This window comes from Micromonospora sp. WMMC250, from assembly GCF_027460215.1.
GTDB lineage: Bacteria > Actinomycetota > Actinomycetes > Mycobacteriales > Micromonosporaceae > Micromonospora > Micromonospora taraxaci.
This window is the reverse complement of sequence record NZ_JAPZBJ010000002.1, coordinates 1,370,936-1,484,355: the sequence shown is the minus strand read 5'-3', so window position 1 is coordinate 1,484,355 and position 113,420 is coordinate 1,370,936. Positions and strand designations below refer to the sequence as shown.

At 72.4% G+C, this 113,420-nt stretch carries 112 protein-coding genes and 1 riboswitch (2 of these 113 running past the window's edge); of the genes, 74 read left to right on the top strand and 38 right to left on the bottom strand.

Annotated features, from left to right (window positions below):
- Positions 1-367, top strand: partial view of a hypothetical protein gene (locus tag O3438_RS06425; protein ID WP_269679046.1) — the 3' portion only. The gene continues 86 nt to the left of window position 1, outside the view; the window shows 367 of its 453 coding nt (coding positions 87-453); the start codon falls outside the window, past its left edge; it ends in the stop codon at positions 365-367.
- 50 nt (positions 368-417) lie between these two features.
- Here the strand turns inward: O3438_RS06425 and O3438_RS06420 are convergent, their stop codons facing one another.
- Positions 418-624: a hypothetical protein gene (locus O3438_RS06420; RefSeq protein ID WP_088989422.1), complete on the bottom strand. Its 207-nt coding sequence runs from the start codon at positions 622-624 to the stop codon at positions 418-420.
- A gap of 252 nt (positions 625-876) precedes the next feature.
- On the opposite strand from O3438_RS06420, the gene O3438_RS06415 reads away from it, so the two are divergent.
- A complete protein-coding gene (locus O3438_RS06415) occupies positions 877-1,704 on the top strand; it encodes a hypothetical protein (protein WP_269679045.1) in 828 nt (275 codons plus the stop codon).
- 57 nt (positions 1,705-1,761) lie between these two features.
- Here the strand turns inward: O3438_RS06415 and O3438_RS06410 are convergent, their stop codons facing one another.
- The 5 genes from O3438_RS06410 to O3438_RS06390 all read right to left on the bottom strand — a co-directional run bounded on the left by O3438_RS06410 (position 1,762) and on the right by O3438_RS06390 (position 7,195).
- Positions 1,762-2,970, bottom strand: a complete 1,209-nt coding sequence (locus tag O3438_RS06410) for a low temperature requirement protein A (RefSeq protein ID WP_269679044.1) — start codon at positions 2,968-2,970, stop codon at positions 1,762-1,764.
- Between the two features lie 254 nt (positions 2,971-3,224).
- Positions 3,225-4,262: a hypothetical protein gene (locus O3438_RS06405; protein ID WP_269679043.1), complete on the bottom strand. Its 1,038-nt coding sequence runs from the start codon at positions 4,260-4,262 to the stop codon at positions 3,225-3,227.
- A 279-nt stretch (positions 4,263-4,541) separates the two neighbouring features.
- Complete coding sequence (locus O3438_RS06400; protein ID WP_269679042.1) at positions 4,542-5,891, bottom strand: FAD-dependent oxidoreductase; 1,350 nt, start codon at positions 5,889-5,891, stop codon at positions 4,542-4,544.
- Between the two features lies 1 nt (position 5,892).
- Entirely contained in the window at positions 5,893-6,270 is a 378-nt protein-coding gene (locus tag O3438_RS06395; RefSeq protein ID WP_269679041.1) for a TcmI family type II polyketide cyclase, read from the bottom strand.
- Between the two features lie 127 nt (positions 6,271-6,397).
- Entirely contained in the window at positions 6,398-7,195 is a 798-nt protein-coding gene (locus O3438_RS06390; protein WP_269679040.1) for an AfsR/SARP family transcriptional regulator, read from the bottom strand.
- Positions 7,196-7,639: 444 nt separating this feature from the next.
- Between O3438_RS06390 and O3438_RS06385 the strand changes: the two genes are divergently transcribed.
- The 11 genes from O3438_RS06385 (at position 7,640) to O3438_RS06335 (ending at position 18,968) form a co-directional block, all read left to right on the top strand.
- Entirely contained in the window at positions 7,640-7,978 is a 339-nt protein-coding gene (locus O3438_RS06385) for a TcmI family type II polyketide cyclase (protein WP_269679039.1), read from the top strand.
- Positions 7,975-9,708: an acetyl-CoA carboxylase carboxyltransferase subunit alpha gene (locus tag O3438_RS06380; protein WP_269679038.1), complete on the top strand. Its 1,734-nt coding sequence runs from the start codon at positions 7,975-7,977 to the stop codon at positions 9,706-9,708. The genes O3438_RS06385 and O3438_RS06380 overlap by 4 nt, the downstream gene beginning before the upstream one ends.
- Complete coding sequence (gene accB, locus O3438_RS06375; protein ID WP_332367448.1) at positions 9,705-10,229, top strand: acetyl-CoA carboxylase biotin carboxyl carrier protein; 525 nt, start codon at positions 9,705-9,707, stop codon at positions 10,227-10,229. Before O3438_RS06380 ends, accB begins: the two co-directional genes overlap by 4 nt.
- Positions 10,230-10,248: 19 nt before the next feature.
- Positions 10,249-11,691, top strand: a complete 1,443-nt coding sequence (locus O3438_RS06370) for an acetyl-CoA carboxylase biotin carboxylase subunit (protein WP_269679037.1) — start codon at positions 10,249-10,251, stop codon at positions 11,689-11,691.
- On the top strand, positions 11,688-12,443 hold the full coding sequence (locus tag O3438_RS06365) for an SRPBCC family protein (protein WP_269679036.1): 756 nt from the start codon (positions 11,688-11,690) through the stop codon (positions 12,441-12,443). The genes O3438_RS06370 and O3438_RS06365 overlap by 4 nt, the downstream gene beginning before the upstream one ends.
- Positions 12,436-12,840, top strand: coding sequence for a cupin domain-containing protein (locus tag O3438_RS06360; protein ID WP_088989433.1), 405 nt, complete (start codon positions 12,436-12,438; stop codon positions 12,838-12,840). Before O3438_RS06365 ends, O3438_RS06360 begins: the two co-directional genes overlap by 8 nt.
- A 55-nt stretch (positions 12,841-12,895) precedes the next feature.
- Complete coding sequence (locus O3438_RS06355) at positions 12,896-14,170, top strand: beta-ketoacyl-[acyl-carrier-protein] synthase family protein (protein ID WP_269679035.1); 1,275 nt, start codon at positions 12,896-12,898, stop codon at positions 14,168-14,170.
- Positions 14,171-14,244: 74 nt separating this feature from the next.
- Positions 14,245-15,477 (top strand): beta-ketoacyl synthase N-terminal-like domain-containing protein, encoded by a 1,233-nt coding sequence (locus tag O3438_RS06350; protein WP_269683584.1) that lies wholly within the window; start codon positions 14,245-14,247, stop codon positions 15,475-15,477.
- Positions 15,474-15,791, top strand: a complete 318-nt coding sequence (locus O3438_RS06345; RefSeq protein WP_269679034.1) for an antibiotic biosynthesis monooxygenase family protein — start codon at positions 15,474-15,476, stop codon at positions 15,789-15,791. The genes O3438_RS06350 and O3438_RS06345 overlap by 4 nt, the downstream gene beginning before the upstream one ends.
- Before the next feature lie 160 nt (positions 15,792-15,951).
- On the top strand, positions 15,952-17,103 hold the full coding sequence (locus O3438_RS06340; RefSeq protein WP_269678512.1) for a DDE-type integrase/transposase/recombinase: 1,152 nt from the start codon (positions 15,952-15,954) through the stop codon (positions 17,101-17,103).
- Between the two features lie 515 nt (positions 17,104-17,618).
- Positions 17,619-18,968, top strand: coding sequence for a class I adenylate-forming enzyme family protein (locus tag O3438_RS06335; protein WP_442929569.1), 1,350 nt, complete (start codon positions 17,619-17,621; stop codon positions 18,966-18,968).
- Here the strand turns inward: O3438_RS06335 and O3438_RS06330 are convergent.
- Positions 18,863-19,573, bottom strand: coding sequence for a 4'-phosphopantetheinyl transferase family protein (locus O3438_RS06330; RefSeq protein ID WP_269679032.1), 711 nt, complete (start codon positions 19,571-19,573; stop codon positions 18,863-18,865). The two genes, O3438_RS06335 and O3438_RS06330, sit on opposite strands and share 106 nt — an antisense overlap.
- 15 nt (positions 19,574-19,588) lie before the next feature.
- Between O3438_RS06330 and O3438_RS06325 the strand changes: the two genes are divergently transcribed.
- The 12 genes from O3438_RS06325 to O3438_RS06270 all read left to right on the top strand — a co-directional run bounded on the left by O3438_RS06325 (position 19,589) and on the right by O3438_RS06270 (position 30,815).
- On the top strand, positions 19,589-19,891 hold the full coding sequence (locus tag O3438_RS06325; protein ID WP_269679031.1) for an acyl carrier protein: 303 nt from the start codon (positions 19,589-19,591) through the stop codon (positions 19,889-19,891).
- On the top strand, positions 19,891-20,136 hold the full coding sequence (locus tag O3438_RS06320; RefSeq protein ID WP_269679030.1) for an acyl carrier protein: 246 nt from the start codon (positions 19,891-19,893) through the stop codon (positions 20,134-20,136). The genes O3438_RS06325 and O3438_RS06320 overlap by 1 nt, the downstream gene beginning before the upstream one ends.
- A complete protein-coding gene (locus O3438_RS06315) occupies positions 20,129-21,235 on the top strand; it encodes a beta-ketoacyl-[acyl-carrier-protein] synthase family protein (protein WP_269679029.1) in 1,107 nt (368 codons plus the stop codon). The genes O3438_RS06320 and O3438_RS06315 overlap by 8 nt, the downstream gene beginning before the upstream one ends.
- An 80-nt stretch (positions 21,236-21,315) precedes the next feature.
- Positions 21,316-21,807 (top strand): beta-ketoacyl synthase chain length factor, encoded by a 492-nt coding sequence (locus O3438_RS06310; protein WP_269683583.1) that lies wholly within the window; start codon positions 21,316-21,318, stop codon positions 21,805-21,807.
- Positions 21,804-23,420, top strand: a complete 1,617-nt coding sequence (locus O3438_RS06305) for a class I adenylate-forming enzyme family protein (RefSeq protein ID WP_269679028.1) — start codon at positions 21,804-21,806, stop codon at positions 23,418-23,420. The genes O3438_RS06310 and O3438_RS06305 overlap by 4 nt, the downstream gene beginning before the upstream one ends.
- Complete coding sequence (locus tag O3438_RS06300) at positions 23,417-24,655, top strand: beta-ketoacyl-[acyl-carrier-protein] synthase family protein (RefSeq protein ID WP_269679027.1); 1,239 nt, start codon at positions 23,417-23,419, stop codon at positions 24,653-24,655. Before O3438_RS06305 ends, O3438_RS06300 begins: the two co-directional genes overlap by 4 nt.
- A 74-nt stretch (positions 24,656-24,729) precedes the next feature.
- A complete protein-coding gene (hppD, locus tag O3438_RS06295; protein WP_269679026.1) occupies positions 24,730-25,821 on the top strand; it encodes a 4-hydroxyphenylpyruvate dioxygenase in 1,092 nt (363 codons plus the stop codon).
- A complete protein-coding gene (locus O3438_RS06290; RefSeq protein ID WP_269679025.1) occupies positions 25,818-26,729 on the top strand; it encodes a phytanoyl-CoA dioxygenase family protein in 912 nt (303 codons plus the stop codon). The genes hppD and O3438_RS06290 overlap by 4 nt, the downstream gene beginning before the upstream one ends.
- 1 nt (position 26,730) lies before the next feature.
- Positions 26,731-27,522 carry a DUF3050 domain-containing protein gene (locus O3438_RS06285; protein WP_269679024.1) on the top strand — a complete coding sequence of 264 codons (792 nt, stop codon included), beginning with the start codon at positions 26,731-26,733 and terminating at the stop codon, positions 27,520-27,522.
- On the top strand, positions 27,519-28,490 hold the full coding sequence (locus O3438_RS06280) for a thiamine pyrophosphate-dependent dehydrogenase E1 component subunit alpha (protein WP_269679023.1): 972 nt from the start codon (positions 27,519-27,521) through the stop codon (positions 28,488-28,490). The genes O3438_RS06285 and O3438_RS06280 overlap by 4 nt, the downstream gene beginning before the upstream one ends.
- A 1-nt stretch (position 28,491) precedes the next feature.
- The gene (locus O3438_RS06275) at positions 28,492-29,460 is read left to right on the top strand and encodes an alpha-ketoacid dehydrogenase subunit beta (RefSeq protein WP_269679022.1); all 969 of its coding nucleotides are present in this window, start codon (positions 28,492-28,494) and stop codon (positions 29,458-29,460) included.
- Positions 29,457-30,815: a hypothetical protein gene (locus tag O3438_RS06270; RefSeq protein ID WP_269679021.1), complete on the top strand. Its 1,359-nt coding sequence runs from the start codon at positions 29,457-29,459 to the stop codon at positions 30,813-30,815. The genes O3438_RS06275 and O3438_RS06270 overlap by 4 nt, the downstream gene beginning before the upstream one ends.
- Positions 30,816-30,846: 31 nt before the next feature.
- Here the strand turns inward: O3438_RS06270 and O3438_RS06265 are convergent, their stop codons facing one another.
- Together O3438_RS06265 and O3438_RS06260 are read right to left on the bottom strand one after the other, a co-directional pair.
- Complete coding sequence (locus O3438_RS06265) at positions 30,847-31,572, bottom strand: SGNH/GDSL hydrolase family protein (RefSeq protein ID WP_269679020.1); 726 nt, start codon at positions 31,570-31,572, stop codon at positions 30,847-30,849.
- 46 nt (positions 31,573-31,618) lie between these two features.
- On the bottom strand, positions 31,619-32,557 hold the full coding sequence (locus O3438_RS06260; RefSeq protein WP_269679019.1) for an exo-alpha-sialidase: 939 nt from the start codon (positions 32,555-32,557) through the stop codon (positions 31,619-31,621).
- A 232-nt stretch (positions 32,558-32,789) separates the two neighbouring features.
- On the opposite strand from O3438_RS06260, the gene O3438_RS06255 reads away from it, so the two are divergent.
- Both O3438_RS06255 and O3438_RS06250 read left to right on the top strand, forming a co-directional pair.
- On the top strand, positions 32,790-33,362 hold the full coding sequence (locus tag O3438_RS06255) for a hypothetical protein (RefSeq protein ID WP_269679018.1): 573 nt from the start codon (positions 32,790-32,792) through the stop codon (positions 33,360-33,362).
- A 42-nt stretch (positions 33,363-33,404) separates the two neighbouring features.
- Positions 33,405-34,297, top strand: a protein-coding gene (locus O3438_RS06250; RefSeq protein WP_442929568.1) for an IS5 family transposase whose coding sequence is annotated in 2 segments (ribosomal slippage) — positions 33,405-33,749 and positions 33,752-34,297 — 891 coding nt in all. Because the reading frame shifts where the segments join, the coding sequence is not laid out codon by codon here.
- Positions 34,298-34,418: 121 nt separating this feature from the next.
- Here O3438_RS06250 and O3438_RS06245 read toward each other — a convergent pair.
- From O3438_RS06245 to O3438_RS06230, 4 genes are read right to left on the bottom strand one after another with little or no spacing between them, the layout of a single operon-like run.
- Entirely contained in the window at positions 34,419-35,165 is a 747-nt protein-coding gene (locus O3438_RS06245) for an aminoglycoside phosphotransferase family protein (protein WP_269679017.1), read from the bottom strand.
- Positions 35,162-35,317: a hypothetical protein gene (locus tag O3438_RS06240; protein ID WP_269679016.1), complete on the bottom strand. Its 156-nt coding sequence runs from the start codon at positions 35,315-35,317 to the stop codon at positions 35,162-35,164. The genes O3438_RS06245 and O3438_RS06240 overlap by 4 nt, the downstream gene beginning before the upstream one ends.
- 48 nt (positions 35,318-35,365) lie before the next feature.
- Positions 35,366-36,580: an MFS transporter gene (locus O3438_RS06235; protein ID WP_269679015.1), complete on the bottom strand. Its 1,215-nt coding sequence runs from the start codon at positions 36,578-36,580 to the stop codon at positions 35,366-35,368.
- Entirely contained in the window at positions 36,577-38,136 is a 1,560-nt protein-coding gene (locus O3438_RS06230; RefSeq protein WP_269679014.1) for an AMP-binding protein, read from the bottom strand. The genes O3438_RS06235 and O3438_RS06230 overlap by 4 nt, the downstream gene beginning before the upstream one ends.
- Positions 38,137-38,401: 265 nt before the next feature.
- On the opposite strand from O3438_RS06230, the gene O3438_RS06225 reads away from it, so the two are divergent.
- The 6 genes from O3438_RS06225 to O3438_RS06200 all read left to right on the top strand — a co-directional run bounded on the left by O3438_RS06225 (position 38,402) and on the right by O3438_RS06200 (position 44,728).
- Complete coding sequence (locus O3438_RS06225; RefSeq protein ID WP_269679013.1) at positions 38,402-39,706, top strand: SGNH/GDSL hydrolase family protein; 1,305 nt, start codon at positions 38,402-38,404, stop codon at positions 39,704-39,706.
- Positions 39,707-39,773: 67 nt separating this feature from the next.
- Positions 39,774-40,985, top strand: a complete 1,212-nt coding sequence (locus O3438_RS06220; RefSeq protein ID WP_269679012.1) for a cytochrome P450 — start codon at positions 39,774-39,776, stop codon at positions 40,983-40,985.
- Positions 40,986-40,992: 7 nt separating this feature from the next.
- A complete protein-coding gene (locus O3438_RS06215) occupies positions 40,993-41,982 on the top strand; it encodes an alpha/beta hydrolase (RefSeq protein ID WP_269679011.1) in 990 nt (329 codons plus the stop codon).
- Positions 41,975-43,075 carry an alpha-hydroxy acid oxidase gene (locus O3438_RS06210; protein WP_269679010.1) on the top strand — a complete coding sequence of 367 codons (1,101 nt, stop codon included), beginning with the start codon at positions 41,975-41,977 and terminating at the stop codon, positions 43,073-43,075. The genes O3438_RS06215 and O3438_RS06210 overlap by 8 nt, the downstream gene beginning before the upstream one ends.
- Entirely contained in the window at positions 43,027-44,400 is a 1,374-nt protein-coding gene (locus tag O3438_RS06205) for an aminotransferase class I/II-fold pyridoxal phosphate-dependent enzyme (RefSeq protein WP_442929706.1), read from the top strand. The genes O3438_RS06210 and O3438_RS06205 overlap by 49 nt, the downstream gene beginning before the upstream one ends.
- 67 nt (positions 44,401-44,467) lie before the next feature.
- Positions 44,468-44,728, top strand: coding sequence for a hypothetical protein (locus O3438_RS06200; RefSeq protein ID WP_088989459.1), 261 nt, complete (start codon positions 44,468-44,470; stop codon positions 44,726-44,728).
- Between the two features lie 150 nt (positions 44,729-44,878).
- Here the strand turns inward: O3438_RS06200 and O3438_RS06195 are convergent, their stop codons facing one another.
- From O3438_RS06195 to O3438_RS06175, 5 genes are all read right to left on the bottom strand, one after another.
- Entirely contained in the window at positions 44,879-46,315 is a 1,437-nt protein-coding gene (locus O3438_RS06195) for a glycine hydroxymethyltransferase (RefSeq protein WP_269679008.1), read from the bottom strand.
- Positions 46,316-46,334: 19 nt separating this feature from the next.
- Positions 46,335-46,424, bottom strand: a riboswitch (ZMP/ZTP riboswitch).
- A gap of 201 nt (positions 46,425-46,625) precedes the next feature.
- Positions 46,626-47,126: a hemerythrin domain-containing protein gene (locus tag O3438_RS06190; protein ID WP_332367447.1), complete on the bottom strand. Its 501-nt coding sequence runs from the start codon at positions 47,124-47,126 to the stop codon at positions 46,626-46,628.
- 80 nt (positions 47,127-47,206) lie between these two features.
- Entirely contained in the window at positions 47,207-48,076 is an 870-nt protein-coding gene (locus tag O3438_RS06185) for an NAD(P)H-hydrate dehydratase (protein ID WP_269679006.1), read from the bottom strand.
- Positions 48,060-48,791, bottom strand: a complete 732-nt coding sequence (locus tag O3438_RS06180) for a histidine phosphatase family protein (RefSeq protein WP_269679005.1) — start codon at positions 48,789-48,791, stop codon at positions 48,060-48,062. The genes O3438_RS06185 and O3438_RS06180 overlap by 17 nt, the downstream gene beginning before the upstream one ends.
- 119 nt (positions 48,792-48,910) lie before the next feature.
- Entirely contained in the window at positions 48,911-50,182 is a 1,272-nt protein-coding gene (locus tag O3438_RS06175; protein WP_269679004.1) for a GNAT family N-acetyltransferase, read from the bottom strand.
- A gap of 140 nt (positions 50,183-50,322) precedes the next feature.
- Between O3438_RS06175 and O3438_RS06170 the strand changes: the two genes are divergently transcribed.
- Both O3438_RS06170 and O3438_RS06165 read left to right on the top strand, forming a co-directional pair.
- Positions 50,323-50,643: a hypothetical protein gene (locus O3438_RS06170; protein WP_269679003.1), complete on the top strand. Its 321-nt coding sequence runs from the start codon at positions 50,323-50,325 to the stop codon at positions 50,641-50,643.
- A 101-nt stretch (positions 50,644-50,744) separates the two neighbouring features.
- Positions 50,745-51,716, top strand: coding sequence for a DNA polymerase domain-containing protein (locus O3438_RS06165; protein WP_269679002.1), 972 nt, complete (start codon positions 50,745-50,747; stop codon positions 51,714-51,716).
- A gap of 6 nt (positions 51,717-51,722) precedes the next feature.
- Here O3438_RS06165 and O3438_RS06160 read toward each other — a convergent pair whose 3' ends face one another.
- Positions 51,723-52,229: an Lrp/AsnC family transcriptional regulator gene (locus tag O3438_RS06160; RefSeq protein ID WP_442929567.1), complete on the bottom strand. Its 507-nt coding sequence runs from the start codon at positions 52,227-52,229 to the stop codon at positions 51,723-51,725.
- Between the two features lie 105 nt (positions 52,230-52,334).
- Here O3438_RS06160 and pdhA point away from each other — a divergent pair, with 105 nt between their 5' ends.
- The 4 genes from pdhA to O3438_RS06140 all read left to right on the top strand — a co-directional run bounded on the left by pdhA (position 52,335) and on the right by O3438_RS06140 (position 57,694).
- The gene (gene pdhA, locus O3438_RS06155; RefSeq protein WP_442929566.1) at positions 52,335-53,501 is read left to right on the top strand and encodes a pyruvate dehydrogenase (acetyl-transferring) E1 component subunit alpha; all 1,167 of its coding nucleotides are present in this window, start codon (positions 52,335-52,337) and stop codon (positions 53,499-53,501) included.
- Positions 53,498-54,502, top strand: a complete 1,005-nt coding sequence (locus tag O3438_RS06150) for an alpha-ketoacid dehydrogenase subunit beta (RefSeq protein ID WP_269683580.1) — start codon at positions 53,498-53,500, stop codon at positions 54,500-54,502. Before pdhA ends, O3438_RS06150 begins: the two co-directional genes overlap by 4 nt.
- The gene (locus tag O3438_RS06145; protein ID WP_442929565.1) at positions 54,499-55,884 is read left to right on the top strand and encodes a dihydrolipoamide acetyltransferase family protein; all 1,386 of its coding nucleotides are present in this window, start codon (positions 54,499-54,501) and stop codon (positions 55,882-55,884) included. The genes O3438_RS06150 and O3438_RS06145 overlap by 4 nt, the downstream gene beginning before the upstream one ends.
- A 130-nt stretch (positions 55,885-56,014) precedes the next feature.
- A complete protein-coding gene (locus O3438_RS06140; RefSeq protein WP_269679001.1) occupies positions 56,015-57,694 on the top strand; it encodes a right-handed parallel beta-helix repeat-containing protein in 1,680 nt (559 codons plus the stop codon).
- Between the two features lie 85 nt (positions 57,695-57,779).
- Here the strand turns inward: O3438_RS06140 and O3438_RS06135 are convergent, their stop codons facing one another.
- Together O3438_RS06135 and O3438_RS06130 are read right to left on the bottom strand one after the other, a co-directional pair.
- Positions 57,780-59,879: a PQQ-dependent sugar dehydrogenase gene (locus O3438_RS06135; RefSeq protein ID WP_269679000.1), complete on the bottom strand. Its 2,100-nt coding sequence runs from the start codon at positions 59,877-59,879 to the stop codon at positions 57,780-57,782.
- Between the two features lie 23 nt (positions 59,880-59,902).
- Complete coding sequence (locus O3438_RS06130) at positions 59,903-60,859, bottom strand: sugar phosphate isomerase/epimerase family protein (protein WP_269678999.1); 957 nt, start codon at positions 60,857-60,859, stop codon at positions 59,903-59,905.
- 773 nt (positions 60,860-61,632) lie between these two features.
- On the opposite strand from O3438_RS06130, the gene O3438_RS06125 reads away from it, so the two are divergent.
- A complete protein-coding gene (locus O3438_RS06125; RefSeq protein ID WP_269678998.1) occupies positions 61,633-62,901 on the top strand; it encodes a L,D-transpeptidase in 1,269 nt (422 codons plus the stop codon).
- Positions 62,902-62,975: 74 nt separating this feature from the next.
- Here O3438_RS06125 and O3438_RS06120 read toward each other — a convergent pair whose 3' ends face one another.
- Positions 62,976-63,992, bottom strand: a complete 1,017-nt coding sequence (locus O3438_RS06120) for an SMP-30/gluconolactonase/LRE family protein (RefSeq protein ID WP_269678997.1) — start codon at positions 63,990-63,992, stop codon at positions 62,976-62,978.
- Positions 63,993-64,245: 253 nt separating this feature from the next.
- On the opposite strand from O3438_RS06120, the gene O3438_RS06115 reads away from it, so the two are divergent.
- Positions 64,246-64,632, top strand: a complete 387-nt coding sequence (locus tag O3438_RS06115; protein ID WP_269678996.1) for an STAS domain-containing protein — start codon at positions 64,246-64,248, stop codon at positions 64,630-64,632.
- Between the two features lie 44 nt (positions 64,633-64,676).
- On the opposite strand, the gene O3438_RS06110 is transcribed toward O3438_RS06115, so the two are convergent.
- Complete coding sequence (locus tag O3438_RS06110; RefSeq protein WP_088989476.1) at positions 64,677-65,069, bottom strand: FKBP-type peptidyl-prolyl cis-trans isomerase; 393 nt, start codon at positions 65,067-65,069, stop codon at positions 64,677-64,679.
- A gap of 228 nt (positions 65,070-65,297) precedes the next feature.
- On the bottom strand, positions 65,298-65,855 hold the full coding sequence (locus O3438_RS06105) for a hypothetical protein (RefSeq protein ID WP_442929564.1): 558 nt from the start codon (positions 65,853-65,855) through the stop codon (positions 65,298-65,300).
- A 215-nt stretch (positions 65,856-66,070) separates the two neighbouring features.
- Here O3438_RS06105 and O3438_RS06100 point away from each other — a divergent pair, with 215 nt between their 5' ends.
- Positions 66,071-67,027, top strand: coding sequence for a TerC family protein (locus O3438_RS06100; protein ID WP_442929563.1), 957 nt, complete (start codon positions 66,071-66,073; stop codon positions 67,025-67,027).
- Between the two features lie 25 nt (positions 67,028-67,052).
- On the opposite strand, the gene O3438_RS06095 is transcribed toward O3438_RS06100, so the two are convergent.
- The 3 genes from O3438_RS06095 to O3438_RS06085 are packed head-to-tail and all read right to left on the bottom strand — an operon-like array spanning position 67,053 to position 69,276.
- Positions 67,053-67,778 carry a helical backbone metal receptor gene (locus tag O3438_RS06095; RefSeq protein WP_269678993.1) on the bottom strand — a complete coding sequence of 242 codons (726 nt, stop codon included), beginning with the start codon at positions 67,776-67,778 and terminating at the stop codon, positions 67,053-67,055.
- A 56-nt stretch (positions 67,779-67,834) separates the two neighbouring features.
- The gene (locus O3438_RS06090) at positions 67,835-68,398 is read right to left on the bottom strand and encodes a hypothetical protein (RefSeq protein WP_269678992.1); all 564 of its coding nucleotides are present in this window, start codon (positions 68,396-68,398) and stop codon (positions 67,835-67,837) included.
- Positions 68,395-69,276: an Asp23/Gls24 family envelope stress response protein gene (locus O3438_RS06085; protein WP_269678991.1), complete on the bottom strand. Its 882-nt coding sequence runs from the start codon at positions 69,274-69,276 to the stop codon at positions 68,395-68,397. Before O3438_RS06085 ends, O3438_RS06090 begins: the two co-directional genes overlap by 4 nt.
- A gap of 425 nt (positions 69,277-69,701) precedes the next feature.
- Here O3438_RS06085 and O3438_RS06080 point away from each other — a divergent pair, with 425 nt between their 5' ends.
- Positions 69,702-70,583, top strand: a complete 882-nt coding sequence (locus O3438_RS06080; protein ID WP_269678990.1) for a DUF2726 domain-containing protein — start codon at positions 69,702-69,704, stop codon at positions 70,581-70,583.
- Between the two features lie 296 nt (positions 70,584-70,879).
- A complete protein-coding gene (locus O3438_RS06075; protein WP_269678989.1) occupies positions 70,880-72,172 on the top strand; it encodes a hypothetical protein in 1,293 nt (430 codons plus the stop codon).
- Between the two features lie 134 nt (positions 72,173-72,306).
- Here O3438_RS06075 and O3438_RS06070 read toward each other — a convergent pair whose 3' ends face one another.
- Together O3438_RS06070 and O3438_RS06065 are read right to left on the bottom strand one after the other, a co-directional pair.
- Complete coding sequence (locus O3438_RS06070; RefSeq protein WP_088989485.1) at positions 72,307-72,654, bottom strand: histone-like nucleoid-structuring protein Lsr2; 348 nt, start codon at positions 72,652-72,654, stop codon at positions 72,307-72,309.
- Between the two features lie 145 nt (positions 72,655-72,799).
- Positions 72,800-73,423, bottom strand: a complete 624-nt coding sequence (locus O3438_RS06065) for a response regulator (RefSeq protein WP_269678988.1) — start codon at positions 73,421-73,423, stop codon at positions 72,800-72,802.
- Positions 73,424-73,506: 83 nt separating this feature from the next.
- Between O3438_RS06065 and O3438_RS06060 the strand changes: the two genes are divergently transcribed.
- From O3438_RS06060 to O3438_RS06045, 4 genes are all read left to right on the top strand, one after another.
- Positions 73,507-74,226, top strand: a complete 720-nt coding sequence (locus O3438_RS06060) for a sensor histidine kinase (RefSeq protein ID WP_269678987.1) — start codon at positions 73,507-73,509, stop codon at positions 74,224-74,226.
- An 82-nt stretch (positions 74,227-74,308) separates the two neighbouring features.
- On the top strand, positions 74,309-75,178 hold the full coding sequence (locus O3438_RS06055) for a manganese catalase family protein (RefSeq protein ID WP_269678986.1): 870 nt from the start codon (positions 74,309-74,311) through the stop codon (positions 75,176-75,178).
- A 140-nt stretch (positions 75,179-75,318) separates the two neighbouring features.
- Positions 75,319-77,649 (top strand): endopeptidase La, encoded by a 2,331-nt coding sequence (lon, locus tag O3438_RS06050; protein ID WP_269678985.1) that lies wholly within the window; start codon positions 75,319-75,321, stop codon positions 77,647-77,649.
- Positions 77,650-77,781: 132 nt separating this feature from the next.
- Complete coding sequence (locus O3438_RS06045; RefSeq protein WP_269678984.1) at positions 77,782-78,186, top strand: DoxX family protein; 405 nt, start codon at positions 77,782-77,784, stop codon at positions 78,184-78,186.
- A 48-nt stretch (positions 78,187-78,234) separates the two neighbouring features.
- On the opposite strand, the gene O3438_RS06040 is transcribed toward O3438_RS06045, so the two are convergent.
- Together O3438_RS06040 and O3438_RS06035 are read right to left on the bottom strand one after the other, a co-directional pair.
- Positions 78,235-79,968, bottom strand: coding sequence for a DEAD/DEAH box helicase (locus O3438_RS06040; protein WP_269678983.1), 1,734 nt, complete (start codon positions 79,966-79,968; stop codon positions 78,235-78,237).
- An 85-nt stretch (positions 79,969-80,053) separates the two neighbouring features.
- Entirely contained in the window at positions 80,054-80,968 is a 915-nt protein-coding gene (locus O3438_RS06035) for a hypothetical protein (protein WP_269678982.1), read from the bottom strand.
- A gap of 131 nt (positions 80,969-81,099) precedes the next feature.
- On the opposite strand from O3438_RS06035, the gene O3438_RS06030 reads away from it, so the two are divergent.
- The 4 genes from O3438_RS06030 to O3438_RS06015 all read left to right on the top strand — a co-directional run bounded on the left by O3438_RS06030 (position 81,100) and on the right by O3438_RS06015 (position 84,674).
- Positions 81,100-82,254, top strand: coding sequence for a sensor histidine kinase (locus tag O3438_RS06030; protein WP_269678981.1), 1,155 nt, complete (start codon positions 81,100-81,102; stop codon positions 82,252-82,254).
- Positions 82,251-82,856, top strand: coding sequence for a response regulator transcription factor (locus tag O3438_RS06025; RefSeq protein WP_269678980.1), 606 nt, complete (start codon positions 82,251-82,253; stop codon positions 82,854-82,856). Before O3438_RS06030 ends, O3438_RS06025 begins: the two co-directional genes overlap by 4 nt.
- A gap of 90 nt (positions 82,857-82,946) precedes the next feature.
- Positions 82,947-84,146 (top strand): low temperature requirement protein A, encoded by a 1,200-nt coding sequence (locus O3438_RS06020; protein WP_269678979.1) that lies wholly within the window; start codon positions 82,947-82,949, stop codon positions 84,144-84,146.
- A gap of 9 nt (positions 84,147-84,155) precedes the next feature.
- A complete protein-coding gene (locus O3438_RS06015; RefSeq protein ID WP_269678978.1) occupies positions 84,156-84,674 on the top strand; it encodes a 2'-5' RNA ligase family protein in 519 nt (172 codons plus the stop codon).
- Positions 84,675-84,923: 249 nt separating this feature from the next.
- On the opposite strand, the gene O3438_RS06010 is transcribed toward O3438_RS06015, so the two are convergent.
- Positions 84,924-85,211 (bottom strand): hypothetical protein, encoded by a 288-nt coding sequence (locus tag O3438_RS06010; RefSeq protein ID WP_269678977.1) that lies wholly within the window; start codon positions 85,209-85,211, stop codon positions 84,924-84,926.
- Positions 85,212-85,311: 100 nt separating this feature from the next.
- Positions 85,312-86,136 (bottom strand): helix-turn-helix domain-containing protein, encoded by an 825-nt coding sequence (locus O3438_RS06005; protein ID WP_269678976.1) that lies wholly within the window; start codon positions 86,134-86,136, stop codon positions 85,312-85,314.
- 237 nt (positions 86,137-86,373) lie between these two features.
- On the opposite strand from O3438_RS06005, the gene O3438_RS06000 reads away from it, so the two are divergent.
- From O3438_RS06000 to O3438_RS05970, 7 genes are all read left to right on the top strand, one after another.
- Positions 86,374-87,108: an SDR family oxidoreductase gene (locus O3438_RS06000; protein ID WP_269678975.1), complete on the top strand. Its 735-nt coding sequence runs from the start codon at positions 86,374-86,376 to the stop codon at positions 87,106-87,108.
- A 21-nt stretch (positions 87,109-87,129) separates the two neighbouring features.
- Complete coding sequence (locus tag O3438_RS05995) at positions 87,130-87,432, top strand: hypothetical protein (protein ID WP_269678974.1); 303 nt, start codon at positions 87,130-87,132, stop codon at positions 87,430-87,432.
- Between the two features lie 51 nt (positions 87,433-87,483).
- Complete coding sequence (locus O3438_RS05990; RefSeq protein WP_269678973.1) at positions 87,484-88,227, top strand: ArsR/SmtB family transcription factor; 744 nt, start codon at positions 87,484-87,486, stop codon at positions 88,225-88,227.
- Between the two features lie 60 nt (positions 88,228-88,287).
- A complete protein-coding gene (locus O3438_RS05985) occupies positions 88,288-89,334 on the top strand; it encodes a cytochrome P450 (protein WP_269678972.1) in 1,047 nt (348 codons plus the stop codon).
- The gene (locus O3438_RS05980) at positions 89,331-90,146 is read left to right on the top strand and encodes an isocitrate lyase/PEP mutase family protein (RefSeq protein WP_269678971.1); all 816 of its coding nucleotides are present in this window, start codon (positions 89,331-89,333) and stop codon (positions 90,144-90,146) included. The genes O3438_RS05985 and O3438_RS05980 overlap by 4 nt, the downstream gene beginning before the upstream one ends.
- A 94-nt stretch (positions 90,147-90,240) precedes the next feature.
- Positions 90,241-91,209, top strand: a complete 969-nt coding sequence (locus O3438_RS05975; RefSeq protein WP_269678970.1) for a DUF5715 family protein — start codon at positions 90,241-90,243, stop codon at positions 91,207-91,209.
- A gap of 4 nt (positions 91,210-91,213) precedes the next feature.
- A complete protein-coding gene (locus O3438_RS05970) occupies positions 91,214-92,803 on the top strand; it encodes an asparagine synthetase B family protein (protein ID WP_269678969.1) in 1,590 nt (529 codons plus the stop codon).
- A 36-nt stretch (positions 92,804-92,839) separates the two neighbouring features.
- Here the strand turns inward: O3438_RS05970 and O3438_RS05965 are convergent, their stop codons facing one another.
- Positions 92,840-94,051 carry an SLC13 family permease gene (locus tag O3438_RS05965; RefSeq protein WP_269678968.1) on the bottom strand — a complete coding sequence of 404 codons (1,212 nt, stop codon included), beginning with the start codon at positions 94,049-94,051 and terminating at the stop codon, positions 92,840-92,842.
- Positions 94,052-94,222: 171 nt separating this feature from the next.
- On the opposite strand from O3438_RS05965, the gene O3438_RS05960 reads away from it, so the two are divergent.
- Positions 94,223-95,215 carry a linear amide C-N hydrolase gene (locus tag O3438_RS05960; RefSeq protein WP_269678967.1) on the top strand — a complete coding sequence of 331 codons (993 nt, stop codon included), beginning with the start codon at positions 94,223-94,225 and terminating at the stop codon, positions 95,213-95,215.
- A gap of 77 nt (positions 95,216-95,292) precedes the next feature.
- Here O3438_RS05960 and O3438_RS05955 read toward each other — a convergent pair whose 3' ends face one another.
- Positions 95,293-96,738, bottom strand: coding sequence for an LVIVD repeat-containing protein (locus tag O3438_RS05955; RefSeq protein ID WP_269678966.1), 1,446 nt, complete (start codon positions 96,736-96,738; stop codon positions 95,293-95,295).
- A 138-nt stretch (positions 96,739-96,876) separates the two neighbouring features.
- On the opposite strand from O3438_RS05955, the gene O3438_RS05950 reads away from it, so the two are divergent.
- The 4 genes from O3438_RS05950 to O3438_RS05935 all read left to right on the top strand — a co-directional run bounded on the left by O3438_RS05950 (position 96,877) and on the right by O3438_RS05935 (position 102,138).
- Positions 96,877-97,584 (top strand): DUF305 domain-containing protein, encoded by a 708-nt coding sequence (locus O3438_RS05950; protein WP_269678965.1) that lies wholly within the window; start codon positions 96,877-96,879, stop codon positions 97,582-97,584.
- Positions 97,585-97,633: 49 nt separating this feature from the next.
- Positions 97,634-98,854, top strand: a complete 1,221-nt coding sequence (locus O3438_RS05945; protein WP_269678964.1) for a sensor histidine kinase — start codon at positions 97,634-97,636, stop codon at positions 98,852-98,854.
- On the top strand, positions 98,851-99,516 hold the full coding sequence (locus O3438_RS05940) for a response regulator (protein WP_269678963.1): 666 nt from the start codon (positions 98,851-98,853) through the stop codon (positions 99,514-99,516). The genes O3438_RS05945 and O3438_RS05940 overlap by 4 nt, the downstream gene beginning before the upstream one ends.
- Before the next feature lie 147 nt (positions 99,517-99,663).
- Positions 99,664-102,138 (top strand): ABC transporter permease, encoded by a 2,475-nt coding sequence (locus O3438_RS05935; RefSeq protein WP_269678962.1) that lies wholly within the window; start codon positions 99,664-99,666, stop codon positions 102,136-102,138.
- 80 nt (positions 102,139-102,218) lie between these two features.
- Here the strand turns inward: O3438_RS05935 and O3438_RS05930 are convergent, their stop codons facing one another.
- Both O3438_RS05930 and O3438_RS05925 read right to left on the bottom strand, forming a co-directional pair.
- Complete coding sequence (locus tag O3438_RS05930; protein WP_269678961.1) at positions 102,219-103,481, bottom strand: nucleotide sugar dehydrogenase; 1,263 nt, start codon at positions 103,479-103,481, stop codon at positions 102,219-102,221.
- Between the two features lie 124 nt (positions 103,482-103,605).
- A complete protein-coding gene (locus O3438_RS05925; protein ID WP_269678960.1) occupies positions 103,606-104,979 on the bottom strand; it encodes a serine/threonine-protein kinase in 1,374 nt (457 codons plus the stop codon).
- A gap of 529 nt (positions 104,980-105,508) precedes the next feature.
- Here O3438_RS05925 and O3438_RS05920 point away from each other — a divergent pair.
- From O3438_RS05920 to O3438_RS05875, 10 genes are all read left to right on the top strand, one after another.
- On the top strand, positions 105,509-106,141 hold the full coding sequence (locus O3438_RS05920) for an RNA polymerase sigma factor (RefSeq protein WP_269678959.1): 633 nt from the start codon (positions 105,509-105,511) through the stop codon (positions 106,139-106,141).
- A gap of 16 nt (positions 106,142-106,157) precedes the next feature.
- The gene (locus tag O3438_RS05915) at positions 106,158-106,925 is read left to right on the top strand and encodes a hypothetical protein (RefSeq protein ID WP_269678958.1); all 768 of its coding nucleotides are present in this window, start codon (positions 106,158-106,160) and stop codon (positions 106,923-106,925) included.
- Between the two features lie 156 nt (positions 106,926-107,081).
- Entirely contained in the window at positions 107,082-108,320 is a 1,239-nt protein-coding gene (egtA, locus tag O3438_RS05910; RefSeq protein WP_269678957.1) for an ergothioneine biosynthesis glutamate--cysteine ligase EgtA, read from the top strand.
- 149 nt (positions 108,321-108,469) lie between these two features.
- Entirely contained in the window at positions 108,470-109,789 is a 1,320-nt protein-coding gene (egtB, locus tag O3438_RS05905; RefSeq protein ID WP_269678956.1) for an ergothioneine biosynthesis protein EgtB, read from the top strand.
- A gap of 28 nt (positions 109,790-109,817) precedes the next feature.
- Complete coding sequence (egtC, locus tag O3438_RS05900) at positions 109,818-110,564, top strand: ergothioneine biosynthesis protein EgtC (RefSeq protein WP_269683578.1); 747 nt, start codon at positions 109,818-109,820, stop codon at positions 110,562-110,564.
- A gap of 48 nt (positions 110,565-110,612) precedes the next feature.
- A complete protein-coding gene (egtD, locus tag O3438_RS05895) occupies positions 110,613-111,578 on the top strand; it encodes an L-histidine N(alpha)-methyltransferase (protein WP_269678955.1) in 966 nt (321 codons plus the stop codon).
- A 215-nt stretch (positions 111,579-111,793) separates the two neighbouring features.
- Positions 111,794-112,381, top strand: a complete 588-nt coding sequence (locus O3438_RS05890) for a TMEM165/GDT1 family protein (protein WP_145785637.1) — start codon at positions 111,794-111,796, stop codon at positions 112,379-112,381.
- 36 nt (positions 112,382-112,417) lie between these two features.
- Positions 112,418-112,780, top strand: a complete 363-nt coding sequence (locus tag O3438_RS05885) for a DUF1622 domain-containing protein (RefSeq protein ID WP_088989513.1) — start codon at positions 112,418-112,420, stop codon at positions 112,778-112,780.
- On the top strand, positions 112,780-113,100 hold the full coding sequence (locus tag O3438_RS05880) for a hypothetical protein (RefSeq protein ID WP_269678954.1): 321 nt from the start codon (positions 112,780-112,782) through the stop codon (positions 113,098-113,100). The genes O3438_RS05885 and O3438_RS05880 overlap by 1 nt, the downstream gene beginning before the upstream one ends.
- A 4-nt stretch (positions 113,101-113,104) precedes the next feature.
- Positions 113,105-113,302: a hypothetical protein gene (locus O3438_RS05875; protein WP_269678953.1), complete on the top strand. Its 198-nt coding sequence runs from the start codon at positions 113,105-113,107 to the stop codon at positions 113,300-113,302.
- 27 nt (positions 113,303-113,329) lie between these two features.
- Here the strand turns inward: O3438_RS05875 and nhaA are convergent, their stop codons facing one another.
- Positions 113,330-113,420, bottom strand: the final stretch of a protein-coding gene (gene nhaA, locus O3438_RS05870; RefSeq protein ID WP_269678952.1) for a Na+/H+ antiporter NhaA. Its footprint extends 1,262 nt past the window's final position; the window shows 91 of its 1,353 coding nt (coding positions 1,263-1,353); its start codon lies beyond the right edge, outside the window — the gene reads right to left on this strand; its stop codon occupies positions 113,330-113,332.

Genomic DNA, 113,420 nt, shown 5'->3' with positions numbered 1-113,420 from the left:
GGCGTTAGCGGAGGGCTGTATCCGGGACACCGGCAGCGTGCCCAGCCCGAAGGGCGGGCCTGGAGCGACAGCGACAGCGACCCTCTGCGTCAACAGCGCCGGCTACGCCTGGCTGGACACGAACCGGACCAACACCGTCACCGACCAGAGCGCCGACGGCTACGCCGCCCGGGTGTACGTCTACTGGAACCAGGGGTACAGCGGGGCGATCGCCGTCGACGACACCTCGTCGTCCGGCGGTAGCCGGCTGTACTGGGAGTCCGGCGTGGGCACCCAGTATCGCTGGACCGAGGTCTTCGTCTGCCTGGGTTACTCGAGGCCCGACGACTACAACGGCCGCTGCGCCTCGGTCGTCTACAACAACTGAAGCGCGCCGGCCCAGGCCCCAACCGGGGCCTGGGCCGGAAAGCCTTTGTCCTACTTGGACGGCTCGGGCAGCTTGCAGTCGACCTTCGGGTTGGCGCCGATGTAGTTCAGGGGCCCGGCCACGATGGTGACCAGGATCGTACCGGCCTCGGCGCAGTTGGTGTCGTCGCCGCTGTAGTAACCGCGCTGGCCGGCGGCGACCGCGCCGATCAACAACCAGATCACGACGATGACTCCGAGTATCGAGGTGCCGCGCATCGCTGCCTCCTGAGGAATGTGGTGGATTGCTGAGGTGCAGGCGTTGTACCCAATCGGGTCACGCGGCTAACGGCCCTCGGCGACGACCCCGCGAATCGTCCGTCCGGCCGATGCGGTCCACCGTTGAGTACCGCTCGCGCATCGGCCACCCGCACCCTGTCGCACGGGCGCGCTATCGGATCGCCGACCGACCTCGCCGTCGTACGGGCCGGTGGACGTAGAACTGCCTCACGGCCCCGCCGAGGAGGACTCATGGACGCCCCGACACCGCCCCTGTACATCGACCGCCCCGAGGACGTCGCGGTCGCGGCCCGCGCGCTCGCCGGCGGTGCGGTCGTCGCGGCGGCGTTCGCCAACTTCTACGCCATCGTCACCCGCCCCGACGCGGCCACCGTGCGCCGGGTCAACCTCGCCAAGGGCCGTCCGGCCCACCACGTCGGCAGCATCACCACCGCCATCGGACGCATCCCGGGGATGTACGACTGGACGCGGATCTCACCGCGCCTGCCGATCGGGCGGGTGCGGGCGTTGATGGACGCCCTCTACGGTGCCGGGCCGTTCGGCTTCCGCGGGCCGGCGGCGGAACGGATCCCCGAGCACCTCGTCCAGGTCGACCAGGGGTTACGGACCACCCAGGTGATCGCACCCGGTCTCACCTGTCCGTCCAACGCCTTCTTCGAGCGGGCGCTCGCCGAGACCGGGTCGGACCACCTCTACATCACCTCGGCGAACCGGTCCCGGCACCGCACCGGGGCGACCGAGGAGCCGGCGCACTGGAAGGCCGGCGCTCTCGCCGCCGACTTCGCCCACCTCGACGACCTGGTGGTGCTCTCGCACCGGGACGAGGCGGCGGCCCGCGCCGCGTACCCGGGATACCTCACCACCTCGGTCACGCTGCTCTCCTTCCACGCCCCGGAGGGTGAGCTCGAAGAGCCGCCCGTGCTCACCGTGGACCGGCACGGCTCGCTGCACCTGGACGACGTCCGCCGGGCCGCCGCGCCGCTCGGCCTGCAGGTGCGCCTGGCCGGCGGCGCCCGGCAGCGGTTGCAGGTCCGGGGGTACGCCGGGGCGCTGGTGTGAGCGGCGGGCGTCCCGCGTCGACGACTCCACGCCGACCGGACCTCGCTCGCCCCAGGTTCAGTGGGGTGGGCTGGGAATTTCGGGCGGCTTGCCGTGGCTTCGCCGGAAGTCCGCGTACGCCACCGCGACCAGCACCACCAGGGCCCCCAGCGACGTGACCATGGGTGGCACGTACAGCGCGGCGGGCGCGATGGTCAGCAGCGCCAGGATGCCTCCCGGTCGGGACCAGGACACCCGGCTGAACACCTCGTACTCGAAGGAGGCCCGGCCGGCCAGGAACAGCGCCGGGCCGCCGAGGATCACCGCCAGCCAGGCCGGCGGGGTCTCCCCGGTGGGTTCGTGCAGCACCAGGTGGAAGCCGGACGCCGTGGTCACCACCCCGGAAATCATCAACAGATGGGTGTACGGCGCGCTGAACAGGAATCTGCTCGGCGACTCGGACGCCTTGATGGCGCTCGGCAGCAGCTCGCCGGACTTGTGCACGTAGATCCGCCAGAGCAGCAGGGTGGTCAGGAACGCCACCGCGAACGCGGCTATGTTCTCGGCCTCGTTGTGCTCCAGGCTGAACATGGTGCCGATCGTCAGGATGCAGTCGCCGAGCGCGATGATGAAGAACTGCTGGTAACGCTCGGACAGATGCTCCGCCGTGACGTTGCGCTGCGTTTCCGGCACCACCCCGAGCCCCGGCACCGGGTACGCGAGCCGGAAACCGAGGTAGTCGATGGCGAGCGCGACCGTCCAGCAGATGATCCGGGCTTCCCCGCTGACGAACGCGCCGAGGAGCCACGGGATCGCCGACACCACGAACCAGATGAAGATGCGCGCCGCCCGACGTTGGGTCTGCGGTTGACGCCGTACCGCCGGCATCAGGAACAGCCCGCGCCCCAGGTGGATCGCCACGTAGGTGCCGGCGAAGACGAACCCGCGGTCGTTGAACGCCTCCGGGATCGCCGTCGTCATCAGCAGCGCGCCGAACATCACGGCGCTGATCAGCAGCTTGATCTCGGTGCGTTCCGGGTCGTACAGGTCGGTGACGAGGGTGGTGATCGCCCAGGTCCACCAGACGGCGGCCAGCATGATGAGGGCCTGGCCGGCGCTGTGCCAGTCGAGCCGCTCGACCATCGTCCGGGAGATGAGCGCCAGCGCGACCACGTACACGAGGTCGAAGAAGAGTTCGAGGAGGGTCACCCGGCGCGGGCCCTCCGGGTCTCGCACCGGGGGGCCGCTGGCCTGCGGCGACGCGGGATCCGGCGCGGGGAGGTGCACGGGTTGCTCCTGCGGAACCGGTCGACTCGACGGACCCGTCCGGCCCACCTCAACGGACGGTAACGACCGGCCGGCTGCCCGGCCCCGGAATTGCCGGGTCGTCCCCCGACCGGGTTGGTCGGCCCGTGGTTCCGGAGCGTCCGGCGGCTACCGCGGCCTTCGCACCGTCGAGTGGATCGTCGTTCCGCCACCGACGAGCGAGCCCCCGGCCGGTCGTCGCGGTGGACGGCCGGCCGGGGGCTCCAGGTCAGGCGTCAGGCCTGGTCGCTGTTTGGCAGCACTGCGGCCATCTGGTCGCCGGCGCCGGCGAGCACGCGGGCCTGCTGCGGCCAGCTGGCCAGCCCGGGTGCGGCGCGCAGACCGGCGGCCCGGATCAGGTCGCGCAGCGCCGGCTCGTCCAGGTCACCGAGTTGGCCGTACGTGCGTACGCCGGCGTCCTGCAACGCCGCCGCCATCTTCGGTCCGATTCCCTGGATGCGGCGGAAGTCGTCGGCCGGCCCCGTCGGGTCGCCCTCGTAGGTGGCGACCGAGGTGTCGTCGGCCGAACGGACCGGAGGGGTCGCGGTGTCGGTAGGCCGCACCGGAGGGGCCGCCACGGCCACACGCTCCGGCTCGGCGTCCACCGGCTCGGCGATAGTCGCGTCGCTGGTCGCCGGGCCCGCGTCGGCGGGTCGGGTGTCCACCGGCTCCGCGTCCGCGGCGTCGGTGGTCGCCGGCTCCGGGTCGACCGCCGAGGCCCTGGTCTCCGCGTCGTCGGCCGAAGTGGTGTCGGCCGGAGTGCTGTCGACCGGGGGGAGGTCGTCCACCGGCTTGCGGGGGGCGACGACGGCCGTCGGGGCGGGCTGCTCGTCGACCGCGACCGGCTCGGGAGTGGACTCCGCTGCGGGCTCCGGGCGCAGCTCATCCGCATCGGGCTCGGCGACCGGTACGGGCGGCGGGGGCTCGGTCAGCGCCATGTCGGACGGGTCGACGGTGCTCGGGGCGTCCGCCGGGACCGGCGTCGGGGTGGGAGCGTCCGCGTCGGTCACCGAAGCCGGCGCGCTGACCGTGTCCACCGGTACCGGCTCGTCGGCGACGGCGGTCGGTGCCGGGTCGACGGCGGCCGCGGGCCGCGGCTCGTCGGTCGTGGCAGCCGGCGTCGGCGTGGAGATCACGGCCAGTCCGGCGACAGGGTCACCCTCCACTATCGACTTGCCCTGCACGCCCCGCCGGCCGCGCAGCAGCCACCCGGCGGCCAGTCCCAGCAACAGTGCCAGTACCACTATCAGCGAGTGTCCGATAGACCACGCCACGGCGAACCTCCCTCTCACCTCGTTGGAAAAGTCACGAGAAAAACTCGCCGCAGCTTCGCACACGCCCATTACCGATGACAGAGAGGCTCGGCCAGGGGCGTTGTGGGCGGGTTTACCACGTCAGCCGGTGCCCGACGGGTGACACAGCGTCGCCCCGACCAGCCGGGAACCCCACCCGACGGCACCCGCGCAGCCGCATCCACACAGCCGCGGCTCGGCACGGCACGACGAGACCCGGGCCCGGCGGGGTACGCCGAGCCCGGGTGGCCGTTGCCCGACTCAGTCCCGATCGCCCTCGTAGGTGTGGAAGTCGTCGACGAACCGTTGGCGCAGTCGAGGTACCCGGCTCGTCACTCCGAAGTAGCCGCGCGCGCCGAGCAGCGCGAGCCGGCCCACCACCGGCCGGTACATCCGGTCGTCGCCGCTGGTGCCGCTGCGGTTCAACGATTCGGCGACCCGCGCGAAGCCGTACGGCGCCATCGCCGCCTCGTAGTCCGCCACGGCCTGGAGCAGGGTCTTGTCACCCGCTGTGGCGCGGGTGAGCTGCTCGCAGAGCAGGCGGGCATCGCGAAGCGCGGTGTTCGCGCCGACACCGCGACCGGGGGTCATGGTGTGGATGGCGTCGCCGAGCAACGTGACGGTGCTGCTCTTCCAGGGAGGCACCGGCTCGGAGGTCGACACCTTGATCGGGAGGGCGCTGGCCGGCTCCGCTCGGGTCAGCAACTCCCGCAGGTGGGGGTGCCAGTTGGTGGTGAGGCCCAGGGCGACCTCGACGAGGTCCTTTCCGCGACGCTCCATCACGTCGGTCGGGAACCGGCGGGCCGTACTCCAGATGATCAGGTTGATGTTGTCGGTGGTGGTGTCCTGCGACAGGCCGGGCCAGTTCCTCAGCAGGGCGGCGTCCGTGTCGCTGACGCCGGGTTTGACGGCCCGCGTGGCGTCCCACCTGAACTCCATGACGTGCAGGACGCCCATGATGCCGCCGACGCCGAAGATCAGGGAGATGCCCTGACCGACGCGCTCGGGCACCAGACCGCGGGTGTGCGCGGTCAACGGGATGCGGGTGGCGATGTTGATGGTGCCGGCGTCGCGGGTGACGGCGTGCGGCAGGTACTGCCGGCGTACCGCCGAGTGTGTGCCGTCGGCCCCGACCAGCAGGTCGCCGGTGGCGGTCGTGCCGTCGGAGAAGTGCGCGGTGACAGTGCCGTCGTCGCGCTGCTCGTACCGGGTGAAGGTCTTGTCGAAGTGCACCACGTCGTCGAGGCCGGTGAGCAGGACGTGGCGCAGCACCATCCGGGCCACCGAGTGCTCGGTGTGCACGGGGTCGGCGTTCGGCCGCAGGGGGAACGACGCGGTCTGACGGAGCCCCTGGGTGACCACGTTGAAGTAGTGCGGCGGTCGGGCGCAGGTCGCGAGGAAGGTCGCGAACAGCTCCGGCGGCAGGCACTCGCGCAGTGCACGGCTGCCGGTCGGACCGATGCCGACCCGGTAGCCGAGCAGCCCGTCGGCGCGGTCGCGGTGCCGTTCGTACACGGCGACGGTCATCCCGGCCCGGCGCAGGCCGTGCGCCAGGCACAGCCCGCCGGTGCCGGCGCCGACGATCAGGACGTGCGGTGGCGCGCCGGACATGTCAACCAGCCGGGTGCGCCGCTGGCGCGTCGGTCTCGGCCGGCCGCGCCGCCGGCACGGTGGGGGCGTCCCACCGGTAGAAGCAGCCGGCGATCGCGTCTCGTGGGGAGCGCCAGGTCGGCAGGTACGGCGACGTGTGCGCGGAAAGCCGCTCGTTGACCTGCTGGAAAAGCGGGTGGTTACGGGCCGCCGCCAGGGCGTCCGGGTCGACGTCCGACGTCTCCATCACATGTACGCACAGGTCGTGCAGGCAGTAGAGGGACCGGTGCGTGACGCCGGTCAGGCCGGGCAGTTCGGTGGCGTCGGATTCGGCGAAGATCTGCGCGACCCGCCCCTCCGCGCCCGGGATGATCCGGCTGACGATCAGTAGACGACTCATGGGACCCCTTCCGCCGGTGGCCTTCCCGACCCTCGGATCGGCGCCACGTGCTCTGTGCGCCCACCGTGCCGCAGCGACTGTCACGTCACCGTCACGTGGACCGGACGGCCGGTGACGGGCGGTGCCGTCACGTACGCCGCCCGGCCGGTGACGGGCGACCGGCGACGGCTTCCCGGCTGGCCTGGCGGATCGGGGCGAGCGTGTCGTCGAGCAGGGCGCTCATGGCCGGACTGGGCTCCAGGCGCAACTCCCTGCGCAGCAGGTCCCGGTAGACGTAGAAGGCGTGCACGGCCTCGAAGGCGTTGCCCTCGGCCAGGTGGATGCGGACCACCAGCCGGTGCGGGGTCTCCCGTAACGGCTCGGCCGCCATCGCCTCCAGCGCGGCTTCGAGGGCCTCGCCGTGCCGCCCCGCGGCGAGGTGTTGCCCGGCCACCTGTTCCAGCATGTGCAGGCGGAGTTGGCGCAGTCTCTCCCGGTCCAGCAGCACCCAGTCGTCGTACCACCCGGGGAGGAGGTCGTGCCGTCCGGCGGCGAGCGCCCCGGCGGCGGTGCTCGCGTCGTCGCCGTCGCGGACCCGGGCCGCGGTGCCGACCAGGTCGTCGACGTCGAGGCGGACCGTCGGGTCGAGCCGTACGGTGTCGCCGGCAACTGTCATCGGGCAGCACGGGTCCTGGCGGAGCCGCCACAGCGCGGTACGCAGGGAGGACAGCGCCCGTTCCTCCGACGCGTCGGGCCAGAGCAGGCCGGCGAGTTGGCTGCGGGTGGCGCCGGGGCGCAGCCCGATCAGCGCGATCACCCGTTGCAGCCCGCGCGGCACCACGATCGGCGCGGAGTCGCGCAGCAGTCGGAAGCCGCCGAGCAGGTGGAGCGACACGCCCTCCTCGGGCGGGCCTCCGGCGGTTGGCACGGTCGGATCAGCGGCCACGGCGGCACCCCCTGCGGAACGCTCGTCCCGACTGTCTGCTGCGTCCTGGATCGGCTGCCCGTGACGCCTCTGTCGACCCCACCGGTGGACGCGCGACCCCGGCTGCCGGGCGCGGCCCCACCCGCCGAGGCCGCCGGGCTGACCACCGTGAAGATTATCAATAACGGTCACGTTGCGTCAACGCCGGCGTGGACCTTCTATTGGCGACAGTCAACCTGAGATCGGTTCTGAACTGCGCAAACATCAGATCGATCGAGAGCTTGGCGCATGGCTGACGCATAGCTGATACACAGCTTGCGTCAACGCAGCGTCACGAAGGTGCGTCCACGGTGGGCCCTGCCTGGTGACGCCGCCGTGACGAGGACTGCCGCATCGTGTGGGCAGTCGTCCAGTGCGTCCGGGGACCACCCGTCGCCGGCCGGACGCCGTGGGGGGAGGCCCAGTATGGACCGATCGCTGATCGTCGCGAAGGTGGATCCGGCCGCTGCGGAGCGCGTCGCCGAGATCTTCGCCGAGTCCGACGCGACGGAGCTGCCGCGCCTGGTCGGCGTCCGGCACCGTTCGCTGTACCGCCTGCACGACCTCTACGTGCACCTGTTGGAGACCGAGCAGCCGACGGAGGGCGCGGTCGAGGCCGCCCGGGGACACCCCGAGTTCATCCGGGTCAGCGACCGCCTGCGCCCGTACGTCTCGCCGTACCTGTCGACCTGGCGCTCACCGCGTGACGCCATGGCGCAGTGCTTCTACCGGTTCGACGCCCCCGACACCGGAGGGCGGTCGTGACGGCCACCGCACCGCGTGAGGAGCAGCTCTGGTCCCGCTGCGCCGGCTGCGCCAGCCTGCTCTACCGCAAACGGTTACGCCGCAACCTGGACGTCTGCCCGGAGTGCGGCGAGCACACCCGACTCGGCGCACCGGAACGCCTGCGCCAACTCGTCGACCCCGGATCGCTGCGCCCACTGGCCGACCGGCTGCCCGAGGCGGACCCGATCGACTTCGTCGACGTGCTGCCGTACCCGCACCGGCTCACCGCCGCGCGGGCCAGCACCGGCCTTGTCGAAGCCGTCGTCTGTGCCACGGCCACCATCGGCGGACATCCGGTCGCGGTGGCGGTGATGGACTTCCGGTTCCTCGGCGGCAGCCTGGGTTGCGCCGTCGGTGAGCTGATCACCCGGACCGCCGAACGGGCGCTGGACGAGCGCATCCCGCTCGTCCTGGTGACCGCCTCCGGTGGAGCGCGGATGCAGGAGGGCGTGCTGTCGTTGATGCAGATGGCCACCGTCAGCCAGGCCATCGCCGCGCTGCGCGAGGCGGGTCTGCTCACGGTGAGCGTCCTGACCGACCCGACCTACGGTGGAGTGGCCGCGTCGTTCGCCACCAACACCGATCTGGTGCTCGCCGAGAGCGGCGCGCGGATGGGCTTCGCCGGCCCCCGGGTGATCCGTCAGGTGACCGGCCGGGCGCTGCCGGAGGGCTTCCAGACCGCCGACTTCCTGCTCCGGCACGGGCAGGTCGACATGGTGGTGCAGCGCCGAGCACTGCGCGGACGCCTGGTGGCGCTGCTCGCCGCGACCCACGCCGGCGCTCCGACCCGCCCATCCGTACCCCGGCAGGAGCCCGCGCCGCACCGCGAGCGCCTCGCCGCCGACGACGTCGCCGCGGCGCGGCCCCCGGAAGCCGACGGAACCCCGCCGGTACGCGACGCGTGGGACACCGTCCGGATGGCCCGGCACCCGGGCCGGCCGACCACACTGGACTACCTCGACTCCGTCTTCGACGGCTTCGTGGAGCTGCACGGCGACCGGCTCGGCGCGGACTGCCCGGCCATCGTGGGCGGCCTGGCCCGGCTGGCCGGCCGACACGTGATGGTCATCGGACACCAGAAGGGGCACACCACCGCCGAACTGGTGGCCCGCAACTTCGGCATGGCCAGCCCGGCCGGGCACCGCAAGGCGCTGCGGTTGATGCGCCTGGCCGCCCGGCTCGGCCTACCGGTGGTGACCCTGGTGGACACCCCCGGCGCCGACCCGGGGGTGAGCGCCGAGGAGCACGGCCAGGCGGCGGCCATCGCGGAGAACATCCTCGCCCTCACCGTGCTACCCACCCCCGTGCTCGCGGTCATCACCGGAGAGGGCGGCAGCGGCGGCGCGCTGGCCCTCGCCGTCGCCGACCGGGTGCTGATGCTGGAGAACGCCGTCTACTCGGTGATCAGCCCCGAGGGCTGCGCGGCGATCCTCTGGCCGGACCGGTCGGCGGCACCGCAGGCCGCCCGGGCGCTGCGGCTGAGCGCCCCCGACCTGCGCCGGCTCGGCGTGGTCGACGAGGTCGTACCGGAGCCGTCCGCCGCCGCGCACGACGACCCGGCGGAGACCGCGCTGCGGTTGCGGGCCGCCCTGCTGGCGAATCTGCTGCCCCTGCTCGACGTGCCGCCGGCCATGCTGGTCCGCCTCCGCCGGCAACGGTTCCGGCGGTTCGGCGCGACCCGTGCCGGTCAGCGGGCAGGTGTCCGGTGAGCGCCGAGAACGGGGCGGTGTCGACGGTCGAGACGCCCGAGGACACCGAGGTCGTCGAGGAGGAGGCGCTGGCCGGACTGCGCCGGCAGGCGCAGCACCTGATCGCCGAGCTGACCGGACCGGTGCGGCGGATCCGGCTGCGCAGCGGACCGGCCGTCCTCGAGGTCGAGTGGCACCCGGAGAACGTGACCCGATCCGACGTACCCCCTTCGCAGGCCATGGTGGAGGCGCCGCCGGTGCCCGGCCCACCGGAGGCGTCGACCCCACCGTCGGCGCCCGGACGCGCGGCGGTGCGGGCGCCGATCGTCGGCACGTTCTACCGGTCGCCGGAGCCCGGCGCGAGCCCGTTCGTCGCGGTGGGGGACCTGGTCCGGCCCGGCCAGCCGGTCGCCATCGTCGAGGCGATGAAGCTGATGAACGAGGTGACCGCCGACCGCGCCGGTCGGGTGGTCGCGATCCTCGTCGAGGACGGCCAGTCGGTGGAGTACGACCAGCCGCTGGTCGAACTGGACCCGGCGTGACGGCGCGGGGTGCGTGACGATGTTCGAGACCGTGTTGATCGCCAACCGGGGCGAGATCGCGTTACGGGTGCTGCGCGCCTGCCGGGAGCTGGGCGTACGGACGGCCGTCGTCTACTCCGCCGCCGACGCCGACTCGGCGGCGGTCCGTCACGCCGACCAGGCGATCCGGATCGGGCCCGCGTCGAGCCGGCGCAGCTACCTCAACGCCGCGGCCATCGTGGAGGCCGCCCGGCAGGTGGGCGCGCAGGCCGTGCACCCCGGCTACGGTTTCCTCTCCGAGGACGCCGACTTCGCCGAGATCTGCGCGGACAACGGGCTGACCTTCATCGGCCCGCCGCCGGCGGTGATGGCCGCGTTGGCCGACAAGTCCTCGGCGCGGGCCCTGATGAGCCGCGCCGGCCTGCCGCTGTCGCCGGGCAGCGTCGCACCGGTGCCGACCGCCGCCGCGGCCGCCGAGATCGCCGAGGCCGTCGGCTACCCGGTGATCGTGAAGGCCGCCGCCGGGGGCGGCGGCCGGGGAATGACAGTGGTCCGCACCCCGGGCGAGCTGCGCCGGGCGTACACCCGGACCCGGGCCGCCGCGCAGGCCGCCTTCGGCGACGACCGGGTGTACGTCGAGCGTTACCTCACCGAGGCCCGGCACGTCGAGGTGCAGGTGCTCTGCGACTCCCACGGGAACGGGGTGCACCTGGGCACCCGGGACTGCTCGGTGCAACGCCGGCACCAGAAGCTGGTGGAGGAGGCGCCCGCCCCGGCGCTGCCCGCCGCCGTCCTCGACACCATCGCCGAGACGGCGCTGCGGGGTGCGCTGGAGGTCGGTTTCGTCGGGGCCGGCACGCTGGAGTTCCTCGTCGACGCCGAGGAACGGTTCCACTTCCTGGAAATCAACTGCCGGATCCAGGTCGAGCATCCGGTGACCGAGATGGTCACGGGCATCGACCTGGTGCACGAGCAACTGCACATCGCCGCCGGGGTGCCGCTGCGCTGGCGGCAGGAGGAGATCCGCCTGCGCGGTGTCGCTGTGGAGTGCCGGGTCAACACCGAGGACCCCGGGCGCGGCTTCGCCCCCACCCCCGGCCGGTTGGACCGTTTCACCCCACCCGGCGGTCCGTTCACCCGGGTGGACACCCACGCCAGCGCCGGCTACGTGATCGGCCCCTGGTACGACTCGCTGCTGGCGAAGGTCATCGTCTGGGCACCCGACCGGGAGTTGGCCCTCAACCGGCTGGAACGCGCCCTCGACGAGTTCGACATCGCCGGCCCGGGTGTGCACACCACCATCCCGTTCGTCCGGCGGGTGCTCGACGACGCCGCATTCCGCAAAGGCCGCTACACCACGGGCCTGGTCGACCGTCTGCTCGGTGTGCCCGGTGCGGCGCCCGCGCAGCGGCCGACGGCCACCCCCGCACCGCGCCCCGCGTCCGCCGCGACGCCCGACGTACCCAACAGGAGGACCCGATGACCGTCACCCATGGTCGCCCGATGACCGCCGAGATCACCGACATCCTGGTGGCGCACTGCGGGCTGGACGCCGACGCCGCGGCCCGGGCGCCCGCCGCGTCGCTGGAGGAGTTGGGCATGGACTCCCTCGCCCTGCTGGAACTCTCCGCGGTCGTCGCCGACCGGTGGCAGGTGAGCATCCCCGAGCAGGCCGGGCAACTGAGCATCCCGGCGGTGGCCGACCTGGTCGCCAACCGCGCCGACCCGCCCGGGCACACCGAGAACAGCGTGGTCATCGACGCGCCGCTCGCGGTGGTCTGGGAGGTCACCAACGACGTGGCGAACTGGACCGAGCTGTTCACCGAGTACGCCGTGGTGGAGATCCTGCACCGCGACGGGCACACGGTGCGGTTCCGGCTCACCATGTACCCGGACGAGAACGGGGTGTCCTGGAGCTGGGTCAGTGAGCGCACCTCCGACCCGGTGAGCCGCCAGGTGCGGGCGCACCGGGTGGAGACCGGGCCGTTCGAGTACATGCGGATCCACTGGCGCTACACCGAGGAGGACGGTGGCACCCGGATGACCTGGACGCAGGACTTCGCCATGAAGCCGACAGCACCCGTCGACAACGCCGCGATGACCGAGCGGATCAACACCAACAGCGTCATCCAACTCGCAGTGATCAAGGACCGGGTGGAGCGGATCGCCCGGCAACGCGCCGACCAGGGCCACCCGGCGGCCGGCGACGAGTCGACGGAGGCCGACGATGAGTGACCTGAGCACGCGGCCGGTCGCCGCCCGGGACGTACCCGCCGACCGGCGGCGCGGCGGTGAGCTGCGGGTGCTGCTGGGCCCCCGCACCGTCGGCAGCACCTCGGGGTTCCTCGGGGTGGCCACCCTCGCGCCGGGGGAGCGGATCGCCGAGCACTACCACCCGTACAGCGAGGAGTTCCTGTACCTGGTCCGCGGCGCGATCACCGTCGACCTGGACGACCAGCCGACGTTGCTGGCCACCGGCGAGGGCCTGTTCGTCCCGGTGAACGTCCGGCACCGGCTGCGCAACACCGGCGTCGAACCGGCCGAGGTGGTCTTCCACCTGGGTCCGCTCGCCCCGCGCCCCGAGTTGGGGCACGTCGACACCGAGCTCGTCGAACAGCGGGGCGGATCGTGAGCGCGAGGAGTGAGCCGGTTCTGCGAGCCCCGCAGTCGCGAACCGAGGTGGCGCGATGACCAGGCGCCGCACGGTGGTGACCGGGGTCGGGGTGGTCGCCCCGGGCGGCGCGAGCCGGGACCGGTTCTGGAAGACCATCACCGAGGGGCGGACCGCCACGCGGCGGATCACCTTCTTCGACCCGTCGCCGTTCCGGTCGCAGATCGCCGCGGAGTGCGACTTCGACCCGGTCGCGGCGGGGCTCAGCGAGGCCGAGCGTCGCCGGGCCGACCGGTATGTCCAGTTCGCGCTGGCCTGCTCCGCCGAGGCGCTCGCCGACGCCCAACTGGTGCTCAGCGACGCGGAGCGAGACCGGGCCGGGGTGGTGCTGGGCACCGCAGTGGGCGGCACGATGGCGTTGGAGCAGGAGTACGTCACGGTCAGCGAGCACGGTAGGCGGTGGCTGGTCGACGCGGCGCGCGGTGGCCCGTACCTCTACCAGGCGTTGGTGCCCAGCAGCCTCGCCGCCGACGTGGCCTGCCGGCACGGGTGGCACGGCCCGGCGCAGGTGGTGTCGACCGGTTGCACATCCGGCATCGACGCCATCGGGTACGCCCACCAGATGATCGTGGACGGTGAGGCGGACGTGATGCTGGCCGGCGCGTCGGACTCGCCGATCTCGCCGGTGACCGTGGCCTCGTTCGACGCGATCAAGGCGACCAGCCCGGACAACGACGACCCGGCGCACGCCTCGCGTCCGTTCGACGCGGACCGGCACGGGTTCGTGCTGGCCGAGGGTGGGGCGGTGCTGGTGTTGGAGGAGGTCGGGCACGCCCTGCGGCGGGGGGCGCACATCTACTGCGAGGTGGCCGGGTACGCCAGCCGCAGCAACGGTTACCACATGACGGGGTTGCGGCCGGACGGGCTGGAGATGAGCCTCGCCGTGACCGATGCCCTCAAGCAGGGTCGGATCATCCCGGAGCAGGTGTCCTACATCAGCGCGCACGGTTCGGGTACCCGGCAGAACGACCGGCACGAGACGGCCGCGTTCAAGCGGGCGCTGGGTCAGCGCGCGTACCAGGTGCCGATCAGCTCGATCAAGTCGATGGTCGGGCACTCTCTGGGTGCGATCGGGTCGATCGAGATGGCTGCGTGTGCTCTCGCGATCGAGTTCGGTGTGGTGCCGCCGACGGCGAACTGGAGCACCAGGGATCCGGAGTGCGACCTGGACTACGTGCCGAACGAGGCGCGGGAGGTCCCGGTGGACGTGGCCCTGTCGGTGGGCAGCGGGTTCGGCGGTTTCCAGTCGGCGATGGTGTTCCGCCGACTGCCCGGGAGCGTGGCGGCGTGAGCGCCGCCCAGGAGCGTGCCGGAGTCAGCGCGCCGCAGCAGCGGGACGGGGTCAGCGCCCCGTCGGCCCGGGCGGTGGTGACCGGCATCGGTGTGGTCGCGCCCAGTGGCATCGGCGCGGACGCGCACTGGCGTACGGTGCTGGCCGGCGCCCGGCGGACCGGTCCGATCACGTTGTTCGACCCGTCCGGCTACCCGACCCGCAACGGCGGGGAGGTGCCCGGCTTCACGCCGGACTCCTACGCGGACAGTCGACAGTTGGTGCAGACCGACAGGTGGACGCACCTCGGCTTCGCGGCGACCCGGCTGGCGTTGGCCGACGCCGGTCTGCCCGAGCGGGCCCCCGACCCGTACGGGTACGCGGTGACACTGGCCAGCTCGTCCGGCGGCAACCTGTTCGGCCAGCGGGAGCTGCAACGGCTCTGGGGAGGGGCGTCGCGGACGGTCGGGGCGTACCAGTCGATTGCCTGGTTCTACGCGGCGAGCGTCGGTCAGCTCTCCATCCACCACCAGTTCAAGGGCCCGAGCGGGGTGTTGGTCGCGGAGTCGGCCGGCGGGCTGGACAGCCTCGCGCACGCGGCCCGCGCGGTGCGCCGGGGCACCCCGGTGGTGATCGCCGGGGCGACCGAGTGCCCGCTGAGCCCGTACGCGTTGGCGTGCCAGTTGCGCTCCGGTCTGCTCAGTGAGGTGACCGACCCGGAGCGGGCGTACCTGCCGTTCGACGCTTCGGCCAGCGGCTACCTGCCGGCCGAAGGGGGAGCGGTGTTCGTGGTGGAGGAGTTGGGGCACGCCCTGGCCCGGGGTGCCCGGGTCTACGGCGAGGTCAGTGGGTGGGGTTCCACCCACGACGCCGCGCACACCACGGCGGACAGCGCGGGCGACCCGGTCCAGTACGCGCGGGCGATGCGGTTGGCCCTGGACCGGGCCGACGTCGCGGCGGCCGGGATCGACGTGGTGCTGCCCGACGCGCTCGGGGTGCCCCGCTACGACCGCAGCGAGGCCGAGGCGCTGCGTGCGGTGTTCGGCGACCGGCCGCCTCCGGTGTCGACGCAGAAACCGCTGACCGGGCGGGCGTACCAGGGTGGGTCGGCGTTGGACGTGGCGACCGCGCTGCTCGCGTTCGCCCACGACACGCTGCCGGCCTCGGCGGGCCCGGACGAGGTGGCCGACGGGTGCGAGCTGGACTTCCTGCGCGAGCACCGCCGGCCGCGCAGCCGCCTCGCGCTGGTCTGCGCGCGGGGCTTCGACGGCTTCAACAGCGCGCTGGTCCTGCGGGGGGCCGCGCCGACGATGGGAGAAGCATCATGAGCGAGCAGCGGGCCCGGGTGGTCTTCCTGGTGCGGGTGCCGACGCCGCGCACCGAGGCGTTCCTCGCCGCCTACGAGGAGGTGCGGCATCTGGTGGCCGGAGGGGTACCGGGGCACCTGGTCGACCAGGTGTGCCGCTCGTCGACCGACCCGGAACAGTGGTTGATCACCAGTGAGTGGGCGAGCCTGGCCGACTTCGAGACCTGGGAACGCAGCCCGGAGCACCGGGACCTCGTCCGCCCGATGCGGGAGTGCTTCACCGACGCCCGTTCCCTGCGGTTCCACATCCACGCCCAGACACCCGCCCTGGCCTGACAGCGCTGCAATCTTGGACAGTTTCCGTCAGCTCATGACTCTTCAGTCCCATGACCTCTGTCGCAGTTCATGTCCCGGTAGGCGTGTCACAAGATCAGCGGGTTGGGTGGGGGTGTGTAGGGCGGTTTGATTGCTGGGCATGGCGACTCGGCGTCAGGTCATGAGCGCGTTGGATGCCCTGCTGGCGGCAGGGGTGAAGATCGGTAATGTTCAGCAGTGGTGCCGGGAGAACGGGGTTAATCCGCGTACGTTCTACCGACATCGGGCACGGGTCGAGGCCGAGGGTGTGTGGCGGCCTCGATCGAGCCGGCCGCATCACAGCCCGGGCCAGACGCCGCCGGAGTTGGATGCCTGGATCTGCAAGCTGCGCGCCGAGTTGGGCGTCGACAACGGCGCGGACCACATCCATGACGAACTGATGCGCGTGCACGCCGAGATCCGTCCTGGCTGGTCGGTGCCGTCACGGTCCACGATCAACCGGGTGCTGTCCCGCCACGACCTGCTGCAGCGCAATCCGGCCAAGAAGCCGCGGTGTTCCTGGCGCCGGTTCGCCTACGCCCGCCCCCGCGACTGCTACCAGATCGACGCGACGATGGTCGCGCTCGCCAACGGCCGTCTCGTCGCGGTGTTCGACGTCCTGGACGACTGCACCCGCATGCTGGTGGCCTGCCACGCCGCCCTCGCCGAAACCGCTACCGCCGCTATCACCGCCATCAACCAGGCGGTCACTGACCACGGCGCACCCGCGATCGTCCTGTCCGACAACGGAGCGGCATTCACCAGCCGACACCGGCACGACAACGCCGGACCATCACGCTTCGCCCAAACCCTGCACCACCACGGCACCCGCCTGATCCACTCCAGCCCTTACCACCCACAGACCTGCGGGAAGGTCGAACGCCACCACCAGACCCTCAAAAAATGGCTCGCCGCTCAACCCCACCAACCCCGCACCCTGACGCAGCTGCAACACCTACTCAACACCTACCGCGACTACTACAACCACCGCCGCCACAGCGCCCTACCCGCCCGGGCAACCCCCCACCACACCTGGCACACCGCCACACACCACGGCAGCCCTCAAGCCCTACCCATCCAAACCGACGCCACCATCCACCGACCCCGCGTCTCCGACACCGGCACCATCCGCGTTGCTCACGCTCGCATCGGCATCGGCTGCGCCTGGCGCGGCCACACCCTCACCGCCATCCGCGACCACCACCACATCACCGTCTACGCCCCCGACGGCACCCCCATCGGCCACACCACCACCAGCGACAGCAAGTACACCCGACTCACCCCCACCCCATGACACACCTCCCGGGACATGCCATTGACACACCTCCCGGGACATGACAGTCAGCTCATGACGGAAACTGTCCAAGATTGCGTTGGTGACATCGGTGCGCGCCGGGCGGGCCGGCAGCCGTACGGTGCCCCGCACAATGATCGACTCCACGTCGGCGAAGTGGCGCCTACCCGTCGCCTCGACACCCCCACATCCCCGACCTGGTGTCGATCACACCCGCTGACCGAGTGGCCATCGGCCGTCCGGCTGACGGCGCGCGACGGTGGTACGAGGCGTCACGCCTCAGTGACACTCTGCCGAGGCACGCGCCTGATCCTGCCCGCCGAACGGGCTGTCGGCAATCCGGCTGGCCGCTTCTTTTGATCCATCCATTTGCATCTAGCAATGGTCCTGTGCGCGTCGTATGGTTCCCCGCAGCACCCCAACAAGCGTACGTCATGGGCATATTTGCCCTAATTGATGCTGGGCGGTGAACGGCAGTGGCGGCAGAAGATCCTACGGCGACGGACCCCGGGTGGGTGGACGAAATCCTGTTCGCGGGCCGTTCTACCGACGTTTGTCTCCGTCTGCCCGAACCCGTCGATCGGTCCACTCTGCACCGGTTGGTGGAAGCCGCGCAAGGCCGGCTCGTCGCGGCCGGACTGCGCCCCGGTGGGGCTGCCGCGCTGCGGCTGCCGCCCTCACTGGCGTACGTGGTGAACCTGCTCGCCACCTGGCGCGCCGGGGCACAGGCGATCCTGCTCGACCACCGGTTGACCGACCACGAGGTGGACCGTGCCCTGGTTCGGCTCACCCCGCAGGTGGTGGTCGCGCCGATCCGCAGTGGCGGCGGCGCGTTGAAGGTCTTCGTCGACGTCACCGAGGGCGTCACCCGGTACGCCGACAGCCCGGCGGTCAGCGGCCACGCCGTGATCCAACTCAGCTCCGGCTCCACCGGACCGTCCAAGGTGATCGGTCGCACGGCAGCGGACCTGGTCGCCGAGGTGCGCCGCTACACGCGGATCGACGGGGTCGCCCTGCCCGGCGAGCGGATCATCCTGCTGCCCTCGATGGTGCACGTGCTCGGCCTGGTCGGTGGCCTGCTCTACGGGCTGCACGCCGGGGTCGAGCTGGTGCCGCCGCAGCGGCTCAGCGGCGACGCCGTGCTGGCCGCGATCGCCGCCGACCCGACACCGGCGACAGTGCTCGGCGTGCCTTTCCACATCGGACTGCTCGCCTCCACCCGGGCGGCCGGTCCGCTGCCGCAGCTACGGCGGATGACCACCGGCGGCGAGCTGGTGCCGGCCGCCGTCGCCCGGGCGTTCACCGACCGGTACGGGGTGCCGCTGGGCAACATGTACGGGATGACCGAGGTCGGGGTGATCGGCACCGACCTGCACGGGTCACACCGACCGTCGATCGCACCGGCGCCCGGCATCGAGGTCCGCGAGTCCGGCGGTGAGCTGTGGGTGTCCTGCCCCGCGTCGCCGTACGTCGGGCTGAGCGACCCGACCCGCTGGGCCGACGGCTGGCTGCATACCCGTGACGCCGGCACCGTCGACCCCGACACCGGCCTGGTCACCGTGCGCGGTCGACTCGATTCGCAGGTCTCCGTGGGCGGCATGAAGGTCGACCTGACCGAGGTGGAGACGAGCGTCGCCGAGCTGCCCGGGGTGGCCGCCGCGGTGGTGGTGTGGGACGACGGCATCACCGCGTACGTCCAACCGGACGGGCCGCTGTCGGAGGAGACGCTGGACAAGCTCCTCGCCGAGCGGTTGGCCGGCTACAAGCGCCCTCGGGTGCTGCGCCTGCTCGACCAGTTGCCCCGCACCACCACCGGCAAGCTGGTCCGTTCGACGGATACGCTGCGCTCGGCGGCCACGTCGTGACCGGGCCACTGCACCACGACGACCTCGACCTGGGCCGTCGCGCGCACCGCGACGGCGAGGACGACGTCTCCGCCCAGCGGTGGGTGACCGACCCACAGGGTCTCCGCGCCGGGCACCGGTCGCCACGGCCACCCCGGGGGCGGCATCTCCCGGAGCAACCCGCCGCCGCGCAGCCCTCGTCCGAGCGTCTTGCCCACCGCCTCCTTCGCGGTCCACAGCCGCAGGAAGTCCACCGCCCGGCCGGCCTCGGGCCGATCGGCCAACCAGGCCGACTCGGCCGGCGGGAACCAGCGGCGGGCCAACGCGAGCGCGGGCAGCGGACGGACCCGCTCCACGTCCACCCCGACCGCGCCGGCCCGGCGGGCGGCGACCACCACGATCCCGGCGGTACGGCTGACGCTGACCGGCAGCCGCTCCGACCGAGCCGTGCGGACCACCGGTCGCCCCGCGCGGTCGTGCGTCAGCAGCAGCTCGGCAGCCGGACGGTCGAGCAGCAGACCGCCCGCCCGACGCAGCAGATCACCGGCGGGATCCGGCTGACCGCCGGTGTCCCGACCGACCCACACGTAGGCGGTGTCCCGACCGGACGCCGTCAGCTGGCCCACCCAGAGAGGTTATCCATGAGAGCCGAGGTCCGCGCCTTCGTCGTCGAGCAGCTCGCCGACATGAACTACGACGTCGAGGGACTCGACGACGACACCACGCTCGGCCCCGCCGGCGTCGACCTGGAGTCGCTCGCCCTGGCCGACCTGTCCGTCCGGGTCGAGGACCGCTACGGCGTGACGTTCGCCGACGACGAGTCGGAGCAGTTGGCCCTGATGACGGTGGGCGAGTTCACCACAATGGTCGCCGACCGCGTCACCCAGGCGACGAGCGGGGCAGCGGCGACGACCGGCACGGCGGCGACGAGCGACAAAGCCTGATGGGCGGTCAGCCCGACCTGGGGCGAGCTGACCTGCTGACCATGCTCGCCGAACTCACCGCGAAACCGGCTGCCGAGGTGTCCGACCGGGTCGGCTCGATGGAGCTTGCCTGGCTGGTGCACCTCGTCGAGCAGCGTTACGACCGACGGCTCGACCTCACCGACGACGAGCTGGCCGGAATCCGTACCGTCGACGACGCCCTGGCGGTGTTCCGGGCGTCGCTGACGACCCCCGCAGATGGCTGAGCGGCGCCTCGCGCAGCTCACCGGCGTACACGCGGTCAGTGCCCTCGGTCGGGGTGCCGAGGCGCAGCTCGCCGGCGCGCTGGCCGGTGTTCCGGCGTTCGCAGCGGTACGCCGTTTCGACACCGCCTCCCGCCGGGTCACCGTCGCGGCCACCCTGCCCGAGGTCGGTGCGCTGGCCGACGAACTGACCGCCGCCGTCGACGCGGCCTGCCACGCGGCCGGCCTCACCGCCGCGCAGCGCGTCGGATGCGCCCTGCTGCTCGCCGTGCACGGCGGACCGGCGGGGCCGGGCCCCGCCCCGGGCGCGCTCGCCGGCCAGCTCGCGGCCCGGTGTGGGCTGTCCGGGCACACCCGTGTCTACACCAGCGCGTGTGTGTCGGCGAGTACGGCGGTGGCCGACGCGGCGACACTGATCGCCCGGGGCGACGTCGACCGGGTGGTGGTCGCCGCCGGATACCTCGTGGAGCCCGATCAGTTCGCGCTCTTCGACGCCGGTCGAGCCCTCGCGGTCGACGGTGCGGTCCGCCCGTTCAGCGCCCACCGGCGGGGGTTGCTGCTCGGTGACGGGGTGGCCGCAGTGGTCCTGGAGTCCAGCGCCGGGCGTCGGCACGGGGCCGAACCGCTGGCCACCGTCTCCGGCTGGGGGCGGGCCGGGGACGCCTTCCACCCGTGTCAGCCGGACCCGACCGGCGCCGGGCTGGCCCGTGCTGTCGACGCCGCGCTGCGCCGGGCCGGTCTGCCGGCCCAGGCCGTCGGCTACGTGAACGCCAATGCCACCGGCACCCCACAGAGTGACGCCGCCGAGGCCGCCGCCCTGCACCGGGCGCTCGGCGAACACGCGGCGCGGGTGCCGGTCAGCTCCACCAAGTCCCTGCACGGACACGCGTTGGAGGCGTCCGGGCTGCTCGAACTCGTGGTCACCGCGATCGCGCTCCGGGACGGCGACCTGCCGGTCAACGCCGGCTGGCTGGCCCCGGACGAGGCCTGCCCGCTGGACGTCATCACCGAGCGGCCCCGCCGGACGACACCCACCCACGCGTTGACACTCAACGCGGCGTTCGGCGGCGCCAACACGGCACTCCTGGTCGGCGCGCCGTGACCGCCTCCGAGACCCAGCCATCGTCCGGTGCGCGCTCCGACGCACCCGACCGGGCGAGCGGGTCGACGGGAGAGCCGGTTCTGTTGGCGCGGGCACGGTGGCCGGAGGCCGGCGACGACGGGCCGGCGCCGGGAGTCCCGGGGTTCGTGTCCTCGCAGTTCGCGCCCGTGGTGGTGGCGGTCGCGGAACGGTGCCTGCGGCGGCGGTACGGGACGGCGGGGGTGCCCGTCGGGGTGCGGACCGGGATCGTGCTGGTCAGCGCCAGTGGCGACCGCGTCAGCGCCGAGCACGTACGGGCGACCGTCGAGGACGGCGGACGGATCGGTCCGCTGTTCTTCTTCCAGTCCGTGCCCAACAGCGTCGCCGGGCACGTAGCGGCGCGCTGGGGCCTGCGCGGCCCGGTGGTCTGCCTGAGCCCGACCGGTGACCCGTACGCCGACGGCGTCGCCGAGGCGGACCTGCTACGCGACGACGGCGACGCCGACGAGGTGTTGCTGATCCTGATCGAACAGGCACCCGACGCGCCCACCGAGGCGGTCGCGGTACTGCTGGGGGGAGAGGGACGACCGTGAGGAAACGAGGACTACGCGCTGCCGTGGCCGCCGATCCCGAGGTGGGCGCGGGTAACGTCCTGGCCCGGGTGTTGGCGCACGGCGCCGACCCGGACGGACCCGGGTTGACGTTCGACACCGCCGTCGACGGGCACCCGGCCGAGACACCGCTCACGCTGGGTCGGCTCGACGAGCGGGTCGCCGCCCGCGCCGCCTGGCTGCACGAGCGCGGGATACGCCCCCGTGACCCGGTCGCCGTCTGGGCCACCGCCGCCGCCGACATGGTGCTCAGCTACCTGGCGCTGGCCCGTCTCGGCGCCATTCCGGCGCTGATGAACGGCAAGCTCCGCCCGGAGATCGCCGCCGAGTACATCCGCCGGCTGCGGGGCGTCGGTGTGCTCGCCGACGACGAGCACACCGCGCTGCTGGCCGGGCGCGACCTCGGCGTACCGCTGCTCGGCACCCCCGCGCAGGCCGGCACCGGCGACCCGTCCGCCGCCCCGGCGCACTACCGGCACCACCCGGACGACCCGATCGTGATCACCCACACCTCCGGGACGACCGGGGTGCCCAAGGCGGTGCTGCACTCGCACGCCAGCCTCTTCGCCGCCACCCGGCACCTGCTCAGCATGCCCCAGGCACAGGGCACCCACCGGATCCTCAACGCGTTGCCCGCCCCGCACACCGCGACGGTGTTGATGGTCAACCAGGCCCTGGGCAACTCCGCGGAGATGCTGCTCTTGTCCGAACAGGACGGTGAGCGGGTGCTCGACGCCATCCAACGGTGGCACCCCGACGGCGTGTTCGGCTTCTCGGTCACCTGGGCCGAGTTGGCCCGCTTCGACCTGTCCGGGTACGACCTGGACTCGGTGCGGCTGTGGTTCAACACCGGCGACGCGTCGCACGAGCCGCACATCCGTCGCCTCGTCGCCGTCGGCTGGCACGACACCGTCACCCGCGACGGGGTGGCGAAGGTGCCCGGTTCGGTCTTCATCGACGGGCTGGGCTCCAGCGAGATGGGGCACTCGATGTTCCACATCACCCACCGCGCCGACACCGACCGGTACGGCCGCTGCATCGGTCGCCCGTACCGGTTCGCCACCGTCGCGGTGCTCGACGCCGACGGTGAACCGGTGCCGGCAGGTGAGGTGGGTTTCCTCGGCATCGACTCGCCGTCGCTGTTCCGGGGCTACTGGAACGACTCGGCCACCACGTACCGGTTCCGTCAGCGCGGCTGGTATCTGACCGGCGACCTGGTCCGCGCCGACGCCGACGGCCGTTACTACCACCTGGACCGGGCGGTGGACTCGGTGGAGACCGGTGACGGGCGACGCCTCTACACCGCGTTGAGCGAGGAGCGGATCCTCGCCGCCTGCCCGGATGTCACCGACTGCACTGTGGTGATCGTCGCCGAGGCCGGCCAGGTGGTCACCGACGTGTTGCTGGAGTTGGCCGCCGGCGCCGACGAGGCCGAGGACCGCACCGAGCGGGTCCGCACGGCCCTCGGCCCGGACGTCGGCGGTACGTTGCGTCGGGTCGTACCGGTGCGTTCCGCCGACATCCCGGTCACCGTGACCGGCAAGGTCCGCAAGGTGGTCCTGCGGGAGCGTTACCTCACCGAGGCGGTCTCGTGAGTGCCCTGATCACCGGGATGGGTCTGTTCACCCCGGTCGGGCGGGGTGTCGAGGAGACCTTCGAGGCGCTGACCACCGGGCGTTCCGGGCTGACCCGCCCGCCCGACGGGCACCCGGCGGCGCAGTCGCTGGACGTCGCCGGTCTGCTGCCCGACATCGACCCGCGCACCGTCACCTCCGGGCCGGAGACCCGGGTGCTGGACCGGATCGTGGTGCTCGCCCTGCTCACCGCCGCGGACGCGCTCGCCGACGCCGGCATCGAGGTGGGCCGCGACGTCGACCCCGAGCGGATCGGGGTGATCGTCGGAGGGGTCGGCGGGATGGCCACGCTGGAGGCGCAGGTGCTGGACCGCGCCGCCCGGGGTCGGGCGGCCGTCAGCCCGTACCTGCTCACCGGGATCCTGCCGAACATGCCGGCGGCGCGGATCGCCATCGCGCACGGCATCCGGGGCTACAGCTCGTCGGTCGGCACCGCCTGCGCCTCGGGTGCACAGGCGATCGCCGACGCGGTCCGGCTGATCGCGACCGGGGAGGCCGACGTGGTGCTCTGCGGGGCCAGTGAGGCGCCGCTCTTCGGAACCTTCGCGGACACCTTCGGCAACGCGCGAGCCCTGGCCCGCGCCGGCGCCGACCCGGCCCGCGCCAGCCGGCCGTTCGACACCTCCCGCAGCGGCTTCGTGCTGGCCGAGGGCGCCGCGCTGCTGGTCCTGGAAAACGCCGAGCACGCCGCCGCGCGCGGGGCGACCGGGTACGCCGAGGTGGCCGGCTTCGGGGCGACCACCGACGCGTACCACCCGACCGCGCCCCGCCCCGACGGCGCCGGCGCGGCCGCCTGCATGCGCCGGGCGCTGCGCAGCTCCGGTGTGCCGGCGGCGGCCGTCGGTTACGTCAACGCCCACGGCACCGCCACGAAGCGCGGCGACATCGCGGAGACCACCGCCCTCGCGGACGTCTTCGGTGTCGACGGCGTGCCGGTCAGCTCCACCAAGGCGCTCACCGGCCACCTGCTCGGCGCGTCCGGTGTCCTGGAGACGGCGGCCACCGCGTTGGCGCTCGGTCGGGGGCTGCTGCCGCCGACGTACCACCTCGACGACCCGGACCCGGCCTGCCCGGCGGACCACATCCGTGGCGCGCCCCGCAAGGCCGACCCGGAGTACGCGGTGACGAACTCGTTCGGGTTCGGCGGTCAGAACGTGAGCCTGCTGCTCGCGCGTGTCGCCGAGCCGAGGAGGTGATCGACGCGGCATCCCGGGCGGGCACGCCCGGACGGCAGTACGGGGGGAATTGTGTGGGAGGGGTTTCAGGGGACATGGACATCAGTGGTATCGACCACATCGAACTCTACGTGGGGGACGCCCGGCAGGCGGCCTTCTACTTCAGCACCGCCGTCGGCTTCGACATCTGCGGCCAGGGTGGCCCGGAGACCGGGCTGGACGGGCAGCGCTCACTGCTGCTCTGCCACGGCGACATCAGGTTGCTGCTCACCTCCGGGTTGAGCGCCGAGCATCCGGCGGCACAGTACGTGCAGCGCCACGGCGACGGCATCGCGGTCGTCGCCGTCGAGGTCGACGACGTGGCGTCCGCGTACGCCGAGCTGGTGGCTCGCGGCGCGACCGGGGTGACGCCGCCGACCACCCGCACCGGCGCGGACGCCGAGGTGGTGATCGCCGAGGTGGACGGTTTCGCCGACGTGCGGCACCGGTTGGTGCAACGCCGTGGCGACCGGGCCGACTTCCTGCCCGGGGCCATCACACCGACGCCCTCGTCGGCGCAGGAGCATCCGCCGGTGCTCGCCGAGATCGACCACCTGGCGGTCTGCGTGCCACCCGGTCAGCTCGACGACACGGTGCGGCACTTCGAGTCGCTGTTCGACTTCGCGCAGATCTTCGAGGAGCACATCGAGGTCGACGGGCAGGGCATGAACTCGAAGGTGGTACAGAGCGGATCCGGTCGGGTGACAGTGGTGCTGCTGGAACCGGACCGGGCCCGGCGTCCGGGGCAGATCGACGCGTTCCTCGACCAGCACGCCGGTGGGGGAGTGCAGCACCTGGGCCTGCGCACCGACGACATCCTCACCGCCGTCGAGGCGCTGGGCCGGCGCGGGGTGCGCTTCGCCGGCACCCCGGGCAGCTACTACGACTCCCTCGAAGCCCGGGTCGGTCGGGTGGACGCGCCGCTGGACCGGCTGCGTGAGCTGGGCGTCCTGGTCGACTCCGACCACGACGGCCAACTGTTGCAGATCTTCGCCGAGTCGATGCACGTGCGCCGCACGCTGTTCCTGGAGCTGATCGAGCGGCGCGGCGCGCGGGGCTTCGGCAGCGGCAACATCAAGGCGCTCTACGAGGCCAAGGAACGGGAACTCGCCACCGTGGCGGCCACCCCGCAGGGGGTGGGCGCATGACCGCTCTCACCGACGAGGAGCAGGCGCTGCTGCCCTCCGACGAGGACGTACGCCACTACGCCGAGCACGGCTGGTATTTGTCGAAGAAGCTGTTCACCGACGACGAGGTGGACGCCCTCGCCGCCGCCACCCAGCGCTACTACGACGGTGAGCGGGACCGGCGGCTGCCGGTACGACCACCGAAGCTTGCCTACTGGGACCCGTCGAAGGGACCGGTGCAGCGGCACAACGACTACGTCCACCACGAACACGACGGGCTCGGCGCGATCCTGCGCAAGCCGCTGATCGGCGCGGTCGCCGCCCGGCTCGCCGAGGCCGACGAGATCCGCGTCTTCCAGTCCACGCTGATCTACAAACCGCCGATCGACGGTGAGCCGACCAACATCGTGCCCTGGCACTTCGACAAGCACTACTGGGCGTCCTCGTCGTCGGAGAAGATGCTCACCGCCTTCATCCCGTTCCACGACTGCGGGGAGGAGATGGGCACCATCACCATGGTCGACGGCTCGCACCGGTGGAAGGAGATCGGCGCGGACGACACAGTGGTGCGGCACTTCGCCGACCGGGACCGCAGCCAGCTGGAGGAGATGCTGGCGGAGAACGCCGCGTACAACGGCGCGGAGATCCGCAAGGTCCCCATGGTGATCCCCAAGGGGCACGTGAGCTTCCACCACTGCCGCACCTACCACGGCAGCGGCCCCAACGTCAGCGGTCGCCCAAGGCAGGCGATCTCGCTGCACCTACAGGACGGCGACAACGCCTGGCGGGAGTATCAGCTCTCCGACGGGTCGCTCGCCGCGTACAACCACGACGTGCTGGTCCGCCGCACCCACGAGGGGCGACCGGACTACGCCGACCCCGACTACTGCCCGGTCATCTGGCGCCACCGCGCCCCACAGGGAGGCTGACATGTCACGGTACGACTGGGGTAAGACGCACCCGGGCATCGAACGGTTGGAGCGGGCGGTGACCGACCGCCGCGACGCGGTGGTCAAGCACCCTCTCTACGCCAACCTGGACACCCACGAGGCGCTGGTCACCTTCATGGAGCACCACGTCTTCGCGGTGTGGGACTTCATGTCGCTGCTGAAGTCGTTGCAGCGGCAGCTGACCTGCGTCACCGTGCCGTGGATCCCGACCGGGCCCACCGGCAGCCGCCGCCTGATCAACGACATCGTGATGGTCGAGGAGAGCGACGAACTGGGCGGCGGCTTCATCAGCCACTTCGAGCTGTACGTGCGGGGTATGGGCGAGGCCGGCGCGGACACCACCGCCGTCAACGCCCTGATCGACCTGCTGCGCGCCGGCCGGCCGGTGCGCGACGCGCTCACCGAGGCCGAAGTGCCGGACGCCTCGGCGAGGTTCGCCGCGACCACCTGGCAGATCATCGAGTCGACCCCGGTGCACTGCCAGGCGGCGGCGTTCGCGTTCGGCCGGGAGGACCTGATCCCGGACATGTTCACCCAGGTCGTCGCGGTCAACGAGGTCAGCAACCGGCTGCACACGTTCGTCGACTACCTGGAACGGCACATCGAGGTCGACGGCGAGCAGCACACCCCGATGGCCATGCAGATGCTCGCCGACCTGTGCGGCGACGACGACACCAAGTGGCAGGAGTGCGCCGACACGGTCAACACCGCGCTCGCCGCCCGGGCCCGCCTCTGGGACGACATCCTCGCCGCCATCAAGGGCCCGGCGTGACCGACGCCGACCCGGTCCGGCTCTACCGCACCGTCCGGCTGATCCGCCGGTTCGAGGAGCGTGCGGTGGAGCTGGTCCACGGCGGGCAGATCGTCGGCGGCATCCACCCGTACCTCGGTCAGGAGGGGATCGCCGCCGGCGTCTGCGCCGCCCTGGACGCCGACGACGTGCTCGCCGGCACCCACCGTGGCCACGGGCACGTGCTGGCCCGGGGCGCGGACCCGGCCCGGATGCTCGCCGAGCTGTGTGGCCGGGTCACCGGCCTCAACGCCGGGCGGGGCGGCTCGATGCACGCCGCCGACCTGAGCCTCGGTGTGCTCGGCGCCAACGCGATCGTCGGTGCGTCCGGGGCGATCGTCACGGGCGCCGTGTGGGCGCACCGCCAGCGGGGCCGCGACACGGTGGGGGTGAGCTTCTTCGGCGACGGCGCCGTCAACGAGGGCATGCTGCTGGAGGCGTTCAACCTGGCCGCGCTGTGGCGGGTGCCGGTGCTGTTCGTCTGCGAGAACAACGGCTACGCCACCACCATGCCCGTCGCCGGCGCGGTGGCGGGCACCATCACCGACCGGGCCGCCGCGTTCGGCATCCCGGCCGTCGTGGTCGACGGCCAGGACCCCGAGGGGGTACGCGTCGCCGCGGCCGCCGCCGTCGGCCGGATGCGCGCCGGTGGCGGCCCCGAACTGATCGAGGCCCGCACCTACCGCTTCGACGTCCACCACACCTTCGAACACGCGGTACGCCTCGACTACCGCATGCCCGACGAGGTGACCCGTGGTCGGGCCCGGGACCCGGTGGACATCCAGGGTTCCCGGCTCTCCGACGCCGACCGGGCGGCAGTGGACGCCGAGGTCGAGGCGACCCTCGACGCGGCGGTGGACTTCGCCCTGGCCAGTCCGCACCCCGACCCGGCCGACGCGATGGCCTACCTGTACGCCAGCGGCCTGACCGCCCGCACCGGAGGTGGTTGAGGTGCCCCGACTGTCGTACCGGCGGGCGCTGACCCGGGCCCTCGCCGACGAGTTGGCCCGCGACGAGGCGGTGTTCCTGCTGGGCGAGGACGTCCAGGTCGGCGCGTCGATGGTGACCACCGGCCTGGCCAAGCGGTTCGGCGTCGACCGGGTCCGCGACACCCCGTTGTCCGAGCAGGCGTTCACCAGCTTCGCCACCGGGGCGGCGTTGGCCGGGCTGCGGCCGGTGATCGAGTTTCAGATCCCGTCGCTGCTGTTCCTGGTCTTCGAGCAGATCGTCAACCACGCGCACAAGTTCCCGCTGATGACCGGTGGTCAGTGCGCGGTGCCGGTCACCTACCTGGTTCCCGGCTCCGGGTCGCGGACCGGCTGGGCCGGACAGCACTCCGACCACCCGTACAGCCTCTTCGCGCACGTCGGCGTCGTCACCGCCGTCCCGGCCACCCCGGCCGACGCGTACGGCCTGCTGGTCAGCGCGATCCGGCACGACGACCCGGTGGTGGTGTTCGCGCCCGCCGGCGCGATGGACGTACGCGACGACGTCGACGACCTGTCGCCGGTGCCGCTGGGCCGGGGGCGGATCCACCGCAACGGCTGCGACGTGACGGTGGTCGCGATCGGGCACCTGGTGCACGACGCGCTCGCGGTCGCCGACGAGCTGGCCGGCCAGGTCTCGGTGGAGGTGTTCGACCCGCGCACCCTGTATCCGTTCGACATCGACGGTCTCACCGAGTCGGTGGCCCGCACCGGACGTCTCGTCGTGTTCGACGACGGCAACCGGTCCTGCGGGATGGCCGCCGAGATCATCACCTCGGTGCTGGAGCGGGTGCGACTGGTCGCCCCGCCGCGCCGGGTCACCCGACCGGACGGCGCGGTGTTGCCGTTCGCGCCGGCCCTGGACCGGGCCGTGCAGCCCGGTCGGGACCAGCTCGCCACCGCCATCCACCTGACCATGAAGGACGCATCATGATCGACCCTAACTACGTGTGGCCGGCGGCCGACCGGGCCTGGGCCGAGCTGCCGGAGGCGGCCCGTCGGGCCATGGTGGCCAGCGGGGCGGCGGCCTGGGAGCAGGTCTTCCACGGTCGGGCCACCTACAACAAGCAGTGGCGGCTGGCTCGCCCTCCGGTGCTGGCCGCCGACGCGTGGCGGGAGCTGAACGAGGTCTGCGACCGGCTCGCCCAGCTCATCCTCGACGCCTGCCGCCGTCGGGCGGGCACCGCCGGTGAGCTGCGTCGACTGCTCGGCGTACCGGCGGGGGAGACCCGGCTGCTGGACGAGTCGGAGCCGCTGACCGAGGCGCTGCTGGCCGCGTACCGCCCGGACGTGGTCTTCGCCGACGGGGTGCCGAAGTTCGTCGAGTACAACATCGACAGCAGCCTCGGCGGCGGGTTCGACGCCGACACCGTCATCCAGCGGTACGCGCGCCTGTACGGGGAGCAGGGGATCCTCGACGGCCTGCCGGCGCGGGCCGCACCGTCCCTGCTGGACCAGCGGTTCGTGGCGATCCGGGAGGAACTTCGGCTGCCCGACGGTGCCCGGCTGGCGCTGCTGATGGACTTCGACGCGGACTACCCCGGCCTGGACGACCCGGAGACGTTCATCCGGATCCTCGACCCGCTCGCCGTCCGTGCCCGGGACTTCGGCATCGACCTGGTCATCGCGCCCCTCTCCACGGCCTCTGTGGACGTCGACAACCGCCTGGTCGTCGGCGGTGGGCCGGTCGACGCGTTGTTCCGGCTGTTCGTGCCCAACCGGGTCACCCCGACCGCTGGCCTCGACGCGGTTGCCGGCGCCCTCGCGGCGGGCACCCTGCCGATGTTCGTGTCCGCGGCGGCCTGGCTGCTCGGCAACAAGACCACGTTCGCCTGGTTGTGGGAGGACGTGGACGGGCTACCCGCCGACGACCAGACGCTGATTCGGCGGCACGTGCCGTACACCGTGCCGTTGACCGCCGAGGTGCTCGACCGGGCCGTCGCCGGGCAGGCGAAACTGGTGGCCAAACCCGCCGACGGTTCGGCCGGGCACGGCGTGCTGCTCGGCCCGGAGCTGAGCCCGACGGAGTGGGCGGCCGGGGTTCGGGCCGCCGTCGAGCAGGGCGGCGCGATCCTCCAGGAGTACCTGCCGACCGACCGGGTGCCGATGGACTTCGTGCAGATCGAGACCGGCGAGACGGTGACGGCCGACGTCCCGTACTCGCTGGCCCCGTACCTGTTCGGCCGAACGGCGTCCGGCGGCCTGGCGAGGGTCGGCTACCCCGGCTGCGACGGTGTCCTCAACCTGGCCCACGGCGTCCTCCTGACCGGAGTTCTCCTGACCGACTGAACCGGCCACCCCCTCCCGGGTGATCATGGGGTTAGCGGGGCTCCGGACGGCTCCCGGCCCCGCCAACCTCATGATCACCGGGTGCGGGGAGCTGGCGGGAGAGGGCGCGGAGGGTTTCGGCAGTCGCTATGGCGTCGCTGCGGGCGCTGCCGTGGCGGCCGTCGGTGCTGTAGAGGGTCGGGTCGGCCGTCAGCGGGTGGTAGGTGAGGTGCACGTGCAGGGTGCCCAGACGCTCGGCGAGTCGCGCGGTGTGCGCGGACAGGCGGCGCATTCGCTCCCGCAGACCGGGGCGCGCCGCCTCCGGCACGGCCGGACTGTACGAGACGTCGAACATGCCCACCGTGATCACGTCCGCGCCGGCCTGCTGGAGGGCGACGATCATCTCGGTCAGTTCCCCGTCCACGCTGTCCGCGTCGTACCGGGACCGGAAGGCGTCGTTGCCGCCGCACACCACGAGCGCCAGGTCCGGACCGAAGGCGAGAGCCGGGGCCAGCTGGGTCGCCCGGACCTCGTGCGCGCGCAGCCCGCTGCGGCCGAGATTGAGGTACGCCAGACCCGGACGGGCGGCGTCCAGTTCGGCGGCGATCCGGTCGGCCCACTGCTGGTCGGAGTAGCCCGCTGTGGGTTCGCAACTGCCCTCGGCAACGCTGTCGCCGAGCACGACGAAACGGCGCCACCCGTGCCCGCTCAGCAGCGCCGCGCTCTCGCCCTCGCGCAGGCAGTACGGATCCGTCGATTCGGCCAGCGTCGATGCCATGCCCGCAGGCTAATCGAGTGTTCCGGGGGTGCACAGCGGCCCGCGCTCAATCCGTTATCCGGACCTCGGCGAGGTACACGCAGGTCCGTCCCTCGTGGGAGGAGTAGTAACTCACCCAGAGCAGATCGTCGTGCCAGACCAGGCCGGGATAGCTGGTGTCACCGCCGGAGGGCAACGCCACCAGCTCGGTCAGCTCGCCCCGGTCGGGGTCGACGGCGCAGATCGCGGTGCGGACCTCGCCGTCGTGCAGCCGTACCCCGGCCAGCAGACGCCCGTCGGGCAGCCGCAGCAACGCCGGCCCACCCACCTGGACGCCCAGATCGGTCCACCTCCAGTCCTGGTACGGGGGCAGTGCCCGGCCGAGTAGCGCGGTGGCTTCGGCCCCGTCGCGGCGCAGCAGACAGAAGGCGGCGCCCTCCGGGGTGAAGACGAGCCCAGACTCGTTGGGGTACCCGCCCTCGACCAGCACCGGCACCCACGGCTGGAGGTCGACTCCGTCGGTGCTGCGGTAGAGCCGGGCGAACCTCGGCTCCCGGGTGGCGTAGCCGACGCCGTACATCGCGCCGTCGTGCCAGGCCGCCCGCCACACCCAGACACCCGGTTCCCCCACCGGGACCGGATCGCCCCAGGCGCGCCCGTCGCCGGAGTGCCAGGCCACCGTCTGGAACGTCTTGGTGGTCGCACCGGTGGCCGCCGCCGCCAGCAGTTGCAGTCGACCGTCCGGCCGGGTGACGAAGCGCGGGTCCCGCAGGTCGACGCCGACCTGCCGCAGGACGGCGGCGGACGTCCACGATCGCCCGTCGACCGACGTCAGCACCCGGATCACGCCGTCGTCGCTGAGGTGGGTCCGCGCCTCCCGGAAGGCGCAGAACCACTCTCCGGCGTACCCGACGAGGTCGGTGAACGCGCTGTGCGGCGCGCTGTCGCCGATCCGGCGGACGGCGGCCACCTCGGCGCTGGTGCGGCGGACGGGGGACGACGTCATGCGCGCGGCCTCCTGGGTCGGGGAGAGCGCCGACGGTAGCCGCCCCGACCGACGCCCGCGCGGCCACCGACCGAACATTCGACGAACACCGGTCGGGTGCGGCGGAGGTGCTGTCGGGTTGACGTCGTCCGGGCGGTCTCGTCGGCGTGCTGAGGCGCGCCGGTGGCACCGGCCGGCCACGATGGATGGTGGCCGATCCTGCGGCGGTGTCCGATGCGAGGAGGGGGCGACGATGCTCGACTCGTTCCTCCAGGCCCTCGCGGCCAAGCTGGTCGAGGAGATCCTCAAGCGGTTGGTCGAGTGGCTGACGCCGAAGGCATTGCGCTCCGTGCCGCACCGCGCTTCGCCGAACTGCCCCCGCTGCGGCGGGTACGGCGTCCGCCGGTGGGCGCCCGCCGGCATGTGGCTGTTCCTGCCGTCCCTGCTGCTCTTCGCGTGGGGCTTCGGGTTCACACTGCTCGGGGTGCCGGTGGCAGTCCTCACGGTCGTGGCCGTGGTGATGGCGAACGGCGTCGGCGGGCTGCTGTCCGCCCTGCTCGCCGTGCTGGGGCTGCTGGTCCCGGTCGCCCTGATGATCGTGGGCGCGTTCGGCCTCGCCCATTACCACAGCTACCCGCCGAAGTGGTGCGCCCGCTGTCACGGCAGGTGGCCGAGGCGCGATCGCGACGAATACCTGCGGGCGTCGGCGCCGGTCGTGACCTGCGGTTGCGGTCAGCGGTTGCGGGTGCCTCGGACGGCCGCCGGAGCGCGGCTGCGCTGCCCCCGCTGCCGCACCGAACACGCCGCCCCGGCCCCGACCGGTTAGGTTCTGTCTCGCGGATCATGAATCTCGCTCGTTAGGCCCTTTGTGGCACGAGGAGATCTGACGAACCACGAGTGGGCTGTGTTGGCGCCGTTGCTGCCGACACAGCCCGTTCGAGGTAACCAGTGGCGTGATCATCGGCAGGTCATCAACGCGATCTGCTGGGTCAAACGGACCGGTTCGCCATGGCGTGACCTGCCCGAACGGTATGGGCCATGGAAGACCGCGTACCAACGGTTCCGCCGCTGGGCAGCCGACGGCACCTGGGCCAGCCTCAAGGCGCACGTCATCGCGTTGGCCGAACTCGACGACGACATTGACTGGGACGCCCAGGTCGACGCCACCATCGTGCGGACCCACCAACACGCGGCGGGTGCCCGAAAAGGGGGCTGAGTAGCACCGACGCGCGGGCAGCGCAAGGCATCGGCCGGTCCCGCGGCGGACTGACCACGAAGATCCACACCCTGGCCGACGGACGTGGCCGCTCTCTGGCTACCCGCATCACCCCAGGTCAGGCCGCCGACACCCAGCAATTGATCCCACTGCTCGACCAGGTCCGAGTGCCGCGTCCCGGCCAGGTCGGCAGACCACGCAAGCGACCTGACTCCGTCACCGGCGACAAGGCGTACTCCTCGCGAGCCAACCGCAAGGCCCTGCGAGACAAACGCATCACCACCGTCATCCCCGAGCCCAACGATCAGATCGCCAACCGGAAGCGGCGAGGACAACGTGGCGGCCGACCACCGACCTTCGATCCCACCGCCTACAAGCGCCGCAACCAGGTCGAACGCGGCTTCAACCGACGCAAACACTGGCGCGGCCTCGCCACCCGCTACGACAAACTCGGCTCCCACTTCCAGGCCACCCTCGACCTGGTCGAAACCCTCGACTGGCTACGCGCCGTCCCCGACCACCAAGATCTACGAGACAGAACCTAGCCGCCGGTGAGCCCTTGGTTGGCGCGGTGGGCGTCGTAGGACGGGCTTTCGGTGGTCTCCGGCAACGCGAGCGCGAGCCGGCGTACGTCCCCCCAACCGGGCATGGCCACACCGTACGGGCTCAGTGCGACACGGTGTGCCCGGGAAGCAGTTCGCCGAGGACGTGCCGGGCCCCGGCGGCCCGCTCCGGATCCGGGTCGTCGAGCGTGATCAGTGCCTTCCACAGCGCCCAGCCACGCCCACGGGCCCAGGTGGCGTCGTCCACACCGAGCGCGTCGCGGAAGGCGGCCCGGCTGGCGCCGCCCAGCAGGGTCCAGGCGATCACCGTGTCGCAGGCGGGGTCGCCGACGCCGCAGCAGCCGAAGTCGATGACGGCGGCGAGCCGGCCGTCGCGGACCAGCAGGTTGCCGTCCGCGATGTCGCCGTGGAACCACACCGGCGGCCCGGCCCAGGTGGCGTCGAGGGCGGCCTGCCACATGCCGGTCACCGTGTCGACGGGCAACCGGTCCCGGTGCGCCTCGATCGCGGCCCGGGTCTCGGCGTCGTAGGTGGACAGCGGGCCTCCCCGCCAGGCGCTGTGCGGGCCGGCGGCCGGGCCGCCGTCGGTGTCGACGGCACGAAGGGCGCGCAGGAACGCCGCGAGGTCGGTGGCGAACCGGGTCAGGTCGTCGATCCGGTCGGGGCGGGCGGTCTGCCCGTCGATCCAGCCGTACACCGACCATGGGTACGGGTAGCCGGAACCGGGTCGACCGTGGGCCAGCGGGGTGGGGATCGCCAGCGGCAGCCGCGCCCCGAGCATGGGCAGGCACCGCTGTTCCTTGGCGACCTGGAGGACGTACCCCTCGTCGCTGGGCAGCCGCACTGTCATCGCGTCGCCCAGGTGGAAGGTGCGGTGTCCCAGCCGCCGACCTCGACCGGCCGGACCGGCAGGTGCGCCCACCGGGGGAACTGCTCGGCGATCAGCCGACGCACCAGGTCGGTGTTGATCTCCGTTATGCCGGTGTCCGGCTGCGCGCTCATTCGCCCGAGCCTGCGGGCGTCGGCCGGGACCCGCAACCGATTTGCGCTCTACGGCGTGGTGGCGGGGGTGGGGCGCGACGGCGTGGTCGTCCGGGCCAGCAGGGGAGACGCGGTGACCAGCAGGCAGAACGCGGCCATGAGCAGCAGCGCCGGGGTGAGGTCGAGCGCTTCCACGGACCAGCCGCCGAGCAGCGCGCCGACCGGCAACCCGACGAAGGCCAGGGACCCGGCGATGCCGATCACCCGGGTCTGGAGCTCCGCCGGTACCCGTTCGTAGAGCGCCACCCCGAGCAGTGGGTTGACCGCCGCGATGCCGATCCCGGACAGGAAGGTCACCACGAGCACCACCGGCAGGTCGTCGCTGATCGCCAGGGCGACCAGCCGGGGTGTACCGGCGATCAGCGCGCCGACCAGGAACGTCAACCGACGGGGCAGTCTCGGCCCGAGCGCGGTGAACACCACGTTGCCCAGCAGTGCTCCCGCCGAGAACGCCGCCAGCACCAGGCCCAGCCCGCTCGGCCCGTGCAGTTCCCGGGCTACCCAGACCGGGATGTAGACGGCCACGCTGGCGTTGGCCACCATGTTCAGGGCCGAGACGACCACCAGCATGCCGAGCAGCGGCCGGTCCCGGCCCAGGTAGCCGAACCCACCGCGCAGCGCACGAAGGTAGTTCTCCGGCGGGCCCGGTGGCGACGGGGTGGCCGGCGGACGCACCAGGACGCCGATCAGCAGCGCGCAGACCCCGAAGGTGGCCGCGTCGATGAGGATCGCCTCGGTCACCCCGAACGCGGCGATCAACACACCGCCCACGGCGGCGCCGAACAGGGTCACCACCCGGCTCAGCCCGTCGTACGCCGAGGTCAGCCGGATCAGCGGCACCCCGGCGGCCTCGGCGACCGGTCGGAACATCACGTGCTTCACCCGGTCGCCGATGCCGCGCAGCGCGCCGGCCACCGCCACCAGGGCCACCAGCGGCGCGAAGCCGAGCCACGGGGTCAGCGCGACGACCACCATGGCCACCGCGCTGCCCGCGTCGCAGAGGATCGACGTACGACGCAGGCCGAACCGGTCCGCCCACGGTGTGCCCAACGCGCTGGACAGCAGGTACGGCAGGGTCTCGGCGAACGCGACCAGGCCCATCTTGGTCGGACTGCCGGTGCTGACCAGCACCAGCCAGGGGATCGTCACCACCGAGATGCGGGTGCCCAGGTTGGAGACGAGGTCCGCGCCGACCAGGACGACCAGCTGCCGCCGGGGCGTCACGCCCCGACCGCCGCCGCCCGCCGCGCCGCGTACCGCTCGCGTAACGCCCGCTTGTCCACCTTCACCGACCGGTTCACCGGCAGCCGGTCGACGACCTCGACGCCGGCCGGCGCCCACATCTCGTTGAGTTCCGCGGTCACCAGGTCGATCAGCTCGGCCCCGCTCACTGTCGCGTCCGGTGCGAGCACCACGTACGCGTACGGGACCTCCCCGACGGTGTCGTCCGGTACGCCGATCACGGCCGCGGCGCGTACCTGGGGGTGCCCGGCCAGCACGTCCTCGATCGGACGGCAGAAGATCGCCCAGTTCCGCCTGTGCGTGACGATCATGTCGTGCGCCCGGTCGACGAGGTAGAGGTAGCCGTCGTCGTCCAGGTGACCGATGTCGCGGGTGCGGACCCATCCGTCGACGAGCGTCTGCGCGGTCAGTTCCGGCTGGCCGTGGTAGCCGGCGAAGCTCAGCCGGGTGTGCACCCACACCTCACCGTCGCGCCCGGTGGGCAGCACCGTGCCGTCGTCGTCGCGGATCTCGATCCGCACGTCGCCGTAGGGGCGGCCGCAGGACCGCAGCCGTTCCGGGTGCTCCGGGTCGTCGGTCAACCCGGGCAGCGCGGTGATCACCACGGCTTCGCTGAGGCCGTACACGATGCGCAGCACCGGGCCGAACCGCGCGATGGCCTGGCGCAGCCGGGCGGGCGCGGCGGGCCCGGCGCCCACGTTGAACATGAACATCGCCGAGAAGTCCGCGCCGACCAGCGCCGGGTGGTCCAGCACCTCGTAGAGCATCGGCGGGGTGACGAAGGTGGAGGTGATCCGTTCCCGCTGCACGGTGTCCACGAACGCCACCGGGTCCCAGTCGTCGCGCAGGAACAGCACCCCACCGGTGAACAGGTTGAACAGGGTGGTGATCTGCCCGCTGGCCAGCCACATCGGTGAGTGCGACAGGTGCCGCAGCAACGGGAAGCCGGCGGCAAGGAAGTCGGCGGCCAGGGTGAGGATCTGGGCGTAGAAGCTCTCCCGGTGGTGCACCAGCTTGGGGCTGCCGGTGGTGCCGCTGGTCTGCAGGAACGACTCCGGCGCCGCCCCGGGTGCCGGCAGCTCCGCCACCTCGACGGAAGCGGTGAGGTCCGGGCCGGCGCCGCCCCCGCCCAGGCAGCACACCGGCGTGCCGGGCAGCGCGGCGGCCAGGGCCGGGCCCAGGCTGGCCGGGTCCCGGGCGTCGTAGACCAGGGCGTCCGGGCGGGCCAGACGGATGAACTCGTCGACCTCCCGACGGGACGTGACCGGCGCGACCCACATCGTCCGGCAGCCGATCAGGTGCAGCGCGAGTTGGAGCAGCGGACCCTCGACCGCGTTCGCCACGGTCACCAGCACCGCCGCGCCTGGGCGTACGCCGTGTCGGGCGAGCGTCGCGGCCATCGACCGCACCAGCGCGGCAGCCTCGCTGTAACTGAGGCGACGGCCCCCTCCGACCAGCGCCTCCCGGTCACCGAAACCGGCGAAGAGATCCAGCGCCCTGTCCACGTAGGTCGTCGCGTGCCCGGGTGTGTCGGTCATCCGGCAGCCCCCTTCTCCAGACAGCGGCGCGCCCGGTGACGACGCGACGGCGGCGCGCGCTCCGGTGGGCCCGCCGCCTGCGAGCCTAGGCCGGTAACGGCTGGTCGGAACCGTGCCGACGGGCGGTCCGACGGGCCCGCCGGACATTTGATCGCGTCGATCAGGTTGATTGACGCCCGTCAGCGGCGGCGGCTAGGTTTCTGGACCATCGTCCGGGCGGGAGCCGTCCTCGGACGACCCTGGGCTGCCACACGATGGAGGTTCCATGTCGACCCCGAAGAGATGGCATGTCGTCGCCGCCGCGGCCGCGTTGCTGGTCACCGGAACACCCGCCGTCGTCGCCAGCGCCGGCCCGTCCGGGACCGCCGCCGGCCGGCCCGACCGCCTCGAATGGGCGGGTAGCTGGGCCACCGCGGTCACCCGCGGAAACTCGGTCGGACTGACCAACACCGGCCTCAACAACCAGAGCGTCCGGATGGTCGTGCACGTCTCGGTGGGCGGCCCGGCACTGCGGGTGCGCCTGAGCAACCTGTACGGCGAGCAGGCGGTCGCCGTCGGCCGGGCCACCGTCGCCCGCCCCAACACCGCCACCCCCGACGACCTGTCCGACATCGATCCGGCCTCGCTCCGTCCGCTGACGTTCACCGGTGCCGCCTCGGCGACCATGAACCGGGGCGCCGAGCTGCTCAGCGACCCGTTGGCGTTCCCGGTCGCGGACGACAGCGACCTGGTCGTCACGGTGCACTTCCCGACGCCGACCGGCCCGACCACCTTCCACGGGCAGTCCCAGCAGGCCAACTTCATCGGCGCGGGCGACCTGACCGGGGCCGCCGAGGGCAGCGGGTTCACCACCCGGCCCACCTGCTGCTGGTTCTTCCTCTCCGGCGTCGATGTGCAACGCAAGGCGAGCCCGGGCGCGCTGGTGGTGCTCAGCGACTCCATCGGTGACGGCAACGGCAGCACCGTCAACGCCAACCGGCGCTGGCCCGACCTGCTGTCCGACCGGCTACTCGCCGCCCGACCCGACGCGCGTACCCCGGGTGTGCTCAACCTCAGCCTGGCCGGCAACCGCCTCAACCACGAGGGCACCGAGCCGGGTGACGGCAACTACCCCGGCTACTACCAGCTCGGCCCGAACGCGGCGGCCCGGCTCAACGAGGACGTCTTCCCCCAGACCGGTGTGCGGACCGTCGTCACCCACCTGGGCATCAACGACATCTGGATGTCCAACGACTCACCCGAGGCGATCATCGCCACCCTTCGGCAGATCAACCAGCAGGTCCAGCAGCGCGGACTGACCAGCCTGGTGGCCACCCTGACCCCGTACGAGGGGCACGGGGCGCCCGGCGTGTGGACCGCGCAGAAGGAGGCCACCCGCCAGGCGGTCAACACGTACCTGCGGGGCAGCCGGGAGTTCGACGGGCTGCTCGACTTCGACCGGGTGCTGCGCGACCCGGCACGGCCCGGCGCGCTGCTGCCCGCGTACGACTCGGGGGACCACATCCACCCGAACGACGCCGGCAACCAGGCCCTCGCCGACGCCGTGCCGCTGCGGCTGCTCGGCATGTGACACCGGTCGGGGGGTGGCGGGCGATCCCCGCCGCCCCCGGCATCGACATCCTGGGGAGGAAGACGTCGTGACGGTGCAGGAACTGCTCACCGGCCTGTACAGCGAAGAGGGCCGACAGAACCCCTATCCGTGGTACGCCGAGCTGCACCGGCTCGGTCCGGTCAGCGCGGTGCCGCCCCGCGCCGAGCACCGGACGGTGGCGGCGGTGGCGGTCGGCTACGACGTGATCGACGAGGTGTTGCGCGATCCGGAGTGGACCAAACAACCGCCACCGGGCTGGCAGGAACAGGAGATCCTGCGCACCTTCCAGACCTCGATGATGTTCGTGAACCCGCCCGACCACACGCGGATGCGGCACGTGTTCTCCCGCACCTTCACCCCGCGTCGGCTGGGCGCGCTGGAACCGGTGATCGTACGGGTCGTCGACGATCTGCTGGACCGCATGGCCGACGCCGGGAACAGCGTGGTCGACTTCGTGGCGGACTTCGCGTACCCGATCCCGGCGTTGGTGATGGCCGAGTTCATCGGCATCCCGGCGGGGCAGTTGGCGTGGTACCGCGAACGGGTGGACTGGATCGACGAGTTCCTCGACGTCGCCGGGAAGACGCCGCAGCGGCTGGCCGCCGCCAACACGGCGGCCGAGGAGCTGCGGGTCTTCTACCGGGAGCTGTTGGCGTACCGCCGCAGAACGCCCGGTGACGACCTGCTCAGCGGGCTCGTGGAGGCCCTCGACTCGGGCGAGGTGGAGCTGACCGAGGACGAGTTGATCAGCAACCTGATCGTGCTGTTCAACGCCAGCTTCGTCACCACCGTCTACATGTTCGGCAACGGCCTGCCGCTGCTGCTGGCCCACCCGGAGACGGTCGCCGCGCTGCCCGCCGACGAGAAGCTGACCCAGGGCTGCGTCGACGAGGTGCTGCGGCTGGAGAGCCCGGTGCACTTCCTGGCCCGGGCCGCGCCGACCGACACGGAACTGGCCGGCGTGCCGGTGGCCCGGGACGACAACGTGCTGCTCATCATCGGTGCGGCCAACCGGGATCCGGCACGCTTCCCCGAACCGGACGTCTTCGACCCGACCCGGCCGGGCCCGCCGTCGCTGGCCTTCGGGGTGGGGCTGCACTTCTGTCTCGGCGCGGCGGTGTCCCGGTTGGAGGGGCGTCTCGCGCTGCCCCGCCTGTTCGCCCGTTTCCCGGGCCTGACGGTCACCGAGACCCCCACGTACAGCGGCAGCCTGTTCCTGCGTGGCATCGACAAGCTGCTCGTCAGCACCGGCGGATAGGAGCGACATGGCAGTGCACCCGGAGGTGGCGGCGTACCGGGCGGCCCGCGCCGCGACCGGCACCCCGCCGTTGTACACGCAGACCCTCGCCGAGGCCCGCGCCGCGGACCTGGCCGCGATCCGCGCCGGCACCGGCGCGGTCGAGCCGGTGGCCGAGGTACGCGACGAGCGCGTCCCCGGCCCGGCCGGTGAGCTGCCGCTGCGGGTGTACCGGCCGGCCGGGTCGGGTCCGCTGCCCACGCTGCTGTACTTCTTCGGCGGCGGCTGGACGCTCGGCAGCATCGACACCGCCGACGGCATCTGCCGGCGGCTGGCCAACACGGTGCCCTGCCAGGTGATCACCGTCGGCTACCGGCTCGCCCCGGAACACCAGTTCCCGGCGGCGGTGCACGACTGTCACGCGGCCACCCGCTGGGTCGCCGAGCACGCCGAGCTGCTGGGCGTGGACCCGGACCGGCTGGCGGTGGGCGGGGACAGCGCGGGCGGGAACCTGGCCGCCGCGGTCACCCTGCTCTGCCGTGGCGACGGGCCCTCCCTCGCCGCGCAACTGCTGGTCTACCCGAACACCGACCAGAGCGGCGAGCCGGCCGGCCCCGGTGAGGACGACGATCCGACGCTGTTCAACAGCCGGTCGGTGGCCTGGTACCGGACGCACTACCTGCCCGACCCGGCACAGGCCCGGGATCCTCTCGCGTCGCCGTTGCTCGCCGACGACCTGACCGGTCTTCCTCCGGCGCTGGTGGTCACCGCCGAGCTGGACCCGCTCTGCGCCGAGGGGCAGCGGTACGCCGAGCGCCTGGACGCCGCCGGCGTGCCCACCCGGTTGGCGCACTACCCGGGGATGATCCACGGCTTCTTCGCCATGCCGGGCGTCTTCACCGACGGTCGGCGGGCGCAGGCCGACGCGGCGGCGTTCCTGCGGGAACGGTTCGGGCTGCCGTCCGCGCGCGACGAGGTGCCGGAAACCCCGGCCGGCACGGCGGTACGCGGTGGGTGAGCCGCTGCTGACCGACCTGCCCGTCGTGTCGCTCGCCGACTACGCCGAACGGGCCCGGTCGGTGCTGTCACCCGACGTGTGGGACTACGTCGACGGTGGCAGCGCCGCCGAGGTGACGGTCGCCGCCAACCGGGACGCGCTGGACCGGGTCGCCGTCCTGCCCCGGGTGCTGCGCGGGGTGGACACCGTCGACCTCGGCACCCGACTGCTCGGCCGCCCGTACGCTATGCCGGTCGGGGTGGCGCCGATGGCGTACCAGCGGCTGGTGCACCCGGACGGGGAACGGGGCCTCGCCTCGGCAGCCGGCGCGGCCGGGATCCCGTACCTGGCCAGCACGTTGAGCAGCACACCCGTCGAACAGGTCACCGCCGTCGGCGCGGACGTGTGGTTCCAGCTCTACTGGCTGCGCGACCGGGCCCTCGTCGGCGACCTGCTGGCCCGGGTCGTCGCGGCCGGGTGCCGGGCCCTGGTGGTCACCGTGGACGTCCCGGTGCTCGGTCGGCGTCCCCGCGACCTGCGCAACGCGTTCCGGCTGCCGGACGACGTGGTGGCCGCGAACCTGCCCGACGGTCGCGACGCTCTGGCGCACTCCGGCGCCCCCGGGGTGTCCGCGATCGCCGCGCACACCGCCGCTTCGTTCGCGCCGGCGCTGCGCTGGGCGGATCTGGCCTGGCTGCGCGAGCGGGTCGACCTGCCGCTGGTGGTGAAGGGTGTGCTGGATCCCCGGGACGCGGTCGAGGCGGTCCGGATCGGCGCGGACGCGGTGGTCGTGTCCAACCACGGCGGCCGGCAGCTCGACGGCGCGCCGGCCAGCGTCACCATGCTGCCGGAGATCGTCGACGCGGTCGGTGACAGGTGTCAGGTGCTCCTGGACAGTGGCATCCGCAGCGGCACCGACGTCCTGCGGGCGCTCGCGTTGGGCGCCTCCGGGGTGCTGCTCGGCCGGTCGTTGCTCTGGGCGCTGGCCGTCGGCGGCGAACGTGGCGCGCGGGACGCGTTGGCGCTGCTCGCCGCCGAGCTGACCGACGCGCTCACCCTGGCCGGCTGTGCCGATCCGGCGGCGGCGGCCGAGCTGCGGACACTCGGCGCGTGACCGCCACCGAGCCGGTCGACCTGACCGCCGCCGACCTGCACCCCGCGCTGGGTGACCCGGCGCTGACCTCGATGAACTTCCTCAACGAGGTGTCCGAGCGCTACCCGGCGGCGGTGTCCCTCGCGGCCGGACGACCGTACGAGGAGTTCTTCGACGTCGTGGCGGTGCACCGGCACCTGGACACGTTCCACCGGCACCTCACCGACGACCTGGGTCACCCGCCCGAACAGGCGCGGCGGCTGCTGTTGCAGTACGGCCGGACCAAGGGCGTCGTGCACCACCTGGTGGCCCGCAACCTCGCCGTCGACGAGGGCATCACCGTCGACCCGGAGGCCGTCGTGGTGACCGTTGGATGCCAGGAGGCGATGTTCCTGGTGTTGCGGGCGCTGCGGACCGGGCCGACGGACGTGCTGCTCGCCGTCGCACCGACCTACGTCGGTCTGACCGGGGCGGCCCGGCTGGTGGACCTGCCGGTGTGGCCGGTCGCCGGTGGTCCGTCCGGGGTGGACCTGGCCGACCTGTCGGCCCAGGCGCGGCGGGCCCGGGCGGCGGGGCTGCGGCCGCGCGCCTGTTACGTGATGCCGGACTTCGCCAACCCGTCCGGGGTCAGCATCTCCGCGGGGGACCGGCGGCGGTTGCTCACCCTCGCGGCTGAGGAGGACCTGCTGCTGCTGGAGGACAACCCGTACGGGCTGTTCCACGTCGACGACGGGCCGCGCCCGCCCACCCTCAAGGCGTTGGACACCGAACGGCGGGTCGTCTACCTCGGCTCGTTCGCCAAGACCGTGCTCCCCGGCGCGCGTGTCGGTTACGTGGTCGCCGACCAGCGGGTGGCCGGCCGGGACGGCCGCGTCGGCCCGCTCGCGGACCAGCTCGCCATGATCAAGAGCATGGTCACTGTGAACACGTCGCCGATAGCGCAGGCGGTGATCGGTGGCCGCCTGCTGGAGAACGGGTGCAGCCTGGTCCCGGCGAACACGCGGGAGCGCTCCGCGTACACGAGGAATCTGCGCCACCTGGTGACCGGGCTGCGCCGACGCTTCCCGGCCGGGACGGACGGTCCGGCGGCGGTGCGCTGGACGGTGCCGGGCGGCGGGTTCTTCGTGGTGGTGACAGTGCCGTTCCCGGTCGACGACGCGCTGCTGGACCGCTCGGCGCGTGACTACGGGGTGCTGTGGACGCCGATGGCGCACTTCTACGACGACACCGCGCCGGTGTGCGCGCTGCGGCTGTCGGTCAGCGCGGTGACGCCGGCGCAGATCGACGTCGGGTTGGATCGCCTCGCGGCGCTGATCACCGACGAGCTGGCCGCCCGGACGGGTTGACACACCGCGTTCATCGGATGGCAATGCGCGACGACCCGCGTTTCCCCGTCCTGGGTGGACGGTCATAATGGGCCGCATGGTTGCCTGGGAGTACGCCCTGCTCGTCCGCCGCTATCAGGGACAGGGCCGCAATTTCCATGTCTCGTTCGTCTGGTACGCGCCGGACGGGTCCCGTAAGGACATCACCGCCTACGGGGACACCGCCATCGCGCACCTCAACCGTGCCGGCCGGGAGGGGTGGGAGTTGGTCTCCGCCGCCGAAGACGTCAACAACGTCCAGGGCAGCACCGAAGTCCACCGCTACCACCTGAAGCGCCCCCTGGCCTAACCCGCCCCCCCGCCCGCCGTCCCCGACCCTTCCCGTCCGGGTCGATCATGGAGTTGTGGTGGTGGACGAAGTGCGCTATCCGCCTTGATTCGGGCACCACAACTCCATGATCGACACGATCCGGCCGAGGGCCGGGGCCGGCCGGGCTGGTCAGGACAGGTCGACGTTGGGGTAGAGCGGGTGGGGGGCCAGCAGGTCGGTGGCCTGGCGGGCGATCTTGTCAGCCAGGGCCGGGTCGAGCGTGTACTTCGCCTTCGACGGGGTGCCGTCAGCGTTGGCGCCGGCGGTGGTCTGCGTGAGCACGGTGTGGATCAGCTCCGCGGTCTGGTCCATCTCGGCGGTGCCGAGGCCCCGCGTCGTCAGCGCCGGGGTGCCGATCCGGATGCCGGACGTGTACCACGCCCCGTTCGGGTCCTGCGGGACCGAGTTGCGGTTGGTGACGATGCCCGAGTCCAGGAGCGCCTGCTCGGCCTGCCGACCGGTGAGCCCGTAGCCCGACACGTCGATCAGCACGAGGTGGTTGTCGGTGCCACCGGTGACGAGCTTCGCGCCCCGACGCAACAGCCCCTCGGCGAGAGCCTGCGAGTTGTCCACGATCCGCTGGGCGTAGTCGGCGAACTCGGGGCGACGGGCCTCCGCGAGCGCGACCGCCTTGGCGGCCATCACGTGCGGCAGCGGACCGCCGAGCACCATCGGGCAGCCCCGGTCCACCTGGTCGGCCAGCTCCGGCTGGCAGAGCACCATGCCGCCGCGCGGCCCGCGCAGCGACTTGTGCGTGGTGGTCGTGACGATGTGCGCGTGCGGCACCGGGTCGAAGTCGCCGGTGAACACCTTGCCCGCCACCAGGCCGGCGAAGTGCGCCATGTCGACCATGAAGGTCGCGCCGACCGAGTCGGCGATCTCCCGCAGGATCCGGAAGTTCACCTTCCGGGGGTACGCCGAGTAACCGCCGACCAGGATCAGCGGCTTGAACTCACGGGCCGCCTCGGCCACCCGGTCGTAGTCGATCAGGCCGGTCTCCGGGTCGGTGCCGTAGCTGCGCTGGTCGAACATCTTGCCCGAGATGTTCGGCCGGAAGCCGTGCGTCAGGTGACCGCCCGCGTCGAGCGACATGCCGAGCATCCGCTGGTTGCCCAGCTCGCGGCGCAGCGCGAACCAGTCGGCCTCGGTGAGGTCGTTGACCTGCCGGACCTGCGCCTTCTTCAACGCGGGGGACTCCACCCGGTCGGCCAGCACCGCCCAGAACGCGACCAGGTTGGCGTCGATGCCGGAGTGCGGCTGCACGTACGCGTGCGCCGCGCCGAACAGCTCGCGCGCGTGTTCGGCGGCGAGCGCCTCGACGGTGTCCACGTTCTGGCAACCGGCGTAGAAGCGACGGCCGACGGTGCCCTCGGCGTACTTGTCGCTGAACCAGTTGCCCATGGCCAGCAGGGTCGCCGGGGAGGCGTAGTTCTCACTGGCGATGAGCTTCAGCGACTCCCGCTGGTCGGTCAGTTCGGCGCCGATGGCGTCGGCCACCCGGGGCTCGACCGCCCGGATCACCTCAAGGGCACTACGGAATGCGGTGGACTCGGCGTTGCGCGACATGCGACCTCCAACAGACGTGCGGGAAGGCCCAGGCGCTCGGCAAACGTCCTCGTGACGGGGCCGCTCCCCGATGGTTCTCCATCCCCACGCGCCAGTAACGGCCCGGTTGAGATCCTACCGGGCCGGCCGGGGCCGTCCCGGGCGACCTCCGTTCACCACACGCCGGGAGGGTTGGGTGACCGGCCTGGGGCACCCCTTCAGCTCAAGTCCGAGCAGCACCGCCGGATGGCCGAGCCGGGCTCGGGTGACTGACCCGCCGCACGACGAGGGCCCGGCGATCTGCCGGGCCCTCGTCGTGCGGGTGACCGCCTCACGCGGTCATCGCATCCATCGCCTTCTTGATCGCCTTCGGCTCGGTGGGGGTACGCGGGGCGTCCGCCCGCAACGCGATCATCTTCTCGCCGATCTCCTGGAGCTGCTTACGCCCCAGCGCGTCGCGGACCTTCGGGAACCACTCCTCCTCTTCCTCCTCGACGTGGTGGGTGACGTTCTCGATGAGGACTGTGGTCTTGGCGTTGAAGCGCTCGTCGGAGGCGTCCATGCTGGCCAGCTCGGCGCAGAGCACGTCGGCGACGTGGTGCTCCTCGTACGACTCGAGGATGTCGTCCTCAAGGTCGGGCAGCAGCCGGCGGACCTCCGGGTACATCACCTCGTTCTCGAGGTAGGTGTGCACGGTGAGGGCCTCCAGGATCTGGTTCACCAACTTCTGACGCTTGCTCGCCGGCCCCTCCTCGGCATCCTGGAAGGCCTTGAACAGTCGGCGCATTTCCTTGTGGTCCTCTTTGAGCAGGACGATCGCATCGGTCGACACGGGCATGACCTCCCTGGATCTCGGCTGGTGTGATTCCGGTACCCAGCAGGTCAAATACGGAAACAGCCGATATCGGCTGATCAGACCATGGACAGGGTGCCGGGGATCTCGTCGAGAAGTTCCCGGGCGAGGAAGCCGATCCGGCCGTACCGGGGGATCAGCCGTTGCCCGCTCACCGCGTGCGCGAACGAGCCCCAGCAGGCGGCCTGCGCCGGATCCGCTCCCCGGGACAGCAGCCCGGCCAACAGCCCGGCGAGCACGTCCCCGCTGCCGGAGGTGCCCAGCCCGGCGTCCGCGCTCTCCTCCCGCCAACCCCGCCCGTCCGGGGCGGCCACGTGCCCGTACAACGACACGACCGCCTCGTAGCGCACGGCCAACTCGGCCGCCTCGGCGTCCAGGTCCTCGCCCGGATCCCGTCCGAGCAGGTGCCCCGCCTCGGTGACGTTGGGCGTGAGCACCACCGGCCGGCCCGAGCCGACCAGCAGGTCCGGCGCGTGGCTGAGGGCGCCCAGGGCGTACGCGTCGAGCACCAGCGACGTGTCCGGGCGGGCCGCGTCCAGGACCAGCCGCAGCAGGCGGTTGGTCTCGTCGATCGCCTTCAGCCCGGGGCCGAGGGCCACCACGTCGGCCCCGGCGACCAGCTCGCCGAGTTGGCCGTCGCGGTCGGCGGCGACCGCGCCGTCGTCGGTCTCCGGCAACCCGACCACCAACGCCTCGGGCACCTGGATGCTCAGCGTGGCGGCGGTGGACTCGGCGGCGGCGAGCTGGAGCACCCCGGCGCCGGCGCGCAGCGCCGCCACTCCGGCGAGGAGCACCGCGCCGGGGGTGAAGCGGGAGCCGCCGACGACCAGGACGGTGCCCCGGCTCTCCTTGCCCCCGGCCGGCACCGGCAGCGCCCAGTCCCGCAGCAACGCCGGTGTGATCACCTTCACCTCAGACCGGCTCGGCATGGATCTCGTCCTCCCTGGTCGGCTGGGCGCCCTGCTGACGCAGGTGCGCGACGTCGTTGAAGGCGGTGAGCGCCAGTCGCCCCTCGGCGTCCGCCGACCACTCGGTGATCGAACAGTTGGCGATCACGTCCTGCCGGGTGAGCGCCATCAGCTCGTCCTCGGTCAGCCCCTCCACCAGGTAACGAAGCAGGAAGACGAGCGCGTCGTGGCCGAAGAGCAGCACCCGGCAATCCTCGTGGTCACGCCGCAGGTCGCCCAGCAGTGTCCGCAGCCGCAACGCCACGTCCGTCCAGGACTCCCCGCCCGGCGGCCGGTAGTAGAACTTGCCCAACCGCTCCCGACGGTCGGCCTCGTCCGGGTACCGCCGTCGTACCCCGTGCCCGGTCAGCCCGTCGAGGATGCCCAACTCCCGGTCGCGCAGCCGCTCGTCGCGGTGCACGGGCACGTCGGTGCCGGCCAGCGCCAGCCGCGAGGTTTGCACCGCGCGTAGGTACGGCGACACCACCGCCACGTCCGGCCGCTTCGCGTCCGGCAGTGCTGCCAACCAACGGCCGGTCGCCCGGGCCTGCTCCTGGCCGGTGGCGGAGAGGGGCACGTCGGCGTCGCGGTGGGTGAGGTCGATCAGCTCCGCGCCCGACGCCTCGGCCTGCGTCGCCGCGACGTTCGCGGTGCTCTCGCCGTGCCGGACGATCCAGAGGGTTGCCAGTTCCGCCATGCGGCACCCCTACCCGGCACGAGCGTGCGGTAATCGGCCCGCCGCCCGCCGCCCGCCGCCCGCCGCCCGCCGCCCGCCGCCCGCCGCCCGCCGCCCGCCGCCCGCCGCCCGCCGGCTAACTAGCGGCGGCTCTGCCAGGGACGTAGCCCCACCCGGGAGGTCGACTCGTCGCGCCGGCGGAAGAGGTACGTGAAGGACTGGGCGGCCAGGGCGAGGAGGACCGCTCCCGTCCAGGCCCAGGAGTACGTCGGAGCGGAGTGGCGTACCGCGAGGACGCCAAGCACCGGCGCGGCCGCGACGACGAGCGACAGGGCGGTCGTGCTGATGGTTTGTCGAAAGCGTGCCGAGATGGCGAAGGTCGACCGGTCGTAGACGAGCAGGGCCGCGCCGAAGAGGGCGGCGGCCGCCAGGGCCACGCCCACCGAGGAGGTGATCTTCGCGAAGGTGACCGGTAGGGCGATGAGGAACGGGAAGACACCGCCGAACTCCGAGAGCACGTTGCCCCACTTGGTGTACCGGCCGAAGCTGTTGGTTCGCAGCCGGGCGAGCTCGCCGGAGGTGTTGGCATAGATGATCAGCGACGCGGTGGTGGCCAGGGCCGCGCACATCAGCAGCACCCGCACCCCGTCGGGATAGGCCGGTGAGGTGAACGACAGGCCGAGTACGAACGCGATCGAGGCCAGGATGCCGCTGGAGAAGGCGACCCCGGCGGCGCTTTCGTCGGACTGCAGGGCCGCGAAGTCGTCCTTCTCGAACCGGGACAGCTCCAGGGCCGGCCCGGCGGGCAGGTTCACCAGTCCCGTGATGACGTTCTCCTCGCCAGCCAGCAGCGTGGCGATCTGTGCCGATGCGGCAACCGGGATCAGATAGCGCTCGTCGGCGTCGACGTACTCCACCCGCGACTTGTGCTGGCAGTAGTAGCGGTCGCGTCCCGGGCCGAAGTAGTCCGGCACGATGGTGCGTACGACAAACCCGCGGGACAGCAGCAACCCGAGCATGGCCAGGTTCTCCGGGCTGGTCACCGTGGAGATGCTCACCTGGTGCTGCGCCGCGACCGTCCGTGCCCGCGCCACGAAGTCGTCGAGCAGTGCCGCACCCACACCGGTGCGCCGTTGATCCGGGTGCACCCCGAGCCCACTCAGGTAGAGGTGATGGGCGCTCGGCAACTCGTACTGGAGGAAGCCGACGATCTCCGTGCCGGCGCGGACCACCCGGACGTGCCCGGCAACGACGCCGTTCTCGATCTCACTCGGCGCCGCTGGCTCGTGCGCCGGGTCGCCGGGCGGGAAGCAGAGCGCGTCGAGGGCGAGCAGGGCGGGGATGTCCTCGGTCGACGCGTCGTCGATCCGGACGGTGGGTGCCCCGCCCGATCTGGTCTTCTGCTGGCGCACGACGCCATCCTGCCCGACCGGGTCAAGAGGTGTGATCGACGTCGATCGGTGCCCTGCTGTGCGTCGCTGTCGGTTTCGGGGCAGTGCCGCGACCTGGTGATGCGAGACGATGGGCGCCGGACAGCCGACGGGGGTCAAGAATGACTGTCTTACGAGGTCTGCGTGAAGCGCTCCTGTTGTTCGTGGTGATCGGGGCGGTGGTCGCGGCGATGATCTGGGTGGCGGTCGACGGCGGTGACTACGTCGCTCGGCTGGGCATCGGGTTGGTTGTGGTGGGCGGGCTCATCGGCATGACGGGCGACCTGACGCTGAGCCGGATCAGCATGCTCGGTGCACGCGCCACCTTCGGTGCCGCGCCGGAGCGGGAGACGACCGGCGGTGGGCGCGTGCTCACCGGGGTCGGCATCTTCCTCTTCGTCGGACTGCCACTGATCGCGGTCGGCGTGCTGCTGCTCTCCTGACCGGGCGTGTCATCGCCGCCGTCGACGGCTGTCCCCGTGGGCGCCGCGCCAGTGTCCGCTCGGTGGCCGTACGCCACGCTCGCGCGTCGTACCCTCAGGGCATGGCCACGGCGGCGGAGGAGATCCGGGTGGGGGAGCGGCTGGTCCGCGTCTCCAGCCCCGACAAGCCGTACTTCCCGGAGCGAGGGCTGACCAAGCTGGATGTGGTCCGCTACTTCCTGGCGGTCGGCGACGGCATCCTGCGCGCGCTGCGGGACCGGCCCACGATGCTGGAGCGCTGGCCGCGCGGTGTCTTCGAGGGAGCGACGATCGCCACCCGGCAGACCAACCGGGGCGACGCGTTCTACCAGAAACGGTTGCCGGCGGGCGCGCCCGAGTGGGTGCGCACCGCACACATCACCTTCCCCAGTGGCCGCACCGCCGACGAGATCGCGCCGAGCGAGTTGGCCGTGGTGATCTGGGCTGCCAACCTGGGCACACTGCGTTTCCACCCGTGGCCGGTCAGCGCCACCGACGTGGAACGCCCCGACCAGCTCCGCATCGACCTCGACCCGTTGCCCGGCGTCGGCTTCGAGCAGGTGGTGCCGGTGGCCCGGGAGGTCCGCGCGTTCCTCGCCGAGTTGGGGATGACCGGCTATCCGAAGACCACCGGCGGGCGGGGCCTGCACATCTACCTGTCGATCGAGCCGCGGTGGGGCTTCGGCGAGTGCCGCCGCGCGGTGCTCGCGTTGGGTCGGGAGATGCAGCGCCGGTTGCCGGAGCTGGTCACCACCACCTGGTGGCGCGACCAGCGGGACCGTCCGGTCTTCGTGGACTACAACCAGATGTCCCGGGACCACACGATGGCCTCGGCGTACTCCATCCGCCCGACGCCCCGGGCGCTGGTGTCGGCGCCGCTGGAGTGGGCGGAGCTGGACGACGCCCGACCGGAGGACTTCGACGTGCTGTCGGTGCCGGCGCGCTTCGCCGAGCGCGGCGACCCGCACGCCGGCCTGGACGGTGACCGACACTCGCTGGAGCCGCTGTTGGAGCTGGCCGACCGGGAAGGGCTGGAGGCCCCACCCGTTCGGTGAGCCGCGTCAGGCCCACGGGCTGTCCGCCCCGTCGAACTCCTCGAACACCAGCCAGGTGCGGGTGGACAGCACCCCCGGGATGCTCTGCACCCGGCCCAGCACCACGTCTCGCAGCGCGGCGTTGTCCGGCGCGCGAACCAGTGCGAGGACGTCGTGGTCGCCGCCGAGTAGTGCCGCGTGCTCGATGTAGCGCACCCGGGCCAGCTCTGCCGACACCTCCCGCCAGGTGTTCTGCTCGATCGTCAACGCGATGTACGCCGACGTGCCCAGCCCGGCCGCCTCGGGCGCCACCTGGGCCCGGAACCCGGTGATCACCCCGTCGCGCAGCAACCGCTCCACCCGCGCGTACGCGTTGGTGCGGGAGATGTGGATCCGTTCGGCGAGGGTGCGCACCGACGTGCGGCCGTCGCGGACCAGCTCGTCGAGGATCCGCCGGTCGACCTCGTCCAACGCTCGGGCCGATCGTCCCGATCCCGCGCCCCGGCCTGCGTCGTCGGCGTTCTCCTGGCTCACTGACCGATCCTCCGCATGCCAATCGTCCCGCCTTCTGTGTCGATCTTGAGTCAATCATCCACAAGCGGAAGCATAGGCTCACCACACGTCCCAGGAGGTTCCGCCGTGACGACCACTCCCCAGGCGGTCCGCAGGGCATCCCCGCGCACCCGTCGGGCGGCCACCCCGCCCGACCCGGCGCGTCCGCTGCTGCCGAACACCGAGCCGGTCCGCCTACTCGACCCGACCGGCGCGCCGCTGCCCGCCCGCACCGACTACCCCGAGCCGCCCGCCGAGGTGCTGCGCGAGCTGTACCGCCGGATGGTGCTCGGCCGCCGCTTCGACACCCAGGCCACCGCCCTGACCAAGCAGGGCCGCCTGGCCGTCTACCCGTCCTCGCGGGGCCAGGAGGCGTGCCAGGTCGGCGCGGTCCTCGCGGTCCGCGACACCGACTGGGTCTTCCCCACCTACCGCGAGTCGATGGCTCTGGTTGCCCGAGGCATCGACCCGGTCGAGGTGCTCACCCTGCTGCGCGGTGACTGGCACTGCGGGTACGACCCGGCCGAGGTACGCACCGCGCCGCAGTGCACCCCGCTCGCCACCCAGTGCGTGCACGCCGCCGGGCTGGCGCACGGCGAGGCGTACCAGGGGCGCGACACAGTGGCGCTGGCCTTCATCGGTGACGGCGCGACCAGCGAGGGCGACTTCCACGAGGGGATCAACTTCGCCGCCGTGTTCAAGGCGCCGGTGGTCTACTTCGTGCAGAACAACAGGTACGCGATCAGCGTCCCGCTGTCCCGGCAGACCGCCGCGCCGTCGCTGGCCTACAAGGGCGTCGGCTACGGCGTACCGAGCGAGCAGGTCGACGGCAACGACCCGGTGGCGGTGCTCGCCGTGCTCACCCGCGCGGTCGCGCACGCCCGCGCCGGCAACGGGCCGTTCCTGGTCGAGGCGCACACCTACCGGATGGAACCCCACACCAACGCCGACGACGCCAGCCGCTACCGCGACGGCGCCGAGGTCGACGCCTGGCGCGACCGGGACCCGGTCGCCCGCCTGGAGACCTACCTGCGCGCCCGTGGCGTCCTCGACGACGCGGCCGTCGCCGAGGTCGCCGAGCAGGCCGAGGCGTACGCGGCGGACCTGCGGGCGCGGATGAACGAGCAGCCCACCGTCGACCCGCTGAGCCTGTTCGACCACGTGTACGCCCAGCCCACCCCGCAGCTCGTCGAACAGCGCGAGCAGGTCCGTGCCGAACTGGCCGCCGCCCGCGACGAGGAGGGGAACGCCTGATGACCACCACCATGGCGAAGGCGCTCAACACCGCGCTCGCCGACGCCCTCGCCGCCGACGACCGGGTCGTCGTCTTCGGTGAGGACGTCGGTCAACTCGGCGGCGTCTTCCGGATCACCGACGGCCTCCAGGCCCGCTTCGGCGAGAACCGCTGCTTCGACACCCCCCTCGCGGAGGCCGGCATCGTCGGTTTCGCCGTAGGCCTGGCCATGTCCGGGCTACGGCCGGTGGTCGAGATGCAGTTCGACGCGTTCGCGTACCCGGCGTTCGAGCAGATCGCCTCCCACGTCGCGAAGCTGCGCAACCGCACCCGGGGCGCGTTGAGCGTGCCGATCGTCATCCGGGTGCCGTACGCCGGCGGCATCGGCGGGGTCGAACACCACTGCGACTCGTCCGAGGCGTACTACGCGCACACCCCCGGACTGAAGGTGGTCACCCCGGCGACCGTCGAGGACGCGTACTCCCTGCTGCGCGAGGCGATCGACGACCCCGACCCGGTGGTCTTCATGGAGCCCAAGAAGCTCTACTTCGCCAGCGCCGACGCGGAGCTGCCCGCGCGTGCCGAGCCGTTCGGGAAGGCCGTCGTGCGTCGCCCCGGACGCGACGCCACCCTCGTCGCGTACGGGCCGGCGGTGCCGGTCGCGCTGGAGGCCGCCGAGGCCGCCCGCGAGGAGGGCTGGGACCTGGAGGTCGTCGACGTCCGCACGATCGTGCCGTTCGACGACGAGACCATCGCCGCGTCGGTCCGGCGCACCGGCCGGTGCGTGGTGATCCAGGAGGCCCCCGGCTTCGCGGGTGTCGGCGCGGAGATCGCCGCCCGGGTGCAGGAGCGCTGCTTCCACGCCTTGCACGCCCCGGTGCTGCGGGTGGCCGGACTGGACATCCCGTACCCGGCGCCGATGCTGGAGCACACCCACCTGCCCGGCGTGGACCGGGTGCTCGACGCGGTGGCCCGCCTGCAGTGGGACGACCAGCCGGACGCGCGCTGGGCGGCGGCATGACCACCGTCGAGCGCACGCAGGTCTTCCTCCTGCCCGACCTGGGCGAAGGGCTGAGCGAGGCCGAGATCGTCGAGTGGCGGGTCGCCGTGGGCGACGTGGTCACCGTCGACCAGAGCGTGGTCGAGGTGGAGACCGCCAAGGCCGTCGTGGACGTGCCCTGCCCGTACGCCGGCCGGGTGGTCACCCTGCACGGCGCGGCCGGTGAGGTACGCCCGGTCGGCCAGCCGTTGATCACCATCGCGCCGCTGGACGGCGGCGACGAGCCCGCCGGGCACGCCACCTACCGCGAGGAGGAACGGGCCGGCTCCGGCAACGTCCTGATCGGGTACGGGACGGGCCACGGCGGCGCCACCCGGCGTCGACGTCGGCCTCGGCTGGTCCTCGCCCCGGAACCGACCGACGTCGGGCCGGCGGACGCCGCTCGCCCGGACACTGCCCGCCCGGACGCTGCGCGCGCCGACGTCGCCGTGTCCGCCGCGCCTGCCGATCCGCGCTCGCCGGCCGCCCTGGTCATCTCGCCGATCGTCCGGCGGCTGGCCCGGGACCACGGCGTCGACCTGGGTACGGTGCGGGGCACCGGTCCCGGCGGCGTGATCCGTCGCGCCGACGTGGAGGCGGCCCTGACCGCGCCCGCCGCCCGGCTCGCCGCCGTCCCGGACCCGCACGTCGCCCTCGCGCCGGCCGGGGACGGCGACGTCATCGTCCCCCTCACCGGCGTGCGCAAGGCGATCGCCGACAAGCTCTCCCGCAGCCGGCGGGAGATCCCGGAGGTGACCATCTGGGTCGACGTGGACGCCACCGGCCTCCTGGAGACCCGTGCGGCGATCAACGCGGCGACCCCCGACGCGCCGGTGAGCATCCTGGCCCTGCTGGCCCGGATCTGCCTCAGCGGGCTACGCCGGTTCCCGCAGCTCAACGCCCGGGTCGACACGGAGGCGCAGCGGATCGTCCAGTCCGCCGGGGTGCACCTCGGCATCGCCGCGCAGACCGACCGGGGTCTGCTGGTGCCGGTGCTGCGCGACGCCCAACGCCTCACCACCGCCGAGCTGGCGGCCGAACTGGCGGCGACCACCGCCGCCGCGCGGGCCGGGAACCTGCCGCCGGCCCGGCTGACCGGCGGGACGTTCACGCTGAACAACTACGGGGTGTTCGGCGTCGACGGCTCCACGCCGATCATCAACCACCCCGAGGCGGCCCTGCTCGGGGTCGGGCGGATCGTGGACAAGCCGTGGGTGGTCGACGGGCAGCTCGCCGTCCGCAAGGTGACCCAGCTCAGCCTCACCTTCGACCACCGGGTCTGCGACGGTGGGGTGGCCGGTGGCTTCCTGCGGCACGTGGCCGACTGCGTGGAACGACCGGCGATGCTGATCGCCGCCGTCTGACGGCGTACCCCGTCGGCCCCGGCGCTGCCCTCGCGGCGCCGGGGCCGACGCGTGTCCGGGGTTTCCCGGCCCCGTGACCGGGAAGTCGGCCCCGCCGGAGCGCACCGAACGCGTCGAAGGGAGCGGGCCCGTGGCGAACGAGCTGATCCTCAACTCGGTGCGGGTGCGTCGGCCCGCCGCGGCCGGCGCGCCGCTCTACTGCGACGCGCTGGAGTACGGGCTGACCGGCGACGGCTCGACGAACGACCAGCCGGCGTTGGCCGCCCTCGTGGACCGCCTCGGCGCCGGCTACGCCTCGGACGGGCGGGCCCGGGTCATCTACTGCCCGCCGGGCATCTACTCGATCCGGGACGCCGGCACGGTGTGGCGCAGCGGCGTGTCGCTGATCGGGGCCGGACCCGCGGCGACCCGGTTCATGCTCAGCAACGAGGGCAACCGCGCCGACCCGACCCCGTTGGCCTTCTGGACCACCGTGCAGCACGGCGCCGATCGGGACCGGCACATCGCCGACTGCACCTTCGCCGACTTCCAGATCGACGGCTCGGGCGTGGCGATGGCCGAGTACAACTACCTGGCCAAGGGCCTCGGTCTTCAGTATGTGGTGCGCGGCGTGTTCCGCAACCTCTACATCCACCACACCGCCGCCACCGGGTTGGGCTGCGACTTCCTCCAGGACACGCTCATCGACGGTGTGGTGGTGGTCGGCTGCGGCCGCCTGGACAACGGCGAGCAGATCGGCGGTGCCGGCATCGGGATCGGCATCGGCGGGTGGGGCACGATGGAACGCCTGACCATCGCCAACTGCACCGCCCTGGCCAACGGCACGAACGGCATCTTTCTGGAGTTGCAGAAGGACTACTGGGAACCGCCGCGTGGCTACCGCATCGTCGGCTGCCACAGTCAGGGCAACCGGTTCGGCATCTCCGACTGGGGCGCCGACGGTCTGATCGTCTCCGCCTGCACGATGACCGGCAACCTGGAGACCGGCTTCGACGTGTCGGCTCAGGGCACCGCGGGCATCGCCGGACGGGGTGGACTGCTCACCGACTGCGTCATCGACGCAAACCTGCGCGACGGTGTCAGCATCGGTAACAGTCCCGGCCCGTACACCGTGCGGGGCAACCGGATCAGCGGCAATGGTCAGCACGGCTACCACGCGCACGACCTGGGGCGCGGCTACCAGGGCACGATCCGGGACGTGGTGATCGAGAGCAACGAGTTCTGGGGCAACGGGTTGGACGCGATCCGCGTCGACCACCAGATGAGCGACGCGGTGCTGCTCAACAACCGGATCCGCAACAACGGCCGGCAGTACGCGCAGGGCGCGGGCGGTGCCGGCGACGCCGTACGCTACGACGAGCGGACGCTCGTGGACCGGTCGGCTGACTGGCCGCACGACGGCCACCGGGGCAAGGTCCTGCGGGTCGGGCGGGCCGTCGCCATGGTCGCCGCCAACAGCGGCGACGAACTCATGCTCGCCCCGGTCCGTCCGGACGCGTTCAGCGCGTGGAGCGGGGACGTGCCACCGCCCGGTTGCGGGTACGAGCTGGCCCCCGCGCCGGAACGACGTGCCGGTGTCACGATCGACGCGCCGTTCGACTCGGCGACCATCCGCGGCAACCGGATCTGGGACAACCACGACAACCAGACCCAGACCCACGGGCTGTGGATCACCGAGCGCGGCAGTTGTGTGGACTGCCGGGTCGAGGACAACGACCTCGCCGGCAACGTCGACGAGGGGATGCGGTTGGACACCCCGCCGGTGGGCGGACGCTGGCGGGACAACCACGTCGACAGCGACTGGAGCTGAGCGGCCGATCTCCGCACCGAATGGGAGGAACGGATGCGGCGGCGGCCGGAGTGTTCCGACCGCCGCCGCTGTCACCGTCTACCCGTCAGCCGGCCAGGCCAGCCACCGGGTCCGGGTCCAGCACGACAGTGGCCGAGGCGGACTGCGGCGGGACGCCCGGCTCGGTCGGCGCGTCGGTGTACTCGGCGACGAACACCGCGGTCAGGTTGTCCGCGCCGGCGTGCCCACCGTCCACGAAGGTCGGGATGCTGCCGGTGCAGCCGGTCGACGTGGACAACGGGTGCCCGTGCTCGTCGTGCCCGAGCACGTAGGTGACCGTCACCCGGGAGCAGTCCACCGGCAGGTCGTCGGTGACCTTCACCTCGTACGCGACGGTCTGCCCGAACTGGAAGGGCTGCCCGGCGACCGGGGCGACGAACTCGATGACCGGCGCCGTCGGCCCGATCACCAGCGGCAGCGTCGCCGAGGCGGACCGGCCGGTGCGGTCGGTCACCTTCACCGTCGGCGTGTACGAGCCGTTCTCCTGGAACGTCCAGGTCGGGTTCGGATCGGTGCTGTCCACCGAACCGTCCGCGTTGAAGTCCCACGCGTAGCTGAGCTTGTCACCGTCCGGGTCGGTGGTGCCGGCGCTGGAGAACGTCACGGTCAGCGGGGCCTGCCCGACGGTCTTGTCGGCGCTGATCTTCGGGATCGGCGTCCGGTTGCCGCGGACGAAGTCGATCCGGGACAGCTGGGCGTCCGGGTTCTCGGCGAAGTAGCCGTCACCGTACTCCAGCACGTAGAGCGAACCGTCCGGGCCGAACTCCATGTCCATGGGGTTGTCCACCACGATGGAGGGGACCACCGAGCGGATGTCCGCGACGTTCCCGTTGGCGTCGAGGCGGAACTCCTTGATGTAGTCCCGGGTCCACTCGTAGAACAGCGGCACCCCGTCGTAGTAGGCCGGCCAGCGGGTACGCGACGTGCTGGTCCCGTCGTAGTCGTACGCCGGGCCGCCCATCGGGCCGATACCACCGGTGCCCAACTGCGGGAACTCACCGGACGCCGCGGACGGGTACCAGACCTCCGGCTGCTCGACCGGCGGCAGCACGCGCTTGCCGGTGTTGTGCGGTGAGTCGTTCACCGGCTTCGCGCAGTTGAACTTCTTGCCGGACTCGCCGGTGGCGAAGTCGTAGTCGCGGTAGGCGATCGTCGGCGTCACGCAGTACGGCCAGCCGTAGTTCGCCGGCTTGTCGATGAGCATCCACCGGCCGTGTCCGGCCGGGCCGCGCTCCGGGTTCGGGGAGGACGCGTCCGGTGAGTAGTCGGCCAGGTAGACGTTGTCGGTGCGCTTGTCGACGGCGAACCGGAACGCGTTGCGCAGCCCCATCGCGTAGATCTCCGGGCGGGTCTGTGCGGCGCCGGGCTTGAACAGGTTGCCGGCCGGCACCGTGTACCCGCCGGCGGCCTTCGGCTTGATGCGCAGCAGCTTGCCGCGCAGGTCGTTGGTGTTGGCCGAGGTGCGCTGCGCGTCGTACGCCGGGTTGCGGTCGGCCCGCTCGTCGATCGGGATGTAGCCGTCGGAGGCGAACGGGTTGGTGTCGTCACCGGTCGACAGGTACAGGTTGCCCTTGCTGTCGAAGTCGATCTGCCCGCCGACGTGGCAGCAGATGCCCCGGTCGGTCGGCACGTCGATGATCTGCTGCTCGCTGGCGAGGTTGAGCTTCATCCCCTCCAGCTTGAACCGGGACAGCCGCAGCGCGCCCTTGAACCGCTGCCAGTCCGCCTCGGTGCCGGTCTCCGGCGCGTCGCCCTCGTTGACGCCCGGGGTCGCCGGGTCGTCCACCGGGGTGTTCATCGGCGGCGAGTAGTAGAGGTACACCCACTTGTTCTGGGCGAAGTTCGGGTCGATCGCGACCCCCTGCAAGCCCTCCTCGTCGTGCTCGTACACCGGGATGTCGGCGGCGAGGGTGTTCAGCCCGGTGCGCGGGTCGTGGATGCGGACCTCGCCGGTGCGCGAGGTGTGCAGCACCCGCAGGTCGGGCAGGACGGCGAGGCTGATCGGCTCGCCCGGGAAGTCGTTCAGTGTCACTTTCTGGAAGCTGCTGTCCGGCGGCGCGGCCGGCGCTGCGGCCGCTGCCGACGGTGGTACGACCAGACCGGCCGTCACCAGCAGCAGGGCGGACGCGAATGCGGTCCTGTTCATCAGGTGTGTCCCCCGGGGTGGTGTCAGTACCGAAGTGAGGCGAGATAGTCGAAGCCGACGCGGGCGGTGTCCAGGGCATCGGCGGGGGAGCGCGGCGGCGTGCCCGCGTCGTCACGCTCCACGATGTACTCCTCGATGCCGGCTTCCCGCTCGTGGGCGAAGATCCGGCCGAAGTCGATCAGGCCGTCGCCGAGGTCGGCGAAACCGCCCTCGACGTCGAGGTCCTTGACGTGCACCTGGCGGATCCGGCCACGGTTGGCCTTGATCACGTCGACCGGGTCGTGCGCGCCGCGCCAGGTCCAGTAGAGGTCCAGTTCGAAGTGGACCAGACGCGGGTCGGTCTGCGTCGCGAGGATGTCGAACCCGGTCGAGCCGCCGGTCAGGGGCACGAACTCGAGCTGGTGGTTGTGGTAGCCGAACTCGAGCCCCGCGCGCTCGGCGAGCCGTCCGGCCTTGTTCAGGTCCCGGGCGAGGGCCCGGTAGACGGCGGGGTCCCGGATCGGCTGGCCGGCCGCGTCCCGACCGAAGTACGGGTGGACGATCTTCTTGCAGCCCACGACCTTGGCGTCGGCGAGGGCCTGTTCCCAGGTCGCGGCGTCGAACGGCTGCGGAATCCCGACGTGCCCGGACGTGGAGCGCAGCCCCGCCTCGTCGAGCGCGGCCCGGAACTGGGCGGCGGTGCGTCCGACGAAACCGGCGTGCTCCACCCGCCGGTAGCCGATCCGACGCAGCGCGTCCAGGGTGCCGGGCAGGTCGGCGGCGAGCTGGTCGCGCAGCGTGTAGAGCTGGATGCTGATCCGGTCCACCGGTACCCGGCGCCGGCCCTGCGCCGGTGCGGCGGGTGCGGCGACGGCCGGCCCGGCGAGCAGACCGGCGGCGCCGACGGCAGCGGCGGAGGCGGTCGCGGCGCGCAGCACTCCACGCCGACTGACCGACTCCGACGCCGGTGTCGGCTCCGGTCGGTTGATCTGTCGATCCATGGTGGTGGTCCCTTCCTGACGGCTGGCATGCCGTCGGCGGCGGTCGACCTGGCTGCCGTCGCCCGGGCGCGCCGAACCGGCCGGAGGCGGGCTCCGGCTGGACGGTGACGGACGGCGCTCGGGTGCGGCCCGGCCCTGTCAGGAGCGGAACGCGGCGACCCGGCAGGGGTGGCGGCAGACTGATCGACTAATGGGCAACCCTCTATCTAGATCGAGACCCTACCCTTGCCTCCGGACGAAGGCAAAGCTTCGTCGCGTTTGGCAGAAGTTTCGCTCCAAATGACAAAAGCGCGCTGTCGAGGTGCGCCGGCAGGGATGACCTCCTCCTTCCGGGCGCCTCCGCGGCGCTCCCGGCACCCGCGCCCGCCCCGCCTCCGACCCCTCGAGCGATCCCCTCGTCTTCCTGAAAGTCGGGGTGTCCGAGCGCGGTCGATACACCGCTCTCAGGAAGACCGAGTCGATCACGAGGGTCGTGCTCGCACGGTCGCCGAAGCCGGACGCGGCCGCTCGACCTCGCGTCGGGCCGTACGCCCCCTTCGGCGCGGTTCGGCTCACCCGCCCCGGGAGGGCGTCATCCGGACAGCCGGCGTTGCCCGCGCTGAAGCAGAGCAAACGGCACGAGAGATGCCGGCTGAGCTCCTATTCCACCAAGCGGAACATAATTGGAAACTGTGCCGACAAAAGCGCCGACAATTATTTCCGAATGCCGCAATCGCCCATGCCCGGGAAGCGAGAATGTCGGCATAGGGAAGTCGAATACGGGGGGACTGAACATGACGTGTAGGCGGCGATTGACGCTGTTGGCGGTAACCATCGCAGCCGCACCACTCGTCCTGGGTGGGTGCACCGCCGACCGGGGGTCCGCGACCGGTTCGGCCAAGAAGCACGCCGCCCCGCCGGAGCTCGCCGTCACGCCGGGGGACAAGGCCCGCGACGTGCCGGTCAGTGCCGAGGTGGGCACCGTGGTCAAGGGGGGCCGGGTCACCGGCGTACGTCTGACCGACGACAAGGGCAAGCAGGTCGACGCCGAGCCGCGGGAGGACGGGTCGGGCTGGGTGCCGAGCGCTCCGTTGCAGCCGAAACGGACCTACACGGCCGAGGTGACAGCTACCGGTGACTCCGGCGCCACCACGACCCGCACCACCACCTTCACCACGATGGCCAAATCGACCAAACCGCAGATCACCAGCACCCTCTATTTTGTCGGCAAACGGACGTACGGCACGGCGATGCCGGTTACCGTCGCGTTCGACCCGGGAATTCCGAAAGAGGCCAGAGCGGATGTCCAGCGACGGTTGTTCGTGAAGACGAATCCTCCGCAGCCGGGCACCTGGTCATGGCTCGAGGACGGGACTCAGGTCTATTACCGGGCCCCCGATTTCTGGAAGCCGGGGACGACGATCAGCGTCCGGGCCGGCCTGGAGGGTCTGCCGATCGGCAAGGACCGGGTCGGTGACGCCGAGCGCACCGCGACGTCCACGATCGGACGGCAGGTCTCGTTGGAGATCGACAACGCCACCAAGCAGATGACGGTCCTGCGGGACGGCAAACAGATCCGCCGGATCCCGGTCAGTCTGGGCAAGCCGAGCACGCCGAGTTCGAGCGGCAAGATGGTGATCATGGAGAAGCACGAACGGACCACCTTCGACACCCGGGGTGAGCCCAACGGCGGCTACGTGGTCGATGTCGACGACGCCCAGCGCTACACCTGGGGTGGCGAGTTCATCCACTCCGCCCCGTGGTCGGAGGGGGACCAGGGCAACACGAACGTCTCACACGGGTGTGCCAACGTCTCCGCCACCGCGGCCGACTGGTTGATGGGGGTGACGCAGGTCGGGGACCTGGTGACCGTGAAGGGCACCGAAGTGGAACTGCAGCCGGGTAACGGCTGGACCGCGTGGAACGTGAGCTGGGACGAGTTCGTCCGAGGCAGCGCGCTGCCGGTGCCACCCGGGCTCAAGCCCGCCCCGGTCGCTCCGGCCCACCCGGGCGCGGTGGCCGGCGGGTCGCCTGCCCCGGCGCCCTCGGTCAGCGGTCGCTGAGCGACACGGCGGTCGAACGGGCCGGTCCGCTGCGGCGAGCCGGCCCGTCGCCGCGCGCGTGCTCCGGCCGGCGTTCACCGCAGGGGTACGCGGGCCACCCCCGGCCCGGTCAGGCTGCCCAGCCAGAGGTGGTCGCCGTGCTGGCGTACCCCGGTGATCATCCGGTAGTGCCCGTTGGGGCCGTGCAGCGTCCGGCGGACCGTGCCGTCGCCGTCGACGAGCGCGACCAGCCCGTAGCGGCGGGGTTGCGGCTGCATCGCGTCGGGGAGCAACGCGGCGAGTTGGCGCAGCCGCGGATGCGGCAGGAGCCGCTCGGCGATCGGCACCCGTGGGCTGGGCAGCGCTATCCAGTACGTCCCGTCGCCCACGGCGGCGAGGTTGTCCGGGTACGCGGGCAGGTCGGCCAGAACCCGCACACCGCCGCCCAGTTCGACGCGGAGCAGCCGGTGGGTGCTGGTCTCCACGAGCATCACCGCCGACTCGTCCGGGGTCAGCGCGATCCCGTTGGGGAAGTACAGACCCTCGGCCACCACCTCGGTGCGGCCGCTGTGCGGGTGGTGGGCCAGCACCCGGCCGTTGGGGCGGTGCTCCAGCAGATCGCGCTTCCAGTGTGAAACCGGGAACCGGTCGGAGGAGTCGGTGAAGTAGATCGTGCCGTCGCGGGCCACCGTCGCGTTGTTGGCCAGGTGCACCGGGGGCGCGGTGCCGGTCAGTTCGTGCACCGCGCCGTCGGGGGTGACCCGCAGCAACCCGCGGTACGCGTCGCAGACGACCAGTGCCGCATCGGACGGGTCCACCTCGATGCCGAGCGGTCGGCCACCGGTCTCGGCGAGCAGCCGGGGTCGGGTGCCGGCCGGCGCGTCGACCGGCCACCACCAGAGCCGCCCCTCCTCGTCGCCGCTGACCACCCGGCCGGCGCCGTCGACCACCACGTCCTCCGGGCCGACGGCCCCCTCGGGGAGGGGTAGCAGATCGACGTGGTCGAGCCGGCGGTCGGTGGGGGCCCATGCTCCGGTCAGCGCCGGGGGAACGGTCGCGGGCTCACGGACGGGCCGGATCAGCCGAGGCGGCCGTGGCCGGGGGATCAGCATCGACCTATTCTCCACCCCTCGGTGCCGCCTGCCGTCGACCATCGCCTGCGCGGCGCGCCGAGCCACCGAGTGCCGACGTGGTGGCAGGGCCGGCGGCCCGGCCGGTCGACCCGGGGGTGGTCACGTCCGGGGGAGGGCCCCGAACCTCCACCCTGAGGGGGAGGAGCGCCGCCTCCGGGTATGACCCTGGGCGTACCCGGAATCACTCCGCCGAGGGGCGAAACTGTCGGAGGTGGCGGCTAGATTTCTTGGCATGGAAGAGGACAGCGACCGGCTCGACGTGCAGGTCAGCGTGGGTGACCAGGTGGTCGTCATGCGGGTGGCGGGCGAGGTCGACATCGCCACCGTGGCGGCGTTCCGGTCCGCGTTGTGGTCCGCGCCGGCTCGCCGGGTGCTTCAGCTGGAGTTGTCCGATCTGCGGCTGCTCTCCGCCGCTGGCGTCCGCACGCTGCTCGCCGCGCATCTGCGCGTCCGGGCCTGCGGTGGCGAGCTGGTCCTCGTCGACCCGAGCCCGGTGGTGGCGCGGGTGCTCCGTGCCAGCGGTCTGCACCGCGTGATGCCGATCCTGGAGCCGGCCAAGGTGATCAACGCCGCGCGTCTCACCGGAGGCACGACCGCACACCTGCAGTTGGCCGCCTGACCGGCGAGGGGTCGCCAGCGTGAGCCGGCGACCCCGGGAATCGGTCAGCGCACGCCGAGCAGGTCCACGACGAAGATCAGCGTCTCGCCGGGCTTGATCACACCGGCCGCGCCCCGGTCGCCGTACCCGAGGTGTGGCGGGATGGTCAGACGGCGACGGCCGCCGACGCGCATGCCGACGACGCCCTGGTCCCAGCCGGCGATGACCTGCCCGCCGCCGAGCGGGAACTCGAACGCCTGGCCCCGGTTCCAGGACGAGTCGAACTCGCCGCCGGTGGAGTGCGACACGCCGACGTAGTGCACGCTGACCAGCTGGCCCGCCTCCGCCTGCGGGCCGTCGCCCACGGTGATGTCCTCGATCACGAGGTCGGCGGGCGGTGCACCCTCGATCGGACCCACCTCGGGCTTGCCGGATCGGGCGCCTGCTGCCTGGTTCATGCGGGGATCTCCTGCCGTTGCGGGTGATGTGTCCGGTCACCGTCGATCCTGCCGGATAGCACCTCACCGATGTGCGGCGGACCCGCCACCTGCTCGAATCCACACCCGCGCCGCCGTCGGCAGCCATTGCGACGAGTGCGGCGCGAGAGGCCGGGGCGGTGGCGACCGCGGACGGGTCGGCGGGCGTCACCGGAGGTGGTGACGCCCGCTCGGGATGTCGTCGAGTGGTCAGCGCAGCCAGGGCAGCCGCTGGACGACGGGCAGCTTCCCCCACACCCGGCCGAGGCCCCAGGTGTCGCCGGCGTCGAGTAGCGCGAGGACCGCCAGCACCGCCGCGTAGATCAGGTGGTCGTCCATGAAGGGGTTGTTCTCCGGGGGCAGGACGGCGGTCCACATCAGGACCAGCAGCAGCCCACCGGTCACGGCGGCGACCCGCATGCCGATGCCGAGCAGCAGGGCGACACCGATTCCGGCCAGGCCGACCATGAACAGCCAGTCCGCCCAGGCGGCACCGGCGATCCCGGTGTACACGTCCGTGAACGGGCCCGTCACCCCGAAGGTGAGGAAGCCCTTGGTGGGGCTGCCCCCGTTGATCCAGGCGTTCTTCGACTCGGTGGCCATCCCGAGGCCGAACATCTTGTCGACGAACGCCCAGAGGAAGATCCAGCCGAGCGCCAGGCGGAGGCCGGCGAGGATGTACCGCACGGCCCGCCCCCCAGTGGTGCCGGGCGTCGGAGCGGTGTTCTCGACGGTGACCCGGTCGGTCGTCGCGGTCATGGTCCCCACGTCCCTTCTCAGTCTCGCACCGCACGTCCCGGTGGCACCTCCAGTGGACGCTCACGGCGCCGTCCGCGGCAGGGCCGACAGACCGCGTCGGCACGGGACGTTGGACCCCTCCGGCCCGTCCGCCCGACTTCGCGGGACCGCCGACGTCGGGTCGGCCGCTCGCCTAGGCTCGGGAACGGCCGGCCGGCGGGCGGGGTACGGGCGCACCGTGGCCGATGCGGGAGGCTTCGGTGGCGGAGGTGGCAGTCCCGGTCCCGCTGTGGGCCTGGGCGGCAGTCGGCGCGGTGATCGCCGTGATGCTCGCCGTGGACGTGCTCCTGCACCGGGACAACCACGTCATCGACCTCCGCGAGGCGCTGCTGTGGAGCGCCGTCTGGATCGGCGCGGGTCTGCTGTTCGGGCTGGTCGTCTGGTGGGGGCTCGGCGGCGACCCGGCCATCGCGTACTTCTCCGGGTACCTGCTGGAGAAGGCGCTCTCGGTGGACAACGTGTTCGTCTTCGCCCTGCTCTTCGGCTACTTCCAGGTGCCAGCCGGCTACCAGCACAAGGTGCTGTTCTGGGGCGTCGTGGGGGCGCTCGTCTTCCGTCTGCTGTTCATCCTCGCCGGTGCCGAGCTGCTGGACCGGCTCACCTGGGCCGGGTTCGTGCTCGGCGCGTTCCTGATCTGGACCGGCTGGCGGCTCGCCGTACGCGGAAAGCCGGACGTCGACCCGGAACGCAACGTCGTGGTCCGGCTGTTCCGGAAGCTCGTGCCCACCGACGCGCGCTACCACGGCGACCGGTTCACCGCCCGGGTGGCCGGCCGGCGGATGGCGACACTGCTGCTGGTGGCGCTCGTCGCCATCGAGGCCACCGACGTGGTGTTCGCCATCGACTCGGTGGCGGCGATCCTCGCCATCACCACCAACACCTTCCTGGTCTGGACGGCCACCGCGTTCGCCGTGCTGGGGTTGCGCAGCCTCTACTTCTGCCTCGCCGGCCTGCTCCGACACTTCGGCTACCTGCGGTACGGACTCGCGTTCCTGCTGGCCTTCGCCGGGCTGAAACTCATCCTCGCCGAGACGCCGGTGGGCAAACTGCCGGTCTGGATGACGCTCGCGGTGGTGGTGCTGACCCTGGCGATCTCCATCGGCGCCAGCCTGCTGGCCGCGCGGCGTGCCCCGGCCGGCTGACGTCACCCGGCCAACACGTGTCGGGTCAGCCGGCCAGCACCGGCCGGGACAGCTGGTCGGCCAGGAGCGCGGGCGCCTCGGCGAGCGAGGGGCCGTACCAGGTGAGGTGTCGACCGGAGAGCAGAGCGCACGGTACGCCGGGGAACGCTTCGGGCCCGTCGTCGGCGGTGAACGTGTACGGCTCGTCGGGCAGCACCACCAGCTCGGGTTGCTGTTCGCGCAGCTCGGCGAGGGTGGGCCGGGGATAGCGCTCCGGGTGTTCGTCGTAGGCGTTGACCACGCCGAGCCGACGCAGCACGTCGCCGGCGAACGTGTCGCCGCCGAGCACCACCCACGGCCGACGCCACACCGGCACCACCACCCGGCGGGACGGCGTGAGCAGGGGTGGGTCGGCCCAGGCCCGCCGGGCCGCGCGCAACCAGGTCGGCTCCGTCGGGGCGCCCAACTCGGCGAGCAGTTCGCCCAGCTCGGTCAACGCGCCCGCGACGGTGCGCGGATAGGTGACCCGCACCGGTACGCCCGCCGCCCGCAGCGCCTCGGCGTCGGCCCGGCGGTTCTCCTCCACGTTCAGGAGCACCAGGTCCGGCCGCAGCGCGCGAACCCGGTCCAGGTCCGGGTACTTGCTGCCGCCGACCCGTGCGACGTCGAGCCCGGCCGGGTGGCTGCACCAGTCGGTCGCCCCGACCAGCGTTCCCGGCACTGTCAGCGCCACCGCCTCGGTCAGTGACGGCACCAGCGACACCACCCGCATCCGCGTACCTCCCGTCCCCGGCACCGATCATGCCCGTCCGGTCGGCGTGACGCGGGTCAGGGTGGGCCGGGCTCGACACGGGCGCTCACGTCGAGGTGCGCGGGTGCGCAGCCGACGGTCGTCGCGAACCGGCGGACCGCGGCGTCGACGTGCGCGCGTACGCCGTCGGCCCTCGCGTCGGCCGCCAGATCCACCCGGATCCACACGTCGGGCCGCTGCGGCGCGCCGGTGAGCACCACCCGTGCGCGGCGCACCCCGCGGTCGCCGGTCGTCAGGTCCCGCTCCAGCGCGCCGACCAGCACGTCGGTGCTCAGGCGGGTACGACCGGGGCGGTGGCCCTGGTGGCTCAGCATGCCGCGTAGTGCCTGGCGGGGTCGACGCAGCTCACCCGCCAACAGGCGCTGCCCGGCGAGGGCGGCGAGCACTCCGGTGACGGCGGCGGCCAGGGTGCTCCACGGCGCGGCCAGTCGCCACGCGTCGAGCAGGCCGGCGCCGAGCAGCGCCGCACCCGGGGCGTCGGCGGGAGGCGCGCTGACGCTGACCCACATCGCTGCCGCTCCGAACGCCACCAGCACCAGCGCGACGATCGTCCACAGCAGGCGGTGTGCGGCGTCGGTCATGCCGGCCTCCGGCGCGGCAGCAGCCGGATCTCGATCCGGCCGGCGCGGGGCGCGGCGAGCCGCCGCAGCTCCTGGCGCACGGCGAACTCGACCTCCGCGTGCGCTGCGGGGTCGCCGGTGGCGTGCACGCGGGGACGCCACTGGTCACCGCGCCGCCGCACGCGCACCCGTGCCCGGCGAACACCGGGCACGGTCCCGGCCGCGTCGGTCAGCCGGCGTTCCACGCACCGTCTGCGCAGGTGCCAGCCGTCCCGCTCGTCGACGCGCAGCCGGGACGGCGTCCAGCGGCGCAGTTGGGCGACCAGGATGACCAGACCCGACAGGATGGCCGCGCCGGCGCCGGTGCGGACGTCCGGGTCGTGCCACCGGGTGCTGGTCAACGCCTCGTACCAGCCGGTGCGGGCGAGCAGTGGTGCGGGGCGGCCCAGCGCGACGAGCAGCGCCTGTACGGCCAGGAGAACCCCGCCGACCAGCAGTGCGACGGCCAGCAGCGACGAGGCGGTCCGGTTGACGACGCGCATGCCGACCTCGGGTCGCCGGGCTGGTGGTCGTGGATCGGCGTGGTGTGCCCCGGGGACGATCAGGTCGTCCACCGTGATGGTCACGGCGGCCACGGTGAGGCCGGTTCCGGCGGCCACCCGGTCGGCGACGGCGGTCCGGACCGCCTCGGTGACGGCGGGCACGCTGTACCCGTACGTGGTGACCAGGTGCAGGTCGAGCCCCACGCAGGTGTCGACCAGCCGGACGGTGGCCGGGTGGGCGCCGGTGACGCCGGGCACCTGACGGGCCGCGTGGACAGCGATCCGGGCGACGTCCGCCGTCTCGGCGGTGCTCCGCTGCCCGGTACGCCGGCCGCGGGTACCGGCGCCCGGATTCACGGTGATCGGAGCGGGGCCGGCCGTGCGCGCTGACGGACCGTAGGCCACGGGTCGTGGTGGCAGTCGGTGGTGACGTCCCGCCCGAACGGCGCGGGGGCGTCGGAGGATCGTCGGATCACCGGACAGTCCCGGTCGACGGGCGCGGCGCGGGTCGTCCCGGCGCTGGCGAGCGCCCCGACTCGTGCGGGTGCCGAGCTGCTGTCGCGACATGCTGACCTCCCGGCCGGTCCGCGACCGGCGACTCCGCTGGATACACAGCGGGGAGTCCCTGGAACACCACTCCGGTGTGACCTGAGTCACACATCTCGGGATGTGCCTCCGGCCGGTGGTCGATCCGACGGGATCAGGCGTGCCGCCGAGGCGTACACCATGATCGACCGCCTAGACTCGGCCCGGCTCGACCGACCGGCGGATGGATCAGGCAGATGACGAGCATCGGCAGCGACGACCGCGGCTGGCTGCGGACGGTATCCGCCGAGAGCGGACGCGACACGCCGCTCAGCCGCGCCGGCCAGCGGATCCAGACGAACCGCAGGCTCAGTGACCTGGTCCAGGGGCGGCCACCCGGTGTCACCGGCAGCCAGTGGAGTTCGGCCAGCCGCGCCAGCTTCGACTTCGTGGTCCGCTCGGCCGACACCGGCCGCGCGGTTGTCGCCGTGGAGATCGGCCCGGTCGCGGCCGCCGGCTCGGCGGAGCAGCGCGCCGAGCGACTGAAGGACGCGGTGAGCGAGGCCGTCGGCCTGCCCGTGCTGCGAATCGGTTCTCCGACGTTGCGGGCGGCCGAGCACGGGCGCCGCCTCGTGGAGTACGTGATCGACGCGCGCGCCTACGCTGCGGGCAGCGCCGTGGTGGCCACCTCCGACGACGAACCGGTCCCGACGGGTTTCCGGGACATCCTCGGCCGGTTGCCGGACGGCCGTACCGGAGCGGTCAACGATCTCGGTGCGCTGACCCGCGCGGCGGTGGTGGAGGCCTACGTGGCCGGGCGGGTGGCCGACCCGATCGTGCGGGGACTGCACGTCCGCTGGGCGGACGGGCCGGCGCAGGGATGGAGTTGGGTGCAGGTCCGCCCCGACGCGTGCCTCGTCGAGCGGGTCTCGGTGACCGAACACCGCTTCTCCTGCGGGATCGACCCGGCCCGGCTTGCCGAGGATCTCGCCACTGTCGCCGTCGGGGAGCGACTGCGGGAAGACGCGGCCGCCAAGCTGGTGCCGCGCGCCGAGTTGACCGCGCAGATCGTCGCGCTGAGTCGACGCCGCGACGAACTGGTCGGCGGGTTCGCCTTCGACCACCTCTGCGCCGACTGACGCCGCACCCGTTCCACCTGCTGATTCACCGCTCCGCCCCGCCTCCGTGTCGGGTCGCGGCAATTTCCTGTGAACTGGTTGAACCTTCTCGGTCGCCGCCCCGTACTCCTGCGCGAATGAACAGGATCTCCCCACTCGCGTCGTCGGGACCCGGGGGACGGTGTGGAAAGGGCATCGTCGGCCATCGACGCATTACCGGGTAGGTCACGGTGCTCGCCGCCGTGGCGTGCCATCTCACATCCGTCGGTCCGCCGAGGGCAGGAATCCACAACCGGATCGAGAAGGAGAGCAATTCGATGCGCAGGTCCACTCGGGCGCGCCGGTCACCCGGCAACGCGCGGAGCAAGCGTCTGTTGGCCGTTGTCGGCACGCTCGCGGTGTTCGGCGGAGTCGTCGCCGTGACCCAGATTTCGTCGGCCCAGGACCGGCGGACCAATAAGCCCCGCCCGGCCGCCGGGCAGTGCGTGGAACCGAGCCCGGGCGCGACCGCGCCGACCGGCGACGGTTCCACCAGCCGAACCTGGCAGAACGGTCGGTGGGTGCGCAACCACTGGGGTGACGGGCAGCAGTCGGTCCCCGAGTGTGAGGACGGAAAGGACGGCACGGTCGGCACCGGCACGGCCATCGCCTGCCCGGACGTGACGGCCAAACTGCCGCAGGTGCCGGACCGGGCGCGGGCCGAGGTGGACCGCAACCTCGCCCAGTTGCAGGCGCAGATCGCCGAGGCGGACCGCCGTCTCGCCGCCGAGGGCAACAAGGGTGAGGCGTTCATCCGCAACGCGATCCTGCAACCGCTGGCCGGCAAGCGGCGCGCGGTGCTGGACCGGATCACGACCGCCATCGACCGTGTCGGCCCCCGGCCGCAGGGTCTCGCGGAACTCGCCCCGTGCACGGTGCAGCCGACCAACAACGGTGGCGGCAACAACGGCAGCGGCAGCACGCCCACCCCCACCACCAGCACCGGCGGCAACAACGGTGGCGGCAACAACGGTGGCGGTAACAACGGTGGCGGCAACAACGGTGGCGGCAACGCCCCCGGCGCCGGTCTCGGCGTGCTGGCCAACGACTGCGACGAGAGCCGCCTCCAGCCGCACGACGGCTTCCAGAACGGCAACCGCTGCGTGAGCACCGAGTTCGGTGAGGTCGGCGCCGCCGCGAACAACCCGTCGCTGCTGATCACCCAGTTCCCCCAGCAGGTGGGCCAGAACCAGGCCTTCACCCTGCGGGTCAGCACCCGCAACCTGGTCCGCGACCGCTTCCTGGCGGCCGGTCAGGGCGGCTACTACGTGGAGAGCTCGCTGCTCAACGCCCAGGGCCTGGTCCGGGGTCACTTCCACACCGCGTGCCGGATGCTGGACAGCCTGACCACCCCGCCGGAGCCGCAGGAGGTGCCGGCGTTCTTCGTCGCGACCGAGGACGGTCGCGGTGGGGCCCAGCCCGACGAGGTGACCATCCAGATTCCGGGCCTGCCGGAGTCGGGCACCGCGCAGTGCTCCGTCTGGGCCGGTGACGGCTCGCACCGTCTGCCGATGATGGAGCGGGCCAACCAGACGCCGGCATTCGACTCGGTGCGCATCACCGTCAACTGACCGGACGTACCAACGGCGGCCGGTCACCCGGGGGCGACAACCCCCGGGTGACCGGCCGCCGCGTCGTCGAGGTTTCCCGGACACAACGACGGGGCCCCGCCGGAAACGGCAGGGCCCCCTCGTCGACTCGCGCGTCAGCGGCTCTTGTACGCCTCGACGACCTCGACCGGGATCCGGCCCCGTTCGGAAATCTTGTAGCCGTTCTTGACGGCCCATTCCCGGATTGCTCGGTTCTGCTCCCGATCCATTCCCGCGCCGGCGGGTCGCCCCGGACGCCGGACCGAGCGCGCGCTCTCGACCGGGCCGCGCCCGATCCGCCGACCCGCATTGATGTACGGATCCAGCGCCTTGCGAAGGACGCCGGCATTCTCGTCCGAGACGTCGATCGTGTAGGCGACGCCGTCGAGACTGAACTCGACCGTCCGATCGGCCTTCCCACCGTCGAGGTCGTCGGTCAGGACCGTGATTACTTTTCTCGCCATTGCCGATTACTCCCTGTGTGCGGCGGGATGTGTCCAAAGTCTGACCTATCACCCCCGGAATCCGCAACAATACGCGTCCTATTCATTCGGCGCGTCGCGATTCCGTTACCGAGCAAAACCGTGAATCGGGGCGGATGAACTGGCCTCATTCGCCGAGAAGGCCGGTGTGACCGGCGATGGCGGCCGCCTCCGCCCGGTTGGAAACCCGCAACTTGCGCAGCAACGCGGCGGTCATTCGTTTCACCGTCCGCTCCGAGACATGCAGTTCGTCGGCGATGTCGACGGTGTTGCGGCCGGAGGCGATCGCCCGCAGCAGCCGGCGTTCCTCGCCGTCCAGGTCGACGGGCGTCGCGTGGGTGGGGCGCAGCATCGCGTGCAGCAGCGCTCCCGGGAGGACCGCCCACCCGTCGAGGACGGCCCGCAACGGGGGCAGCAGCGCCTCCGGTTCACTGGTCTTCGGCAGGAACCCCTCGGCGCCGGCCCGCAGCGCCTCCAACGCCGGTGCCGGGTCGGTGGAGCCGGACATCGCGACCACGCGTATCCGGGGGGTGGTCCGTCGGATCGCGGCCACCGCCCGGATGCCGCCCGGCGGCGGCATGTGCAGGTCGACCAGGGCCAGGTCGGGCTGGCAGCGGCTGACCAGCGCCGCCGCGGCGGCGGCGTCGCCGGTGGAGGCGACCACCTCGGCCCGGCCGTCGGTGGTGATGGGGAGCAGCAGTTCGAGGCCGCGGACGAAGAGGGGGTGATCGTCCACGACGACGATTCGCATGGTGGAGGCTCCCGGCATGTCTGCGCCGTTCCCCAGCGGGTACCGATCATGCGGGTACGCACCGAACGAGGGGAGTCGGGTGGATGCGCGCACGCCACGGTTTGCAGGGCCTGCTGCGAGGGTTGCGCCGGATCGAGCCCGCTTCGGGTGACCTGCGCGCACCGGTGGCCGATTCGGAGTTGCTGTTGCGGGTGTTGTGCCACGAGTTCCGTACGCCGATCAGCACCCTGACCTCGCTGACCCGCGCGTTGGCCGACGAGCACCGCGAGCTGAGCGGCGCCGACCGGCGGGCGATCACCGAGCTCGCCCGCGATCAGGCCGCCCACCTGCAGAGCCTGCTGCGCGACGCCACGGCCGGCACCGGCGCGCTGGCGCTGAACCCCCGACCGGAGCCGACCGTCGCGCTGGCGGGCATTCTGCGCGAGGCCGCCGCGCTGGTGCCGGTCGGCCGACGGCGGGTGCGCGCCACCCGGTTGGCGGGATCCTGCCCGGTGCCGGCGGGACGGACCCGGCAGGTGCTCGTCAACCTGGTGGAGAACGCGCTGCGGCACGGGCCGTCACAGGGGCAGGTCGGGCTCTACGCCACGGTGCGCGGCCCCGGCCTGAGCGTGCTGGTGACCGACGAGGGGCGCGTCGACGACGCGCTGCTCGCCGCGCTGCGCCGCCCCGCGCCCGGGCACGGGATGTCCGGGTTGGGGCTGTGGATCGTCCGGCAGCTCGTCGCGGTGGACGGGGGAGCGCTGCGGGCGCATCGGTTGCAGCCGCGCGGGGCGGCGCTGGAGGTGCTGCTTCCGGTGCGCTGACCCCGCCGGGACACGGATTGGCCCGGCCGGGTCACCGGTACGGGAACGGCTGCACTGCCGATTTCCGTACCGAGGGGGTCAGATGTTCAGTCACGTCAAGGACCTGCAGTTCGAGGCCAAACCGGACGGCCCGGACGCCGCGTTCGCCCGCCGCCTGCAGGAGGTGCTGGGCGGCAAGTGGGGCGAGATGACTGTCGCCAACCAGTACCTCTTCCAGGGGTGGAACTGCCGCCTGCCCGGGAAGTACAAGGATCTGCTGCTCGACGTCGGCACCGAGGAGATGGGCCACGTCGAGATGATCTGCACGATGATCACCCGGTTGTTGGACAGCGCGCCGCTGTCGCTGTCGGAGGGCATCGCGGAGGATCCCGGTGGGGCGGCGATCTACGCCGGCTCGAACCCGGCGCACTTCATCCACGCCGGTGCCGGAGCGTTGCCCGCCGACTCCAACGGGGTGCCGTGGAACGGCGCGTACGTCACCGCCAGCGGCAACCTGCTGGCCGACTTCCAGCTCAACGTGACCGCCGAGGCGCAGGGTCGGCTCCAGGTCGCCCGGTTGTTCCAGATGACCGACGACCCCGGCGTCAAGCAGATGCTGCGCTTCCTGCTGGCCCGCGACACGATGCACCAGAACATGTGGCTGGCCGCGATCGAGCAGCTCAAGGAGGACGGGTTGGAGGACATGCCGGTGCCGGAGGCGTTCCCGGACTCCGGTGACCTCACCGAGGAGTACGGCTACACGTACCTCGGGTTCTCCTCGGGGACGGACGCGGCGCAGAGCCGCTGGACGTCCGGACCGTCGCCGGACGGCAAGGGCGAGTTCCGGTACGACGACAACCCGCGTGCGAACGCCCCGGAGCCGGTGCTGCCGCCGGGAGATCCCCGGCTGTACGGCACCACCCCTGGGGTGGCCGGCTCGATCGCCAACACGGTCAAGAGCAAGCTCACCTGAGGTCTCCCGTCGGGTCGCCCGTTGTCCGCGGGCGACCCGACGGGCCGGCAGGGGAGTGGCCTGGGTCACAAGCCGGAACAAGGGGAACGCTTTGTTACTTGAGCCAGACACGCTCAAGTCAACGTGATGGCAGGTGTTCCATGGCAACTCTTCCGGTACTTCCACTGACCGACGCCGTGCTGCTGCCCGGGATGGTCATCCCGGTGACCCTCGACCCGTCCACCCAGGCCGCCATCGACGCCGCCCGCGCGACCGGCGACCGCAAGCTGCTCGCCGTGCCCCGGATCGACGGCGAGTACGGCCCGGTCGGCGTGATCGCCACCATCGAGAAGGTCGGCCGGCTGCCCGAGGGTGAGCCCGCCGCCGTCATCCGCGGCCTGTCCCGGGCCCGGATCGGCTCCGGCGTCCCCGGCCCCGGCGCGGCGCTCTGGGTCGAGGCGTCCGAACTCGACGAACCCGCCTACGCCGGCAAGGCCCGCGAACTCGCCCGCGAGTACCGCGCCCTGGTGACCTCGGTCCTGCAACAGCGGGGCGCCTGGCAGGTCATCGACGCGGTGGAGCGGATGACCGACCTCTCCGAGTTGGCCGACTCGGCCGGTTACGCGCCCTGGCTGACCCTGGAGCAGAAGACCGAGCTGCTCGCCGCGCCGGACGTCACCTCCCGACTGGAGCTGCTGGTCGGCTGGGTGAAGGACTACCTGGCCGAGCAGGAGGTCACCGAGCAGATCAACAGTGACGTCCGCGAGGGGCTGGAGAAGTCGCAGCGCGAGTTCCTGCTGCGTCAGCAGCTCGCCGCGATCCGCAAGGAGCTGGGCGAGGACGAGCCGGACGGTTCGGCCGACTACCGGTCCCGGGTGGAGTCCGCCGAGCTGCCGGAGAAGGTCCGCGAGGCGGCCATGCGCGAGGTCGGCAAGCTGGAGCGGGCCAGCGACGCCTCCCCGGAGGCGGGGTGGATCCGCACCTGGCTGGACACCGTGCTCGAAATGCCGTGGGGTACGCGTACCCAGGACAACACCGACCTGGCCGCGGCCCGGGCGGTGCTCGACGCCGACCACGCCGGCCTGGCCGACGTGAAGGACCGCATCCTGGAGTACCTGGCCGTGCGCAACCGGCGTGCCGAGCGCAACCTCGGCGTGGTCGGCGGACGCGGCTCCGGCGCGGTGCTCGCCCTCGCCGGCCCTCCCGGAGTCGGCAAGACCAGCCTCGGCGAATCCGTGGCGCGGGCGCTCGGCCGCAACTTCGTCCGGGTGTCCCTCGGCGGTGTCCGCGACGAGGCGGAGATCCGCGGTCACCGGCGCACCTACGTGGGCGCGCTGCCCGGCCGGATCGTCCGCGCGCTGCGCGAGGCCGGCTCGATGAACCCGGTCGTGCTCCTCGACGAGGTGGACAAACTGGCCGCCGGCTACGCCGGCGACCCCGCGGCCGCCCTGCTGGAGGTGCTCGACCCGGCGCAGAACCACACCTTCCGGGACCACTACCTGGAGGTCGACCTCGACCTGTCCGACGTGCTCTTCCTGGCCACCGCGAACGTGGTGGAGTCCATCCCCGGCCCGCTGCTGGACCGGATGGAACTGGTCATGCTGGACGGTTACACCGAGGACGAGAAGGTCGCCATCGCCCGGGACCACCTGCTGCCCCGGCAGCGGGAGCGGGCCGGGTTGACCGCCGACGAGGTGGAGATCGCCGACGAGGCGCTCGCGCTGATCGCCGGGGAGTACACCCGGGAGGCCGGCGTCCGGCAGCTCGAACGGGGCCTCGCGAAGATCCTGCGCAAGGTGGCGGTGACGTTGGCGACCGACCCGTCGCCGGTACGCGTCGACACCGACAGCCTCACCGGCTACCTGGGGCGGCCGAAGTTCACCCCGGAGTCGGCCGAGCGCACGGCGGTGCCCGGCGTGGCGACCGGCCTCGCCGTCACCGGCGCCGGCGGGGACGTGCTCTTCATCGAGGCGACCAGCATGGAGGGCGAGCCGGGGCTGACCCTGACCGGCCAGCTCGGCGACGTGATGAAGGAGTCGGCGCACATCGCCCTGTCGTACCTGCGCTCCAACGGGCGACGGTTCGGCATCGACCCGAACGCCCTGGCCGGGCGGCGGATCCACGTCCACTTCCCGGCGGGCGCGGTTCCCAAGGACGGCCCGAGCGCCGGCATCACCATGGTCACGGCCCTGGCGTCGCTGGTCACCGGCCGCCCGGTCCGTCCCGAGTTCGGGATGACCGGCGAGGTGACGCTGTCCGGTCGGGTGCTGCCGATCGGCGGGGTGAAGCAGAAGCTGCTCGCCGCGCACCGGGCCGGCCTCACCGAGGTGATCATCCCGGCGCGCAACGAGCCCGACCTGGACGACCTGCCGGCCGAGGTGCGTGAGGCGCTGACCGTGCACACCCTGGCCGACGTGGCCGACGTGCTCGCCCTGGCACTGACCCCGGCCGACGTGCCGGCCCTGGACGGACCGGCGCTCTTCGTCTCCTGACCCTCCGACCGCGATGACCCCCGCCGTCCCCGTGACGGCGGGGGTCATCGATGTTCGACCATCGAGCGCTACTGTCGCGCGTGACGCTTCCCAACACCTCTCCGCCGTACGGCGCTACCCCCGGAGGAACCCGTGAACCTGGTGCTGTGGATCATCCAGATCCTGCTCGCCGCCATCTTCGGCGGCGTCGGCGTGGCCAAGCTGACCCAGCCCAAGGAGAAGCTGCACGAGACGATGGGCTGGACCCGGGCGGCCACGCCGATCCAGGTCAAGGTGATCGGCGCCCTCGAACTGTTGGCCGCCGCCGGGCTCGTACTGCCCGCCCTCACCGGCATCGCCACGGTGCTCACCCCGCTGGCCGCGCTCGGGTTGGTCATCATCATGATCGGCGGCATCGTGGTGCACCTGCACGGCGTGCGGACGGAGACCGTGCCAGAGCGACGCAAGCTGGAGATCCAGGGCACGGTGACGTGCCTGGTGCTGCTGGTGCTCGCCGCGCTGGTGGCGTGGGGCCGGTTCGGGCCGTACTCGTTCTGATCCCCGGCGCCGGCGACCGTCGTACCCCGGCGGTCGCCGGCGTCGTGCTCAGCGCTCGTCGCCCCCGCGGTCGCGACGCACTGTCGCCTTGCGGCCCTTGATCGTGCTCTGCCGCAGCCCGGAGATCACCTCGTCGGCCACCCCCTGCGGCACCTCCACCAGGGAGAACCGGTCGGCAATCTCGATCGAGCCGATGTCCCGGCCGCGGATCCCGGTCTCGCCGGTGATCGCGCCGACCAGATCCTGGGGGCGCACGCCCGCGCGCCGGCCCAGGCCGACGAAGACCTGGACGGTGTTGCCGCCGCCGGACCGTGGACGACCCCCGCCCCGCCGGTCGCCACCCCGACCGCCGGACTCCGGTCGACCCTCGCGGGGACCGCGCACCGGAACCTGCGGGATCTCCTCCTCGTCGTCGGAGCCCGGCGACGTCACCTCGTGGGCCAGCTTCACGGCGGCGAGGGCGACCTCCATCAGGTCGAACTCGTCGGTGAGCGTCTCCACGATCACCCGGTACGGGTCGAGGTCGTCCTCCAGCAGGCTCTCCCGCAGCGCCGCCTGGGTCAGCTCCAACCGGCGGGTCCGCATGTCCGCCACCGTGGGGATCTTGTCGATGGTGATCCGCTGGCCGGTCACCCGCTCGATGGTCTTGAGCATCCGGTGTTCGCGCGGCTCGGCGAGGGTGATCGCCACACCCTCGCGGCCGGCCCGGCCCACCCGGCCGATCCGGTGCACGTACGACTCCGGGGCGGACGGCACGTCGTAGTTGACCACGTGGGTGAGCTGCTCGACGTCCAGCCCGCGGGCCGCCACGTCGGTGGCCACCAGCAGGTCCGCGGTGCCCGCCCGCAGCCGGCCCATGACCCGGTCGCGCTGCTCCTGGCTCATGCCACCGTGCAACGCCTCGGAGCGGTAACCCCGGCCGTTCATCGTCTCGGTCAGCCGGTCGACCTCCTCCCGGCTGCGGCAGAACACGATCGCGGCGGTGGGCGACTCGACGTCCAGCACCCGACCCAGTGCGGCCGGCTTGTGCGCCCGGGTGACGATGTACGCGCTCTGCCGGACCCGGGGCGCCTCACCCGCGACCGGCTGCTCCCGACCGATCTCGATCCGGACCGGATCGCTGAGGTGCTGCCGGGCCATCCCGTCGATACGCGACGGCATGGTGGCGGAGAAGAGAACCGTCTGCCGCTGCGCCGGAGCGTGTTCCAGGATCGCCTCGATGTCCTCGGCGAAGCCCATGTCGAGCATCTCGTCGGCCTCGTCGAGCACCACCGTGCTCAACCCACCGAGGCGCAGGGTGCCCCGGGCGATGTGGTCGAGGGCGCGGCCCGGGGTGGCCACCACCACGTCCACACCGCTGTCGAGTGCCCGCAGCTGCCGTCCGATCGGCTGCCCACCGTAGATCGGCAGCACCCGGGCGCCCAGGTCCTTGCCGTAGCGGTGGAACGCCTCGGAGACCTGCACCGCCAGCTCACGCGTCGGCACCAACACCAGCGCCACCGGGTCACCGCCACGACGGTGGGCCGTCATGAGGTTCAGCAGGGGGAGCGCGAACGCCGCCGTCTTGCCGGTGCCGGTGGCCGCCTGACCCAGCAGGTCCCGACCCTCCAGCAGCGGTGGGATCGCCTCCCGCTGGATGGGTGTGGGCTCCTCGTAGCCGAGGGCGGACAGCGCGCCCAGCAGTTCGGCGCGCAGCCCGAGCTCGGTGAAGGCGTTCACCTCGTCGGTGCCGGCGGGGGTGGCGTCGGACGGTGCGTCGTGCTGTGCAGGTGCGGAACTCATGTGCCAAGCCTTTCATCACGCCGTCCGGGCCGCTGCGCCGACCGCCACATGAGCGCGGCAGGTGCCCCGTCAGCGGCGGTCGCGGTCAGGCGGGGGTGCTCAGGATCGCCAGGATCATCACCGCGGCGAGGATCGCGTCGAGCACCCCGCAGAACTCGGTGTAGCCGCGCGGCACCACCCGGCCGGACCGATGGTGCGCCAGGTCCCACCCGGCGTGCGCCAGCCAGCCGAGCGCCACCAACCACTCGGCGGTCCGGCCGCCGGCGGCCACCGCGACCAGCGTCACGGTGCCCCAGACGGCGAGACCGACGAGTTGGGTGGGGAGCACACCCGGACCGCGCAGCGTGCGCCGGAACAGGCCGATCAGCAGGTAGCCGCCGGGCAGCACCAGCATCGTCCACGGGCTGAGCACCCCCGGGTCGAGCCACATGTCCGCGGTCACCAGCAGCGCCAGCCCGGTCGGCCAGCGGCGGGCGAGCGCCACCACGGCCGGGTGTCGACGGATCACCGCCGGCGACTCGTGCCGATGCCGCACCGCCACCAGCACCATCGCCGGCACCATCAACAGGTGACCGCCGAGCAGCAAGCCGTCGGCGTCGAGCAGGCCGATCCAGTACGGCACGAACAGCAGCAGGAACGGGACGTACATGGCGGCGGCCATCTCGCCCACCCCACGCCAGTGGTGCGCCCGGTAGCGCATCCACACCGTCATCCCGACGGTCATGGTGGTGGCCATCACCAGCGCGGCCACCTCCGGGCGGGCCAGCGCGCCGGTCGCACCCAGAGCGGCACCGCCCATCTCGACCAGCGGCCCGAGCAACAGCATCCCGGCGACCATCGCCAGCGCCATCTCGCCGAGATGCCACAGCAGCCGTCGCGTACCGCCGGCCGGCGTCACGTCGGTCCGCGTCGCGCCCGTGGGCACCGGCTGGTCGGTCGTCAGTGGCCCGGGCGACGGTACGCGGGCGGCGGTGTCGGCGTACATCCGTGTGTTTTCCATGCCCTGACAGTGCCGGCGCTCCGGCCCGGCGGGCAGACGCGTCCGTCACCGGATATTCGTGCGCGTCGCACGGTCCGACCGTGACAATTCGCATGGGTGGACCGGGCGGCGCGCGGTCCTAGGATCGACGCGTGACGAGCGAGCCGGCGACTCCCCGGGCGGACCGCCGGCTGCTCCGGGCCCGGCGGGCGACGTTGCTGTCGCTGGCCGTCGGGATGTGGGCGACCGTCCTGCTGCCGGCAGCCGGCCTGAGCCGCGAGCCGGACGTCGGCCGCGTCGCGCTCGGCGCGGTCGGCATCCTCGCCTTCGCGGCCACCCAGACCGCCGTGTTGTACGCGGCGGTCACCCCCTGGCTCGCGCAGCGGTGGCGACGGCGCGCCCAGCTCGGTCTGGCCGTCGTGGCGGTACTGACCGTGCCGTTGGTGGCGCCGGTCGCGGCCGGGGTCTGGCCGACCTGGGCGTGGCTCGGCGCCTCCCTGGTCGGGATGGCCCCGTTGGTGGTCCGCCTTCCCGGAGCGCTGGCGGTCACCGCCGGCACCCTCCTGGTGTCGGCGGCGGTGGCCTGGTGGACCGGCGGATCGGTGGGGCGTTCCCTGGCCGTGACGGGCGGGGTCGGGGTGGGCGTGGCGGCGGTCAACAGGTTCCAGGTCTGGTTCTGGGACCTGCTGGTGGAGGCCCGGCAGGGACAGGCCGCCCAGGGCAGGCTGGCCGCCGCCGAGGAGCGGCTGCGCTTCGCCCGCGACGTGCACGACCTGCTGGGGCACAGTCTCACGGTGATCGCGCTGAAGGCCGAACTCGCCGCGCGGCTCGCGCCGGTCGACCCGGTTCGGGCCGGTCGGGAGGCCGCCGAGGTGCAGCGGCTCGCCGCGTCCGCGCTCGCCGAGGTCCGGGAGAGCGTGCACGGCTACCGCGCTGTCGACCTCGGCGAGCAGGTGGCCGCCGTGGCGGAGGTGCTCCGGTCGTGCGGAGTGCGCTGCACGGTGCCGTCGCCACCGGTGGACCTGCCGCAGCCGGCCGCGACCGAACTGGCGGCGGTGCTGCGCGAGGCGGGCACCAACGTGCTGCGGCACAGCCGCGCCGACTGGTGCCAGATCCACATCGACCGGGAGGGGAACGTGGCCAGGATGACGGTGGTCAACGACGGCGCCGACGAGAGCGGCCCGGACGAACACAGCCACGGCCTGCGGGGACTGGCCGACCGGCTGGCCGCGGCCGGGGGAGAGCTGCGAACACGTCGCCAGGACGCGGTGTTCACCGTCGAGGCCACAGTGCCGGTGCCGTCGTGATCCGCGTCCTGCTGGCCGACGACGAGGACCTGATCCGGGTGGCGGTCGCCGCGCTGCTCGGCCTCGAACCGGACATCGACGTGGTGGCCCACGCCGCCGACGGGCCGACGGCGGTCACCGCGACGATCGCGCACCGCCCGGACGTCGCCGTGGTGGACCTGGAGATGCCCGGCCTGGACGGCATCGCCGTCGCCGCCGAGCTGGCCCGCGTCCGTCCAGAGTGCGCGGTGGTCGTGTTGACCGGGCACGGCCGCCCGGGGCACCTCCGTCAGGCGTTGACCGCCGGGGCGCGGGGTTTCGTGCCGAAGGGCTCGCCCGGCGGGGCGCTCGCCGACGTGATCCGCCGGGTGCACACCGGTGGCCGGTACGTCGACCCGTCGCTGGCCGCCGACGCGCTGACCCTGCCGGCGTGCCCGCTCACGCCTCGGGAGTTGGAGACGCTGCGGCTGGCCGAGTTCGGCGCGCCGGTGGCGGTGATCGCCCGCCGGGTGCACCTGTCCACCGGCACGGTCCGCAACCACCTGTCGGCGGCCGTCCAGAAGCTCGGTGCCGCGGACCGGGCCGAGGCGGTCCGTGCCGCCCGGGACAACGGCTGGCTCTGATCCGCTCGATCCTCCGGTCAGGTCGTTCGGCGCTGCTGCGACACCTCGACTTCCTCCGAATCGTGGCCTTCCTGCTGCGAAGATGGGCAAATGGCCAGGAAAGTCGCGGCGGGTCCGGTCGACCCGGTGCGGTCCAGTGCCGTCGAGCTGTTCTTCGACCTCGTCTTCATCTTCACCCTCGGCCGGCTGTCGGCGACCCTGGTCGAGGAGCCGAGCCTCCTCGCCGACGCGCAGGCCGTGATCTTCCTGCTCGCCTTCTGGTGGATCTGGTACAACACCAACCTCGCCACCGACAGCCTCGACTGCGAACGACCGACGGTGCAGATCCTGATCATCTGCGTGATGCTCGGCAGTCTGTTGATGTCCATCAACGTGCCGGACGCCTTCGGTGACCAGGGTTTCGTCTTCGTCGGCGCGTACCTCGGGATCCACCTCGGCCGCACCCTGGTCATGGCCCTCTACCTGCACGGCACCCCGGCCTGGCGTCGGCCGGTACGGGGGATCGTCTGGTACCTGGTGTCCGGGACGATCTGGTTCGCCGGGGCGGCGGCCAGTGGCGACGAAGCGCGCGTCCTGTTGTGGGCGTTCGCACTGGCGATCGACTACTCGGGGCCGGTCCTCGGCTGGCCGGTTCCGTGGCTCGGTCGGGCGCGATCGACCGAGTGGCACCTCTCGGGCGAACACCTGAACGAGCGGTACCGGCAGTTCATCATCCTGGCCCTCGGCGAGACGATCCTGGCCACCGGCAACTTCTACCGGCTGTCGCCCCGGAACCTGGCCAACACCACCGCCTTCCTGATCACCTTCTGGACGGTGGTCTTCCTCTGGTGGACCTACTTCTACCGCACGACGAGCAGCCTCGCCGCGAAGATCGACACCGCGGTGGACCCCTATCGGATCAACCTGCGGGCGAGCTACACCCACCTGGTGATGGTGGCGGGCATCCTGCTCACCGGCATCGGAGGCGAGCTGATGCTGAAGGAGCCCGACGGGCAGCGGTCGACCGGCAACGTCGTGGCGATCCTGGTCGGGCCACTGACCTTCCTCGTCGGACGGATGATCTTCGAGATCTGGGTGTTCGACCGCCTGACCAAGCACTGCCTGGCTGCCGTGGTGGCGTGTCTGATCCTGAGCCCGGTGGCGACGCGGTTCCCGCCGCTGGCGGTGGGACTGCTGGGCGCCGCCACCATCACCGTCGTCGCGGTCTTCGACCTGACCCATCGGGCCCGGATCGCGGGCGGAGTCAACCCCGTCTCCGGCGAGGACGTCGCCCTCCGCCGTACCCGTTAGCGTGTCGGAGTGCGAACTGTGGAACTGGTCTGCTCGCCCGGGTTGGAGACGGCCATCCGGTCGACCTGGGTGCGGCTGGCGGCGGCGGGTCTGCCCAGCCTGGCCCGCAACATCCACCCGACCAACCGGCCGCACCTCACCCTCGCCGCGGTGGACGATCTTCCACCCGGCGTCGAGCGCCGTCTGGCCGAGCTGTTCGACGACGCGCTGCCGGTGCCGGTCACCCTCGACCGCATCGTGGTTCTCGACGGCAGCGCTCCGTTGGTCTGGCTCGTCGAACCCACGCCCGCGCTGACCGCGCTGCACGCCACCGTCTGGGACGTCCTCGCCGACACCGAGGGGCAGCGTCCGTGGCACGTGCCGGGTACGTGGGTGCCGCACCTGAGCCTGGCGCTCCGGTTCCGCAACGCGGACCTACGGCTCGCCCGGGCCGTCGCGGGCGGGCAGCGCCCGGCGGGCTCGTTCGACGGGGCGCGCAGCTACGACGGCACGGACCGGACCGTGTCTCCGCTGACCCGGCTCCGATAGGCCGTCGCGGCGTCGGGCCGACCGGCGGGAAGACGCCGGACGGCCCGGGTGGCGTACCACCCGGGCCGTCCGAACCAGCATCCGAACTAGCGGTAGAAGCGCAGGCAGTCGAACTCGGCGTCGACCGCCGGCTCGGCGCCGCTGTGCGCCACCAGCCCGATCCGGGGAGTGGTGTCGGCCGGGAACGTCCACACCGCGCCCCACGTCCAGGTGCCTCCGTCGCGGCTGGAACCGGCCCGGTACTCGTGCTCACCGGTGACCGGGTCGACGTGGTGCGCCAGGCCGAGCCAGGTGGTGCTGGCCGGGGTGCCGACGATGCTGCGGCCGTAGACCGGCTGGCCGGCGAAGGGCAGCTCTTAGCCGTACTCGACCTGCCGGGTATTCCAGATGGTCGGCGAACGTGTCACCGACGGCGGCGGAGACCGGGTTGCGGTAGCGCGACGGGCCGTCGGACGCGACGGCGGACGTGGACGGGAGCGCGAACAGGATCAGACCGAGCACGGCGGCGAGCGCGCCACCGCGGCGGAGATGTCGCATGTGGACCTGCCCCGGGGGTTGTCGGCGGGGGTGCGTGCCCTCGTTCCTGCAACGATGGATACAACGTTGTAAAGAGCTGGGCCGTCCGTCCCCACACGGTTCACGCTGGGGCGTGCACGGCGGCCAGGTGGGCGAGGGCCTCCGCGCTGCGACTGCCCGGCGCCGGCGTACCGACCAGCAGTTGCTGACCTGGTGCGTCGCGGACGTCGAACGCCTGGTAGGTCAGCTCGATCCGCCCGGCGTCCGGGTGGTGCACGACCTTGAACATGCGGGTCAGACCGCCAACGGTCTGGTCCTCCCAGAGTGAACGGAACTCCGGCGAGTCCCGGCCCAGGTCGGCCACGAGCGACTGGATCTCCGGGTCGTTCGGAAAGAGGCCGGCGTTGAGCCGTAGCGCGTGCACGACGTTCTCCGTCAGCGTCGGCCAGTCCGGAAAGACGGTGCGGGCCTGCGGGTGCCCGAACAGTACCCGGACCATGTTCACCGTCCCCGCGAACGGCGACAGCAGCGCCGCCGCGACACCGTTGGTGGCCAGGACGTCGAACGCGGGATTGAGCACGTAGGCCGCGGAGTGCGGGAACGCGTCCAACAGCCGCAGCAACTCGGGGTGGACCGAGCTCCGGAAGCTGGTCGGACCGGGGCTGGGATTCAACCCGGCGAGCCGGAAGAGATGGCCACGCGCGTCCAGATCAAGGCGCAGGGCCTGGCCGATCGCGTCGAGCACCTGCGCCGAAGGGTTCCGCTCCCGGCCCTGTTCGAGGCGGGCGTAGTAGTCGACGCTCACAGCGGCCAGCACCGCTATCTCCTCACGGCGCAACCCGGCCACCCGACGGTCGCCGCCCCCGCGCAGCCCGACATCCCTCGGGTCGACACGGGCGCGCTGGGCTCGGAGGTACTCGCCGAGCCGGTTGCTGCTGGCGGCCATGGACACCAGCCTAGAGCTCTGGCCCCCGCCCTCGACACGACTGCCGCGACGTCGGTGTTCGTCCGCCGTACCGGACAGTGACGCCGGACCCGGACACGTCGGACGGGGCCGTGCAGGCGACGGCGTGCCTGGGTGTCGTGCACCCAGGAAATGCCGCCCTTCCCGGCTCCCCGCCGCCGCAGGATGGTGGGACGCGCGGTGCGTTCCCGCAGGCACCAACCGACACCAGGAGCAGCAGTGACCAGCCCACATTCAAAGATCATTCTCATCACCGGCGCGAGCAGTGGCATCGGTGAGGCGACCGCCCGCCGGTTGGCCGCCGACGGCCACCACGTCGTACTCGGCGCCCGACGGGTCGACCGGCTCGCCGCGCTCGTCGACGAACTGCGTCGTGACGGCGGTGCCGCCGACTACCAGGAACTCGACGTCACCAGCCGGAGCAGCGTGCTGGCGTTCGTCCAGGGCGCGCACGACCGGCACGGGCGCATCGATGTTCTGATCAACAACGCCGGGGTGATGGCCCTGTCCGCGCTCGACTCCCTGCGGACCGACGAGTGGGACCAGATGATCGACGTGAACCTGCGCGGCACTCTGCACGGCGTCGCCGCGGTCCTGCCGTTGATGCAGGCTCGCGGCAAGGGCCACATCATCAACATCGGATCATCCGCCGCCCACCGGGTCGACCCGACCGCGGCGGTGTACTGCGCCACCAAGTACGCCGTCCGGGCACTCACCGAAGGCCTGCGTCAGGAGAGCCGGGAGGTCCGGGTGACGCTGATCAGCCCGGGTTACACGCACTCCGAACTCACCCGGCACGGCGGTGACCCGCAGATCCAGGCCGCCGCTCGGGCGGCGAGCGACGAACTCGGCATGCCGGCCTCAGCGGTGGCCGCTGCCATCGCTGCCGCGATCGCGCAGCCCGACACCGTCGACGTCAACGAGATCCTCCTGCGGTCCACCGCGCAGGGCTGAAGACGCAGAAGGAGAACGACAATGAGCGAAGCGCTTGAGATGACGACACTCCGGCTCGTCCCCGGCCTCAGCGGCGCCGACTTCGTCGAGGCCAACAAGGACATCGACGACTACCTACGACGCCAGCCCGGCTTCCGCTGGCGCCGCATCACCGAGACCGAGGATGGCACGATCACCGACATCGTCGCCTGGGACTCGGTCGCGGACGGCCGGCGCAGCGCCTCGGGCATCATGACCGAGATGGCCGACTCCCCGGTGCACGCGACCATCGACCACTCCACCGTCGACTTCCGGATCGTCCCGGTGCTGCACCAGGTCATCTGATCCTGACACCCGCTCTGCAGGCGGGCCGCTGTCGCGGGGCATGATGGGGTGATGGGCGCTGGCACCGACGGTCAAGCAATGGCCGAGTTGGCCTCGCTGCTGGCCGACGGCACCCGGGCCGGCATCTGCGTCGCGCTGCTCGACGGTCGGGCGTGGACCGCCGGGGAACTCGCCCGCCGTGCCGGGGTGGCGCCGTCCACGGCCAGCGACCACCTCACCCGGCTGGTGCGAGGCGGGCTGCTCGTGGAGGAACGGCAGGGCCGGCACCGCTACCTGCGGCTGGCCGGGCCGTCGGTGGCCGAGCTGATCGAGCGACTGGCCGGCCACGCCCCGGCCCCACCCGCGCCCACCGGCTCGCTGCGCGCGGCGACGGCCGGCGCCGCCCTGGCGTACGCCCGGACCTGCTACGACCACCTGGCCGGGCGGCTCGGCGTGCTGATGTACGACGCGCTGGTGGCCGACGGTCGGCTGGACCTGTCCAGCGGGCTGGCGTTGACCGCCGACGGGTGGGCGTGGGCGACCGACCTGGGCGTACCCGTGCAGGCGCTGTCCACCGGCCGACGCCCGGTGGTCCGCGACTGCCTGGACTGGACCGAGCGCCGTCCGCACCTGGCCGGAGCGCTCGGCGCGGCGCTGCGCCGCCGCTTCGCCGACCTGGGCTGGACCACCCAGGGCACCGGCCGGGCGGTCCGCCTGACGCCGACCGGGCGCACCGCCCTGGCCGCAACCCTGTCCGTCCCCGAGGACACCCTCGCACCCACTCCGAGCCCGTCACCCGCCGGCGGACGTGCCTGAACCCGCGGGAGGCGCGACTGTTCGGCGGGGAGCGAAGTGTTCCGCTCCTACTGTCGTGCGGTGACTGACACGTGGCCCGACATCGCCCCCGCGCCGGCGACACCGCACTGCGGCCCGCCCGCACCCGTGCCGGGGCACGGCTGGTGGGTGACGAGGCACGCCGACGTACGCGCGGCGCTCACCGACCCGAACCTGCGGGTACCGCCCGTCGAGAGCGGTCCGCCCGGCACACTCGCCTGGCTGCGCGCCTCGGTCAGCCGGTTCAGTGCGCCGCACCAGCACGCCCAGCGTCGGGCGACAGTGGTGGGCGCGTTGGCCGACCTGGACCCGGACGCGCTGCGGCGCGAGGCCGCCCAGCGGACCGTCGCCGTCCTGGACCGGGCCGGTGACCGCCTCGACGTGATGCGGGAACTGGCCCGGCCGGTGCCGCTGCGCGTGCTCGCCGAGCGACTCGGTCTCGCCGACCCGGCAGCCGCCGGGACGGCGGTCGCCGTCGTCGCTGCCGCGTACCACCCGGGGGTCGACCCGGCGGTGACCCGGCGGGCCGACGCGGCGGTGGAGACGGTGCTGGCCCTCGTGCCGCCGGGCCCGCCGGAGGTCCGGGCGAACCTGGTCGGTCTGCTGGTCCAGGCCTGCGACGCGACGGCCAGTCTGATCGGTGCCGCCGCCCACCACCTGCTGCCGCCGTTCGACGGCCGGCACGGCGGGGACGCGCCCGGGGCGGCGGGGACCACCGCGCTGCTGGCGGAGGTGCTGCGGCTCGACCCGCCGGTGCGGGTGACCCGGCGCGTCACCACCACCGGGGTACGACTGGGTGGACAGGATCTGCCGGCGGGAAGCCCGGTGCTGCTGCGCTTCGACGCGGCCAACCGCGATCCGCTGGTGTTCACCGAGCCGGCGGCGTTCCGACCCGGTCGCCCGGGTGCCGGGCTGCTGACGTTCGGGGCGGGGGAGCGCGGCTGCCCCGGCGACCGGCACGCCCTGGCCCTCGCCGCCGGGGTGCTCGACGTGCTGCGCGCACGCTGCCGGCGCACCCGCCCCGACCTGCGTCACGAGCCGCACCCCACACTGCGTGTCCCGACCGATCTGGAGGTGAGCGTCAGATGATCGACCGCCGTGCCGCGTTCCGCGCCCTGCACCGCGCAGGCCGGCCCCTGCTGCTGCCCAACGCCTGGGACCACGCCTCGGCGGCGGCGCTCGCCGCGCGGGGACACCCGGCGGTCGGCACCACCAGCCTCGGCGTGGCCGCCACCGCGGGCCTTCCCGACGGCACGGCCGCCACCGCGCAGGAGACGGTGGCCCTGGCCCGCCGGCTGGCGCGGTTGCCGGTGCTGCTCAGCGTCGACGTGGAGGCCGGGTTCAGCGACGACCCGGCGGAGGTCGCCGCGTACGTGGGGGAACTGGCGGGGCTCGGCGTGGTCGGAGTCAACCTGGAGGACGGGCGCGCCGACGGCACCCTCGCCGACCCGGAGCACCACGCCGACAAGGTCGCGGCGGTGAAGGCGGCCGTGCCGGACCTGTTCGTCAACGCCCGCGTCGACACCTGGTGGCTCGGGGTCGAGGACCCGCTGCCGCTGACCCTCGCCCGGGCTCGCGCCTACCGGGCGGCGGGCGCCGACGGGATCTTCGTGCCCGGCGTCGTGGACCCGGCCACGCTGCGCGGGCTCACCGAGCGGATCGACGCCCCGGTGAACGCGCTGTACCAACCCGGCGGTCCAGGGCTGGACGAGTTCGGCCGGGTCGGAATCGCGCGGGTCAGCACCGGCTCACTGCTGTTCCGCGCGGCACTGGCCGCCGCGCTCACCGCCGCCGACGGGGTACGCGTCGACGGGCTGGCGGCCCCGGCGGGGCTGCCGTCGTACGCCGAGGTGCAACGGCTGGCACCGACGCAACCGGACGGTTCGCTCCCTCGGGGGTAGATAGGAGGATTGTTCGGTCCGCTCCGGTCGCGGCGATTACGGTGTGTTACAGGGCGAAGGACCCACTGTGGGACCGGAGGAAAGGGACCCCGTCATGCGAGTGCCCAGCCGTAGTCCGGGACAGCAACCCGGCCCTCCCACGTCACCCACCGCCCCGCCCCGGCGCCGGCCCTCCGGCACCGCACCCCGCCGTCTCCCCACCGCCGAGCCCGACCTGGCCGCCTACCGGGCCGCCGTGGCCGAACTCCTGGTCGAGGTGGGCGCCCTGGCCGACGCGGCCAGCACCCGGGCCCGACAGGTGCTCATCGACGAGCGACTGCGGGAGCCGGCGCTCGCCGCCGTCCTCGACGCCACCCCGCAGGGGCTGATCGGCGCCCGCGAGACGCTGCTGCTGGAAATGGCCCGCTACCAGCCGAACGAGCGCACCTCGGCACGCGACCTGACCGCGCTGGTCCGGATCTACCTGCTCTCGCGCATCGACGTGCTGTGGTGGCAGGACGCTCCGACGTTCCTCACCGACGACCAGGTCAACGGCAGCGTCGAACTCGTCGACCTGGAGTGGCTGCGCCGCCGCGACCTGCTGCGCTTCCGCTACCAGGAGCAGCCCGCCACCATGCTCGGCCGGGCCGCGCGCGGACTGCGCCGGCGGCTCCGCCCGGACGTCACCCCCCGCACGGCGGGGCTGCTGTTCCGGCGGGCCCGCCGGGAGGTGGTGGCGCTGCTCAACGACATCGGACGGGAGTTCGCCGCCGCCGCGCCGCCGGCCACCCCGCCGCTGTGGGTCACCAGCCTGGTCCGCAGCGCCGAACACCAGTACCGGCTGCGCCGTCTGGGGTACGCCGCGATGCTGCCCAGCGGGCACTGCCTCGGCTACTCGGTCGACGTCGAACTGGCCTGGTTCGAGCGTTTCGGAGCGCGGGACACCCTGGCGGAACTGCTGCTCGACCGGCAGAAGGCCGGTGAGCTGAACGTGATCGACGAGGGGCAGGCGTGGCACCTGTGTCTCGCGCCCACCGCCCGGCGTCGTCTGCGCCGGGCCTACGAGGCCGAGATGGGGGTCTGACCCGGTGTGCGGCATCGCATTGAGCATCGGCCCCGAGGCCGACCCGGCGACGTTCCGGCGGATGCTCGCCGTCCTGGCCCCTCGCGGTGAGGTCACCGAGACCCGGTCGGAGAACGGTCTGCTCGCCGGCACCCGCCGGCTTCGGATCGTCGACCGGGACCGGGCGGTGCAGCCGTGGACCTCCACCGACGAACGCTGGCTGCTCTGCTTCAACGGCGAGATCTTCAACTACCGGGAGCTACGGGCGCAGCTGACCCGCCTCGGGCAGGCCTTCCGCACCGACAGCGACACCGAGGTGTTGCTCGCCGCGTTCCAACAGTGGGGCGAGGCGGCGGTGACCCGGCTCCGCGGCGAGTACGCCTTCGCGGTCGTCGAGCGGGCCACCGGCCGGACCTACCTGGCCCGCGACCCGGTCGGGGTGAAGCCGCTGTACTGGTCGCGCCGCCCCGGTTGCCTGCACCTCGCCTCCGAGGTCAAGGCGCTGGTCGGGCACGGCGCCCCGATCTGCGAGGTGCCGCCCGGGCACCACGGCTGGGCGGAGGCGGACGGGCACGTGCGACTGAGGCCGCACGTCGACCTGCTCACCATCGGCGCGGGCCTGCCGGTCATCGACGACCCGGACGAGGCCGCCCTGCTCGTCCGTGCCGCGTTGAGCGACGCGATCCGGATGCGGGTGGAGACCGACCTGACCGTCGGGGTGGTGCTCTCCGGCGGGTTGGACAGCTCGTTGACACTGCGGCAGGTCCGCGACATCCACCGGGACTGCGTCGCGGTGACGGTCGGTGTGGCGGACAGCCCCGACGTGGCGTACGCCCGGCGGCTCGCCGCCGACCTCGACGTGCCGCACGTGGTGGTCGAGCTGCGTCCGCGCGACATCCGGCTCGCCGACGTCCGCGAGGCGATCCGGGTCTCCGAGCTGACCGAGTACGGCGACATCATCAACGCGGTGGTCTCGGTGCCGATCTTCCGGCGGCTGCGTGACCTGGGCATCAAGGTGGTGCTCACCGGCGACGGCTCCGACGAGCTGTTCGGTGGCTACCCGATGTACCACCAGGTCGGTCCCGCCGCGGCGCGCAGGCTGTTCCTGCACCGGATCCGCAACCTGTGCCGTACGGAGTTGCAGCGGGTCGACCGGGCCGCCATGGGGCACGGGGTGGAGGCACGGCTGCCGTTCCTCGACCTCAGCGTCGTGGAACTGGCGATGCGGCTGCCGCTGGATCTGAAACTGCGCCACGGCCAGGAGAAGTGGATCGTCCGGCGGGCGTTCGCTGACGTGCTGCCCGACTACATCCTGCGTCGCCCGAAGCATCCGATGTCCTACTCGTCCGGGCTGCACGAGCGGGTCCGGCTGTACAAGCCGCTCTTCGCCCGGCTGCACCGGTCGTTCGGCTACGACCTGCAGGAGCCGGTCCGGCGCGACTTCGACAGTGTCCTCAGCCGCTGCGGCAACGACCTGGACCGGGCGATCGCGGACGGGCTGAGCCGGCCCGACTACACGGTTCTGGAGCACGCCCGTGACCTGGTCGGCGCGGCCAAGTGGAACGCCGCGCCGATGGTCCGTCGACTGGTCGGCCCGCGCCCGGCCCGCCGCTGAACAGCGGCCAGCCGGCGGCGTCGGGTCGGCCGGTGGTCAGCTCACCAGCAGCAGCGCGCCGACCGCGGCGAGCGTGCCGGTGACCGCGAGCAGCGTGCTGGTGAGCACGAACCGGGTCACCGGCACCGTCACCCCGGCGGCCCGACACCGCTCGAACCAGAGCAGCGTGGCCAGCGACGCCCAGGGCGCGGCCAGCGGGCCGACGTTGGTGCCGATCAGCAGGGCCAGCAGGCGGGTGTGGTCGGCGCTCGGCAGCACCGACTCGCCGGCCAGGTAGGCCGGCAGGTTGTTCACCCCGTTGGCCAGCAGCGCTCCGGTGCCTCCGGCGCGCAGGGCGCCCAGCGCCCCGCCGTCGGCGCCGAGCAGGGTGCCGACCAGGTCGTCCAGACCGTGCCGGCCGAGGGTCTGCACCACCAGGAACAGGCCGGTGACGAAGAACAGCAGGCGCACCGGGACCAGCCCCGGGCGCAGCGTGGCGGGGGAGCGGACGACGAACCCGATCAGCACCAGCGCGAGCGCGACGGTGGAGGCGAGACCGATCTCCACTCCGGCGAGGATGCCGGCGACGAACAGCAGACACCCGGCCAGCGCCGTGCGGTGCAGCACCGGATCGGCGGGCACGTGGCGGGCCGGCGGGACGAACCGCCCGTCGACGGGTCGGTCCCGCCGCCACCACCCGAACCAGAGCACGGCCATGGTGACCGCGACGGCGGCGAACTGCGGCAACGCCATCCTGGCCGCGTACGTCAGGGGTGCCAGGCCGACCCGGTCGGCCGCCAGCAGGTTCGTCAGGTTCGACACCGGCAGCAGCAGGCTGGCGGTGTTTGCCAGCCAGACCGTGGTGACGGCGAGCGGGGCGGCGGGGATCCGCAGGTTCCGGGCCAGCGCGAGCAGCACCGGGGTGAGCAGCACGGCGGTGGTGTCGAGGTTGAGCACGAGGGTGGTGAGTGTGGCGAGACCGCCGCAGAGCAGGAACAGCGCCGCCCAGCTGCCGCGGGAGGCCCGGGCCAGTCGACTGGCCAGCACGTCGAAGACACCGGCTACGGCGGTCAACTCGGCCAGGACGATCACGGTGCCGAGGAACAGCAGCAGCGGCAGGATCCGGTGCAGGGTCTGGGTGGTCTCCGCACGGGGGAGCAGCCCGCTCAGCGCACAGGCCGCGCCGACCACGGCGAGCACGGCCGCCACCACGTCCAGCGGGTGGGGCCGCCGGCGCGTGGTCGGTTCGGGCGGGGCTGCGACTGTCACATCGGGTCACGTTGGCACAGGTCCTGACCTCGCGCTCGGCAACCCCGGGCGAGGGTGACCGGTCCCACGGTGCCCGCCGTCGGGCACCCCGCCGGTCCCCCGTCCACGCCCCTGCGCCACCGATCGGGCGGGGTGGGCAACCCTCGATCGGTTCCATCGCGTTCAGTGGATATGCGCAGGACTCTGCCGGCCGTCGCGACGGCCCTACTGTTCACCGTGACCTCCTGTGCCCCGTCGGAGCCGCCGTCGCGTGTCGGCCCGCCGCCGGTCACCCCGGTCGCCTCCCGCCAGGACCCGGAGCAGGCCGAGCGGACCATGGCCAGCCTGCGCCGTGTGGACGACCTGCCGCTGTACGAGATGACGTACGTCGGGGGGTACGACCCGACGGTGGGCACCGACGCCGCGCCACCCAGCCCGTTCGGTTGCTCGTTGTTCGTCGCCGCCGGCGACCCGGGCCGGACGGTGTTCGCCCGCAACTTCGACTGGGACGCCAACCCGGCCCTGGTTCTGCGGACCGACCCGCCGGACGGCCACGCGTCCATCTCGCTCGTCGACATCTCCTACCTCGGGGTCGGCGCGGATCCCCGTGGTGACCGTCGTCTGCTCGACGCGCCGCTGCTGCCCTTCGACGGGATGAACGAGCGGGGTCTCGCCGTCGGGTTGGCGGCGGACGACGCGGCGACGTTCCGCCCCGACCCGGGTAAGCCCACCGTCGGCTCGGTACGGATCCTGCGGCTGGTGCTGGACCGGGCCGCGACCGTCGACGAGGCGGTCGCCGTGTTCACCCGGCACAACCTCGACTTCGACGGCGGGCCGCCGCTGCACTACCTGGTGGCGGACGCGACCGGAGCGTCAGCGGTGATCGAGTTCGTCGACGGTCGGTTGCGGGTGGAACGGGGTGCGGGCGGCTGGCAGGCGTTGACGAACGTGCCGGTCGTCGGTGTGCCCGAGCAGCGCCGGCGTGCGGACCGCCGGTACGGGCAGCTCGCCGCCGCGCTGACCGACGCCGGCGGGGTGCTGGACGACGGTGCGGCGCACCGGCTGCTCGCCGCCGTCCGGCAGGGGCACACCCGCTGGTCGGTGACCTACGGGCTGCGTACCGGCGAGGTTCGGGTCGTCACCGCGGGCGGCGCTGAGCGGCGTTACCACCTGGCGACGGGCTGACCGGTCGGCTCACCCGGACGTGACCGGGCCCGGCCCCCCGGAAGATCGGGGGCCGGGCCCGGTTGCGTGCTCGGTGCCTACCAGCCGAGGTAGCTGGGCTGGGTCTGCACGTTGAGCTCCTGGTAGCGGGTCAGCTTGGCCGTCCAGGTGCGCCAGTCGTTCAGCTCCAGGACGTCCAGGCCCTTCACCATGTCGTTCGAGTAGATGTGCCCGTTGTAGTAGTACGCGGACCAGGTGCCGCCGCCGACGGGCCGGTCGGCCGAGAGCGGACCGCGCTCCCAGAAGGCGATCTCCTTCGGCTTGGCCGAGTCGGTGAAGTCCCAGACCGAGATGCCGCCCTGGTACCACGCCTGGACCATGATGTCCTTACCGATCACCGGGATCAGCGAGCCGTTGTGCGCCACGCAGTTCTCGGTGTCGGCGTTCGCCCGGGGGATCTTGTAGTAACTGCGGAAGGTCATCGTCCGCGCGTTGCCACGGCCGGAGATGTCGTAGATGGCGTCCGCGCCCCGGTTCGGGCCGACGGCCTCGTTGCAGGTCGCCGCCCCGCCGCCACCCAGCTCGTCGGTGAAGATCACCTTGGTGCCGGCGTTGTTGAAGGTGGCCGAGTGCCAGAACGCGAAGTTGACCTCGTCCCGGACCCGGTTGATGACCCGAGGTGCTTCCCGGTTCTTGATGTCGAGCAGGATGCCGTCACCCATGCACGCGCCGGCGGCCAGGTCCTTGGCCGGGTAGACGGTGATGTCGTGGCAGCCGGTCGTCGCCGAGCCGGTCTCACTGCCCGGGAAACCGCCGTCCGGGAAGAGGTTCGGCGCCGCGATCACCGCGGCGTCGGTCGGCTTCTTCAGCGGCACCTTGATGATCGAGATGGAGTCGTGCGGCGGCTGGCAGTCCGGGAATTCGGCCCGCGGGCTGTACGAGGAGACGTACAGGTAGACGGCCTTGCGGTCCTTGCCCGGCACCAGGGTGTGGGTGTGCGAGCCGCACGCCGTCTCGACGGACTTGATGTAGCGCGGGTTGGCCTTGTCCTTGATGTCGAAGACCTTGATTCCCTCCCACGAGCCCTTCACGTCCGCCCCCTGTGTGGTGCTGTTGCAGGAGTCGTCGCTGCGGGACGAGTCGGTGGAGAGGAAGAGCAGGTCACCGTGGACGGAGATGTCGTTCTGCGACCCCGGGCAGAGCACCCGGGCCTTGACCGTCGGCGCGCTGGGCCGCGAGATGTCGTAGATGACGAAGCCGTTGTAGTTGCCGGCGAACGCGTACTTGCCCTGGAAGGCGATGTCGCTGTTGGTGGCGTCCAACGGGGCGACCTTGGGCACGTTGGCGATCTGTCGCAGGTTGGGGCTGCTCACGATCTCGTCGACGCCGGGGATCGTGTTGGTGAGCGCGGGGGCCGGGGCCGTCTGCGGCACCGTCTGCGCGTTGCTCGCAGGGGCGACGAGGGCGCTGGCGACGAGGAGGCCGGTTGTGGCGACCGCCACGACGCGCAGTTGTCGTAACCGTGGCTTGTGGAGTCTGATCATCGGCGGGGCCCTTCGCAAGGGGGAGACGATGGTCGACACGTTACCGCCCGACGAAGAACGTCGATGTGAACTGGATCACATGAAAGTGAGTTCTTCAATGGATAACATCGCGGTGACCTCGACCTCAGGGAGTGGCCCATGACCAATCGGCGCGCGCGCACCCTGGCAGTCGTCACACTGGCTGTCGTGTTGCCGCTGGTGGCGTTCCTGATGATCCGTTTCGGCGACGACACCGACACGGGCAGCGGGCAACCGGTCTCCGCCCCCGCCGCCTCCACCGCGCCGCCGACGGTCAGCCCCGTCCCCACCGACCTGACCGTCATCGCGCCCGGCCGTCCGGGCGAGACGGCGTCCACCCGCCCGGCGCACGAGGTGCGGGACGTCGGCCCCGCCCCGCACAACTCCCTGGATGTCGTGTTCGTCCAGATGATGATCCCGCACCACGCGCAGGCCCTGGCGATGGCGGAGCTCGCCCCGGACCGGGCCGCCGACCCCGACGTCCGTGCGATCGCCGAGCGCATCCGCGCCAGCCAGGGGCCGGAGATGGGCATGATGCGCGGTTGGCTGCAGACCCGTGGCCTCCCGGCGGAGGTCAAGGGGCACGACCACGGCACCATGCGCGGCATGCAGTCGCCCGAGGCGATGCGGCAGCTCGCCGCCACCCGGGGCGCGGACTTCGACCGGCTCTTCGTCCGGATGATGACCGAGCATCACCAGGGCGCCATCGAGATGGCCACCAAGCTGCTCACGGTGGGCTCCGACCTGACGCTCAACGAGTTCGCCAACGCCGTCGCCACCGAGCAGACCGTCGAGATCGACCGCATGCGCGAGATCCTCGGGTCCTGACCCCGTACACGGGGTGTGCGGGCCGAGAGCGCCCCGGCACGTACCCTGGGTGACCGTGAGACGCACCCTGTTCGGTCGCCCGCTGCGCGGCGTCGCCTTCGACGTGGCCGTCGCCGCCCTGGTGGTGCTCGTCTCCCTGGCCTCGGCGGTGGCCCAGCCGGGCGGGTGGGCGGCCACGCTGGTCGGCGTGGGGATGGCGGTGGCGCTGCTGTTCCGGCGTACCCACCCGAGTGCGGTGACCGTGGTGGTCGCGGCGCTCGCCCTGGTCCAGGTGGTCGCCGAATGGGGCCCACTCGTCTACGACGTCGCCGTCCTGATCGCGCTCTACAGCGTGGTGAAGTACGGCGAGCGGCTCCGCGACGGCGTCGTGGCCGGCGCGGTCGCCGCCGTGGGAGTGCTGCTGGCCGCCGCCCAGACCCCCGGCGTCATCCAGTGGTGGGTCACCGCGCTGTGGTACGCCCTGGTCACGGGCGCGGTGTGGCTGGTCGCGCTGAACGTGCGTACCCGCCGGCTCTACGTGCTCAGCCTCGAGGAACGGGCCACCACCCTGGAACGTGAGCGGGAGGCGGAGTTCCGGGCGGCGGTCGCCGAGGAACGCACCCGCATCGCGAGGGAGCTGCACGACGTGGTCGCCCACAGCATGGCGGTGATGATCGTCCAGGCGGACGGCGCGCGATTCATGTTCGACCGCGACCCCGGCCAGGCGCGTACCGCCATGAAGGTGGTCGCGGACACCGGCCGGCAGGCCCTGGAGGAGATGCGTCGCCTGGTCGGCGTCCTGCGCGACGCCGGGCCGGGTGGCACCGACGGGTCCGACGGCCTCGTCGTGGCGGCCGATCCGGAGCACCGCCGTCTGGCCCTGGCCGAGCTGCCCGACCTGCTGGCCCGCTTCGACGACGCCGGGCTGCGCGTCCGCAGCACCGTCACCGGAGCGCCTCCGGCGCTCCCTCCGGGGTTGGAGCTGACCGTCTACCGGGTGGTGCAGGAGGCGCTGACCAACGCGCTCAAGCACGCCGGCGTCGGCGCCGGCGTCGAGGTCGCCCTGACGTACAGCGACGAGGCCGTCGTGGTCCGGGTCCTCGACAACGGTCTGGGCCGTCCACTGGTCAGCCCGGCGCCGTCGGGAGGTCACGGTCTGCTGGGCATGCGGGAGCGGGTGACGGTGTACGACGGCAGCCTCACCTCCGGCCCCCGGCCGGTCGGGGGCTGGCAGGTCGAGGTGCGGCTACCGCTACCGTCGGAGCCGGCAACGGAGGTGATCGCGGCATGACGATCCGAGTGGTGATCGTGGACGACCAGGCGCTGGTCCGCGCCGGGTTCCGCATGGTGCTGGACTCCCAGCCCGACCTGGAGGTGGTCGGCGAGGCGATCGACGGCGCCGACGCCCTGCGGGTGCTCGCCCGCACCGAGGCCGACGTCGTCGTGATGGACATCCGGATGCCGACCATGGACGGGGTGGAGGCGACCCGGCGGCTCTGCGCCGACCGGCCCGCCGGCCCGCCCCGGGTGCTGGTCCTGACGACCTTCGACACCGAGGCCGACGCTTTCGCGGCCCTGCAGGCCGGTGCGAGTGGGTTCCTGCTCAAGAACGTCCCACCGGAGGACCTGCTGGCCGCGATCCGGGTGGTGGCCCAGGGCGACTCCGTGGTCGCCCCGTCGATCACCCGACGGTTGCTGGACCGCTTCGCCGGGCAGCTCGGCACCGCGCCGACCGCAGACCCTCGACTCGCGCAGCTCACCGAACGGGAGCGGGAGGTGTTGCTGCTGGTCGCCCAGGGGCTGTCCAACGTGGAGATCGCCAACCGGGTGCACGTGGCGGAGGCGACGGTGAAGACACACGTCGGGCGGATCCTGGCGAAACTCCAGCTCCGCGACCGGGTGCAGGCGGTGGTCCTGGCGTACGAGAGCGGGCTGGTCACACCCGGCGGATGACGCCGCGTACGACCTGGGTCGTAGCGACCGGCGGACGCGGCGCGACCCGGGGCGCAGACAGGTCGAGCGCGCAGGCGGAGACGGGCGGACCGGTGTCGGTCATAGCGTCGGAAGGGTCCGATCCGCCACCTGCACCGGGAGCCTCGCTTGATCCGCCTGACCCTGCGCTCGTTGCGCGCCGAGGCGCTGCGCATGCTGCTCTCCGCGCTGGCCGTCGTGCTCGGCGTCGCGTTCGTCGCCGGCACCATGATCTTCGTCGACGGGATGCGCGCCGGGACGTACGAGCGGGCCGGCACGTTCGACCGCCACACCGACCTGGGTGTCTACTCGGCCGGCCGGGAGGTGCTGCCCCCGGGCCTGGTCGACCGGGTGCGCGCGGTCGACGGGGTGGCCGCGGCGGGCGGTGAGCTGACCAACACGGCCGGGGTGCTCGGCGTCGACGGTCGACCCGTCCTCGGCTTCACCATGCTCGTCGCGATCCCCACCGAGGCCGCCCTGCGCTCGTACGACGTGGTCGCCGGACGGTTGCCCGACCGCGCCGGAGAGGTGGTGCTCGACGCGAAGACGGCCGCCGCGGAGCGCTTCGCGCTCGGCTCCACGGTCCGCGTCGGCGGCGCCAGCGGCCCGGCCCGGCCGTACACCCTGGTCGGCACCGTCGACGTGACGGGCACCGTCCGTGATGTCGGCGGCCCGTTCGTCGGCATGGTCGGACCGGACGCGCTGGCCCTCACCGGCGAGCGTGGGTACGGTCGGATTCTGGTGGCGGCCCGGCCGGGCGCCTCCGTCGCGGCGCTGACCGACCGGCTGCGCGCCGTGATCGGCGGCGAGGCCGTGGTGAAGAGCCGTCAGCAGATCCTCGACGAGGCCGTCGAGGACGCGGTCCGCAACGTGGACCAGTTCCGGATGCTGCTGTTGATCTTCGTTGGGGTCGCCGTGGTGGTGGCCGGTTTCGTCATCGCCAACACGTTCGCGATCGTGTTGGCGCAGCGCACCCGGCGCACCGCCCTGCTACGCCTGGTCGGGGCCACGCGGGGCCAGGTCTTCCGGGCCGCCGTGCTGGAGTCGGCGGTGCTGGGGCTGGTGGCCTCCGCGTGCGGTGTGCTGCTCGGGGTGGTCCTCGCCGGCGGGATGCGACTGTTGATGTCCCGACTGGACGCGCCGGTCGCCGGCGGCCTGACCGTGACCGGCTCGACAGTCCTCACCGGACTGCTCCTGGGCACCGCGTTGACAGTGTGCGCCGCTCTGCTCCCGGCCTGGCGGGGGACCCGGGTCGCCCCGGTGGCCGCGCTGACCGACGCCGCGGTGCAGCCCGCGCGTGCCGCTGGTCGGGTGCGGCTGGCCGTCGGCGCGGTGGTCCTGGCCGTCGCTGTCGCGGCGCTGACCGGCGCCGCCAGCGCGGGCCAACTGCTGCTGGTGGCGGCCGGCGGGGTGCTGGCCTTCTTCGGGATCGTCCTGTTCGGGCCGCTCCTCGTTCCGGCCCTGGCCCGGGTGTTCGGCTGGCCGGCCCGCCGCGTGCTCGGGGCGACCGGCGACCTGGCGGTGGCCAACACGACCCGCAACCCGCGGCGGGTCGCCGCGAGCGCCACCGCCCTGGTGATCGGGATCGGGCTGGTGTCGGCGTTCATGGTCGGCGCCCGCAGCACCAAGGACGGCATCGAACGCAGCGTGGACGCCCAGATCGGCACCGACTTCGTGGTCAGCGGTATCGGTCAGAACCTGCCGGCCGCGCTCGCCGGCGAGCTCAGCGCCCGACCCGAGTTGGGTGTCGTGCACGAGCACCGCAGCACTGTCGTCGCCGACGTCGAGATCCGCGCGGCCCACCCGGCGCTGGTCGGCCGGACGCTGGGCGCGGTGCTCGCCGGCGACGCCGGTCGGGTCGGGCGGGGGCAGGTGCTGGTACACCGGGAGTTGGCGCAGGCCCGCGGTTGGCGGGTCGGCTCACTGGTAACAGTGCGAGGCCACTCGTTCCAGGTGGCCGCCGTGGTCACCGACGACACCTCCGGCGACGGGGCGCCCACCGGACACGTCATCGACATGGCCGACGCCGACTTCGCCGCGCTCTTCCCCGACCAGCGCGGTTTCCTCGCCGAGATCGACCCCGCCGCCGGGGTGAGCGCCGAGCAGGCCCGGGAGGTGATCGAGACGGTGCTGGGCCGCTACCCGACGGTGAACCTGTTGGACCAGGGCGCGTACAAGAAGATGCTGACCAGCACCGTCGACATGCTGCTCGTCTTCGTCACCGCACTGCTCGGCCTGGCGGTCGTGATCGCACTGGTCGGCGTGGCGAACACGCTGAGCCTGTCGGTCGTCGAGCGGACCAGGGAGAACGCCGTGCTGCGAGCTGTCGGGCTCAGCCGAGGGCGCATGCGTGCCGTACTCGCCGTGGAAGCGGTGCTGATGGCGCTCGTCGGCGCGGTGCTCGGCGTGGCGCTGGGCACCGGCGTCAGCGCCTCCGCGATGGCCCTGCTGGCCCGCCTCGGCGGGGACTTCCACGTGGTGCTGCCGCTCGGTCAGCTCGGTCTGACCCTCGCCGTCGCGGTGGTGGCCGCCCTGCTCGCCTCCGTGCTGCCCGCCCGTCGGGCACTGTCCCGCCCGGTCGTCGAGGCGCTGGCCGACCAGTGACCTGGGACCGCTGCACGGGCGGACATCCGCCGGCCGGTCCCGCCAACTGTCGTCGGCGGGACCGGCCAGCGGTGCCGGGTCTACAGGCGCTCGACCAGCGGGCCGACGCACCGGTTGCGGGTGTCGAACACGTAGCTGGCGTGCCGGACCACGAGGTCGTAGTCGAAACTGTCGTGGTCGGTGACCACCACCACCCCGTCGGCGGCGCTCACCTCCCGCTCGGACAGCCCGACCACGGTGACCCCGGCCGGGATCTGGTGCGACTCGGCGTACGGCTCCACCGCGTGGACCTCGGCCCCGAGCGCCTGCAACCGGCGGGCCACGTCGACCGCCGGGGAGTCCCGCATGTCGCCGGTGTTCTTCTTGTACGCCAGTCCGAGCAGCAACAGCCGGGCGCCGCTGACGGATCGGCCCTTCCGGTTCAGTCCCGCCATGACCCGCTGCGCGACGTGTTCCGGCATCTCGTGGTTCACGTCGTTGGCCAACTCGATGAACCGGAACTGCCGGCCGAGGCGGCGCTTGACCTGCCACGACAGGTAACACGGGTCGATCGGCAGGCAGTGGCCGCCCACGCCGGGGCCGGGTCGGAACGGCAGGAAACCGAACGGCTTGGTCTCGGCGGCGTCGATCGCCTGCCAGACGTCGATGTCGAGGTGGTGCGACAGCATCGTCAGCTCGTTGATCAACGCGATGTTGACCTGGCGGAACGTGTTCTCGATCAGCTTGGTCAGCTCGGCGACCCGGGTGGAGTCCACCGGGACGGTGCGGTGCACGATGCGCTGGTAGAACTCGTCCACCCGGGCCAGCGACGCCGGGTCCACCCCGGAGACGACCTTCGGGGTGTTCTCCAGCTTCCAGGTCGGGTTGCCCGGGTCGATCCGTTCCGGGCTGTAACCGAGGTGGAAGTCGCCAGGGCTGGTCAGGCCACTGGCCGACTCCAACAGCGGGCGCAGCAGCTCCTCCGTCGTGCCCGGGTACGTGGTCGACTCCAGGACGACTGTGCAACCCGGCCGGACGTACGGACCGATACCGATACCGGCCTGCTCGACGAAGCTCAGGTCGGGGGTGCCGTCGCGCAGTGGGGTCGGCACGGTGATGACGCAGATGTCGAAACCCTCCGCGTCGGAGTACTCCGTGCTGGGGTTGTACCGGCCGCTGCCCAACGCCCGGCCCAGCCGGTCGGTCGGGATGTCCTCGATGAACGACTCGCCGGAGGCGAGACGCTTCACCCGGTCGGCGTCGACGTCGAGGCCCACCACGTCCAGCCCCGCTTCGACGGCACGCAGGGCCAGCGGCAACCCGACGTACCCCTGACCGATCACGACCAGCTTTTCAACGCTCACCCAGGCTCCTGCGGCAGTTGGTGGAAATGGCCTGCAGAGAGCCTAGAGGCGTCTTGAGCGACGTAAGTCCGTTTTGGGGATATCGGTGCTGGTGGGACCGCGCCGAGGGGCGGTGCCCGGCGGATTACCCGCCCGCGCCGTCCGGAATGGCCGGCGTGCTCTCCGTCTCCGTGGGCGTGGCGGACGTCGGCGGGGTGCTCGGTTCGCCGGTCGGACCACCGGTGGGCGCGGTCGTCCCGGTCGGCGTCCCCGTCGGAGTCGGTGAACTGGTCGTCTGGCTGGGCTGCGTGCTCGGCGTGGTGGAGACCGAGGCGGACGGGGAGTTGCCCGCGACCGGCGGACGATCAGGTCGAACGGGGTCACCGGTGGTGACCTGTTCGTTTCCGGCCGGCAGTTCCTGCGGGCCGTCCGGCGCGACCGTCGGCGAGGTGGTGGGCAGTTTGACCGCCGGGTTCTCGCCGGTGTGGCGCGCCGCGCCCAGGGCGGCGCCGAGCCCGACCAGCGCGACCAGGACCGCCGCGGCCGCGCCGACCAGCGGCCCCCGCCGCCGCTGACGCCCGGCCTGCGTCGCGCTCGCCACCGCCGCGCCGGCCGGCACGTCGGTACGGGTGCCCGGGCCGGCCTCGCGCAGGGCGACCGGTGTGGCCATCGCCGTCGGAGGCTCACCGCCGGTGACCGCGGTACGGGCGGCCTCGGCCATCGCCGCCCCGCTGCTGAACCTGTCCTGCGGGTCCTTCGCCAGTGCCCGGGACACCAGGGCGCGGACCGCCTCCGGGATGTCGTGCGGCAGGTCGGGTGGTTCGTCGTCCAGGTGTCGCACGGCGACCTGGAGCGGGTTGTCGCCGGTGAACGGCGGACTGCCGGTGAGGCAGCAGTAGGTGACAGCGCCCAGCGCGTAGATGTCGGTGGCACCACTCACCGGTCGACCGGCCGCCTGCTCGGGTGCCATGTAGAGGGCGGTGCCGGGCACCGCGTTGGTGCTGGTGATGCTGGTGATGTCGGTGGAACGGGCCACACCGAAGTCCACCAGGACGACGGTGCCGTCCTCCTGCACCAGCAGGTTGCTGGGCTTGACGTCCCGGTGCACGATGCCACCGCGGTGCGCGGCGTTGAGCGCGGCGGCCGCCTGGGCCACGATCGACATCGTCTCGGCCACGTCGAGCCGGCCAGCCGCCTCGATCCGCTTGGACAGCGGCTCGCCGGCGACGAACTCCATCACGAGGTAGTCCGCTCGGCCGCCGTCGTCGGGCAGGTCGTCGGCGCCGCAGTCGAAGACCTGCACGATGCCCGGGTGACGCAGCGCCGCCATGATCCGGGCCTCGGCCCGGAACCGGGCGATGAAATCCGGGTCGGAGACCAGCGCGGGCAGCAGGACCTTGACCGCGACCTGCCGGCCGAGGATCAGGTCGGAGGCACGCCAGACGTCGCCCATACCGCCGGTGGCGACACGTTCGTCCAAGCGGTAGCGACCGCTGAGCACGACCTCCGATGACAACACCGCATTACCGTACCTAGAGTGGCGCTGTACGGCTTACCGCGGCCTGTCGTCCGTGTGGGTGACACGCGTCGCGGCGCCGCCCTGACCTGTGTGGACGCCACGTTCCTGTGACGCGGTGACGACGTGCGGTGACGAAACCTGACATCCCTGCGCGGGCGGACGCCCGACGGGCCGCCAAAAGCCGTGACCGGGCATGGATCGTTTCCCCGGGTCACGGATTGTTACGCCGACGCGCCGTTCGGCGGGGTTGATAATTGTCACTCTTCCGTAACGCGGTGCCGACTTGTCGCGTCGTCGGTCCCCTCCTAGCGTTAGCCCGGCTCGGGTCCCCGGCGACTTCGGCGCGCGCCGCCGACCACCGTGGTGGTGGCCCGGACATCCGGCCCGGACCACCCGGGTCGCGGGCGCGATCAGAGCGGCGGGGGGCGGTACGGGTGCGGCAGCTGGTTGGTTCGGCGTCTCGTTCCCCCCGGTCTGCCTCGGTGTGGCAGCTGAGGTCGGCACTCCCCGGGCAGCCCACGGGTCGCGGATGACCGGCGACCTGTCGGAGGCGGTCAGCGCGGCGCAGGGTGGGGACGAGGACGCGTTCCGCTTCCTCTACCGCACCCTCCAGCCGGGACTCCTGCGGTACCTCACCGCCCTCGTCGGCGCGGACGCCGAGGACGTCGCCTCGGACGCCTGGCTGCAGATATCGCGCGACCTGCCGACGTTCACCGGTGGCGAGTTCCGCGCCTGGGTCGTCACCATCGCCCGCAACCGGGCCATGGACCACCTGCGCCGGCTGCGCCGCCGCCCCGCCCTCCCCGTCCCGGTGCAGGCGCTCGTCCATCTGGCCAGCGACGCCGACACCGCAGAGGGGGCCAGCGAGACGATCGGCACCGAGACAGCCCTTGCGCTGATCGCCACGCTCCCTCCCCGTGAGGCCGAAGCGGTGCTGTTGAGGGCCGTGGTCGGGCTCGACGCGGGATCCGCCGGCCGGGTGCTGGGCCGTCGGGCCGGTGCCGTCCGCACCGCCGCCCACCGAGGCCTGCGACGGCTCGCGGCCCTGCTGGAGCGCGAGGATTCGGTCGGACTGCCGGTCGGGGTCGACGGGGTGCCGCCACCCCGGTCGGGCAGCAGCCCGGCCGTGCGGGCGTCGCACACCGAGCCGGTGGACGGCTGACATGAGGGGATCTCCGATGAACCCGTTCCGGCGGGCCGACCACGCCGACACCGAACGGCTACTCGACTCCGCCCAGCCCGAGGGGGGCACCCGGCCGGGTTCGGCCGCTACCCCGGCGGACACCGACGTGCCGTCCGCCCAGGTCCCCGGGTCCACCCCGGCCGAGCCGGTCGCGCGGTTGCTCGCCGCGGCCGCCGGTCCGGTCCGGCCCGGGGAACTGGCCGGCGAGGAGGCCGCGCTGGCCGCGTTCCGAGCCGCCCGGGCCGAACCGTCGCCGTCGGTGCCCCACCGCGCGCGCCGTCGACGCCTGACCACCGGCGCGGCGGCCTGGATCGGCGCGGTCGCGGTCACCGCCACGGCCGGCGCCGCCTTCGCAGCGGTCCGACAGGACTGGATACCGGTACCTGTCGCACCGGAGCCGCCCCGAGCGTCGCCGACGCCGGATTCGCCCCGGTCCAACGACAACACCCGGTCGCCGGCGGAGACGCCCTCGCGCGGCACCGCGTCGCCCCGCCCACCGTCGCCCGCCACGCCGTCGGCGGCAGCGCCACCGGCGCACAGCCCTCCCGCCGGCCCGTTGTACGGCCAGTGCCGTTCGTGGCTGGACAAGAAGCCCGGCCAACGGGAGAAGGCACTGCGGACGCCGGGCTTCGAGCGGCTGGTGACCGCCGCCGGTGGTGCCGAGCGGGTCGAGGAGTACTGCCGCCGGCTGGTTGCCGAGGCGAAGCCCTCGGCGAAATCCGCCGCGCCGCACCCTCCGTCGGGCCGCCCCTCTCCGAAGTGAGCGGTGGCCGCCCGGGTGGTTAGTTCCGCCCGGCATGGGAAATTCGTCTGTCGGACAGAGGTTGGTGGCTCCGTGCACGCCCTCCGACGGTGTCGGTGGGTGGGTCTACCGTGACACGGTGTCGCTGAGCCGGCACCTGGAGAGGGGACCCGACCGTTGGTGACGTCACCCGAGTTGGAGCGCAGCGCCATCCTGCGTGAGTCGGCAGCCGCAGGCCGGCACCTTGCCCGGATCTGCTTCAAGACCGGTCCGCCGACCCACACCGGCGTCGAACTGGAATGGACCGTGCACGACGCCGCCGATCCCGTCCGTCCCGTCGACCCGGGGCGGCTCAGGGCGGCGCTGGGGCGGCACAGCCCCGCCACGTTGGATCCCACCAGCCCGGCCGAGCCGCTGCGAGACGGCGGCGTGGTGACCCTGGAGCCGGGCGGCCAGTTGGAGATCTCCACCCCACCCCGACCCTCGACCGCCGCGTTGATCCAGGCCACCGAGGCCGACATCGCCCAGGTCACGGACCTGCTGGCTGCCGCCGGTCTGGTCCTTGGTCGCAGTGGCATCGACCCGCACCGGCGGCCCCGCCCGGTGGTGGAAACTCCCCGTTACCGCGCGATGCGCGCCGCCTTCGACCGGCGTGGCCCGGCCGGCCGCGTCATGATGTACAGCACCGCCGGGCTGCAGGTCTGTCTCGATGCCGGCGAGCCGGACCAGATCGCCGACCGTTGGGCGGCAGCGCACGCCGTCGGCCCGCCGCTGCTCGCGGCGTTCGCCTCCGCCAACCGGCACGCCGGGCGTCGCACCGGTTGGGCCAGTGCCCGGATGGCCGCCTGGCTGGCCATCGACCCGGCCCGCACCCGACCGGTCTGGACGCCCGGCGACGCCGCCGAGGATCCGCGGGCCACCTGGGTCCGGTACGTGCTCGACGCGCCGTTGCTCTGTCGGCGTCGGCACGGCTCGGACTGGACAGTGCCGCCCGGTGTGACCTTCGCCGACTGGCTCGACGGTGCTCTGCCGCAGCCACCCACCACCCATGACCTCGACTACCACGTCAGCACCCTTTTCCCGCCGGTGCGGCCGCGGGGATACCTGGAGCTGCGTTACCTGGACGCCCAGCCGGAGCGGGACTGGCGACTCCCGCTGGCGGTGCTGAGTGCCCTTTTCCACGACCCGGGCACGGTGCGGGCGGCGTACGTCATCTCGGCCCCGGTGGCGCATCGCTGGTCGGCCGCCGCCCGCAGGGGCCTGGGCGACCCCGCGTTGGCCGCCGCCGCGACGGGCCTGCTCGACCTGGCCCTGACCGTCCTGCCCCGGTTGGGCCTGCCGGTCGACACCCAGGAAGAGATCGAGCGAGGGGTACGACGGCGGCTGAGCGCCGCCACCGGGCAGGGGAGCCAGTGAGTACGCAGTCGCGAACGGCAGGAGGTTCGGTGAGGGCGAGGAGTGAGCCGGGGTTGCGAGCCCCGCAGTCCCGAACGGCAGGAGGTTCGGTGAGGGCGAGGAGTGAGCCGGGGTTGCGAGCCCCGCAGTCCCGAACGGCAGGAGGTTCGGTGAGTTCGAGCAGTGAGCAGTTGCGTGACCGGATCGCTGTGGAGTTGGCCCGGGCCCGCTCCCGTACGTCGTTGTTGACCGAGGTGGTGGACGACGGTGAGTTGATGCGTCAGCACTCGCCTCTGATGTCGCCGCTGGTCTGGGACCTCGCCCACGTGGGCAACCAGGAGGAGCTGTGGCTGGTCCGCGACGTCGGCGGGCGCGAGCCGGTGCGGTGTGACATCGACGAGTTGTACGACGCGTTCAAGCAGCCGCGTCGGGACCGTCCGGCGTTGCCTCTGTTGGCGCCCGCCGAGGCGCGTGCCTACCTGGGCACGGTGCGGGACAAGGTGCACGACCTCCTCGACACGGTGGCGTTCGGCGAGCGGCCGCTGGTCGCCGACGGGTTCGCCTTCGGCATGATCGTGCAGCACGAGCAGCAGCACGACGAGACGATGCTTGCCACCCACCAACTGCGCGCGGGGTCGGCGGTGCTGCACGCTCCTCCGCCGCCCGAGCCGTCGGTTCGGGTCGGCGGGGAGGTGCTGGTGCCGGCGGGGGAGTTCACGATGGGCACCGATACCGACCCGTGGGCGTTGGACAACGAACGTCCCGCGCATCGTGTCGACCTCCCGGCGTACGTCATCGACGCGGCACCGGTCACCAACGGGCAGTACGAGGCCTTCATCGCCGACGGCGGTTACGACGATCAGCGGTGGTGGAGTCCGGAGGGTTGGGCGCATCGGCTCCGGGAGGGTCTGGCGGCGCCGATGCACTGGCGTCGTGACGGCGACGAGTGGTCGTACCGGCGTTTCGGCCGGTGGGATCGGGTGCGCGGGGACGAGCCGGTGGTGCACGTGTGCTTCTACGAGGCGCAGGCGTACGCGGCGTGGGCCGGTAAGCGGCTGCCCACCGAGGCGGAGTGGGAGAAGGCGGCCCGGTGGGATCCGTCGACGGGGCGGTCGCGGCGTTATCCGTGGGGCGACGAGGACCCGACCGAGGTGCACGCGAACCTCGATCAGCGGCATCTGTGGCCGGCGCCGGTGGGCGCGTACCCGGCCGGTGTGTCGCCGTTGGGTGTGCACCAGCTCGTCGGTGACGTCTGGGAGTGGACGTCGAGCGCGTTCGGCGGGCATCCGGGCTTCACCGCGTTTCCCTACCGCGAATACTCGGAGGTCTTCTTCGGCGACGACTACCGCGTGTTGCGTGGTGGTTCGTTCGGCACCGACCGTTCGGCGTGCCGGGGCACCTTCCGTAACTGGGACTATCCGATCCGCCGGCAGATCTTCAGCGGTTTCCGCTGTGCCCGCGACGCCCGACCGGACGAGTCGTACCGGTGATCGGCGGTTCGGTGGGCAGGGCCCGCTGATGTGTCGTCACCTGGTCTACCTGGGGCCGCCGGTCACCCTGGCCGAGGTGCTGTTCGACCCGCCGCACTCGTTGGTGCGGCAGTCCTGGGCACCTCGGGACATGCGCGGCGGCGGCACCGTCAACGCCGACGGGTTCGGCGTCGGCTGGTACCCGGGCGAGGGTGAGCCGGTGCGGTATCGGCGGGCGCAGCCGATCTGGAGCGACCCGACCATCGCCCAACTGGCGGCGGTGACCCGCGCCGGGGCGGTGCTCGCGGCGGTGCGGTCGGCCACTGTCGGTATGGCGGTGCTCGACGGCGCCGCCGCGCCCTTCGCCGAGGGGCGGTGGCTGTTCAGCCACAACGGTGTGGTCCGCGGCTGGCCGGACGCGGTGGTGCCGCTCGCCTCCGGCCTGCCGGTGCGTGACCTGCTCACGTTGGACGCCGCCACCGACTCGGCGTTGCTGTGGGCGTTGGTGCGGCATCGGCTGCGCGCCGGGGACGGCCCGGCGGACGCGGTCGGGCGGACGGTGGCCGACGTCGCCGCGGCCGCCCCCGGGTCGCGGCTGAACCTGCTGCTCACCGACGGCCGGCGGGCGGTGGCGAGTGCGGCCGGGCATGCGTTGTCGGTACGCGAGTCGCCCGGTTCGGTGCTGCTCGCCTCCGAGCCGCACGACGACGACCCCGGGTGGCGGCCGGTGCCGGAGGGGCACCTGGTCGTCGCCACCGCTGACGAGGTGCGGGTACGTCCACTTCCGACCCGGTGAGCAGCACCGGGCGACACGCGATTGTCGATCGAGCAGAGGGGCGAGTTGATGACGGCGGAACCGCTGGAGGTCTACCTCGAGGAGCGCGATCTGGAGCGTGGTCTGCGCGACGACGTTCGGGCCGGCCTGAGCGCCGAGCAGAAGTGGCTGCCGCCGAAGTGGTTCTACGACGCCCGGGGCAGCGAGTTGTTCGAGGAGATCACCCGCCTCCCCGAGTACTACCCCACCCGGGCGGAGCGGGAGGTGTTGGCCGAGCGGGCTCCGGACATCGCGGCGTTGACCGAGGCCAAGACGTTGATCGAGTTGGGGTCCGGGTCGTCGGAGAAGACCCGCCTGTTGTTGGACGCGTTCACCCGCCGGGGTGGGCTGGGCACGTTCGTTCCGCTCGACGTGTCGGTCAGCGCCCTGCAAGGGTCCACCGCCCAGATCGCCGCCGACTACCCGGGCCTGCGGGTGCGGGGCATCGTGGGGGACTTCACCCGGCAGCTGGACCGGCTGCCCACCGGCGGCCGACGGCTCGTTGTCTTCCTCGGCGGCACCATCGGCAACCTGCTGCCCGCCGAGCGGGCCGAGTTCCTCACGGCGATGCGCGCGACGCTGGAGGTCGGCGACTGGCTGCTGCTCGGCACGGACCTGGTGAAGGACCCGTCGGTGATCGTGCCCGCCTACGACGACGCGGCCGGGGTCACCGCCGAGTTCAACCGCAACGTGCTCCGGGTGATCAACCGCGAGTTGGGCGCCGACTTCGACCCGGGGGCGTTCGACCATGTCGCTCTCTGGGACCCGGAGCGCGAGTGGATCGAGATGCGGTTGCGGGCGACCCGGCCGATGCGGGTGCGGGTGTTGGGTATGACCGTCGACTTCGCGGCGGGGGAGGACCTGCGCACCGAGGTCTCGGCGAAGTTCCACAGGGAGGGGATCGCCGCGGAGTTGGCGGCGGCGGGCTTCGTGACGGCGGAGTTCTGGACGGACCCGGCGGGGCTCTTCGGGGTCACGCTGGCGCGGGCCCGGTGAGCCTGTTCACCCGCCTCGTACCGGGCCGCTGGTGATCGGTTAGGCTGACCGGGCGAAGGGGAGTAGCCCCCAATGTCGTGGTCGACATACTGGTGCGTTCCGCATCCGGCCACGCGGCCCCGGTCTCCGGGGCGGGCGAGACCTTCGACTCAGGCTGTTGCAGCCGGGTCGAGGGCGCCCCTGTACCTCCTCCCGGCATGAGCGGGAAGGACGTCATGGAGGGATTTTTCGCCGCGCTGGTCGTCAGCTTCGGTGTCATCTTCGTCGCGGAGCTGGGAGACAAGTCCCAGTTGATGGCGTTGACCTTCGCCACGCGGTTCAAGCCGATCCCGGTGCTGATCGGTATCACTGTCGCCACGGCGGTGGTGCACCTGGCGTCGGTCGCCATCGGCGCGGGCCTCGGGGCGGTGTTGCCGACCGAGTGGATCTCCCTGGTGGCCGGTGTGGCGTTCCTCGGCTTCGGCGCGTGGACCCTGCGCGGGGACAAACTCACCGAGGAGGAGAAGCGCAAGGCGGAGAAGACGAACAAGACCGCGCTGGTGGCGGTGTCGGTGGCCTTCTTCCTGGCCGAGCTGGGTGACAAGACGATGCTCGCCACGATCACGCTGGCCACCAAGTACGGCTGGTTCGGCACCTGGCTCGGTTCCACCATCGGCATGGTGGCGGCGGACGCGTTGGCCATCCTGGTCGGTCGGATGCTCGGTCGTCGGCTGCCGGAGAAGACCATCAAGTACGGCGCCGCGATCCTGTTCGCCATCTCCGGTCTGTGGCTGATCCTGGAGGCGGTGAACGAGCTGACCTGAGGGCCTAGCTGCCCCGAGGGCGGGTAACGGCCCGGGGTGGAGCCGGCCGAGCTGTTGCGACACGGCGACCAGGTGTTGGTGGCCGTGGTGGAGGTGGCCGGCGCGCTGGTGATCTTCGTGGGCGCGGTCTGGGCGGCGGTGCGGTTCGTGGTCGAGGGGCTGCGACACCGCACCGCCGCCCGTTTCACTCCGATCCGGCTGTCGCTGGGCCGGTTCCTGACTCTCGGCCTGGAGTTCCAGTTGGCGGCGGACGTGCTGCGGACCGCGGTGTCCCCGTCGTTCGAGCAGATCGGCCAGCTGGCCGCGATCGCGACGATCCGGACGGCGTTGAACTACTTCCTGGGCCGGGAGATCCGCCAGGAGCAGCGCCAGGTGGCCGAGGGGGAGCGTCACGGGTGATGGAATCCCTGGTCACGGTGGTGACCGCCCTGGCCCTGGTGGTCGCCGTGGTGACAGTGCTCAGCACCGGTGCGCTGAAGACCGGCGTCCGACTGCTGCTGGACCTTCTGACGGCGGCCGGGCTGATCCGGCTGGCCGGCGATCCCGGCTGGAACGGTCTGGTCGGCGCGGTGGCGATCATCGCCCTGCGTCAACTGCTCGGCGCGGCACTGAGCGCTCCGACCCCGTGGTCCGGGCGACAATCCCCGGCCCCCTGCGCCGAAGACGATTGCCACCTACCGTTGGCGCTAGGACGCGACACCAGGAAATCGGGAGGATGACCAGATGAGCCGGCACGACGAACCGAACGAGTACGGCTTCTCCGGCGCTGGCACCGCTCCCGAACCGCCGCCCGGCGGGAAGCCCGACGAGCAGGATCGTGTCGAGGAGGTGGCGGTGCCGGGCGACGACCTCACCGCTCCCGCAGCCGAGGCGGTGGTCGAGGAGACCGAGGACCTGCCGCCCGCTGACCGTCGGCGCTGATCGGAGTCGTCGTCGGCGGGTCGCCGATCAACCCTCGGCGGGTCGCTGGTAGATGTCGGGCACGCCGTCGCCGTCGGCGTCGATCCGTTCCCGCTCCGCCACCCGGCGGTACGCCGCG

Coding starts and splice junctions, on each gene's coding strand:
- O3438_RS05915 (WP_269678958.1), top strand. CDS start 106,158: ATGAACCCGTTCCGGCGGGCCGACCACGCCGACACCGAACGGCTACTC.
- O3438_RS06395 (WP_269679041.1), bottom strand. CDS start 6,270: ATGAGTCGTCTACTGATCGTCAGCCGGATCATCCCGGGCGCGGAGGGG.
- O3438_RS06240 (WP_269679016.1), bottom strand. CDS start 35,317: ATGAGCGCGCAGCCGGACACCGGCATAACGGAGATCAACACCGACCTG.
- O3438_RS06365 (WP_269679036.1), top strand. CDS start 11,688: ATGACCGTCACCCATGGTCGCCCGATGACCGCCGAGATCACCGACATC.
- O3438_RS06010 (WP_269678977.1), bottom strand. CDS start 85,211: ATGCGACATCTCCGCCGCGGTGGCGCGCTCGCCGCCGTGCTCGGTCTG.
- O3438_RS06075 (WP_269678989.1), top strand. CDS start 70,880: ATGCGCAGGTCCACTCGGGCGCGCCGGTCACCCGGCAACGCGCGGAGC.
- O3438_RS06385 (WP_269679039.1), top strand. CDS start 7,640: ATGGACCGATCGCTGATCGTCGCGAAGGTGGATCCGGCCGCTGCGGAG.
- O3438_RS06170 (WP_269679003.1), top strand. CDS start 50,323: ATGACTGTCTTACGAGGTCTGCGTGAAGCGCTCCTGTTGTTCGTGGTG.
- O3438_RS06225 (WP_269679013.1), top strand. CDS start 38,402: ATGTCGACCCCGAAGAGATGGCATGTCGTCGCCGCCGCGGCCGCGTTG.
- O3438_RS06110 (WP_088989476.1), bottom strand. CDS start 65,069: ATGAACCAGGCAGCAGGCGCCCGATCCGGCAAGCCCGAGGTGGGTCCG.
- O3438_RS06265 (WP_269679020.1), bottom strand. CDS start 31,572: ATGGCATCGACGCTGGCCGAATCGACGGATCCGTACTGCCTGCGCGAG.
- O3438_RS05960 (WP_269678967.1), top strand. CDS start 94,223: ATGCGCAGGACTCTGCCGGCCGTCGCGACGGCCCTACTGTTCACCGTG.
- O3438_RS06400 (WP_269679042.1), bottom strand. CDS start 5,891: ATGTCCGGCGCGCCACCGCACGTCCTGATCGTCGGCGCCGGCACCGGC.
- O3438_RS06340 (WP_269678512.1), top strand. CDS start 15,952: ATGAGCGCGTTGGATGCCCTGCTGGCGGCAGGGGTGAAGATCGGTAAT.
- O3438_RS05940 (WP_269678963.1), top strand. CDS start 98,851: ATGACGATCCGAGTGGTGATCGTGGACGACCAGGCGCTGGTCCGCGCC.
- O3438_RS06420 (WP_088989422.1), bottom strand. CDS start 624: ATGCGCGGCACCTCGATACTCGGAGTCATCGTCGTGATCTGGTTGTTG.
- O3438_RS06195 (WP_269679008.1), bottom strand. CDS start 46,315: ATGTCGCGCAACGCCGAGTCCACCGCATTCCGTAGTGCCCTTGAGGTG.
- egtC (WP_269683578.1), top strand. CDS start 109,818: ATGTGTCGTCACCTGGTCTACCTGGGGCCGCCGGTCACCCTGGCCGAG.
- O3438_RS06100 (WP_442929563.1), top strand. CDS start 66,071: ATGCGGGAGGCTTCGGTGGCGGAGGTGGCAGTCCCGGTCCCGCTGTGG.
- lon (WP_269678985.1), top strand. CDS start 75,319: ATGGCAACTCTTCCGGTACTTCCACTGACCGACGCCGTGCTGCTGCCC.
- O3438_RS05875 (WP_269678953.1), top strand. CDS start 113,105: ATGAGCCGGCACGACGAACCGAACGAGTACGGCTTCTCCGGCGCTGGC.
- O3438_RS06130 (WP_269678999.1), bottom strand. CDS start 60,859: ATGGATCGACAGATCAACCGACCGGAGCCGACACCGGCGTCGGAGTCG.
- O3438_RS06080 (WP_269678990.1), top strand. CDS start 69,702: ATGACGAGCATCGGCAGCGACGACCGCGGCTGGCTGCGGACGGTATCC.
- egtD (WP_269678955.1), top strand. CDS start 110,613: ATGACGGCGGAACCGCTGGAGGTCTACCTCGAGGAGCGCGATCTGGAG.
- O3438_RS06270 (WP_269679021.1), top strand. CDS start 29,457: ATGATCGACCCTAACTACGTGTGGCCGGCGGCCGACCGGGCCTGGGCC.
- O3438_RS06120 (WP_269678997.1), bottom strand. CDS start 63,992: ATGCTGATCCCCCGGCCACGGCCGCCTCGGCTGATCCGGCCCGTCCGT.
- O3438_RS05990 (WP_269678973.1), top strand. CDS start 87,484: ATGGGCGCTGGCACCGACGGTCAAGCAATGGCCGAGTTGGCCTCGCTG.
- O3438_RS05980 (WP_269678971.1), top strand. CDS start 89,331: ATGATCGACCGCCGTGCCGCGTTCCGCGCCCTGCACCGCGCAGGCCGG.
- O3438_RS06290 (WP_269679025.1), top strand. CDS start 25,818: ATGACCGCTCTCACCGACGAGGAGCAGGCGCTGCTGCCCTCCGACGAG.
- O3438_RS06040 (WP_269678983.1), bottom strand. CDS start 79,968: ATGAGTTCCGCACCTGCACAGCACGACGCACCGTCCGACGCCACCCCC.
- O3438_RS06095 (WP_269678993.1), bottom strand. CDS start 67,778: ATGCGGGTGGTGTCGCTGGTGCCGTCACTGACCGAGGCGGTGGCGCTG.
- O3438_RS06180 (WP_269679005.1), bottom strand. CDS start 48,791: ATGGCGGAACTGGCAACCCTCTGGATCGTCCGGCACGGCGAGAGCACC.
- O3438_RS05995 (WP_269678974.1), top strand. CDS start 87,130: ATGAGCGAAGCGCTTGAGATGACGACACTCCGGCTCGTCCCCGGCCTC.
- O3438_RS06255 (WP_269679018.1), top strand. CDS start 32,790: ATGCTCGACTCGTTCCTCCAGGCCCTCGCGGCCAAGCTGGTCGAGGAG.
- O3438_RS06020 (WP_269678979.1), top strand. CDS start 82,947: ATGGCCAGGAAAGTCGCGGCGGGTCCGGTCGACCCGGTGCGGTCCAGT.
- O3438_RS06145 (WP_442929565.1), top strand. CDS start 54,499: ATGACCACCGTCGAGCGCACGCAGGTCTTCCTCCTGCCCGACCTGGGC.
- O3438_RS06125 (WP_269678998.1), top strand. CDS start 61,633: ATGACGTGTAGGCGGCGATTGACGCTGTTGGCGGTAACCATCGCAGCC.
- hppD (WP_269679026.1), top strand. CDS start 24,730: ATGGACATCAGTGGTATCGACCACATCGAACTCTACGTGGGGGACGCC.
- O3438_RS05890 (WP_145785637.1), top strand. CDS start 111,794: ATGGAGGGATTTTTCGCCGCGCTGGTCGTCAGCTTCGGTGTCATCTTC.
- O3438_RS05880 (WP_269678954.1), top strand. CDS start 112,780: ATGGAATCCCTGGTCACGGTGGTGACCGCCCTGGCCCTGGTGGTCGCC.
- O3438_RS06165 (WP_269679002.1), top strand. CDS start 50,745: ATGGCCACGGCGGCGGAGGAGATCCGGGTGGGGGAGCGGCTGGTCCGC.
- O3438_RS06070 (WP_088989485.1), bottom strand. CDS start 72,654: ATGGCGAGAAAAGTAATCACGGTCCTGACCGACGACCTCGACGGTGGG.
- O3438_RS05975 (WP_269678970.1), top strand. CDS start 90,241: ATGCGAGTGCCCAGCCGTAGTCCGGGACAGCAACCCGGCCCTCCCACG.
- O3438_RS06260 (WP_269679019.1), bottom strand. CDS start 32,557: ATGACGTCGTCCCCCGTCCGCCGCACCAGCGCCGAGGTGGCCGCCGTC.
- O3438_RS06360 (WP_088989433.1), top strand. CDS start 12,436: ATGAGTGACCTGAGCACGCGGCCGGTCGCCGCCCGGGACGTACCCGCC.
- O3438_RS06135 (WP_269679000.1), bottom strand. CDS start 59,879: ATGAACAGGACCGCATTCGCGTCCGCCCTGCTGCTGGTGACGGCCGGT.
- O3438_RS06090 (WP_269678992.1), bottom strand. CDS start 68,398: ATGACCGACGCCGCACACCGCCTGCTGTGGACGATCGTCGCGCTGGTG.
- O3438_RS06200 (WP_088989459.1), top strand. CDS start 44,468: ATGGGCCGCATGGTTGCCTGGGAGTACGCCCTGCTCGTCCGCCGCTAT.
- O3438_RS06005 (WP_269678976.1), bottom strand. CDS start 86,136: ATGGCCGCCAGCAGCAACCGGCTCGGCGAGTACCTCCGAGCCCAGCGC.
- O3438_RS06345 (WP_269679034.1), top strand. CDS start 15,474: ATGAGCGAGCAGCGGGCCCGGGTGGTCTTCCTGGTGCGGGTGCCGACG.
- O3438_RS06060 (WP_269678987.1), top strand. CDS start 73,507: ATGCGCGCACGCCACGGTTTGCAGGGCCTGCTGCGAGGGTTGCGCCGG.
- O3438_RS05955 (WP_269678966.1), bottom strand. CDS start 96,738: ATGATCAGACTCCACAAGCCACGGTTACGACAACTGCGCGTCGTGGCG.
- O3438_RS06315 (WP_269679029.1), top strand. CDS start 20,129: ATGGCTGAGCGGCGCCTCGCGCAGCTCACCGGCGTACACGCGGTCAGT.
- O3438_RS06035 (WP_269678982.1), bottom strand. CDS start 80,968: ATGGAAAACACACGGATGTACGCCGACACCGCCGCCCGCGTACCGTCG.
- O3438_RS06415 (WP_269679045.1), top strand. CDS start 877: ATGGACGCCCCGACACCGCCCCTGTACATCGACCGCCCCGAGGACGTC.
- O3438_RS06285 (WP_269679024.1), top strand. CDS start 26,731: ATGTCACGGTACGACTGGGGTAAGACGCACCCGGGCATCGAACGGTTG.
- O3438_RS06370 (WP_269679037.1), top strand. CDS start 10,249: ATGTTCGAGACCGTGTTGATCGCCAACCGGGGCGAGATCGCGTTACGG.
- O3438_RS06185 (WP_269679006.1), bottom strand. CDS start 48,076: ATGCCGAGCCGGTCTGAGGTGAAGGTGATCACACCGGCGTTGCTGCGG.
- O3438_RS06215 (WP_269679011.1), top strand. CDS start 40,993: ATGGCAGTGCACCCGGAGGTGGCGGCGTACCGGGCGGCCCGCGCCGCG.
- O3438_RS06245 (WP_269679017.1), bottom strand. CDS start 35,165: ATGACAGTGCGGCTGCCCAGCGACGAGGGGTACGTCCTCCAGGTCGCC.
- O3438_RS05950 (WP_269678965.1), top strand. CDS start 96,877: ATGACCAATCGGCGCGCGCGCACCCTGGCAGTCGTCACACTGGCTGTC.
- O3438_RS06325 (WP_269679031.1), top strand. CDS start 19,589: ATGAGAGCCGAGGTCCGCGCCTTCGTCGTCGAGCAGCTCGCCGACATG.
- O3438_RS06065 (WP_269678988.1), bottom strand. CDS start 73,423: ATGCGAATCGTCGTCGTGGACGATCACCCCCTCTTCGTCCGCGGCCTC.
- O3438_RS06230 (WP_269679014.1), bottom strand. CDS start 38,136: ATGACCGACACACCCGGGCACGCGACGACCTACGTGGACAGGGCGCTG.
- O3438_RS06055 (WP_269678986.1), top strand. CDS start 74,309: ATGTTCAGTCACGTCAAGGACCTGCAGTTCGAGGCCAAACCGGACGGC.
- O3438_RS06320 (WP_269679030.1), top strand. CDS start 19,891: ATGGGCGGTCAGCCCGACCTGGGGCGAGCTGACCTGCTGACCATGCTC.
- O3438_RS06355 (WP_269679035.1), top strand. CDS start 12,896: ATGACCAGGCGCCGCACGGTGGTGACCGGGGTCGGGGTGGTCGCCCCG.
- O3438_RS06115 (WP_269678996.1), top strand. CDS start 64,246: ATGGAAGAGGACAGCGACCGGCTCGACGTGCAGGTCAGCGTGGGTGAC.
- O3438_RS05920 (WP_269678959.1), top strand. CDS start 105,509: ATGACCGGCGACCTGTCGGAGGCGGTCAGCGCGGCGCAGGGTGGGGAC.